This window comes from Streptomyces sp. NPDC057617 (assembly GCF_042800555.1).
Lineage (GTDB): Bacteria > Actinomycetota > Actinomycetes > Streptomycetales > Streptomycetaceae > Streptomyces.
In genome coordinates this window covers 109,353-223,306 of sequence record NZ_JBHVGV010000005.1, presented here as the reverse complement: position 1 = coordinate 223,306, position 113,954 = coordinate 109,353, and the positions used below count along the sequence as shown (strand labels likewise).

At 70.5% G+C, this 113,954-nt stretch carries 106 protein-coding genes and 2 pseudogenes (1 of these 108 only partly in view); 36 read left to right on the top strand and 72 right to left on the bottom strand.

Going from position 1 to position 113,954, the window contains the following annotated elements; all coding sequences use genetic code 11:
* On the bottom strand, positions 1-241 hold the beginning of the coding sequence (locus ACFU9P_RS14960) for a helix-turn-helix transcriptional regulator (RefSeq protein WP_384080481.1). Its footprint begins 605 nt before the window's first position; the window shows 241 of its 846 coding nt (coding positions 1-241); the start codon lies at positions 239-241; its stop codon lies off the left edge, out of view.
* Between the two features lie 185 nt (positions 242-426).
* Between ACFU9P_RS14960 and ACFU9P_RS14955 the strand changes: the two genes are divergently transcribed.
* On the top strand, positions 427-1,869 hold the full coding sequence (locus ACFU9P_RS14955; RefSeq protein ID WP_384080479.1) for an aldehyde dehydrogenase family protein: 1,443 nt from the start codon (positions 427-429) through the stop codon (positions 1,867-1,869).
* A 172-nt stretch (positions 1,870-2,041) separates the two neighbouring features.
* Here ACFU9P_RS14955 and ACFU9P_RS14950 read toward each other — a convergent pair whose 3' ends face one another.
* The 10 genes from ACFU9P_RS14950 to ACFU9P_RS14905 form a co-directional block, all read right to left on the bottom strand.
* Entirely contained in the window at positions 2,042-3,370 is a 1,329-nt protein-coding gene (locus ACFU9P_RS14950) for a hypothetical protein (protein ID WP_384080476.1), read from the bottom strand.
* Positions 3,360-3,905, bottom strand: coding sequence for a DUF6114 domain-containing protein (locus ACFU9P_RS14945; protein ID WP_376371764.1), 546 nt, complete (start codon positions 3,903-3,905; stop codon positions 3,360-3,362). Before ACFU9P_RS14945 ends, ACFU9P_RS14950 begins: the two co-directional genes overlap by 11 nt.
* A 167-nt stretch (positions 3,906-4,072) precedes the next feature.
* Positions 4,073-4,711, bottom strand: a complete 639-nt coding sequence (locus ACFU9P_RS14940; RefSeq protein WP_384080473.1) for a DUF6230 family protein — start codon at positions 4,709-4,711, stop codon at positions 4,073-4,075.
* Between the two features lie 593 nt (positions 4,712-5,304).
* Positions 5,305-6,276, bottom strand: a complete 972-nt coding sequence (locus tag ACFU9P_RS14935) for a tetratricopeptide repeat protein (RefSeq protein WP_376371769.1) — start codon at positions 6,274-6,276, stop codon at positions 5,305-5,307.
* Between the two features lie 153 nt (positions 6,277-6,429).
* Entirely contained in the window at positions 6,430-7,362 is a 933-nt protein-coding gene (locus tag ACFU9P_RS14930; RefSeq protein WP_384080470.1) for an ABC transporter permease, read from the bottom strand.
* Positions 7,322-8,281 (bottom strand): ABC transporter ATP-binding protein, encoded by a 960-nt coding sequence (locus tag ACFU9P_RS14925; RefSeq protein WP_384080464.1) that lies wholly within the window; start codon positions 8,279-8,281, stop codon positions 7,322-7,324. Before ACFU9P_RS14925 ends, ACFU9P_RS14930 begins: the two co-directional genes overlap by 41 nt.
* The gene (locus ACFU9P_RS14920; protein WP_384080461.1) at positions 8,278-8,733 is read right to left on the bottom strand and encodes a MarR family winged helix-turn-helix transcriptional regulator; all 456 of its coding nucleotides are present in this window, start codon (positions 8,731-8,733) and stop codon (positions 8,278-8,280) included. The genes ACFU9P_RS14925 and ACFU9P_RS14920 overlap by 4 nt, the downstream gene beginning before the upstream one ends.
* Before the next feature lie 128 nt (positions 8,734-8,861).
* The gene (locus tag ACFU9P_RS14915) at positions 8,862-10,562 is read right to left on the bottom strand and encodes a methylmalonyl-CoA mutase (RefSeq protein ID WP_384080458.1); all 1,701 of its coding nucleotides are present in this window, start codon (positions 10,560-10,562) and stop codon (positions 8,862-8,864) included.
* Positions 10,563-10,640: 78 nt separating this feature from the next.
* Entirely contained in the window at positions 10,641-10,967 is a 327-nt protein-coding gene (locus ACFU9P_RS14910; RefSeq protein WP_376371784.1) for a DUF3817 domain-containing protein, read from the bottom strand.
* 79 nt (positions 10,968-11,046) lie between these two features.
* Positions 11,047-11,553 carry a MarR family winged helix-turn-helix transcriptional regulator gene (locus ACFU9P_RS14905; RefSeq protein WP_384080455.1) on the bottom strand — a complete coding sequence of 169 codons (507 nt, stop codon included), beginning with the start codon at positions 11,551-11,553 and terminating at the stop codon, positions 11,047-11,049.
* 182 nt (positions 11,554-11,735) lie between these two features.
* On the opposite strand from ACFU9P_RS14905, the gene ACFU9P_RS14900 reads away from it, so the two are divergent.
* Positions 11,736-12,797, top strand: coding sequence for a glycoside hydrolase family 6 protein (locus ACFU9P_RS14900; protein WP_384080452.1), 1,062 nt, complete (start codon positions 11,736-11,738; stop codon positions 12,795-12,797).
* A gap of 16 nt (positions 12,798-12,813) precedes the next feature.
* On the opposite strand, the gene ACFU9P_RS14895 is transcribed toward ACFU9P_RS14900, so the two are convergent.
* The 4 genes from ACFU9P_RS14895 to ACFU9P_RS14880 all read right to left on the bottom strand — a co-directional run bounded on the left by ACFU9P_RS14895 (position 12,814) and on the right by ACFU9P_RS14880 (position 17,620).
* Positions 12,814-14,787 carry a galactose oxidase-like domain-containing protein gene (locus tag ACFU9P_RS14895; protein WP_384080449.1) on the bottom strand — a complete coding sequence of 658 codons (1,974 nt, stop codon included), beginning with the start codon at positions 14,785-14,787 and terminating at the stop codon, positions 12,814-12,816.
* Between the two features lie 78 nt (positions 14,788-14,865).
* Entirely contained in the window at positions 14,866-16,863 is a 1,998-nt protein-coding gene (locus ACFU9P_RS14890) for a glycosyltransferase family 2 protein (RefSeq protein WP_384080446.1), read from the bottom strand.
* Positions 16,864-16,958: 95 nt separating this feature from the next.
* Complete coding sequence (locus ACFU9P_RS14885; RefSeq protein WP_376371798.1) at positions 16,959-17,252, bottom strand: MTH1187 family thiamine-binding protein; 294 nt, start codon at positions 17,250-17,252, stop codon at positions 16,959-16,961.
* Complete coding sequence (locus ACFU9P_RS14880; protein WP_384080442.1) at positions 17,249-17,620, bottom strand: DUF3817 domain-containing protein; 372 nt, start codon at positions 17,618-17,620, stop codon at positions 17,249-17,251. Before ACFU9P_RS14880 ends, ACFU9P_RS14885 begins: the two co-directional genes overlap by 4 nt.
* Positions 17,621-17,866: 246 nt before the next feature.
* Here ACFU9P_RS14880 and ACFU9P_RS14875 point away from each other — a divergent pair, with 246 nt between their 5' ends.
* The 4 genes from ACFU9P_RS14875 (at position 17,867) to ACFU9P_RS14860 (ending at position 20,540) form a co-directional block, all read left to right on the top strand.
* A complete protein-coding gene (locus ACFU9P_RS14875) occupies positions 17,867-18,505 on the top strand; it encodes an AIM24 family protein (RefSeq protein ID WP_376371803.1) in 639 nt (212 codons plus the stop codon).
* Positions 18,505-19,155, top strand: coding sequence for an AIM24 family protein (locus ACFU9P_RS14870; protein WP_376371806.1), 651 nt, complete (start codon positions 18,505-18,507; stop codon positions 19,153-19,155). Before ACFU9P_RS14875 ends, ACFU9P_RS14870 begins: the two co-directional genes overlap by 1 nt.
* Positions 19,152-19,940 carry an AIM24 family protein gene (locus ACFU9P_RS14865; RefSeq protein ID WP_376371810.1) on the top strand — a complete coding sequence of 263 codons (789 nt, stop codon included), beginning with the start codon at positions 19,152-19,154 and terminating at the stop codon, positions 19,938-19,940. The genes ACFU9P_RS14870 and ACFU9P_RS14865 overlap by 4 nt, the downstream gene beginning before the upstream one ends.
* Positions 19,941-20,063: 123 nt before the next feature.
* Positions 20,064-20,540: a MarR family winged helix-turn-helix transcriptional regulator gene (locus tag ACFU9P_RS14860; RefSeq protein WP_376371813.1), complete on the top strand. Its 477-nt coding sequence runs from the start codon at positions 20,064-20,066 to the stop codon at positions 20,538-20,540.
* 69 nt (positions 20,541-20,609) lie between these two features.
* On the opposite strand, the gene ACFU9P_RS14855 is transcribed toward ACFU9P_RS14860, so the two are convergent.
* Together ACFU9P_RS14855 and ACFU9P_RS14850 are read right to left on the bottom strand one after the other, a co-directional pair.
* Positions 20,610-21,164: a GNAT family N-acetyltransferase gene (locus tag ACFU9P_RS14855; protein ID WP_384080437.1), complete on the bottom strand. Its 555-nt coding sequence runs from the start codon at positions 21,162-21,164 to the stop codon at positions 20,610-20,612.
* A complete protein-coding gene (locus ACFU9P_RS14850; protein ID WP_384080434.1) occupies positions 21,161-22,432 on the bottom strand; it encodes an XRE family transcriptional regulator in 1,272 nt (423 codons plus the stop codon). The genes ACFU9P_RS14855 and ACFU9P_RS14850 overlap by 4 nt, the downstream gene beginning before the upstream one ends.
* A gap of 234 nt (positions 22,433-22,666) precedes the next feature.
* Between ACFU9P_RS14850 and ACFU9P_RS14845 the strand changes: the two genes are divergently transcribed.
* The 4 genes from ACFU9P_RS14845 to ACFU9P_RS14830 all read left to right on the top strand — a co-directional run bounded on the left by ACFU9P_RS14845 (position 22,667) and on the right by ACFU9P_RS14830 (position 25,278).
* Positions 22,667-23,083, top strand: a complete 417-nt coding sequence (locus ACFU9P_RS14845; protein WP_384080431.1) for an ATP-binding protein — start codon at positions 22,667-22,669, stop codon at positions 23,081-23,083.
* A 64-nt stretch (positions 23,084-23,147) separates the two neighbouring features.
* On the top strand, positions 23,148-24,269 hold the full coding sequence (locus tag ACFU9P_RS14840) for a radical SAM protein (protein ID WP_384080428.1): 1,122 nt from the start codon (positions 23,148-23,150) through the stop codon (positions 24,267-24,269).
* Entirely contained in the window at positions 24,266-24,397 is a 132-nt protein-coding gene (locus tag ACFU9P_RS14835; protein WP_384080425.1) for a hypothetical protein, read from the top strand. The genes ACFU9P_RS14840 and ACFU9P_RS14835 overlap by 4 nt, the downstream gene beginning before the upstream one ends.
* Before the next feature lie 83 nt (positions 24,398-24,480).
* Positions 24,481-25,278, top strand: a complete 798-nt coding sequence (locus tag ACFU9P_RS14830; RefSeq protein WP_384080422.1) for an aminoglycoside phosphotransferase — start codon at positions 24,481-24,483, stop codon at positions 25,276-25,278.
* A gap of 26 nt (positions 25,279-25,304) precedes the next feature.
* On the opposite strand, the gene ACFU9P_RS14825 is transcribed toward ACFU9P_RS14830, so the two are convergent.
* A complete protein-coding gene (locus ACFU9P_RS14825; RefSeq protein WP_384080419.1) occupies positions 25,305-26,834 on the bottom strand; it encodes an ATP-binding protein in 1,530 nt (509 codons plus the stop codon).
* The gene (locus ACFU9P_RS14820; RefSeq protein WP_384080416.1) at positions 26,831-27,493 is read right to left on the bottom strand and encodes a response regulator transcription factor; all 663 of its coding nucleotides are present in this window, start codon (positions 27,491-27,493) and stop codon (positions 26,831-26,833) included. The genes ACFU9P_RS14825 and ACFU9P_RS14820 overlap by 4 nt, the downstream gene beginning before the upstream one ends.
* Before the next feature lie 114 nt (positions 27,494-27,607).
* Here ACFU9P_RS14820 and ACFU9P_RS14815 point away from each other — a divergent pair, with 114 nt between their 5' ends.
* Positions 27,608-28,081: a PepSY domain-containing protein gene (locus ACFU9P_RS14815; RefSeq protein ID WP_384080413.1), complete on the top strand. Its 474-nt coding sequence runs from the start codon at positions 27,608-27,610 to the stop codon at positions 28,079-28,081.
* Here ACFU9P_RS14815 and ACFU9P_RS14810 read toward each other — a convergent pair whose 3' ends face one another.
* The 3 genes from ACFU9P_RS14810 to ACFU9P_RS14800 form a co-directional block, all read right to left on the bottom strand.
* On the bottom strand, positions 28,082-29,296 hold the full coding sequence (locus tag ACFU9P_RS14810) for an MFS transporter (protein WP_384080411.1): 1,215 nt from the start codon (positions 29,294-29,296) through the stop codon (positions 28,082-28,084).
* Between the two features lie 450 nt (positions 29,297-29,746).
* Positions 29,747-30,706 (bottom strand): methylmalonyl Co-A mutase-associated GTPase MeaB, encoded by a 960-nt coding sequence (gene meaB / locus ACFU9P_RS14805; RefSeq protein WP_384080408.1) that lies wholly within the window; start codon positions 30,704-30,706, stop codon positions 29,747-29,749.
* Positions 30,707-30,777: 71 nt separating this feature from the next.
* On the bottom strand, positions 30,778-31,977 hold the full coding sequence (locus tag ACFU9P_RS14800) for an acetyl-CoA C-acetyltransferase (RefSeq protein ID WP_384080405.1): 1,200 nt from the start codon (positions 31,975-31,977) through the stop codon (positions 30,778-30,780).
* 144 nt (positions 31,978-32,121) lie between these two features.
* Between ACFU9P_RS14800 and mce the strand changes: the two genes are divergently transcribed.
* The 7 genes from mce to ACFU9P_RS14765 all read left to right on the top strand — a co-directional run bounded on the left by mce (position 32,122) and on the right by ACFU9P_RS14765 (position 41,746).
* A complete protein-coding gene (gene mce, locus ACFU9P_RS14795; protein ID WP_376371833.1) occupies positions 32,122-32,550 on the top strand; it encodes a methylmalonyl-CoA epimerase in 429 nt (142 codons plus the stop codon).
* Positions 32,551-32,709: 159 nt separating this feature from the next.
* Complete coding sequence (gene scy / locus ACFU9P_RS14790) at positions 32,710-36,429, top strand: polarized growth protein Scy (protein WP_376371836.1); 3,720 nt, start codon at positions 32,710-32,712, stop codon at positions 36,427-36,429.
* A 114-nt stretch (positions 36,430-36,543) separates the two neighbouring features.
* Positions 36,544-37,482: a cellulose-binding protein gene (locus ACFU9P_RS14785; protein WP_376371839.1), complete on the top strand. Its 939-nt coding sequence runs from the start codon at positions 36,544-36,546 to the stop codon at positions 37,480-37,482.
* Between the two features lie 115 nt (positions 37,483-37,597).
* Entirely contained in the window at positions 37,598-38,647 is a 1,050-nt protein-coding gene (locus ACFU9P_RS14780; RefSeq protein ID WP_384080399.1) for an ABC transporter ATP-binding protein, read from the top strand.
* A 2-nt stretch (positions 38,648-38,649) separates the two neighbouring features.
* Positions 38,650-39,429 carry an ABC transporter permease subunit gene (locus ACFU9P_RS14775; RefSeq protein WP_376371844.1) on the top strand — a complete coding sequence of 260 codons (780 nt, stop codon included), beginning with the start codon at positions 38,650-38,652 and terminating at the stop codon, positions 39,427-39,429.
* Positions 39,430-39,632: 203 nt separating this feature from the next.
* Complete coding sequence (locus ACFU9P_RS14770; protein WP_376371847.1) at positions 39,633-40,844, top strand: ABC transporter ATP-binding protein; 1,212 nt, start codon at positions 39,633-39,635, stop codon at positions 40,842-40,844.
* Positions 40,841-41,746, top strand: coding sequence for an ABC transporter permease subunit (locus ACFU9P_RS14765; protein ID WP_384080395.1), 906 nt, complete (start codon positions 40,841-40,843; stop codon positions 41,744-41,746). The genes ACFU9P_RS14770 and ACFU9P_RS14765 overlap by 4 nt, the downstream gene beginning before the upstream one ends.
* A gap of 68 nt (positions 41,747-41,814) precedes the next feature.
* Here ACFU9P_RS14765 and ACFU9P_RS14760 read toward each other — a convergent pair whose 3' ends face one another.
* Positions 41,815-42,144 (bottom strand): ATP/GTP-binding protein, encoded by a 330-nt coding sequence (locus ACFU9P_RS14760; RefSeq protein WP_376371853.1) that lies wholly within the window; start codon positions 42,142-42,144, stop codon positions 41,815-41,817.
* A gap of 209 nt (positions 42,145-42,353) precedes the next feature.
* On the opposite strand from ACFU9P_RS14760, the gene ACFU9P_RS14755 reads away from it, so the two are divergent.
* Positions 42,354-43,397 carry an LLM class flavin-dependent oxidoreductase gene (locus tag ACFU9P_RS14755; RefSeq protein WP_384080391.1) on the top strand — a complete coding sequence of 348 codons (1,044 nt, stop codon included), beginning with the start codon at positions 42,354-42,356 and terminating at the stop codon, positions 43,395-43,397.
* Between the two features lie 102 nt (positions 43,398-43,499).
* Here ACFU9P_RS14755 and ACFU9P_RS14750 read toward each other — a convergent pair whose 3' ends face one another.
* Entirely contained in the window at positions 43,500-43,892 is a 393-nt protein-coding gene (locus ACFU9P_RS14750; protein ID WP_046509118.1) for an SCO5389 family protein, read from the bottom strand.
* A 213-nt stretch (positions 43,893-44,105) separates the two neighbouring features.
* Between ACFU9P_RS14750 and nucS the strand changes: the two genes are divergently transcribed.
* Positions 44,106-44,777, top strand: coding sequence for an endonuclease NucS (gene nucS / locus ACFU9P_RS14745; protein ID WP_376371859.1), 672 nt, complete (start codon positions 44,106-44,108; stop codon positions 44,775-44,777).
* Positions 44,778-44,830: 53 nt separating this feature from the next.
* Here nucS and ACFU9P_RS14740 read toward each other — a convergent pair whose 3' ends face one another.
* The 3 genes from ACFU9P_RS14740 to ACFU9P_RS14730 all read right to left on the bottom strand — a co-directional run bounded on the left by ACFU9P_RS14740 (position 44,831) and on the right by ACFU9P_RS14730 (position 49,141).
* The gene (locus ACFU9P_RS14740) at positions 44,831-47,452 is read right to left on the bottom strand and encodes an ATP-binding protein (protein ID WP_384080386.1); all 2,622 of its coding nucleotides are present in this window, start codon (positions 47,450-47,452) and stop codon (positions 44,831-44,833) included.
* Between the two features lie 328 nt (positions 47,453-47,780).
* Positions 47,781-48,104 carry an STAS domain-containing protein gene (locus ACFU9P_RS14735; protein ID WP_046496099.1) on the bottom strand — a complete coding sequence of 108 codons (324 nt, stop codon included), beginning with the start codon at positions 48,102-48,104 and terminating at the stop codon, positions 47,781-47,783.
* 188 nt (positions 48,105-48,292) lie between these two features.
* Entirely contained in the window at positions 48,293-49,141 is an 849-nt protein-coding gene (locus tag ACFU9P_RS14730; RefSeq protein WP_376371865.1) for a 3-hydroxyacyl-CoA dehydrogenase family protein, read from the bottom strand.
* A 272-nt stretch (positions 49,142-49,413) separates the two neighbouring features.
* Here ACFU9P_RS14730 and ACFU9P_RS14725 point away from each other — a divergent pair, with 272 nt between their 5' ends.
* From ACFU9P_RS14725 to ACFU9P_RS14715, 3 genes are all read left to right on the top strand, one after another.
* Positions 49,414-49,749 (top strand): ArsR/SmtB family transcription factor, encoded by a 336-nt coding sequence (locus ACFU9P_RS14725; protein ID WP_384080382.1) that lies wholly within the window; start codon positions 49,414-49,416, stop codon positions 49,747-49,749.
* On the top strand, positions 49,746-50,267 hold the full coding sequence (locus ACFU9P_RS14720) for an SRPBCC family protein (RefSeq protein WP_376371871.1): 522 nt from the start codon (positions 49,746-49,748) through the stop codon (positions 50,265-50,267). Before ACFU9P_RS14725 ends, ACFU9P_RS14720 begins: the two co-directional genes overlap by 4 nt.
* A gap of 212 nt (positions 50,268-50,479) precedes the next feature.
* Positions 50,480-51,052, top strand: coding sequence for a cob(I)yrinic acid a,c-diamide adenosyltransferase (locus ACFU9P_RS14715; RefSeq protein WP_376371874.1), 573 nt, complete (start codon positions 50,480-50,482; stop codon positions 51,050-51,052).
* Between the two features lie 200 nt (positions 51,053-51,252).
* On the opposite strand, the gene ACFU9P_RS14710 is transcribed toward ACFU9P_RS14715, so the two are convergent.
* Positions 51,253-51,411 (bottom strand): hypothetical protein, encoded by a 159-nt coding sequence (locus tag ACFU9P_RS14710; protein WP_384080377.1) that lies wholly within the window; start codon positions 51,409-51,411, stop codon positions 51,253-51,255.
* Between the two features lie 369 nt (positions 51,412-51,780).
* Here ACFU9P_RS14710 and ACFU9P_RS14705 point away from each other — a divergent pair, with 369 nt between their 5' ends.
* Both ACFU9P_RS14705 and ACFU9P_RS14700 read left to right on the top strand, forming a co-directional pair.
* Positions 51,781-52,758, top strand: a complete 978-nt coding sequence (locus ACFU9P_RS14705; protein WP_384080374.1) for an SGNH/GDSL hydrolase family protein — start codon at positions 51,781-51,783, stop codon at positions 52,756-52,758.
* Between the two features lie 105 nt (positions 52,759-52,863).
* Positions 52,864-53,433 (top strand): DinB family protein, encoded by a 570-nt coding sequence (locus ACFU9P_RS14700; RefSeq protein ID WP_384080370.1) that lies wholly within the window; start codon positions 52,864-52,866, stop codon positions 53,431-53,433.
* 3 nt (positions 53,434-53,436) lie between these two features.
* Here ACFU9P_RS14700 and ACFU9P_RS14695 read toward each other — a convergent pair whose 3' ends face one another.
* Both ACFU9P_RS14695 and ACFU9P_RS14690 read right to left on the bottom strand, forming a co-directional pair.
* Entirely contained in the window at positions 53,437-54,105 is a 669-nt protein-coding gene (locus ACFU9P_RS14695; RefSeq protein WP_384080367.1) for a class I SAM-dependent methyltransferase, read from the bottom strand.
* A gap of 157 nt (positions 54,106-54,262) precedes the next feature.
* Complete coding sequence (locus ACFU9P_RS14690) at positions 54,263-54,481, bottom strand: hypothetical protein (protein WP_384080364.1); 219 nt, start codon at positions 54,479-54,481, stop codon at positions 54,263-54,265.
* Between the two features lie 308 nt (positions 54,482-54,789).
* Between ACFU9P_RS14690 and ACFU9P_RS14685 the strand changes: the two are divergent.
* From ACFU9P_RS14685 to ACFU9P_RS14675, 3 genes and pseudogenes are all read left to right on the top strand, one after another.
* Positions 54,790-55,985, top strand: a pseudogene (locus tag ACFU9P_RS14685) (helix-turn-helix domain-containing protein).
* Positions 55,986-56,146: 161 nt separating this feature from the next.
* Entirely contained in the window at positions 56,147-56,599 is a 453-nt protein-coding gene (locus tag ACFU9P_RS14680; RefSeq protein ID WP_384080361.1) for a helix-turn-helix domain-containing protein, read from the top strand.
* Positions 56,600-56,657: 58 nt separating this feature from the next.
* A complete protein-coding gene (locus ACFU9P_RS14675; protein WP_384081008.1) occupies positions 56,658-57,023 on the top strand; it encodes a DUF4180 domain-containing protein in 366 nt (121 codons plus the stop codon).
* 12 nt (positions 57,024-57,035) lie between these two features.
* Here ACFU9P_RS14675 and ACFU9P_RS14670 read toward each other — a convergent pair.
* A pseudogene (locus ACFU9P_RS14670) lies at positions 57,036-59,156 on the bottom strand (SpoIIE family protein phosphatase); the annotation flags it as partial.
* A gap of 491 nt (positions 59,157-59,647) precedes the next feature.
* Here ACFU9P_RS14670 and ACFU9P_RS14665 point away from each other — a divergent pair.
* The 3 genes from ACFU9P_RS14665 (at position 59,648) to ACFU9P_RS14655 (ending at position 63,494) form a co-directional block, all read left to right on the top strand.
* Positions 59,648-60,973 (top strand): Clp protease N-terminal domain-containing protein, encoded by a 1,326-nt coding sequence (locus ACFU9P_RS14665; protein ID WP_384080358.1) that lies wholly within the window; start codon positions 59,648-59,650, stop codon positions 60,971-60,973.
* 266 nt (positions 60,974-61,239) lie between these two features.
* A complete protein-coding gene (locus ACFU9P_RS14660; RefSeq protein ID WP_384080355.1) occupies positions 61,240-62,796 on the top strand; it encodes a sensor histidine kinase in 1,557 nt (518 codons plus the stop codon).
* Positions 62,797-62,840: 44 nt separating this feature from the next.
* Complete coding sequence (locus ACFU9P_RS14655; protein WP_384080352.1) at positions 62,841-63,494, top strand: response regulator; 654 nt, start codon at positions 62,841-62,843, stop codon at positions 63,492-63,494.
* A gap of 71 nt (positions 63,495-63,565) precedes the next feature.
* Here ACFU9P_RS14655 and ACFU9P_RS14650 read toward each other — a convergent pair whose 3' ends face one another.
* Positions 63,566-64,150, bottom strand: a complete 585-nt coding sequence (locus ACFU9P_RS14650; protein ID WP_384080349.1) for a hypothetical protein — start codon at positions 64,148-64,150, stop codon at positions 63,566-63,568.
* A 256-nt stretch (positions 64,151-64,406) separates the two neighbouring features.
* Here ACFU9P_RS14650 and ACFU9P_RS14645 point away from each other — a divergent pair, with 256 nt between their 5' ends.
* The 3 genes from ACFU9P_RS14645 to ACFU9P_RS14635 all read left to right on the top strand — a co-directional run bounded on the left by ACFU9P_RS14645 (position 64,407) and on the right by ACFU9P_RS14635 (position 68,585).
* Complete coding sequence (locus ACFU9P_RS14645) at positions 64,407-65,696, top strand: sensor histidine kinase (protein ID WP_384081006.1); 1,290 nt, start codon at positions 64,407-64,409, stop codon at positions 65,694-65,696.
* 81 nt (positions 65,697-65,777) lie between these two features.
* A complete protein-coding gene (locus ACFU9P_RS14640; protein WP_384080346.1) occupies positions 65,778-66,455 on the top strand; it encodes a response regulator in 678 nt (225 codons plus the stop codon).
* A gap of 276 nt (positions 66,456-66,731) precedes the next feature.
* The gene (locus ACFU9P_RS14635; protein ID WP_376371908.1) at positions 66,732-68,585 is read left to right on the top strand and encodes a glycosyl hydrolase family 18 protein; all 1,854 of its coding nucleotides are present in this window, start codon (positions 66,732-66,734) and stop codon (positions 68,583-68,585) included.
* 115 nt (positions 68,586-68,700) lie between these two features.
* Here the strand turns inward: ACFU9P_RS14635 and ACFU9P_RS14630 are convergent, their stop codons facing one another.
* The 25 genes from ACFU9P_RS14630 to ACFU9P_RS14510 all read right to left on the bottom strand — a co-directional run bounded on the left by ACFU9P_RS14630 (position 68,701) and on the right by ACFU9P_RS14510 (position 94,858).
* Positions 68,701-69,147: a DUF2550 domain-containing protein gene (locus tag ACFU9P_RS14630; RefSeq protein WP_046496055.1), complete on the bottom strand. Its 447-nt coding sequence runs from the start codon at positions 69,145-69,147 to the stop codon at positions 68,701-68,703.
* A 126-nt stretch (positions 69,148-69,273) separates the two neighbouring features.
* Positions 69,274-69,648, bottom strand: coding sequence for a F0F1 ATP synthase subunit epsilon (locus ACFU9P_RS14625; RefSeq protein WP_376371911.1), 375 nt, complete (start codon positions 69,646-69,648; stop codon positions 69,274-69,276).
* A 122-nt stretch (positions 69,649-69,770) separates the two neighbouring features.
* The gene (atpD, locus tag ACFU9P_RS14620; RefSeq protein ID WP_376371913.1) at positions 69,771-71,222 is read right to left on the bottom strand and encodes a F0F1 ATP synthase subunit beta; all 1,452 of its coding nucleotides are present in this window, start codon (positions 71,220-71,222) and stop codon (positions 69,771-69,773) included.
* Entirely contained in the window at positions 71,223-72,140 is a 918-nt protein-coding gene (locus ACFU9P_RS14615; protein WP_384080341.1) for a F0F1 ATP synthase subunit gamma, read from the bottom strand.
* Between the two features lie 20 nt (positions 72,141-72,160).
* The gene (gene atpA / locus ACFU9P_RS14610; RefSeq protein ID WP_376371919.1) at positions 72,161-73,756 is read right to left on the bottom strand and encodes a F0F1 ATP synthase subunit alpha; all 1,596 of its coding nucleotides are present in this window, start codon (positions 73,754-73,756) and stop codon (positions 72,161-72,163) included.
* A 167-nt stretch (positions 73,757-73,923) separates the two neighbouring features.
* Positions 73,924-74,739, bottom strand: coding sequence for a F0F1 ATP synthase subunit delta (locus ACFU9P_RS14605; protein ID WP_384080338.1), 816 nt, complete (start codon positions 74,737-74,739; stop codon positions 73,924-73,926).
* Positions 74,736-75,290 carry a F0F1 ATP synthase subunit B gene (locus ACFU9P_RS14600; protein WP_384080335.1) on the bottom strand — a complete coding sequence of 185 codons (555 nt, stop codon included), beginning with the start codon at positions 75,288-75,290 and terminating at the stop codon, positions 74,736-74,738. The genes ACFU9P_RS14605 and ACFU9P_RS14600 overlap by 4 nt, the downstream gene beginning before the upstream one ends.
* Before the next feature lie 38 nt (positions 75,291-75,328).
* The gene (gene atpE / locus ACFU9P_RS14595; RefSeq protein WP_376371928.1) at positions 75,329-75,559 is read right to left on the bottom strand and encodes an ATP synthase F0 subunit C; all 231 of its coding nucleotides are present in this window, start codon (positions 75,557-75,559) and stop codon (positions 75,329-75,331) included.
* A 76-nt stretch (positions 75,560-75,635) separates the two neighbouring features.
* Positions 75,636-76,457, bottom strand: coding sequence for a F0F1 ATP synthase subunit A (gene atpB, locus ACFU9P_RS14590; RefSeq protein ID WP_376371931.1), 822 nt, complete (start codon positions 76,455-76,457; stop codon positions 75,636-75,638).
* A 228-nt stretch (positions 76,458-76,685) separates the two neighbouring features.
* Complete coding sequence (locus ACFU9P_RS14585) at positions 76,686-77,111, bottom strand: hypothetical protein (protein ID WP_376371934.1); 426 nt, start codon at positions 77,109-77,111, stop codon at positions 76,686-76,688.
* A 274-nt stretch (positions 77,112-77,385) separates the two neighbouring features.
* Positions 77,386-78,774, bottom strand: coding sequence for an MraY family glycosyltransferase (locus tag ACFU9P_RS14580; RefSeq protein ID WP_384080329.1), 1,389 nt, complete (start codon positions 78,772-78,774; stop codon positions 77,386-77,388).
* Between the two features lie 145 nt (positions 78,775-78,919).
* Entirely contained in the window at positions 78,920-80,170 is a 1,251-nt protein-coding gene (gene glyA, locus ACFU9P_RS14575; protein ID WP_384080326.1) for a serine hydroxymethyltransferase, read from the bottom strand.
* 237 nt (positions 80,171-80,407) lie between these two features.
* Positions 80,408-81,055, bottom strand: a complete 648-nt coding sequence (locus ACFU9P_RS14570; RefSeq protein ID WP_217306607.1) for a protein-tyrosine-phosphatase — start codon at positions 81,053-81,055, stop codon at positions 80,408-80,410.
* A complete protein-coding gene (locus tag ACFU9P_RS14565) occupies positions 81,052-81,699 on the bottom strand; it encodes an L-threonylcarbamoyladenylate synthase (RefSeq protein WP_217306608.1) in 648 nt (215 codons plus the stop codon). Before ACFU9P_RS14565 ends, ACFU9P_RS14570 begins: the two co-directional genes overlap by 4 nt.
* A gap of 97 nt (positions 81,700-81,796) precedes the next feature.
* A complete protein-coding gene (gene prmC, locus ACFU9P_RS14560) occupies positions 81,797-82,678 on the bottom strand; it encodes a peptide chain release factor N(5)-glutamine methyltransferase (protein ID WP_376371944.1) in 882 nt (293 codons plus the stop codon).
* 80 nt (positions 82,679-82,758) lie between these two features.
* Positions 82,759-83,838, bottom strand: coding sequence for a peptide chain release factor 1 (gene prfA / locus ACFU9P_RS14555; RefSeq protein WP_376371947.1), 1,080 nt, complete (start codon positions 83,836-83,838; stop codon positions 82,759-82,761).
* Positions 83,839-83,935: 97 nt separating this feature from the next.
* Entirely contained in the window at positions 83,936-84,160 is a 225-nt protein-coding gene (rpmE, locus tag ACFU9P_RS14550; protein WP_129771286.1) for a 50S ribosomal protein L31, read from the bottom strand.
* Positions 84,161-84,334: 174 nt separating this feature from the next.
* Complete coding sequence (locus ACFU9P_RS14545; protein ID WP_384080319.1) at positions 84,335-85,438, bottom strand: LCP family protein; 1,104 nt, start codon at positions 85,436-85,438, stop codon at positions 84,335-84,337.
* Positions 85,439-85,622: 184 nt separating this feature from the next.
* Positions 85,623-87,653 carry a transcription termination factor Rho gene (gene rho / locus ACFU9P_RS14540; RefSeq protein WP_384080316.1) on the bottom strand — a complete coding sequence of 677 codons (2,031 nt, stop codon included), beginning with the start codon at positions 87,651-87,653 and terminating at the stop codon, positions 85,623-85,625.
* 386 nt (positions 87,654-88,039) lie between these two features.
* Positions 88,040-88,957: a homoserine kinase gene (gene thrB / locus ACFU9P_RS14535; protein ID WP_376371955.1), complete on the bottom strand. Its 918-nt coding sequence runs from the start codon at positions 88,955-88,957 to the stop codon at positions 88,040-88,042.
* A gap of 392 nt (positions 88,958-89,349) precedes the next feature.
* On the bottom strand, positions 89,350-90,444 hold the full coding sequence (gene thrC, locus ACFU9P_RS14530; protein WP_376371958.1) for a threonine synthase: 1,095 nt from the start codon (positions 90,442-90,444) through the stop codon (positions 89,350-89,352).
* Between the two features lie 7 nt (positions 90,445-90,451).
* Positions 90,452-91,753, bottom strand: coding sequence for a homoserine dehydrogenase (locus tag ACFU9P_RS14525; protein WP_384080312.1), 1,302 nt, complete (start codon positions 91,751-91,753; stop codon positions 90,452-90,454).
* Positions 91,754-91,861: 108 nt separating this feature from the next.
* Positions 91,862-93,256 (bottom strand): diaminopimelate decarboxylase, encoded by a 1,395-nt coding sequence (lysA, locus tag ACFU9P_RS14520; protein ID WP_384080309.1) that lies wholly within the window; start codon positions 93,254-93,256, stop codon positions 91,862-91,864.
* A gap of 30 nt (positions 93,257-93,286) precedes the next feature.
* On the bottom strand, positions 93,287-94,285 hold the full coding sequence (nrtL, locus tag ACFU9P_RS14515) for an ArgS-related anticodon-binding protein NrtL (RefSeq protein ID WP_384080305.1): 999 nt from the start codon (positions 94,283-94,285) through the stop codon (positions 93,287-93,289).
* Between the two features lie 138 nt (positions 94,286-94,423).
* Entirely contained in the window at positions 94,424-94,858 is a 435-nt protein-coding gene (locus tag ACFU9P_RS14510; protein WP_376371967.1) for a response regulator, read from the bottom strand.
* 95 nt (positions 94,859-94,953) lie between these two features.
* Between ACFU9P_RS14510 and ACFU9P_RS14505 the strand changes: the two genes are divergently transcribed.
* On the top strand, positions 94,954-95,310 hold the full coding sequence (locus tag ACFU9P_RS14505) for a hypothetical protein (protein ID WP_376371970.1): 357 nt from the start codon (positions 94,954-94,956) through the stop codon (positions 95,308-95,310).
* On the opposite strand, the gene ACFU9P_RS14500 is transcribed toward ACFU9P_RS14505, so the two are convergent.
* From ACFU9P_RS14500 to ACFU9P_RS14490, 3 genes are read right to left on the bottom strand one after another with little or no spacing between them, the layout of a single operon-like run.
* Positions 95,311-95,826 (bottom strand): HIT family protein, encoded by a 516-nt coding sequence (locus ACFU9P_RS14500; protein ID WP_384080301.1) that lies wholly within the window; start codon positions 95,824-95,826, stop codon positions 95,311-95,313.
* Positions 95,823-96,431, bottom strand: a complete 609-nt coding sequence (locus tag ACFU9P_RS14495; protein WP_384080298.1) for a hypothetical protein — start codon at positions 96,429-96,431, stop codon at positions 95,823-95,825. Before ACFU9P_RS14495 ends, ACFU9P_RS14500 begins: the two co-directional genes overlap by 4 nt.
* The gene (locus ACFU9P_RS14490; protein WP_376372060.1) at positions 96,428-97,045 is read right to left on the bottom strand and encodes an RNA polymerase sigma factor; all 618 of its coding nucleotides are present in this window, start codon (positions 97,043-97,045) and stop codon (positions 96,428-96,430) included. Before ACFU9P_RS14490 ends, ACFU9P_RS14495 begins: the two co-directional genes overlap by 4 nt.
* A gap of 331 nt (positions 97,046-97,376) precedes the next feature.
* On the opposite strand from ACFU9P_RS14490, the gene ACFU9P_RS14485 reads away from it, so the two are divergent.
* A complete protein-coding gene (locus ACFU9P_RS14485; protein WP_384080295.1) occupies positions 97,377-98,621 on the top strand; it encodes a DUF4241 domain-containing protein in 1,245 nt (414 codons plus the stop codon).
* A 91-nt stretch (positions 98,622-98,712) separates the two neighbouring features.
* Here the strand turns inward: ACFU9P_RS14485 and ACFU9P_RS14480 are convergent, their stop codons facing one another.
* The 12 genes from ACFU9P_RS14480 to ACFU9P_RS14425 form a co-directional block, all read right to left on the bottom strand.
* Positions 98,713-99,543, bottom strand: coding sequence for a phosphate ABC transporter ATP-binding protein (locus ACFU9P_RS14480; protein ID WP_376371982.1), 831 nt, complete (start codon positions 99,541-99,543; stop codon positions 98,713-98,715).
* A 20-nt stretch (positions 99,544-99,563) separates the two neighbouring features.
* Positions 99,564-100,508 carry a sortase gene (locus ACFU9P_RS14475; RefSeq protein ID WP_384080292.1) on the bottom strand — a complete coding sequence of 315 codons (945 nt, stop codon included), beginning with the start codon at positions 100,506-100,508 and terminating at the stop codon, positions 99,564-99,566.
* A gap of 144 nt (positions 100,509-100,652) precedes the next feature.
* Positions 100,653-102,104 carry an Ig-like domain-containing protein gene (locus ACFU9P_RS14470; RefSeq protein WP_384080289.1) on the bottom strand — a complete coding sequence of 484 codons (1,452 nt, stop codon included), beginning with the start codon at positions 102,102-102,104 and terminating at the stop codon, positions 100,653-100,655.
* 154 nt (positions 102,105-102,258) lie between these two features.
* The gene (locus ACFU9P_RS14465; RefSeq protein ID WP_384080286.1) at positions 102,259-103,266 is read right to left on the bottom strand and encodes a hypothetical protein; all 1,008 of its coding nucleotides are present in this window, start codon (positions 103,264-103,266) and stop codon (positions 102,259-102,261) included.
* 174 nt (positions 103,267-103,440) lie between these two features.
* Positions 103,441-104,460, bottom strand: coding sequence for a hypothetical protein (locus tag ACFU9P_RS14460; RefSeq protein ID WP_384080283.1), 1,020 nt, complete (start codon positions 104,458-104,460; stop codon positions 103,441-103,443).
* A gap of 254 nt (positions 104,461-104,714) precedes the next feature.
* Positions 104,715-107,222 carry a hypothetical protein gene (locus ACFU9P_RS14455; protein ID WP_384080280.1) on the bottom strand — a complete coding sequence of 836 codons (2,508 nt, stop codon included), beginning with the start codon at positions 107,220-107,222 and terminating at the stop codon, positions 104,715-104,717.
* On the bottom strand, positions 107,219-108,958 hold the full coding sequence (locus ACFU9P_RS14450; RefSeq protein ID WP_384080277.1) for a phosphate ABC transporter substrate-binding protein PstS: 1,740 nt from the start codon (positions 108,956-108,958) through the stop codon (positions 107,219-107,221). Before ACFU9P_RS14450 ends, ACFU9P_RS14455 begins: the two co-directional genes overlap by 4 nt.
* On the bottom strand, positions 108,955-110,220 hold the full coding sequence (gene pstA, locus ACFU9P_RS14445; protein WP_376372002.1) for a phosphate ABC transporter permease PstA: 1,266 nt from the start codon (positions 110,218-110,220) through the stop codon (positions 108,955-108,957). The genes ACFU9P_RS14450 and pstA overlap by 4 nt, the downstream gene beginning before the upstream one ends.
* Positions 110,221-110,292: 72 nt before the next feature.
* Positions 110,293-111,270, bottom strand: a complete 978-nt coding sequence (gene pstC / locus ACFU9P_RS14440; RefSeq protein ID WP_384080273.1) for a phosphate ABC transporter permease subunit PstC — start codon at positions 111,268-111,270, stop codon at positions 110,293-110,295.
* Positions 111,271-111,500: 230 nt separating this feature from the next.
* Positions 111,501-111,848 (bottom strand): hypothetical protein, encoded by a 348-nt coding sequence (locus ACFU9P_RS14435; RefSeq protein ID WP_376372007.1) that lies wholly within the window; start codon positions 111,846-111,848, stop codon positions 111,501-111,503.
* A 279-nt stretch (positions 111,849-112,127) separates the two neighbouring features.
* On the bottom strand, positions 112,128-112,934 hold the full coding sequence (locus tag ACFU9P_RS14430; protein WP_376372063.1) for a phosphate ABC transporter ATP-binding protein: 807 nt from the start codon (positions 112,932-112,934) through the stop codon (positions 112,128-112,130).
* Between the two features lie 73 nt (positions 112,935-113,007).
* Entirely contained in the window at positions 113,008-113,928 is a 921-nt protein-coding gene (locus tag ACFU9P_RS14425) for a sortase (protein ID WP_384080270.1), read from the bottom strand.
* Positions 113,929-113,954: the final 26 nt, after the last annotated feature.

The following is a 113,954-nucleotide window of genomic DNA, read 5'->3' as shown; positions in this document are numbered from 1 at the left end:
AGAGGCGCAGGGCGCGGGCGAGGGCGGTGAGCATCTGCTGGGAGGGGTGCGGGCCGCGGCGCTGCTCGATTCGGCTGTAGTAGTCGGTCGACATACTGCTCAGCGCGGCGACCTCCTCGCGGCGCAGACCGCCGGTACGGCGTGACCGCCACCCCCGGGGCAGGCCGACGTCCTCGGGCTGCAGGGCGGCCCGGCGGGTGCGCAGGAAGTCGGCGAGTTCGGCCCGGTTCACCTGGCTCATACGGCCACGCTCCTCTCGGTGCGGGTCTGACGAGTCCTCCGCACTCCGTACCGTCAAGCGTCGCAGACGCCTCGGACAACCTCCCGGAGCGGTCCGCAGACGCCCCGGACAACCCGCCGGAGTGGTCCGTATCACCGGACCGGCTGTCCCTGGCTGCTCCCCCGCCGCCTTGCCACGCTGGCGCCATGAACAGCATGAGCAGCAACAGCGGTACGAACGCATGGGACGGAACCCACTGGATCGGCGGTACGGCCGTCCCCGGCGGCCCCCACTCCATCGACGTGGTGAACCCGGCCACCGGCGCGGTCGTCGCCTCCCTGCCGGCCGGCACCCCCGCCGATGCCGACCGCGCCGTCGCCGCCGCGGCGGCCGCCTTCCCCGCCTGGGCCGCCACGGATCCCGTCCGGCGCGCGGAGATCCTGGGGCGTGTCGCCGAGGGGCTCCAGAAGCGCGCCGAGGAGATCGCGGGCACCATCACCGCCGAGATGGGCGCGCCGATCCAGCTCTCCCGCTTCGCCCAGGCCGGGCTGCCGGTCGCGGTGACCGCCGCCTTCGCCGGGCTCGCCGCGGACTTCCCCTGGACCGAGGAGATCGGGCACTCGCTGGTCGTGCGCGAGCCGGTCGGGGTCGTCGGGGCCATCACGCCGTGGAACTTCCCGCTCCAGCAGACCGCGACCAAAGTGGTGCCCGCCCTGCTGGCCGGGAACACCGTGGTCCTCAAGCCCTCCGAACTGGCGCCCCTGAGCGCGCGGATCCTCGCCGAAGTGGCCGCGGAGGCGGGGCTGCCGGCCGGTGTGCTCAATGTCGTGCACGGCACCGGGCCGGTCGTCGGCGAGGCGATCGCCGCGCACCCCGGCGTCGACATGGTGTCCTTCACCGGCTCCACCCGGGCCGGCAAGCGCGTCTCGGTGGTCGCGGCGGACACGGTCAAGCGGGTCGCGCTGGAGCTGGGCGGCAAGTCCGCCAATGTCATCCTGGACGACGCCGACCTCGCCCGGGCCGTCACCCTCGGGGTCACCAACGCCTGGATCAACAGCGGCCAGGTCTGCGGCGCCTGGAGCCGGATGCTGGTCCCGGCCTCGCGCCACGACGAGGCCGTCGAACTGGCCGTCGCCGCCGCGGCCGGGTACACGGTCGGCGACCCGGCCGACGAGAGCACCCGGATCGGCCCGCTGGTCTCCGAGACCCAACGGCAGCGGGTCACCGGCTATATCGAACGGGGCATCGCGGACGGCGCCACGCTCGCGGTCGGCGGGCCCGGCCGGATCGAGGGGCTGGAGTCCGGCGCGTACGTACGGCCGACGGTCTTCGCCAATGTCGACCCGGACTCCGTGATCGCGCAGGAGGAGATCTTCGGGCCGGTGCTGGCGGTGATCCCGTACGCCGACGAGGACCGGGCGGTCGAGATCGCCAACAGTACGGTGTACGGACTGAACGGCGCGGTGTTCGGCGAGCGGGAGCACGCGCTGGCCGTCGCCCGGCGGCTGCGGGCCGGTCAGATCGATGTGAACGGCGCCGAGTTCAACCCGCTGGCACCGTTCGGCGGGTACAAGCAGTCCGGCAACGGGCGCGAGATGGGCCGCTTCGGGCTGGAGGAGTTCCTGGAGGTCAAGTCCATCCAGCGGTGAGGATCCAGCCGGTGAGGATCGAGTCGGTAAGAACCCAGGCGGTGAGGGCCGTCCCGTACGGCCAAAGCGTCCCCGTACCGCAGAGGCGTCCCCGTACCGCCGCCGTACCGGGAAGGACACACCCCGGCCCGCACCCCTGGAATCGGTCATCAGGGGTGCGGGCCGCGCATGCTCAGTCCGTCATGTAGTTCTGGAGGCCGGGAACCGTGAGCGTGCCGCCGAACTGGCCTGCCTGGGTCACCTTGACGTCCGTGAAGAAGGCGAACGGTACGTTCAGCGGAGGCGGCGTCTGCGGGCTGAAGGTGATCGGGATGAGCCCGAAGAGGTTCCCCTTCAACTCCTCGGTGTACATCGTCACTTCGCCGTCGCGGATCGTGGACGTGGAGCCTTCGCGGGCCTTCACATGCGCCGTCTTGCCCTGGGGGTAGACCACAAGCTGGTGCAGGTCCCTGATGTCCACGGACGACGCCGTGAACTTCAGCACCTTCTTCGTGCCGAGGCTGGTCCTCACCTCGACGATGCCGTGGTAGTCGAGACCGCGCAGCGTCAGCAGCGAACTGTCCAGGATCCAGGGGTCGTCGGGCAGCAGCGGGATGCCCTCTTCCTCCTTGGCCGCGGCGAGGGCCTCGGGGTCGGGGGTGGGGCAGGGGAAGGGCTCCTTGCCGCCCGCGCCCGCCGGGATGTCGTCGTCCGCGTGGGCGTCGAGGCCCTTGGCGCTGTCGTCGAGTTCCTCGACGGTGACTCCGGCCTTCCTGGCCGCCTCTTTGATCGCCTCTTTCGTCCCGTCGACGGCGCCGCCGACCGCGCCGCCGACCGCGTCACTCGCCGAGCCGGCCTGCTCGGGCTTCTGCGTGGAATTGCCGGACGGTTCGGCGGACGGCTTCCGCGCAGGCGCGGCGGACGCGGCGGACGACGAGCTGGGTGCCGGGCTGTGCGGCTCGTCCTGGTTGTCATTCTCGGCGGCAACCTTGTCCCGTACGCCGAGGATGCCGCCCAGCACATCGCCAAGGCCCAGCGGGTCCAGCGGGTTCTTGGACTTCGTGGGAGTCGGAGTCGGGGTCGGCGTCGGGGGACGGCTCGGATCGCCCGGCCCCTCCGACGGCCCGGGACCGGGTCCCTCCGAAGGCCCGGGCCCCGGCGCCCCCGCGCTCTCCGACGCGGACGGCGACTCCCCCGGCGCCGGCGACTCCGACTCCGAGGCCGACTCGGACTGCGACGCGGAAGGCGACGGCGACTCCGACGCGTCCGGATCGTCCGAGCGCGTCACACACGGCCCCGGCGCGAACGGGATGTCCTTGCTGTCGTCGGCCAGCGCGAGTCTGGGCGTGAGCCCCATGCCCACGAAGACCGCCGTCGGCATGGCCGCCAGCGCGATCGCCTTGCCGGCGGGTATGTGCAGCTTGGTCAGGAGCGACTTCCTGGGGGCCGCGTGGCGCGGCCCTCTCCTCTCCCGGGATTCCTCGCCCCCGGCCGCGATCCGCTGCGCTTCGTCACCCCGCACTGTTCCTCCCGCCGTTGGCTTGTGCAGTCGTTTCCGTCACGTTCGGGTCCTCCCCGTCGCGCGGTACGGGAAAGGGGTCACCGGCCCTGTCGGACTCCGGTGACAGGTGGGGGGTGTGATCGTGCTCGGCGGCCGGCCGGGGCGGTTTGCCGGGTGCCCAGGAGATGGAGAGCGCGCCGCCGATCAGGGCGAACAGGAAGCCCAGCAGAAAACCGCCGATGTTGGACACCGGGATCGACACCAGCGCCAGCAGGATGGCGGCGACACCGGCGAAGACTCTGACGATGCTGTGGAACCACATCGTCAGGCCCAGGGTCACCAGCAGTACGCCGATAATCAGCGAACCCGCCCCGGCCGTGGTGGACATGGCCAGGGTGAGATTGCCGAGGTGGAGCTGGGCGTACGGGAAGTAGGCGATCGGCAGACCACCGAGAAGGGTGAACAGGCCCGCCCAGAACGGCCGGGTCCCGCGCCAGACGCGGAACCGAAGCCGCCAGTAGGTGAATCCGCGGGAACCTGTGGACTCGGCGCTCATGGAAAACAGCTCCCTGGAAAGCGAGGTGCGGGATGCAGTGGGGCGAGAGGGGCAGAAGCAGAAAACAGACAGCGGAACGAGCGGGGGCCGGACGGGCCGAACAGTCGCAGGGCCGGTCCCGGGGAGGGAACGGTCCTAGGACCGCGCGGCCCGCCCGAGGCGAATGCCTAGTAGCACTCGTACTTCTTGGGGTCACCGACCTTGAGCCGGAGGCTCAGGTCCGGGAGCTTGAACGTGCCCGCAGTGGTGGCCCAGGCCGTCTGCCGCACATTGGTGAGTACGGCTTCATCGGCCTGCTGGGCAAAGCCGTTCGGATTCACCTTCGTATCCGGCTGGGTACCGGGCGACTGGTTCGCACCGGCCGCGACACCGATGTCGATGTTCTTGAACTCGGCGTCGGCGTCCAGGGATTCGACATCGAGGTACAGGTTCTGCGCCTTGATGTCGGTGCCCTTGTTGCCCGCGGTCAGTACCAGCGTCACGCTCGTGTTGAGCAGCGGCAGCGGGGTGACCACGGACTGGCACATGTTGGTGATCTCGGCCGTCTTGAACCCGGAGACGGCCACCGGATGGGTGGCCTTGTTGCCTTCGAGGTCCGTGCCCTCGGCGACACCGCCGTACTGGACAAAGTCGTGGCCGACCAGTTGATCGGCCTTCACCTTGAAGCTCTGGCCGGACACGCTGAACGATGCCGCGAGCGCCCCCTGTGCCAGAGCGACACCTATCGCGGCCGTCGCGGCCACGCTGGGCACCATGACCACAGCGAACCGCTTCCATCTGGTCCCGCCACGAACTTGGGACTCCATGAATTTCCTCCTTCTCGGACGTACATCTCCGGATCGGGTTGGAGCCCGTCCTGGGATGGGAGAAGTGCTACGTCCTCGGGAAGGAGAGCGCCTGTGCCGGGGGCGCCAACCGCGCCCGTAACCACCGGCGATCACCCCCGAGCGACAACCACTGGCCACGCCTTCGCGCAACCTCTGGACAGGCCCTGCCGGAAGGCAGGAACCCCCCTGTCCGGTCCGGCGGCCGCAGCCACCGGTCCGCTCGGTGGGGACCCAGGACCGACGGCGCGACTGGTTGCCGTGCTGGTGCGGAATTGGACCGAGCGTCGCCGATCGTGGTCCATTCACGCCCGGGGCACAAGGGGGTTCGTTACTGGCTAGTAACGGCCTGATAACCAGCGGGCGACCCGGTGACATCGGGCGGCCACACAGGGTGTCCCCTGGTGGCGCGCCAGAAGCGGCGAATGTCCCTCATAGCCGGACAGAAGAGGGGCGCCGACTTACTGCGAGTAACAGCGGCCACTTTTACCAAGTTTTGGTAAAGCGCGGCCGCTGTTGGCATATTCCTGCGGTTGCCGGAACCACGGTTCCGAAATAGTAGCGGCCCGACGCGGTCAGAAGAGCACGCGCGCCAGCGCCGAACGCGCCGCCGTCACCCGGGGATCGTCCCCGCCGATCACCTCGAACAGCTTCAGCAGCCGTACGCGGGCCGCCTCCCGCTCGTCACCGGAGGTCCGGCGTACGGTCTCGACCAGACGGCCGAAGGCGTCCTCCACATGCCCGCCGACCAGATCGAGATCGGCCGCGGCGATCTGCGCCTCGACGTCCTCGGGACGCTCCGCCGCGTCCTTCCGTACCTTCGTCTGGTCCATCGCCCGTACCCGGCCGAGCAGTTCGGCCTGGGCGAGGCCCAGCTTGGCCTCCGTGTTGCCGGGGTCGTCGGCGAGCACATTGCGGTACGCCTGGGCCGCGCCGGCGAAGTCGTCGGCGTCCAGCGCCCGTACGGCCGCCTCAAGCAGCGCGTCGTACGGACCGGCCGGAACGGCGGCCTGCGCCGGGGCCCCGTCCTGAGCATCGGGGTCGACCGCGATACCGGTGAGCCCGAAGCGCTCCTCGCCCACCTGGATCAACTGATCCAGGGTCGCCCGGATCTGGGCCTCCGGCGCGGCGCCCTGGAAGAGCGGCAGCGCCTGCCCCGCCACCACCGCGAAGACCGCCGGGATGCCCTGGATCCCGAACTGCTGCATAAGCATCTGATTGGCGTCGACATCGATCTTGGCGAGGACGAACCGGCCGTTGTACTCCCGCGCCAGCCGCTCCAGCACCGGGCTGAGCTGTTTGCACGGCTCGCACCACTCGGCCCAGAAGTCGATGACGACCGGGACCTCCGTGGAGCGCTGGAGGACATCGCGCTCGAAGCCCGCCTCATCGACGTCGATCACCAGACTGGACGGGGGGACGGCACCGGTGCCCCCCTGGCGGGCCGCCTCGGCACGGGCCTGCTCCGCCTTCGCCTTGGCCTCGTTGGCCGCCTTCACCGCGGCGAGGTCGACGACGCCGCTCATGGACATGTTCCTAGGCTGCATGAGTACATCCTCCCCCTTCGGCGCGCACTTCAGAAAAACGGCCACGGGCCCGTACGGACATGCGCCGTGCATATGTGGGGCCTGCGCCGGGCCCGTACGGACATACGTTACGCCGTGTAGCCGACCGTGGCGGCCCGTACTCAGGGCCCGTACTCAGCGCGCCAGGCGGCCCAGCAGCGACGAGGCCGCCATGATGCCCACGACCGCCGCGAACACCAGCACGCCGTAGTCCAGCAGCAGATGGGACGGCGTCCCGAGCAACAGGCCGCGCAGGGCGTCCACTTGGTAGCTCAGCGGATTGATCTTGCTGATCACCTGGAGCCAGTCGGGCATCACCGCCACCGGATAGAGCGCGTTCGACGCGAAGAAGAGCGGCATGGTGATGGCCTGGCCGATACCCATCAGCCGGTCACGGGTCAGTACGATCCCCGCGATCGTCATCGACAGGCACGAGAAGAAGGCCGAGCCGAGGACCACCGCGACCGCGACGCCGAGCAGCTTCAGCGGATTCCAGGTGAGCCCCACGCCCAGAGCCGCGGCTATGAGGATCACCACGACGGCCTGGATCAGCGCCTTCACCCCGGAGGCGAAGGCCTTGCCGCTGATCAGGGCGGCTCTCGGGGTCGGGGTGACCAGGAGTTTGGTGAGGATGCCCGCGTCCCGCTCCCAGATGATCATGATTCCGTAGAAGATCGCGATGAACATCGCGGACTGCGCGATGATCCCGGGCGCGAGGAAGTCGATGTACGGGATGCCGCCCGTGGGGATCGCCTTGATACGGGTGAAGGTCTCGCCGAAGATCAGCAGCCAGAGCGCGGGCTGGATGGCCCGGGTGTACAGCTCGGTCCGGTCGTGGCGCAGTTTCTGCAGCTCGACCGCGCACATCGCCATGACCCGGGCGGGCAGGACCCGCCAGCCGGTGCGGGCAGGCGGCGGCTTGAGCAGCAGGTCGAGACGGGTGAGATCGGGTCCGGTGCCGTTGCCGGTGCCTGTGCCCCTGCTGGTGCCTGAGCCGACGGCCTTGGTGCCCTTGGCACCCTCACCCTCAGCCGACCCGGGACGCTGTGCGGCGCGTGTTCCTGACATCGCGGAAGTCCCCTCCTTCCTCTTCCAGACCCCGGCCCGCGACATCGCGGAAAACGTCCTCCAGCGTCGGCGCGGTCTCGCCCGCCGCCTCGCCGCCGGCGGCGAGGCGCCGCTCGCGCAGCTCGGTCCGCAGCTCGTCGGGGGTGCCGAGCGCGTGGATCCGGCCGCGGTGCATCAGGGCGACGCGGTCGCAGTACTGCTCGGCCTCGTCCATGTAGTGCGTGGTCACCAGGACGGTCATGCCCGTGGCGTTCCGTACGGCGTTGATGTGCTCCCAGACGCTGGTACGGGCGATCGGGTCGAGCCCGATCGTCGGCTCGTCGAGCATCAGCAGCCTGGGCGCGCTGACCAGGGCCTGCGCGAGTTCGAGGCGGCGGATCATGCCGCCGGAGTACGTCTTGGCCAGCCGGTCAGCGGCGCCGGTCAGGTCGACGGCCTCCAGCGCCTGGGCGACCCGCTCGGCGCGTTCGCGGCGGGAGACGTCGAAGACGCGCGCGAACAGGGTCACATTCTCCCGGCCGGTCAGCGCGGCATCGGCGGAGAGCTGCTGCGGTACGTACCCCAGCAGCCGGCGTACGGCCATCCTCTCCCTCGCCGCGTCGTGCCCGAAGACCCGCACCATGCCCGCGGGGACGGGCAGCAGCGTGGTGATACAGCGGATCGCGGTCGTCTTCCCGGCGCCGTTCGGGCCGAGCAGGCCGAAGACCTCGCCCGCGCGGACGGAGAGGTCGAGTCCGGAGACGGCTTTGGTGTCGCCGAAGGAGTACTCCAGCCCGCGGAGGCTCACGGCTTCGGCCTCAGCCGCGCGTGCCGTATCGGTGCCGCCGGCCGGGTCCGTGGTACCGGACGCGTCGGTGGGGGCGGACAGGTCTGTGGCGCCGGCCGGCTCCCCCGTACCGGCAGTGGCTCGGTCGCTCATACGCGCTCCACTTCCTCGTGCATGTTCTGGGCGAGCCTGCGCAGCGCCGGAAGGGCCGCGGCCAGGGCCGCGCGGTCCTCGTCCGACAGATGCGCCACCTGTTCGCGCATCAGCGCCGAGCGGCGGGCCTCCCAGTCCGCCAGCCGCTCCAGGGCCGCCGGAGTGGGCAGCAGACGCGCGGACCGGCGGTCGGACGGATCGGTCTCCCGGCGCAGATAGCCGAGCTGGCCGAGCTGGTTGACCAGGGTGGAGACCGAGTTCCCGGCGAGATACAGCTCCTTGGCCGCCTCCGACACCCGGATCCCCGGCCGCGCCGCGACCAGCCGCAGCAGATCGAGCTGCGCGCCTCGCAGCGGCGGTGCGGTCAGCCCGTCGCGCAGCCGCCGCCGGACCATCCGATGGACTCCCGCCAGCACAGTGGCGAGCGTGTCGGGAAACGCCTCCGTGGTCATACCATCACTTTATCTCTCACTCAGAGGTATCTGCCAAGAGGAGCCCACCGCAAAAACAGGTCAAGAAAAAGGCCGACGGCCGCTCCCGGATCAGGAGCGGCCGCCAGGCGCGATTCGAACCGAAGCCCTCAGAACCCGGGCGGCTCCGTGTAGATCCCCCACTCGTCCCGCAGTACGCCGCAGATCTCGCCCAGCGTCGCCTCCGCCCGTACCGCCTCCAGCATCGGCTCGATCATGTTCGAGCCGTCGCGCGCCGCGGCCAGCATGCCCTCCAGGGCCGTACGCACCCGGGCCTCGTCGCGGGCGCCCCTGCGCTCCGCCAGCACCCGGACCTGGTCGCGCTCGACCTCATGGCTGACCCGCAGGATCTCCAGATCGCCGGTGACCGACCCGTGGTGGACATTGACGCCGACGACCCGCTTGTCGCCCTTCTCCAGCGACCGCTGGTACTGGAACGCGGACTCGGCGATCTCGCCGGTGAACCAGCCGTCCTCGATCCCGCGCAGGATGCCGGAGGTCATGGGGCCGATCGGGTGACGCCCGTCCGGGTGGGCCAGCAGCCCGCGCTCCTTGATCCGGTCGAAGATCTTCTCGGCGTCGGCCTCGATACGGTCGGTGAGCTGCTCGACGTACCAGGAACCGCCCAGCGGGTCGGCCACATTGGCCACGCCCGTCTCCTCCATCAGCACCTGCTGCGTACGGAGCGCGATCTCGGCGGCCTGTTCGCTCGGCAGGGCGAGGGTCTCGTCCAGCGCGTTGGTGTGCAGCGAGTTCGTACCGCCCAGCACCGCCGACAGCGCCTCCACGGCCGTCCGTACGACGTTGTTGTACGGCTGCTGCGCGGTGAGCGAGACGCCCGCGGTCTGGGTGTGGAAGCGCAGCCACTGCGCCTTGTCGGTGCGCGCCCCGTACACGTCCTTCATCCAGCGCGCCCAGATCCGGCGGGCCGCGCGGAACTTGGCGATCTCCTCGAAGAAGTCGAGATGCGCGTCGAAGAAGAAGGAGAGCCCGGGCGCGAAGGTGTCCACGTCCAGACCGCGGCTGAGCCCCAGCTCCACATAGCCGAAGCCGTCCGCGAGCGTGTACGCCAGCTCCTGCGCGGCCGTCGAGCCCGCCTCGCGGATGTGGTAGCCGGAGACGGAGAGGGGTTTGTACGCGGGGATGGAGCGGGCGCAGTGCTCCATGAGGTCGCCGATCAGCCGGAGGTGGGGCTCGGGCTGGAAGAGCCACTCCTTCTGGGCGATGTACTCCTTGAAGATGTCGGTCTGGAGCGTGCCGTTGAGCACGGCCGGGTCGACGCCCTGGCGCTCGGCAGCGACGAGATACATGCAGAAGACCGGGACGGCCGGGCCGCTGATCGTCATCGAGGTGGTGACATCGCCGAGCGGGATGTCGCCGAAGAGGATCTCCATGTCCGCGGCGGAGTCGATGGCGACCCCGCAGTGGCCGACCTCGCCGAGCGAGCGCGGGTCGTCGGAGTCGCGGCCCATGAGCGTCGGCATGTCGAAGGCAACGGAGAGGCCGCCGCCGCCCGCGGCCAGGATCATCTTGTAGCGCTCGTTCGTCTGCTGCGCGTTGCCGAAGCCGGCGAACTGGCGGATGGTCCAGGTCCTGCCGCGGTAGCCGGTCGGATGGAGGCCGCGGGTGAAGGGGTACTCGCCGGGCCAGCCGATCCGCTCGAATCCGTCGTACGTGTCGCCGGGCCGGGGCCCGTAGACCGGCTCCACGGGGTCCCCGGAGAGCGTGGTGAAGTCGGCGTCGCGCTTGCGAGCCTTGTCATAGCGGGCCTGCCAGCGCTGGCGGCCCGCCTCGATCGCGTCGGCGTCCATGCAGTCAAATTTACTAGGACGTCCAACTATCTGTCGATGGCAACCGCCCACGCATTCGAGAGCGCGGGCGGGGAGGTGCTACGCCTTGGCGAGGGCCGGGTCACTCTCAGCGATGTGCGCCTTGACCTCGCGGGTGACCCTCGGCTCGACGAAGAACGACGCGACCGGGATGCAGCCGGCGGCCAGCACCCACAGCAGCTTCCCGAACGGCCACTTCATCTTGGAGCCCAGATCGAAGGCGAAGATCACATAGATGATGAAGAGCACACCGTGGATCTGGGAGATCAGCATCGTGTCGCCGGTGTCGAACCCGTACTTCAGGATGATCGCGACGGTGAAGACCAGCAGCCATACGGCGGTGACGTACGCCATCACCCGGTAGCGGGACAGCACGCTTTGTTTCATGCCGACGAGCGTAACGGGGCGCGACAGCCGATCTTCCGGCACCCCATGACCCGCTCAGCGACCCACCCGGCGCGGCCCGCTACTCCTCGAAGTCCTGCGCCGCCACCCGCAGCGGCCGCAGCATCGCGAAGATCTCCGCGCACTCCTCGGCGTCGTACGCCCCGAGCCCGAACTCCATCTCCATCAGATCGCGGGTGGCGGCCTCCACCACCTCGCGCCCCTTGTCCGTGATGGAGGCGAGGGTGCCGCGGCCGTCGTTGGGATTGGGCCGCTTGTCGACCAGACCCGCGGTCACCAGCCGGTCCACGGTGTTGGTGACCGAGGTCGGGTGGACCATCAGCCGCTCACCGATCTTGGACATCGGCAGCTCGCCCTCCTTGGAGAAGGTGAGCAGCACCAGCGCCTCGTACCGGGCGAAGGTCAGCCCGTACGGCTTGACCACCGAGTCGACCCCGGCGAGCAGGATCTGCTGCGCGCGCATGATCGAGGTGATCGCGCCCATGGCGGGTACGGGACCCCAGCGCTGCCGCCAGTGTTCGTCGGCGCGTGCGATGGGATCGAACGGAAGATTGAGCGGCTTCGGCACGGCATCGACCTTACCCACTGGTCACATAGCGGTCAGCCCTGTCTCGCCCTTCGGTCCGGCCGTTCCGACGGGGCGGGCCGCACGGTGTCGCAGCACCATGAGATTAGCCCGCTATGTAACGATTATCCGGTCTTGTCTACCCCAGTAGCCGTATCCCGGCAGTCGTCGTCCGAGGGGGCTGTATGTCCGGCCGCAGGCCGCACCGCTCGTACTCACTCACCGCCGCCTTCTCCGCCTTCGTCACCACCGTCCTCGCGCTGACGGCCGCGGCCTGCGGAACCTCCTCCTCCGAGTCCCCGCGCACCGCCGCGAAGAGCGGCGCCGCCGAGGAGAGCGGCGAGGTCCAGGGCGAGGCCGCCCCCATCGCCGCGTCGCCCTTCTGGATCGACCCGGAGAGCGACGCGGCCCGCCAGGTCCGGCAGTGGGAGAAGGAGGGCCGCAAGGACGACGCGAAGGCGCTGCGGCTGATCTCGGAGCGGGCGGTGGCGGAATGGCCGGCCGGTGACGATCCCGTACCGGAGATCGCCAGAGCGGTACGGGGAGCCGCCGGCAAGCGGACCGCGGTCTTCGTCGCGTACAACATCCCGCACCGGGACTGCGGGATGTACTCGGCGGGCGGCGCCCGGGACGCGGCGGCCTACCGCGCCTGGATCGACGCCTTCGCCGGCGCGATCGGCAAGGCCCCGGCCATCGTGATCCTGGAGCCCGACGCCGTACCGCACCTCGTGGACGGCTGTACCCCGGCGCAGTACCACGACGAGCGGTACGGACTGCTCGCCCAGGCGATCGGCCGGCTGAAGAAGCAGCCGAAGACCAAGGTCTACCTGGACGCGGGCAACCCGCACTGGATCGCCGACCCCACCCGGCTGACGGCCCCCCTCAAACGCGCCGGAGTCGCCGCGGCCGACGGCTTCTCGCTCAATGTCTCCAACTTCCAGACGAACGACGCCGTCAAAACCTTCGGCACCCGCCTCTCCGGCCTCCTCGGCGACGCCCACTTCACGGTCGACACCAGCCGCAACGGCGCGGGCCCGCTCTCCGGCCAGGGCGACGAGGCCTGGTGCAACCCCCCGGGCCGCGCCCTCGGCACCCCGCCCACCACCGACACCGGCAACGAACTCCTCGACGCCTACCTCTGGATCAAACGCCCCGGCGACTCCGACGGCCCCTGCCGAGGCGGCCCCCCGGCAGGCACCTGGTGGCCCGACTACGCCCTGGGCCTGGCCCGCAAGGCGAAAGCCTGACCGCCACAGGGCCCGGCTACTCCACCAGGAGCCACTTCGCCTCCGACGGGGTGCCTTCCTTGTCCGTGACGAAGAGCATGTACCAGCCCGCGGGGACCAGGGTGCGGTCCTTCGGGGTTTCTATGGTCACCGTGTCCTTCGTTCTGGTGAGTTTCAGTTCGATCGAGCGCTGTTCGACGTCCGTTGTGTGGGTGACGGCGCTGGGGCGCATCAGGCGGGCCTTGGTGATGCGGTCCGGGTGTGCCGTGCGGAAGGTGGCGCGGCCGTGGGCGTCGGTACGGCGGGGGCCGTCGGCCAGGGCCGGGCGGTTCTCGTCGGAGGCGCGGGCGCCCTGGAGGTAGGGCGGGGTGTAGATCTCGATGCGCTGCTCGAAGGTGCCCAGCTTGGTGTTGTCGGCGTCGTCGAAGAGCGGGTCCGAGCCGAAGGTGGCCACGCGCCCGTCGGGGAGCAGGAGCGCCTCCGAGTGGTAGTTGCGGCCCACGGTGGGGTCGGCGGCGCGGCGGAAGGAGTTGGTGGCCGGGTCGTAGAACTGCGCCCTGAGGATGTCGCTGGCGCTGCGGCCGCGGTAGTCGGAGGAGCCGCCGGTGGTGAACACCGTGTCGTCCGGGAGCAGCACACTGCTCAGATAGCGCGTGCCCTGCGGCAGCCGGGGCCCCTCACGGAACGCCGGGCTCTCCTCGCTCAGGTCGATGATCGCCGTACGCGAGGTGGACTTGGACGACTCGCCGACGCCCCCGCCGCCCAGCAGCATCACCCGCTGGCGCTGGACCGGCGCGAGCATCAGCGAGGCCGACGTCTCGGTCTGGTCGCCGTCCATAAGACCGTCGATGCCGGTGAAGGTGTTCTTCCTGAGGTCCCAGATCCCGGGCTTGCGGCCCTTCTCGGCGGGTCCGTACCCCGCGTTGGAGCCGGAGTAGAAGAGCTTGCCGCCCTTGGTCAGAAAGAGCGCGGGATACGTCGGGAAGTAGCGGGTGGGGCCCTTGGACCACTTCTTGGTCTTCGGGTCGTACACCTCGTTGTCCCCGGTGAGTACGGCGCCGACGTCGTCCAGCCCGGAGACGGCCAGCACCTTGCCGTCCTCCAGGCCGACGAGGGTCGGGTACCAGCGGGCCTCCTTCATCGGGTCCACCCGGATGTACTTCTCGGCCGTGGGGTCGAATTCGTACGCCGATCTGATGCCCTGGAAGTCCTGCTTCTCCGTGGTGAGTTTCTGCGCCAGGCCGTAGAGGTTGGCGGCGTCCTTGCCCTTGAGGCCGAGGATCTCGTACTGCGCGGCCTGGGTGGTCAGCGCCTGCGGGCCTTCCTTGACCGCCTCCACGAAGACCCGTGCCTCGCCGGCGGTGACCTTGGTGCGCCAGGGCTGCATCCGGTCGCCCTTGCCGTATCCGGCCTGGAGCTGCTTCTTGGCCCTCGGCACGGTCACATCGGCGGTGCTGACGTACTCGACGCCCGACGGGGAGCGGAAGCGGGTGCCCTTCTTGAAGGTGTACGACCGGTCCGGGTTCTCGTTCTTGACGCGCATACCGCCGCCGGCCCGCCGTATCCCGCCGTCGAGCACCTCGTACCGCGCCGTGCCGCCCGCCACCAGCAGCCGTCCGTCCGGGAGCTGGGAGTGGCCGGAGCAGAAGAAGTCCTCCGGGGTGGGGATCTTCTTGAACGTGTTGTCGGCCGGATTCCACAGGACCGTGTCGAACGAGCCCGCGTCGAACTTCTTCTGGTTGTTGCCGGATCCGGCGATGAGCAGCACCTTGCCGGTGTGCAACAGGGCCGCGTGGATGGCGTTCGTACGGTACTCAGGGGGGACGTCGAGCAGTGCCCAGGAGCCGTACTGCCGCTTGTAGCCCGGCTGGGAGATCTTGTACGCGTGGTAGGTCTCCTGGGCGAAGGAGACGGCGGCGGGGGCGTTGAGGCCGGTGAGCAGGACCAGGGCCCCGCCGCCCAGCAGGGTCTTCTTGAACTTCTTCGTCGGTCGGTACGCGTGGGAGGTCATGGGTCGGTTCCCTCCGGTCGTCGGTCACATGCCCCCGGTCGCCGGTCTGTCGCCGCTCGTCGCCGGTCGGTCGCCTCGTCAGTTCCCGCTGGTCGTCGCGAGTGCCGGCTCGGGCTCCTCGCCCGGCTCGGAGGCGGGCACGGTGACGGTCCCGCTCGGCGCCGCGGCCTTACGGCGAACCTCCGCGCGCCAGGTGGTCCAGCCCCAGACGGCGACGGGCGCGAGCGCGATGGCGAGAGCCAGCAGGGCCCAGGTGCGCATCGCCGCGTGCGTGTGGTCCAGGAACACGGACGCGATCAGCGAGGCGACCAGCAGACCGGCCCAGTAGAGATGCAGCCGGAAGGTCATCAGCCGGTCGGGGCTGGCGCTGCCGCCCTTGGGGGTGACGACGAAGCTGCCGCGGGTGCGGATCACGGCCGAGCCGAGCGACCGGAGGTAGATCGGCGCGGAGAGCGCGGACATCGCCATCCCGGCCAGCCCGCCCGAGCCCTCTGGCTCGTGGGGGGAGACGTTGTGGCGCCGGTTCCAGAGGTAGAGGCCGATCTGGAGGGCGGCGGCGTCGCTGTACAGCATCAGCAGGACCGCCGAGGAGACCTGGGTGCCGGAGGCGCCGAGCCAGAGGAACAGGACGCAGCTCAGAATGCCCAGCAGCCAGTTGACCGCGGTCATCGGGTAGTAGACGAGCATCAGCGTGTAGCTGAGCAGCCGGCCCGGCGGCATCCGGAAGGGCGCCTTCCAGTACTGCGTGAAGAGCGTCTCGTACGTCCCCCGGGACCAGCGGAGCTGCTGGGTGAAGAAGTCGGTCCAGGAGGCCGGGCCCTCGCCGACGGCGAGTACGTCGGGGGTGTAGACGGAGCGCCAGTAGCGGCCGGTACGGGGGTTGAGCCTGCGGTGCAGTTCGAAGCCCGTGGCCATGTCCTCGGTGATCGAGTCGTACAGACCGCCGATCTGCTTGACCGCGCTGATCCGTACGACATTGTTGGTGCCGACGAACATCGGTGCGTGGTAGCGGTTTCCGGCGCGCTGGATCAGCGCGTGGAAGAGGAACTGCTGCGACTCGGCGGCCTTGGTGACCGGTGAGGTGTAGTTGCCGTACACCTGGGGGCCCACGACGAAGGCCACATCCGGATCGCGGAAGTAACCCATCATCCGCTCCAGGTAGTTGGGGAGCGGTATGTGGTCGGTGTCGACGGAGGCGAAGAAGTCGTACTCGTCGCCGTGCATCGCGATCCACGCGTTGTAGTTGCCGTGTTTGGTACGTGCCTTGTGCGCGCCCTTCTGCTGATTCCACTCCGGCACCCCGTTCCGGGTGAAGTGACGGACACCCAGCTCCTCGCAGAGCGCCCTGGCCTCGCTGTCGTCGCCCTCGTCGAGCAGCCATACGTCGAGCGGGCCGCAGTGGCGCAGCCGTACCGCTCCTTCGAGCGTGCCGCGCGCCATGGACAGCGGCTCCTTGCCCGGTACGTACGTGGTGAGGAACGCGACCCTGGTACCCGCCTCCGCGGGCACGGGTATGGGGTCCCTGGCGACCATCGTGGCGTGGGCGACCGAGGTGACGTTGACGAGCATGAACAGGGAGATCAGCCCGATCGAGCCGAGCATCACCTGGTCGAAGGCGACCAGCCAGCGCTCGCCGCCCTCGCGCCGGGTCCGGTGGGTGGGCCAGACCAGATAGACGAGGAGGGCGCCGGAGAGCACCGGGGCGAGGGCCATCAGCAGGACCGCGCGTATCCGGTGGGGTTCACGGGCGAGCAGACTGCGGTAGCGCACGCGGTACGCGAGGCTGGTGTCCGGTCCGCCCGGCCTTTCCGGCCCCACCGGCTCCGTCAGGGGACCGGCGAGGCTGCTGTAGAAGTCGTAGTCGTAGCCGTCGGAGTCGTCGGGGTTGGAGTCGTAGCCGTCGGACCGCACGGTGCCTCCAGAGGTCGCGAGGTCGATATCCCCACAGAACGGGATATCGACCGGCGTGTCGACCGGGGGTCGTCCGTGCGGGCGGTTCGGGGCCGGGGCGTTACCGCGTACGGGCGCGGGCGGTGGCGCGTACCCCTGGCGGGGCCGCAGACTCGGAGGGCCCATGCCTGGCGCTCGCCGGGCCGGCGTCCGGCCGCCCGGCCCGTGCCCGGTGGCTCAGGCACAGGCAGGCGTACGGAACCTCACGCCGCTTACGCCGCTTACGCCGACAGGTGCCGCTCCACCGTCTCGACCTTCGACGTCAGCCCGTCCGTGACCCCCGGCCGGATGTCCGCCTTGAGCACCAGCGAGACCCGCGGCGCCCGCGCCTCGACCGCCGCGACGGCCCGCTTGACCACGTCCATCACCTCGTCCCACTCGCCCTCGACCGAGGTGAACATGGCGTCGGTACGGTTCGGCAGCCCGGATTCACGGACCACCCGGACGGCGTCGGCGACGTACTCGCCGACGTCCTCCCCCACACCCAGCGGGGAGACGGAAAAGGCGACGATCATGCCTTCACCGTACCTTCGCGGTCCTCGCGGTCCTCGCTGTCTTCACGGCGGGCGCGGGAGGCGACGACCTCGTCCTCGGCCGCGCGCTTGAGCTTGCGCTCCGCGAAGAAGCCGCCGGTCGGCAGGACGGAGAGGACGAAGTAGAGGGCCGCCGTCCCGAAGGACCACTTGGTGCGGTTCCACGCGTCCAGCCAGAAGATCACGTACAGGATGAAGAGCAGGCCGTGGACCGCGCCCATCACGGGCACCGCGTTGAAGTCCGTCGTGCGCTTGAGCACCGAGCAGACGAGCAGCAGCAGGAAGGACACGGCCTCGGGGGCGGAGACCAGACGGAGTCGGTGGAGGGAGGAGGCGGTCTTGATGTCCACGAGGCAGGCACCTTTGTCGTCGGGGGAACTCGTCCGGGGAACAGCCGGGCGAACTCGTCGGGGGGCGGCGCCGGTCGCCGGAGGGCAGCGCCGGGGCAGGGCCGCGCGATCTTGTGAACGCGCGCACAAGCGGGACCATTGTGGCAGCCCGGTTTTGCCCGACCGTTACGAGGGTGGTACGCCGCCAGAACGCCTTCGGGACGGAAAGACCTGTTCGTACCCTCCTCGGCCCATTACCTTCGATCCGTGGCTCAGTTCCGACTGCAAGGCAGCAAGGTGCTCGCCGTGGACATGTCCGGCGACGCCGTCAAGGCGAAGAACGGCTCGATGGTCGCGTACGACGGCCAGATGGCGTTCAAGAAGATGTCCGGCGGCGGTGAGGGCCTGCGCGGGATGGTGACGCGCCGCCTCACCGGTGAACAGATGACCGTCATGGAGGTGAGGGGCCAGGGCACCTGCTATTTCGCCGACCGGGCGAGCGAGATCAACCTCGTGTCGCTGCACGGCGACAAGCTCTATGTCGAGGCGAGCAATCTGCTCTGCACGGACGCCGGGCTGCGGACCGGTACGACCTTCACCGGGCTGCGCGGCGGCGCGACCGGCAACGGTCTGTTCACCACGACCGTCGAGGGCATGGGCCAGGCCGCGATCATGTCGGACGGCCCGGCGGTGGTCCTGCGCGTGACCCCGCAGTACCCGCTCTCGGTCGACCCCGGCGCGTACATCGCCCATCAGGGCAATCTCCAGCAGCACTTCCAGGCGGGGGTGACCTTCCGCACCCTCATGGGCGAGGGCGGCGGCGAGGCCTTCCAGATCCGCTTCGAGGGCGACGGACTCGTGTACGTACAGCCCAGCGAGCGCAATACGGTCGGGGGCGATGTGTGATGCCGTTCCGCGAGATCAACTCGAAGATGGTCGAGGCGACGGTGGCGCCCGGCCAGAAGATGTTCAGCCAGCGCGGCGCGATGCTCGCGTACAAGGGCGAGGTCAGCTTCACCCCGAACATGCAGGGCGGCCAGGGCGGGCTGATGTCGATGATCGGCCGGCGGGTGGCCAATGAGGCGACGCCGCTGATGACGGTGGAGGGCAGCGGTACGGTGCTGTTCGGCCACGGCGGCCATCACATCCAGGTCATCAATCTCGCCGGGGACACCCTGTATGTCGAGGCCGACCGGCTGCTCGCCTTCGACGGGACGCTCCAGCAGGGCACGATGTTCATGGGCTCGCAGGGCGGGGTCATGGGCATGGTGCGCGGCCAGGTGACCGGCCAGGGGCTGTTCACCACGACGCTCAAGGGGCACGGCGCGGTCGCGGTGATGGCGCACGGCGGGGTGATCGAGGTGCCGATCAGCCCCGGCAGGGATGTCCATGTGGATCCCCAGGCGTATGTCGCGCACCATGGCGAGGTACGGAACAAGCTCTCCACGGCGCTCGGCTGGCGCGACATGGTGGGGCGCGGCTCGGGCGAGGCGTTCCAGCTCGAACTGAGCGGCAGCGGTGCGGTGTACGTCCAGGCGTCGGAGGAGAAGCTGTGAGCGCGCCCGTGATCCATGACCCGATGACGCTGCCCAGCGACGACAACGTCAACGCGTACACCTTCTGTGTGGAGTTGAAGGGGAGCCAGTGGTTCCTCCAGAAGGGGAAGATGATCGCCTACTACGGGCGGATCGACTTCAACGGGATCGGGCACGGCCGCTTCGACCGGCTGCTGCGTACGAGCTTCCACTCGCCGCTGCACGCGAGCGACTGGGTGGTGGCGGAGGGCAGCGGCAAGATGCTGCTCGCCGACCGGGCCTTCGACGTCAATTCGTACGACCTGGAGGACGGCAATCTGACGATCCGCTCCGGGAATCTGCTGGCGTACCAGCCGTCGCTGGCGCTGAAGCAGTCGATCGTGCCGGGCTTTCTGACACTGATCGGTACGGGGAAGTTCGTGGCGGCCTCGAACGGTCCGGTGGTCTTCATGGAACCCCCGATCCGGGTGGATCCGCAGGCCCTGGTGGGCTGGGCGGACTGCCCCTCGCCGTGCCACCACTACGACCACGGCTATATGACCGGGGTGATGGGCGGGCTGCGCTCGCTGACAGGGATCGGGGGCACCTCGGGCGAGGAGCACCAGTTCGAGTTCGTCGGAGCGGGTACGGTGCTGCTCCAGTCGACCGAGATGCTGATGGCGGAGCAGGCGACGGGCGCGGTGCCGCACGAGCCGGGGGTCCCGGGCGGCGGCGCCCCCGCACCGGGCCACGGCCAGCCGGGCCAGGGGGCGGCGCCGAGGCTGCCCGGGCAGCTCGGGGATCTCCAGCGTCGCTTCGGCCTGTGATCGCTTCGGTCTGTGACCGATAGGCTGCGGAGTGTGACGTCGAACGCCGGTGCGCGGCGTCACCCCGTGCAGTCGCCTGCGCAAGATTTGTACAGAATTCAACTTCTTAGGTAGAATCCATACATGGAGACCGAGACCGCCACCCGCTGGCTGACCGACGGGGAACAGTGCGCCTGGCGCACCCACCTCGATGTCAACAAGCTGCTGACGCACCAGTTGGAGAAGGATCTGCAGCCGTTCGGACTGACCATGAACGACTACGAGATCCTGGTGAATCTCTCGGAGTCGGCGGAACGGCGCATGCGGATGAGTGACCTCGCGGCCACCACGCTCCAGTCCAAGAGCCGGCTCTCGCACCAGATCACCAGGATGGAAGCGGCGGAACTGGTCCGCAGGGAACACTGCGAGTCGGACCGGCGGGGGCTGTACGCGGTACTGACGGACCACGGCATGGAAACGATGCGCAAGGTGGCACCGCACCATGTGGCGTCGGTACGGAAGCACTTCATCGACCTGCTGTCCCCGGAGGCGCTGACGCAGTTGCGGGAGTCACTGACACCGGTGGCGGACCACCTACGCGGGCGGCGCGGAAAGCTCTGATTTTTAGTTCGAAGAAGCCGCAAGATGCGCCTCGTCGGCGGCTACGTACAGGAGCGGCCGCCGTAGGCGCTATTCCCCCGCGGTCGGCTCACGGATGGCGCGCAGCATGGCTGTGAGGACTGGTCCGTCTGCTGAGGGCTGCTGGGTGCTGATCTCCTGGTAGCCCCAGCGCTCGTACAAGGCTTTGACTTTGCCGTTTCCGGCGAGTGGGTTGACCAGGAGGGTCACTTGCTCCTCGGGCCGGGCGGCGAGCAGTTCGTCGTGGATGTGCCGGGCGGTGCCGGTGCCGCGCCATGGCTCCCGCAGCATGATTTCTTTGAGTGCGATGGTGGGCCGGTCTGTGACGTCTTTGGGCAGGGGCGTGGTCATTCGGCGCCACCAGCGGTCATCGGATGTGATGGTGTTGACGTAGGCGTAGCCCACGGGCTTGTCTCCGTCGTATCCGATGACTGTCTCCCAGCCGGGTTCGGCTGCATGGCGTGCGAGTCGTTCGCCGTATCGTTCCACTGAGTAGTGCGGCTGGTGGAGATGGTCGGCACGTACCTCTGCGTAGACCTCGATGAGTGTGTCCCACACGGTGTCGATGCCGGTGGCATGGCGCAGTTCGATGCCTTCGCTCGTCACTGTGGATTCCTTTGACTGTCATGGGTGTACTCGTCCCAGATGCGGGTGTGAGGGCTGGAGGGTGCGGCCAGGCGCAGTGTGTTGCCGAAGTCATGCAGCATGCTGGTCACTCGTGGGTGTTCGCCTGTGGGGTCGGTGGGGATGGACATGGCAGTGGCTAGAGCCGGTTCCAAGTCGCCTTGGCCGAGTTGGGATTGAGCCAGGCGGGCGGTGGTGATGGCGCGGGTGCGCTGCATCTCGGGCCGGAGCAAGGCCAGGCTGCGGTGTGCGTGGGCTTCGGCGCTCTCGTAGTCGCCGAGAGCCAGGTAGGCAGCCAGGGCCAGGTTCTCCAGTTCGGCTTGGTCGTAGAAGGCTTTCATCCACACCGGCCGGTGCTCAGCGGGGTCGGCCTGTTCGAGAGCCTTCTGGGCATGGCCCAGGGCCTGGCGTACGGCTCGCGCGTCGCCGGTCAGACCCTGGATGGCGGCGTGGCGGGCGTGGCCGAGGGAGGAAAACAGCGGGTCGCGGCGGGCGATGGGCAGACGTCGGGCAACGTCGTTGGCAGCGAGTGCGTCCGCCGGTCGGCCCATGTGGCGGTACAGGCTCCCGGCGTGGGACCAGATACGGAACTGGATCGTGGAGTCGCCCGACATGGCGGCCAGGCTGGATGCCCTGTCGAAGTGGCGTTGCGCCGCGTCGAACCGGCGGCCGTCGATGGCAGCCCACATCGCGCTGGAGATGAAAGATGCGGCACAACCATAGATTGCGCCACGTACCCGCTGACTCGCAGTGCCGCGCCCTTGAAGAGTTATCGCCTCACCGGCAAGGACTGAGGCTTGGGTCTCGATGGTGAGCTTGCCGCCGTATCGGTGATCACTGGCGATCAGGACGGCGAACTTCGAGAACAGCCGCCACACGTCGCTCTCGCCGATGCGAGTCTGCGCGCCGTAGGCCGGTACGGCCGTGGCGGCCAGGGCCGCTCCGGCGGAGGCACTGATGAAACGGCGGCGGTGCACTGGATCCTCCGGTGGTGCCGTGCGCGAGGAGTCTCCTCCTCGCGGAGCAAAGCCCAGTTCGGTGACAGGGCAGTTGAATACTGCCTCTAGCGCCGCGCGCTGCCGGTGGTGAGGCCAGCGGGTTTTTCCGGTCAGCCAGTTGCGGACCGTACGGTCACTGACAGTTCCTTCGTATCCGGCAGCGCGCAGGTCGCCGTTCACGACCTCGGCCAATTCCGCCTGCGTGAAGCCGGATTCCGACATGCGCGACTTGAGGATCTGGTTGCCCTCCATTCGGCCACCGTAACCGCGCGGTTGCACTGCGACGAACCGAGCGCTGCGGAAATTTCCGGTTCCCCTCGCTGCACGCATCGACCTTTGTTCCTTACACGTTGTGACTGCCGGTCGTTGACTGAGCACAGCCGTCGAGCCCGGACAGTTCGGCGGCCGGACGGAGGACGAATGCCTCCGCCCCTCGACGGAGGCGGGCGACACCCGCCGGTTCCACCACACCACGCAGAGGTCCTGATGACCGTGAGCGCAACAGCCCGTACGACCGGCCACATCGGCTACTCCGAGACGCTGCCCCGTGATGCAGGAAGTGCCGCGGCCGCCCGCCGCCTGGTGCGCACCGCACTGACGGAGTGGGGCTTGGAGCATGTGGTGGAGGACAGTGCTCTGGTCGTCACCGAGTTGGTGGCCAACGCCGTCAACCACACCCGAGACAGCTCCATCCAGGTCGTCGTCGCGCGCCCCGCCGATGGTCGCGTACGCATCGGTGTCATGGACAAGTCCCGGACCATGCCTGTGCTCCGGTGTCCTGCGGACAGCGAGGTACACGGACGCGGCCTTGCTCTGGTGGATGCCTTGACCATCCAGTGGGGGACTGATCGCGAGGACTCGGGCAAGTGCGTCTGGGGCGAGCTCAGAGCAGAGAGCCGGTGACCGCCCAACCCACTTGTCCATAGCCGTCCATCCATCACCGTACGGACCAGCCAGGGAGGCAGCCATGCACGACCTGATTGCCGCGCCCCTCCAAGACCAGCACCTCATCCTGCGCCCGGGCAGCCGGCGCGCGGTCAAGGTGGGCAGCTCCAAGTTCGCCGACCTGTGCGACGCCGTGGCCGGCGGGCAGCCCGTACCGGCCTGGCTCGTTGATGTGGCGCGCCGCGTCTGGGGCGTGGACGCCTCCGGCCGTCCGGCCGACGCCGCTGTCCTCGTCCGTGAGCCCGGACCTTACGAACTCAGCCGCGCCACCTGGGAGATCAACCTGGGCTGCGACTTCGACTGTGAGCACTGCTACCTGGGTGAGAAACGATTTGAGGGCTTGGACTGGGACGGCAAGGAGCGCCTGCTGACCGTGATGCGGGACGCCGGGGTGATCTGGCTCCAGCTCACCGGCGGGGAACCGCTGATCGACCCGCAGTTCCCCGCCGCGTACCGGCTCGCCCACGAGCTGGGTATGCAGGTGGAGTTGTTGTCCAACGGTTCCCAGCTCGCCAAGCCCCGGATGATGGAGCTGCTGACCGCGCTGCCGCCCACGAAGACGTCCCTGAGTGTGTACGGGGCGAGCGCCGAGACGTACGACGGGCTCACCCGGCGGCGCGGCGCCTTCAAGCGGTTCACGCGAGGGCTGGACGCTGCCGTGGCCGCAGGGCTGAACATCGATCTCAGCCTGATCATCACCAACCGCAACGCCCACGAGGCCGACGCCATGCGCGCCTGGGCAGACCGGCTCGGCTTGCCGTACCGGGAGTACGCCAACATCTCCCCGACCATCCACGGGGGCGCGGAGACCCTGCCGTCACAGTCGCCGGAGCATCTGACTCACAGGGCGCCGTTCACGGGTTGTCCGGCCGGTCACACGTTCTTCCACGCCGACCCGTTCGGCCGGGCGTCCATCTGCAAGGTGGGCCGTGAGCCGAACATCGACCTTCCCACCGAGGGCGTGGCCGGGCTTGCCCGGCTGGGCTCGATCGCCGATTCCCTCATGCTTCGCACCGGAGGATGCAGCGGCTGTCAGCTCTCCAGCACCTGCCGGGTCTGTCGGCCGATGGCCAAGGTCTTCCAGGAGGCGAAGGCACCACTGCACAGCTACTGCCAGCACGGAATGAAGGAGACCGCGTCATGACCGTCATGGTCGAACTCGCACCGACCCGCACCGCCGAGGACCCCGAAGAGGTGAGTGTCATCGAGGACGTGGAGACCTACACCTCTGCGTCCCAGCCGGGATGCAACGACGACAACCCGTACCGCTGACACCCGCCCGCACCGGGTAACCGGACAGGCCAGGGCCATGGTGAGCGCCATGGCCCTGCGCCGTTCCATGGGAGGCTCCCACCATGCCGACCGACCGCCTGACCGACCTGCCCGCCGACGTACTGGCCGCCATCGCGGACACCACGGGACCCGTGGCGAAGACCGAGCCTGTGGGCTCCGGGTTCAACAGCGAGATCGCCGCCCGCGTCCACACCGAGGGCGGCACCGTCTTCGTCAAGGGCCTGCGCGCCGACCACCCCCGGGTCTGGACCCAGCAGCGCGAAGCGGAGATCAACCCACATGTCCAGGGCATCGCCCCGCGTCTGCTGTGGCGCCTGCGACCGGCTGGGTGGGACCTCCTGGGGTTCGAGGCCGTGGACGGCCGTCACGCCGACTACGCGCCGGGGTCGCCGGACGTGCCGCTGGTGGCAAACATGCTGCGCCATCTCGGGCAAGTGCCCTGTCCGGATGTGCCCCTCAAGTCCATGCCGGACCGGATGGCCGCCTACAGTGACACCCCGGAACTCTTCGCCGGAGACCGGCTGTTGCACACCGACTGGCACAACACCAACGTCCTCGTCCATGACCGGAGCACTCTCCTCGTGGACTGGGCATGGGCCACCCGGGGCGCCGGATGGATCGACCCGGCCCTGTGGATCATCTGGCTCATCGCCGGAGGCCACACCGCACCCCAGGCAGAGTCCTGTGTTGCCGCGCTTCCTGCCTGGACAGAGGCACCGAAGGCAGCCGTAAACGCCTTCGCAGACGCCAGCGCACGCCTCTGGCAGCACATCGCGAGCGCCGACCCTGATCCGTGGACGCGACGGATGGAAACGGCGGCCGAGGCATGGGCACGCCACCGGGACAGCGCCACTCGGTGACAGCCAGCGGAACGGAGCGAAGTCCGCTAGGCAGGCGGGAGGCGGAGTTCGAAGTGGGCTCCGCCTTTGGGGGAGTTGGTGGCTTTGAGGGTGCCGCCGTGGCGTTCGGCCACATCTCGGGCGATGGCGAGGCCGAGTCCGGCGCCGCCGTCGTCGCGGCCCCGGGCCTCGTCGAGCCGTACGAACCGTTCGAAGATCCGCTCGCGCTCCGCCACCGGCACCCCGGCACCGTCGTCGGTGACCGCGAGCACCACCCGCCCGTCCGCCGCCCGGTGCACGGACGCCCGTACCGAACCGCGTGCGTGGCGCTGGGCGTTGTCGAGGAGATTGCCGAGCACCCGGGCCAACTGACCGCGTGATCCGGCGACTTCGAGGCCTTTCCCGACGTCGAGTGCGACCGGGATGGTGTCCGGGGTCCGCTGCGAGACCTCCTCGCGGACCAGCGCGCCCAGATCGAGCCGGCTCTGCCCCGGCCGCTCCCCCGCGTCCAGCCGGGCCAGCAGCAGCAGATCGGCGGCGAGCCGCTGAAGCCGTACGGTGTCCGCGACCGCGCCCGGTACGTCCAGCAACTCCGGGTGCGCGTCGCCGACTTCGAGCTGGGTACGGAGGGAGGCGATGGGGCTGCGCAGTTCGTGCGAGGCGTCCGCGACAAACCGGCGCTGCCGGTCGACGGCCGCCTCCAGCGCGGTGAGCGTCTCATTGGTCGTACGGGCCAGCCGGGCCACCTCGTCATGGGCGGCGGGCTCCGGCACCCGCCTGGACAGGTCCTCGGACGCGGTGATGGCCGCCATCTCGCGCCGGATGCCCTCCACGGGCCGGAGCGCCCGCCGGGTCACCAGCCAGGTCACTCCCCCGACGACCAGCAGCAGGACGGGCAGCCCCAGCAGCATCGCCACGGCGGCCGTGCCGACGGCGGTGTCCCGGGCGGCCAGCGAGGCGCCGGCGTGGACGACGACGGTCGTGCCGGAGCCGTCGGTCACGGCGATGGTGGCGAAGCGGTAGTCGCCGGCCGTGCCGTCGACGGTGGCGGTACCCGAGGTGTGTTCGGTGATGTCGCCGATCTCGCCGACGGCGGGATCGGCACGGCCCCCGTGGTCGTCGCCGCCCTCGCCGTCGTCATCTCCGTCGTCGTTCCCGCTGTCGTCCCCGTGGTCGTCGACCGGTCCGCCCGGCGGCGGGGCGGAGGGGGCCGGTACGACCGTGGCGGCGGGCACCCCCGTACCGCTGATCCGCTCCAGGTCCTCGCCCATCGCCAGCAGCCGGCCGTCCTGGGTGGTGACCTGCACCGGATGGTTGTCGGTCTCCGGGAGTTCGAGATCCCGGTACGACGTCCGGCCGGGGACCCGGGAGGCAATGTCCAGGGCGACATCGCGTGCCGCGGAGTCGGCCTCCCGGTCGGCCTGGCCGGTGAGATTCGCGCGGAGCGAGAGAAGGACCGCGATCCCGGCGGCCACGAGCGCGACCGCCACGACGGCCGTGGCACCCAGCGAGGTCTTGGCCCGTACGGAACCGAAGGGGCGTACGGAAGCCGACGACGGACGTCTTCCGGCGCTCACGACGACACCAGCCGGTAGCCGGCACCGCGCACCGTCTGGATGGCGGCAGCTCCGATCTTGCGGCGCAGGGCGCTGATGTACACCTCGATGATGTTCGGGTCGCCGTCATACGCGAAGTCCCAGACGTGCTCCAGGATCTGCGGCTTGCCGACCACCTCTCCCGCCCGTACCGCGAGTTGTTCCAGTACGGCGAACTCCTTGGCCGTCAGCGCCACTTCGGCCCCGTCCCGGAAGACCCGGCGGGCCGCGGTGTCGATGGCCAGCCCGCCGGCCCGCAGTACGGGCGAGGCACCGGCCGAACCGCGCCTCCGCAGCAGTGCCTTGACCCGCGCGACGAGCACGACGTACGAGAACGGCTTGGTCAGATAGTCGTCGGCGCCCGTGTCGAGCCCCTCCGCCTCGTCGTACTCGCCGTCCTTCGCGGTGAGCATCAGGATCGGTACGTCGTTGCCGGCGGCGCGCAGGGCGGCGCAGACGCGGTAACCGTTCATACCGGGCAGCATGATGTCCAGGACGACCAGGTCGTACACGCCCTCCCCCGCCCGGTGCAGTCCTTCGAGGCCGTCGTGCACGACATCCACGGCGAAGCCCTCGGCCCTCAGCCCCTTGGCCAGCGACACCGCGAGCCGCCTCTCGTCCTCCACGATCAGCAAGCGCATGCCCCCACCTTCCCAAACGGAACCTGAAGATCTCTTCAGGTCGCTTCAGGCTGCCTTCAGCTTCGGTTGGCGACATTGAGGGCGTTGGCAGTTGAACCGACCGGGGAGGACCTCATGAAGCGCAATCTCATCATCGCCGCCATCGCCGTGGCGGCTCTGATCGGCGGCGGAACGTACACGGCGGTCGCCGTGGGCGACGACGACGGCAGCACGCCCCGTACCGCGACGAGCACAGGGACGGCGACACTGCCGGTGCCGGTGCCCGGTTCGTCGAGCCCGACAGCCACCCCGACAGCGGCTCTGACGGCGAGTCAGGCGGCGGCCGCGGCGCTGAAGAAGGTCCCCGGCACGGTGACTTCGGTCGAGCGGGAAGACGACGGCGACGACCGCACCGACCACTGGGAGGTCACCGTACGCACCGAGGACGGCCGCACCCGCGGCCTGAACGTCCACCCGCGCACGGGCAAGGTCACGACGGACCACGACGACGACCGCAGCGACGACCGGCGGAACCAGGACGACGACCGCCGCGGCCACGACGACGATCACCATGACGACGGGGGCGACGACGACGGTCAGGACGACTGATCAGCCAAGCGTCCCCTGCCGCCCGGCCACAACGGCCGGGCGGTTGGGCGGCCCCGTGCGCAGCGCCGTGGCCACGCAGAGCAGCGCCGGCAGGGCCGCCAGCGCGAAGCAGAGGGCGAGCGGCAGTCGGCCGACCAGTACGCCGACGGCCGCCGTACCGCCCGAAATCCCGGCGTTCACAGCCGTGTTGACCCAGGCACCGGCCTGCGTACGGGTGCCGGGGGCGGCGGCCTCGTCCGCGATCAGATAGGCGGTGGTCAGCGCGGGGGCGACGAACAGTCCGGCCACCGCGACTGCCGCGCCGAGCGCGTACACGTTCGGCGCGAGCCCGGCCGCCGCGAGCGCGAGCCCGAGAGCGGCGCAGAGCAGGGCGAGCCGTGGCCGGGCAGGCAGCCGCCAGGTGACGGCGCCGTTGACGAGCCCGCCGACCACACTGCCGGCCGAGAGCACGGCCAGGACCCAGGCGACCGCGCCCGGCTGATGGTGGTCCTCCGTGAAGGCGATCGCCAGCAGGTCGAGCGCGCCCAGACAGAGCCCGACCCCGGCGGCGGCCAGCACGGGCTGTCCGAGGCCACGCGGTCCGGGCCGGGCCCCGGCACGCTTCGCGCGTACCGCCCGGGTCCCCGCCGCGAACGGCACGGGCGAAAAGACGAGCCCGAGCGTCCCCGCCAGCACGAGCACCGCGCTGAGCGCGACCCCGGCGGCGGGCTCCGCGTACGCCACGAGGACCCCGACGAGAAGCGGTCCGGAGACGAGAAGCAGTTCCTCGGCCACCCCGTCGAGACTGTAGGCCCGCTGCACCATGCTCCGGTCGGGGAGCAGTTGGCTCCACAGCGCCCGCATGGTGGGCCCGAGCGGCGGCGTACAGGCCCCGGCGAGCGCGGCGAGCACCCACAGGAGCGGGCCCGGGGTGCCGGGTTCCCGGGTGACGAGCGCCAGCACGGCGAGCAGTACGGCGTACAGCCCGGCCATCGGCACCAGCGCCCGGCGCGGACCATACCGGTCGACGAGCGCGGCCCGCGCGGGCGAGAGCAACACGCTGGCCACCCCGAACAGGGCCATGGCCGTACCGGCCACACTGAAGGACCTTGAGGCGTCCTTCACCGCCAGTACGAGGGAGAGCGAGACGGTTCCGTAGGAGAGCCGCCCGACCAGCGCGGCGCCGAATGCGCGCGCGGCGTGCGGGGTCCGCAGAACAGCGGCGTACGAAGACATGAGGTTCCTCGGAGAGGGCGACGCACAAACGGGGCGCCGCAGCCGTACAGGGACACCGAAGCGCCGCGACGGCTGCTGCCGTCACGGACGATCGTGGTGCCCTACGCACGAGGGAGGAACTGCATACGGGTGAACCTAGCAGCCCGGCTCGTCGCGGAGCTTCAGCCCTTCTGATCGCGGAGCTTCAGCCCTTCTGACTGCGGTGCCGGGGCGGGCGGCGCGACCGGGCCGGCGGTTCCGTCCTCAATCGCCGGACGGGCTTGCTTTTGCGGCCCGCACCGGAATTTCGCGGCCCACGGCCGAAAGTGACCCATCCCGCACGCGGCGTACGGGGGCCGGGGGTGTCCCCCGGGGAAAACACAGCATGCCGTCCGGGCATGTACCTACGGAGGCCCCGGCACCCGGCACCACCCACCGGACCGGCCCGCGCCGCGTAGCCGAACCCCCGTCTCAGCTCTCCGTCAGCCCCGTCACCAGCTCGTCCGCCGCGCCGTACGGGTCCAGTTCGCCCGCCACCACGCGTTCCGCCAGCGCCGCCAGTCTGCGGTCGCCGTGGAGGTCCGCGATGCGGGTGCGGAGGGCCGTCACCGCGATCGTCTCCACCTCACCCGCCGCCCGCGCGACGCGGCGGCGGGTGAGGACGTCGTGCTCCTCCATCCACGCCCGGTGCTTCTCCAGCGACTCGACCACCTCGTCGATGCCCTCCCCGCGCGCCGCCACCGTCTTCACGATCGGCGGGCGCCAGTCGCCCGGAATCCGGGCCTCGCCCAGGCCGAGCATGTGGTTCAGCTCGCGGACGGCCGCGTCGGCGCCGTCGCGGTCCGCCTTGTTGACCACGTACACATCGCCGATCTCCAGGATCCCGGCCTTCGCCGCCTGGATGGAGTCGCCCATGCCCGGCGCCAGCAGCACCACCGAGGTGTCGGCCTGGGAGGCGATCTCCACCTCCGACTGGCCGACCCCGACCGTCTCCACCAGGATCACGTCGCAGCCCGCCGCGTCCAGCACCCGGATCGCCTGCGGGGCCGCCCAGGCCAGCCCGCCGAGGTGGCCCCGGGTGGCCATCGAGCGGATGTAGACGCCCGGGTCCGAGGCGTGCTCGGACATCCGGATCCGGTCACCGAGCAGCGCGCCCCCGGAGAAGGGGGACGAGGGGTCGACCGCGAGCACCGCGACCCGCTTGCCTGCCCGGCGGTACGCGGTGACCAGCGCCGAGGTGGATGTCGACTTGCCGACACCCGGCGATCCGGTGATCCCGACGACATACGCCCGGCCCGCGAGCGGTGCCAGCGCCGCCATCACCTCGCGCAACTGCGGGGACGCCCCCTCGACCAGTGAGATCAGCCGCGCCACGGCCCGCGGGCGGCCCTCCCGCGCCTGAGCCACCAGTTGGGGGACGTCCTGCGTCACAGTTCCAGCTCCATTCCTCGGCGGTGCATATGGCGGTGCATATGAACGTACGTACGTACGAGATGGAACGGCTACCGCGCCACCCGCACGATCAGCGCGTCCCCCTGCCCGCCCCCGCCGCACAGCGCCGCCGCCCCGATCCCGCCACCGCGCCGCTTCAGCTCCAGCGCGAGATGCAGTACGAGCCGCGCGCCGGACATCCCGATCGGGTGACCGAGAGCGATCGCGCCGCCGTTCACGTTCACCTTTTCCGGGGACACTCCCAGGTCCTTCATCGACTGCACCGCGACCGCCGCGAAGGCCTCGTTGATCTCGATGAGATCGAGGTCCTCCACGGACAGGCCCTCCTTCTTCAGGGCGTGCTGGATCGCGTTGGACGGCTGGGACTGGAGCGAGTTGTCCGGGCCCGCCACATTGCCGTGCGCGCCGATCTCCGCGATCCACTCCAGGCCCAGCTCCTCGGCCCTGGCCTTGCTCATCACCACGACCGCCGCGGCGCCGTCGGAGATCTGCGAGGAGGTGCCCGCCGTGATCGTGCCATCCCTGTCGAAGGCCGGGCGCAGCCGGGCCAGCGACTCCACCGTGGTCTCCGGGCGGATGCCCTCGTCCTGGGTGAAGAGCACCGGGTCGCCCTTGCGCTGCGGGATCTCGACCGGGGTGATCTCGGCCTCGAAGATCCCGTTCTTCTGCGCGGCGGCGGCCCGCTGGTGGGACAGCGCGCCGAACTCGTCCTGCTCGGGGCGGGCGATGCCGAGCCGGGTGTTGTGCTTCTCCGTCGAGGCGCCCATGGCGATCTCCTCGAACGAGTCGGTCAGCCCGTCGTACGCCATCGAGTCGAGCAGCTCGACCGCGCCGTACTTGTAGCCCTCACGGGACTTGGGGAGCAGGTGCGGGGCGTTGGTCATGGACTCCTGGCCGCCCGCGACCACCACCTCGAACTCGCCGGCGCGGATGAGCTGGTCGGCGAGCGCGATCGCGTCGAGCCCGGAGAGACAGACCTTGTTGACGGTGAGCGCGGGCACGTTCATCGGAATGCCCGCCTTGACCGCGGCCTGGCGCGCCGGGATCTGCCCCGCCCCGGCCTGGAGCACCTGGCCCATGATCACGTACTGCACCTGGTCGCCGCGGATCCCCGCACGGTCCAGCGCGGCCTTGATCGCGAAGCCCCCCAGCTCTGCTCCGGAGAAGGACTTCAGCGAGCCGAGCAGCCGCCCCATGGGGGTACGGGCGCCCGCGACGATCACGGAGGTGGTGGTGTTCGAGTCCGACATGAGACCTGATCCCCTTTGCGTGGAGCGTGAGGAGTGAACGAGGGTTTACTCCAATGTACTGAGCGGTACGCACCGGGGTCACCCGGCCGTGCGTGTGATCGCGCGCACGTTGCGTAACCGGCGCCGAGCCGCTGCACTGTCTCCATGCTGACGCGAATCGACCACATCGGAATCGCCTGCTTCGATCTCGACGCCACCGTCGAGTTCTACCGGGCCACCTACGGATTCGAGGTCTTCCACACCGAGGTCAACGAGGAGCAGGGCGTCCGCGAGGCCATGCTCAAGATCAACGAGACGTCCGACGGCGGGGCTTCGTACCTCCAGCTCCTCGAACCGGTACGGGAGGACTCCGCCGTCGGCAAGTGGCTCGCGAAGAACGGCGAGGGGGTCCACCACATCGCCTTCGGGACCGCCGATGTCGACGGGGACGCCCAGGCGGTCCGTGACAAGGGCGTACGGGTCCTCTACGACGAGCCGCGCAGGGGTTCCATGGGCTCGCGCATCACTTTCCTGCACCCGAAGGACTGTCACGGAGTCCTCACAGAACTCGTCACCTCCGCCCCGGAGCACTGACCTTAAGGATTCCCGGCCCGGTAGAGTGGGGCGCTCCGGGCCGGGGCCGGGCCGGGGCCGCGCCCCTGCCGTTGATCTGACACCATTCCCCGGGGGGCCGTTCGCCGCGAACGGTGCTCGATTGGGCAGTTGCGACCAGGGGACGGATGGGACCGCGCAGTGCGGGGCTACGAACGCCAGGAGAGCCACCGAGCTGACGACGACCACCTCTCGCGGTTCGAAGCCGAGATGGACCGGCTGAAGACCGCGCGGGAGAAGGCCGTCCAGCACGCCGAGGACCTCGGTTACCAGGTCGAGGTATTGCGCGCCAAGCTCCATGAGGCACGCCGCGCCCTGGCCACCCGTCCGTCGTCCTACGACAACGGCGACCTCGGCTACCAGGCCGAGCAGATGCTCCGTAACGCCCAGATGCAGGCCGAGCAGATGCGCGCGGACGCGGAGCGCGAACTGCGCGAGGCCCGGGCCCAGACGCAGCGGATCCTCCAGGAGCACGCCGAGCACCAGGCCAGACTCCAGGCGGAGCTGCACGCGGAGGCCGTCCAGCGCCGCCAGCGGCTCGACCAGGAGCTGGCGGAGCGCCGCCAGACCGTCGAGTCGCATGTCAACGAGAACGTCGCCTGGGCCGAGCAGCTCCGCGCCCGTACGGAATCCCAGGCCAGGCGGCTGCTGGACGAGTCGCGCGCCGAGGCCGAGGGGTCCCTGGCCGCCGCCCGCGCGGAGGCCGCCCGGGTCACCGAGGAGGCCCGCCGCCGGCTCGGCGAGGCGTCCGAAGCGTCCAGGTCGGAAGCTGAAGCGATACTGCTCCGGGCCCGCAGGGACGCGGAACGGCTGCTGAACGCGGCGTCCGCGCAGGCGCAGGAGGCCGCCGGCCACGCCGAGCAGTTGCGTACGTCCACGACCGCCGAGGCCGACCAGGTCCGCCAGCAGGCCGCCGAGCTGGGCCGGGCCGCCGAGCAGCGGATGAGCGAGGCGCAGGAGCGGCTGCGGGAGGCCCGCGCGGAGGCCGAGAAGGTCGTCGCGGAGGCCAAGGAGGCCGCGGCCAAGCGGCTGGCCGGGGTCGAGTCGCAGAACGAGCAGCGCACCCGTACGGCCAAGTCGGAGATCGCCCGGCTGGTCGGCGAGGCCACCCAGGACGCCGAGGCCACCAAGGCGGAGGCCGAGCAGGCGCTCGCCGACGCCCGCGCCGAGGCCGAGAAGCTGGTCGCGGAGGCCGCCGAGAAGGCCCGTACCGTCGCCGCCGAGGACACCGCGGCCCAGCTCGCCAAGGCGGCCCGTACCGCCGAGGAGGTGCTGACCAAGGCCTCCGACGACGCCAAGGCCACCACCAGGTCCGCGGGCGAGGAGGCCGAGCGGATCCGCCGGGAGGCCGAGGCCGAGGCGGACCGGCTGCGCAACGAGGCGGCCGAGCAGGCCGACCAGCTCAAGGGCGCAGCCAAGGACGACACCAAGGAGTACCGCGCCAAGACCGTCGAGCTTCAGGAGGAGGCGCGCAGGCTGCGCGGCGAGGCCGAGCAGCTCCGGTCCGAGGCGGTCGCCGAGGGCGAGCGGATCCGCGGCGAGGCCCGCAGGGAGGCCGTCCAGCAGATCGAGGAGGCGGCCAGGTCCGCCGAGGAGCTGCTGACCAAGGCCAAGGCGGACGCCGACGAGCTGCGCTCCGGTGCCACCGCCGAGAGCGAGCGGGTCCGTACGGAGGCCATCGAGCGGGCCACCACGCTGCGCCGGCAGGCCGAGGAGACCCTGGAGCGCACCCGCGCCGAGGCGGACCGGCTGCGCGCCGAGGGCGAGGAGCAGGCCGAGGCCACGAAGGCCGCCGCCGAACAGGCCGCGGCCGAGCTGCGCGAGGAGACCGAGCGCGGGATCGAGGCCCGCAAGGACGAGGCCTCCGACGAGCTGACCCGGCTGCACACCGAGGCGGAGCAGCGGCTCGCCTCAGCCGAGGAGGCACTCACCGACGCGCGCGCCGAGTCGGAGCGGATCAGGCGGGAGGCCGCGGAGGAGTCCGAGCGGCTGCGCGCCGAGTCCGCGGAGCGGGTCCGTACGCTCCAGGCGCAGGCCGAGCAGGAGGCCGGGCGGCTCCGCAACGAGGCCGCGTCCGACGCCTCGCAGTACCGCGCCGAGGCGGAGGCCGCGGCGGTACGGCTGCGTACGGAAGCGGCCACGGAGGCCGAGCGGCTCAAGACGGAGGCGCAGGAGACCGCCGACCGGATGCGGGCCGAGGCGGCCGCCGCCGCGGAGCGGGTCGGCGCCGAGGCAGCCGAGGCACTGGCCGCCGCCCAGGAGGAGGCGAGCCGGCGCCGCCGCGAGGCCGAGGAGACCCTGACGGCCGCCCGCGCGGAGGCGGACCAGGAGCGCGAGCGCGCCCGCGAGCAGAGCGAGGAGCTGCTGTCCTCGGCGCGCACCCGGGTCGAGGAGGCGCAGGCCGAGGCGCACCGGCTGGTCTCCGAGGCGGACTACCGCGCCACGGAGCTGGTGGCCGCCGCCGAGCAGACCGCCCAGCAGGTACGGGACTCCGTGGCCGGTCTCCAGGACCAGGCAGAGCAGGAGATCGCCGGGCTGCGCTCCGCCGCCGAGCACGCGGCCGAGCGTACGAAGACGGAGGCGCAGGAGGAGGCCGACCGGGTCCGCGCGGACGCGTACGCGGAGCGGGAGCGGGCCTCGGAGGACGCGAGCCGGATCCGGGCCAGGGCCCAGGAGGAGGCCGACGCCGCGCAGTCCCTGGCCGAGCGGACCGTGGGCGACGCGATCTCGGAGGCGGAGCGGATGCGCTCCGACACCGCGGAGTACGCGCAGCGGGTACGGACCGAGGCGTCGGACTCACTGGCGGCGGCCGAGCGGGACGCGGCCCGCGCCCGCGCCGAGGCCCGGGAGGACGCGAACCGTATCCGCGGCGACGCCGCCGGACAGGCCGACCGGCTCATCGCGGAGGCCACCGGCGAGTCGGAGCGTATGCGCGCCGAGGCCGCCGAGACGGTGGGCGCCGCGCAGCAGGCCGCCGAGCGGCTGCGGGTCGAGGCTGACAGGTTCAAGGCGGACACCGAGGCCGCCGCGGAGCGGCTCAGGAACGAGGCCCAGGAGGAGACGGACTGGCTCCTGGACGAGGCGCGCAAGGACGCGGCCAAGCGCCGCTCCGACGCGGCCGAGCAGGCCGACCAGCTCATCAACAAGGCGCAGGAGGAGGCGCTGCGCGCCGCCACCGAGGCCGAGAAGCAGGCCGACACGATGGTGGGCGCGGCCCGCAAGGAGGCCGGCCGGATCACCGCGGACGCGACGGTCGAGGGCAACTCCCTGGTGGAGAAGGCCCGTACGGACGCGGACGAGCTGCTCGTCGGCGCGCGCCGGGACGCGACGGCCATCCGCGACCGTGCGGAGGAGCTGCGGGTCCGGGTCGAGAGCGAGATCGAGCAGCTCCATGAGCGGGCCCGCCGGGAGACCTCGGAGCAGCTCAAGACCGTCGGTGAGCGCGTCGACAATCTGATGAAGGCCGCCAACGAGCAGCGGGCCGAGGCCGAGGCGAAGGCCAAGGCCCTGGTCGCCGACGCCGGTTCGGAGGCGAGCCGGGTCCGGATCGCCGCGGTCAAGAAGGCCGAGGGCCTGCTCAAGGAAGCCGAGCAGAAGAAGGCCGAACTGATCGCGGAGGGCCAGAAGTTGCGCGCGGAAGCCGACCGGGAGGCCCGGCGTACGGTCGACGACGGCAAGCGCGAACTCGATGTCCTGGTGCGCCGCCGCGAGGACATCCAGGCCGAAATCTCCCGCGTCCAGGATGTACTCGAAGCTTTGGAGTCGTTTGAGGCACCCGCCGGTCCTGCGAAGGACACCCAGGTCAAGGCGGGCGCCGCGGCGGGAACCACCCGGACGAGTGGCAAGTCTTCCGACGGCTAGCCACTCAAAAGGCTGGACATTCTCCAGATCAAACCTGCATCCGCTCGATGACACGCCGCAAAGGCCCCTAGGATTCCCTCTATCACCTCACCGGTCTCATTCGACAGGAACCCCATGAGCGACACTTCCTCCCCATTCGGCTTCGAGCTCGTGCGGCGTGGTTACGACCGCGGTCAGGTGGACGACCGCATTACCAAACTCGTCGCCGACCGTGACAGTGCTCTGGCCCGCATCACCGCGCTGGAGAAGCGCATCGAGGAGCTCCACCTCGAAACGCAGAACGCCCAGGCCCAGGTCCCGGACGCGGAGCCGTCGTACGCCGGACTCGGCGCCCGGGTCGAGAAGATCCTCCGCCTCGCCGAGGAGGAGGCGAAGGACCTGCGCGAGGAGGCCAGGCGCGCGGCGGAGCAGCACCGCGAGCTGGCCGAGTCGGCGGCCCAGCAGGTGCGCAACGACGCCGAGGCGTTCGCGTCGGAGCGCAAGGCCAAGGCCGAGGACGAGGGCGTCCGTATCGTCGAGAAGGCGAAGGGTGACGCCGCGACCCTGCGTTCGGAGGCGCAGAAGGACGCGCAGTCCAAGCGCGAGGAGGCCGACGCGCTCTTCGAGGAGACCCGCGCCAAGGCCGCCCAGGCCGCCGCGGACTTCGAGACGAACCTGGCCAAGCGCCGCGAGCAGTCGGAGCGGGACCTGGCGTCGCGTCAGGCCAAGGCCGAGAAGCGTCTGGCGGAGATCGAGCACCGCGCCGAGCAGCTCCGTCTGGAGGCCGAGAAGCTGCGTACGGACGCGGAGCGCAGGGCCCGGCAGACCGTCGAGACGGCGCAGCGCCAGTCCGAGGACATCGTGGCCGACGCGAACGCCAAGGCCGACCGGATCCGCAGCGAATCGGAGCGCGAGCTGGCGGCGCTCACCAACCGCCGCGACTCGATCAACGCGCAGCTCACCAACGTCCGCGAGATGCTGGCCACGCTGACCGGTGCCGCGGTGGCCGCCGCGAGCAGCCCGGCCGACGACGAGCCGATCTCCCGTGGGGTGCCGGCCCAGCAGACCCGCTGAGCCGTTCGAATCGCGTAACGATCGCATAAGCCCCCTGCCACTTCGGTGGCAGGGGGCTTCGCGCACCCTTAGGTTGTCCGCATGATCGGGGTGTACAGATGATCGAGGTTTGCGGATGATCGAGGTCGAGGGGCTCACCAAGCACTTCGGCCGCAAGGTGGCGGTCGACGGTCTCTCCTTCCAGGTGCGGCCCGGTGTGGTGACGGGATTCCTGGGCCCCAACGGCGCGGGCAAGTCGACCACGATGCGGATGATGCTCGATCTGGACGTGCCGACCAGCGGGTCGGTCAGGATCGACGGCAGGCGGTACCGCGAGCTGGCGGAGCCCCTCACGCACATCGGGGCGCTGCTGGAGGCCAAGGCCATGCACGGCGGCCGGAGCGCCTACAACAATCTGCTGTGCCTGGCACAGAGCAACCGCATTCCCGCGAGCCGCGTGGACGAGGTCCTCGACATGGTCGGGCTGACCGCGGTGGCGCGGAAGAAGTCCAAGAGCTTCTCCCTCGGTATGGGGCAGCGGCTGGGCATCGCCTCCGCGCTGCTCGGCGATCCCGAGATCCTGATGTTCGACGAGCCGGTCAACGGTCTCGACCCCGAGGGCATCCACTGGATCCGTACGCTGATGAAGGCGCTCGCCAACGACGGCAGGACGGTCTTCGTCTCCAGCCATCTCATGAGCGAAATGGCCCTGACCGCCGACCACTTGATCGTGATCGGGCAGGGCAGGCTGCTCGCGGACACCTCGATGGCGGCCTTCATCCACGAGAACTCCCGCAGCTATGCCCGGGTGCGCTCACCGCAGGCGGAGCGGCTCAAGGACGTCCTGCACGAGGCGGGCTTCACCCCGGCCGAGACCGAGGGCGGGGTGCTGGAGGTCGACGGGGCGTCCACGGAGGAGCTGGGCGAGCTGGCCGCGCGCCACCAGCTCGTCCTGCATGAGCTGAGCGCACAGCGCGCCTCGCTCGAAGAAGCGTTTATGCGGATGACGGCCGAGTCGGTCGAGTACCACGCCCACGCGGGCCCCGAGCCCGGGAGCGGTCCGGGCGCACCGGCAGCTCCGGGCGCACCGGCCGCGCCGTACGAACACGACAGGCAGGACGGGCAGGCCGGGCAGGACGAGCCCGACGGGCAGCGCGGCCACGACCACCAGGGCAAGGAAGTCTGACCATGGCATCGGTACCCGCCGTCCTCCGCTCCGAGTGGACCAAGATCCGTACGGTCTCCTCCACCACCTGGACCCTGATCAGCGCCCTGGTCGTGACCGTGGCCCTGGGCGCGGCCCTGTCCGCCCTGCTGAACTCCACCTTCGACGAGCTGCCCGCCCCGCAGCAGGCCACCTTCGACCCGACCTTCACCAGCTTCTCCGGGATGACCCTCGGCCAGCTCGCGATGGTGGTCTTCGGGGTGCTGGTGGTCGGCTCCGAGTACAGCTCCGGCATGATCCGTACCTCCCTGGCCGCCGTGCCCCGGCGGGGCACGTTCCTGTTCTCCAAGGTCCTGGTGGCCGGGGTGCTGGCGCTGGTGGTGGGTCTGGTCACCGGCTTCGTGTCGTTCTTCCTCGGGCAGGCGCTGCTCGGGGACCACAGCACCACCATCGGCGCGCCGAACGTGCTGCGTGCGGTGATCGGCAGCGGTCTGTACATGGCGCTGATCGCCCTTTTCTCGATGGGCGTGGCGGCGATGCTGCGCAGTTCGATGCTGTCGCTCGGCATTCTGATGCCGTTCTTCTTCCTGGTCTCGCAGATCCTCGCGGCGGTGCCGGTCGCCAAGGAGGTCGCCCATTACTTCCCCGACCGGGCGGGCTCCCGGATCATGCAGGTGCTGCCCAACGCCATGAATTCCGAGGAGACGCCCTATGGACCGTGGGGCGGGCTCGGGATCATGGTGCTCTGGGTGGCGGCGGCGCTCGTGGGCGGCTTTCTCGTACTGAGGAAGCGGGACGCGTAGTCCGGGAAGCCGGGCCGCCCGGCTTGCGAAAGCGGACGCGTGACCCGGGGAAAAGGGTCGCGTGGCCAGTTCGTCACCGACTCTCCGCCTGAACGACTTCGCGGGAACCGTCAAGGCACGGATATCCTCCTAACCCTTACGGGGGTTTTCGGCCGCGAAGGTCACTGCCCCGAAGACCTGACCTGATCCGATGGGGCTGGAGAATGATCGAGGCAGTCGGCCTGACGAAGCGCTACGGCGCCAAGACAGCCGTGTACAACCTTTCCTTCCAGGTACGGCCAGGCTCGGTGACCGGGTTCCTGGGCCCCAACGGTTCCGGCAAGTCGACCACCATGCGCATGATCGTCGGACTCGACCAGCCGACGGCCGGCCGTGTCACGGTCGGCGGCCACCCCTTCCGGCAGCTCCCTAACGCACCCCGCCAGGTGGGCGCGCTGCTCGACGCCAAGGCCGTGCACGGCGGGCGCAGCGCCCGCAACCATCTGCTCTCGCTGGCACAGCTCTCCGGCATACCGGCGACGAGGGTCGACGAGGTGCTCGGGGTCGTCGGCCTCCAGGATGTGGCCAGAAAGCGTTCCAAAGGTTTCTCGCTCGGCATGGGCCAGCGGCTGGGGATCGCGGCGGCGCTGCTCGGCGACCCGCAGGTGCTGCTCTTCGACGAGCCGGTCAACGGCCTCGACCCCGAGGGCATCCTCTGGGTCCGCAATCTGATGAAGCAGCTCGCCGCCGAGGGCCGTACGGTCTTTGTCTCCTCCCACCTGATGAGCGAGATGGCGCTGACCGCGGACCATCTCATCGTGATCGGGCGCGGTCAGCTTCTCGCCGATATGAATATCAAGGACTTCATCTCGGCCAACTCCGCGGACTTCGCACGGGTGCGCACCCCGCAGGGCGAGGCCGAGCAGCGGGAGAAGCTGATGTCCGCGCTCACCGAGGCGGGCGGGCAGGTGCTCTCCGAGCCGGACGGAGCCCTGCGGATCACCGGTCTCGCGCTGCCGAGGATCAGCGATCTGGCGCACGCGGCGGATGTACGGCTCTGGGAGCTGTCCCCGCACCAGGCCTCGCTGGAGGAGGCGTACATGCGGATGACACAGAGCGCGGTGGACTACCGCTCGACGGCCGACGAGCTGGCGGGCTTCCAGCAGCCGGCCGGCTTCGGACCGGAGTACGGATACGGTCCCGGGCAGCCGGGCCAGGGGTACGGGCAGCCGGTCGTCCCGGAGGTGCCGCAGCAGGGCTGGTATCCCCCGCCGCCGCCCGGCGCCAATCCGTACGCGAGTGACGCCCCGGCGGCCTCTCCCGCGGCCCCGGCCGCTCAGCCGGCCCCTGCCACCGCCCCGGCCGCTCCCCCGGCTTCTCCCCCGGCCGTGGACACCACCAAGCGCGACAGCGACAGCAGCGAGGACACCCAGTGACGACCCCGCCGACCCCGCCGAACCCGTACCAGCAGGTCCCGCCGGGGGCCGCCCAGGCCGCCGCTCAGCAGCCCGCCCCCTGGCAGCAGGGTCCCGTCGTCGGATACACCTCGCCGATCCCGGCCCGCCGGGCCCATTTCGGCGACGCCCTCGCCTCGGAGTGGACCAAGCTCCGGTCCGTACGGTCCACGATGTGGACGCTCGGCGTCATGATCGCGCTGATGCTGGGCGTGGGGATCCTCACCGCGGTGGTGGTCGCCGCCTCGGACGCCCCGGTCACCGATGGCGAGTCCATGCTGGCCCTCGGCTTCTTCGGGGTGCTGCTCGGCTCGCTGTGCGTGATGACGCTGGGCGTGATGTCCATCGCCTCGGAGTACGGCACGGGCATGATCCGTACGACCCTGACCGCCTGCCCCAGCCGGGTACGCGTGCTCACCGCCAAGGCGGTCGTCTTCTTCGTCCTGGTCTTCGTGATCACGGCGCTGACCACGATGACCGTGGCCGCGGTCCAGGCCGCGATCGTGGACGCGCCCTCGCAGGACGGCGGGCTCTGGTTCCGGGCGACGGTCGGCGTGAGCATCTATGTGGCCACGCTCGGGCTGCTGGCCATGGCCGTCGGCGCGCTGGTCAGGCACTCGGCGGGCGCGATCACGGTCATGATCGGGCTGGTCCTGCTGCCGCTCGTGCTGGCGATATTCATGTTCGCGGATTCGCTGAGCGCGCTGCGGGACGGCCTGCTCGAATACTCGATCCCGAACCAGCTCTCGGTCTTCTACACGGACAGCGCCGGTATCGCGAGCCCTACCGGTCCGCGCGGCTGGGAGCCGCTGTGGATCCTGGTGGTGGTGACGGCCGTCGCGATGGCCGGCGCCTGCTTCGCCCTCGAAAAGCGCGACGTCTAGACGTAGCCGCGACCGTCCAGCCGCGACGTCCGGCCCGCGCCGCGCGTACCGTACCGGCTCGGCCCGGCTCAGTACTTCGGTGCGTTACGGGACCGCTGCACCCGCGAGGTGCGGCGGTCCTTTGCGCTCCAGCAGGAGCGGTGCCAGTGCCGCCGGTCGTCCACCCCGCCGTACTCGGGCCAGGCCACCACATGCGGGACCGCGGACGGGATCTCCTGGTCGCAGCCCGGGCAGCGGTAGCGCTTCCCCTCAGCGCTCGCGCCGGCGACATGCCGTACCGACCACTCCTCGCCCTGCCAGGACTCCGACCGCTGGAAGCCGCCGTACCGGTCCCCCGCCTCACCGGCTCGCTCGGTCGGTTTCTCGCCGCCTCGGGGGCGGTTGCGGCGCGGGGACACAGGACACCTCACGGGGCAGACAGCACGGTTCCACTCCAGCGTACGGCCCGTACCACCGGGCAGACGTCCCGTGCGGCACAAGAGGCGCCGGTTCACAGGCCCGACTCAAGGGACAATCGCATAATTTTCGCGGGCGGCCGTGCCCTTGGCACGTGTCAGGCGTTGTTGCCACTAGGGGAGTCGCGTCGGCCGCAAGGAGGCAGAAGGCGATGCGTGTTGGAGCTTTTGTACTGTCCGCTCAGTTCCCTGGTCAGGGACAGGGAGAGGCGCTGAACCGGGCCGTGCGCACCGCCGAGCTGGCCGAGGTGTCCGGGCTCGACGCGGTCTGGCTCGCCGAGCACCACTTCGTACCGTACGGGGTGTGTCCGTCGGCCGTGACCCTGGCCGCGCTGCTCCTCGGCCGTACCGACCACATCCGGGTGGGCACGGCCGTCAGCGTGTTGCCGAACGTGCATCCGGTGGCCCTCGGCGAGCAGGCCGCCCTGCTGCATCTTGTGTCGGGCGGGCGGTTCAGTCTGGGGGTGGGCAGGGGCGGCCCCTGGATCGATCTGGAGGTCTTCGGCTCCGGACTGGCCGCGTACGAGCGGGAGTTCCCCGAATCCCTCGCCCTGCTGCTGCGCTGGCTGCGCGAGCCGCGCGTCTCGGCCTCGGGCGAGCGGTTCCGGTTCCGCGAAGTCCCCGTCGTACCACGGGCGGACGAGCTGATCGACACGGCGGGAGTCGACGCCCCGGGACCCGAGGTGGTGATCGCCTGCACCTCGCCGAAGACGGTGAGGCTGGCCGCCGAGCACGGGCTGCCGATGCTGCTGGGGATGCACTGCGGCGACGAGGAGAAGGCGGAGATGGTCGCGCTCTGGCGGTCGCACGCGCGCGAAGCCGGCCTGGGCGCCGAGGAGATCGAGTCCGCCGCGCATGTGTCGGCCGGGGTGGCGCAGATCGCGGACGGCCGGGCCGAGGCGGTTGAGACGCTGGTCAAGGCGATGCCGGGCTGGCTGAGGCAGGGGCTGGGCGCGCATGTCACCGTCGACGGCAGGCCGCGCTCGATGCGGGACCCGCTGGAGTACACCGAACTGCTCTGCGCGCTGCATCCGGTGGGACCGCCCCGACTGGCCGTGGACCGGCTGGCGGCGACGGCGGAGCGTACGGGCATCACCCGCTTCGCGCTGCTCGTAGAGGGCTCGGGCGATCTGGCGGCGACGGAGGAGAACATACAGCGGCTGGGTACGGAGGTGCTGCCGCTGCTCGGCCCATGAACCGCCCTCGTACCGCCCCCGCGAGGGTCTCCGGCCCCGCTCGAACTGCTGCCGCTCCTGCACCCACGACACCTCCCCGGTGCGGAGCGGCAGCAAGGGACGTCAGCAGTCGCGCAGTTCGGGAGACTGGTTGAGCAACTGGGCCCTGACCGAGGTGAATCGGGCCAGCCGCTCATCGACCGAGGTGTCCAACGGGAACACCGCGACCCGGTGACAGTTCTGGAACGCGATACGCACCCCGAAGTGCCGCTGCAGCGTCCCGCGAATGGCGTCACTCGCGAGCGCGCGCAGTAGCTGACCACGTGCCTGCTCGTCCGGCGGGGGCGTCTGGTTGTCGGCGAACTGTCCACCGTCCACCTTGAGCTCGGCCACCAGAGAACTGATCATCTCCCATGCGTAGGGCAGGGAGGTCCGGACGCAGTCGACGAAAGCCGCTTCGTCGACCTCGCCTCGCTCGGCCTGATCCAACAGTGCCGGTGAGACGTCGAGCGACATGGGTTCTCCTCTCGCGACCCCGGAAGCGGGGCCTTACGGGCAGGGAAGGAGGCGACGACGACGCAGCGTGCACGACCGGCGACCTCCTGCTTCCACGTTAGGCGTGTGGTGGTGACGGCACCAGGAGAATGGGAACACAACCGGCCAATAACGAACGGGAGGCTTCCGGGGCGAATCGCGCGCGGCCTCGCCGGTCGAGTAGCGTTGCCGACCATGCGTCTCGTCATCGCCCGCTGCTCCGTCGACTACGCGGGCCGGCTCACCGCCCATCTCCCCTCCGCTCCCCGTCTCATCCTGGTCAAGGCCGACGGCAGTGTCTCGGTCCACGCCGACGACCGGGCGTACAAACCTCTCAACTGGATGTCGCCGCCCTGCACCCTCAAAGAAGGTGCTGATGACGAAGCCGGTGTGTGGACGGTCATCAACAAAGCGGGCGAGAAATTGATCATCACCATGGAGGAGGTCCTGCATGACTCCTCGCATGAGCTGGGTGTGGACCCGGGCCTCATCAAGGACGGTGTGGAGGCCCATCTCCAGGAGCTGCTCGCCGACCGGATCGAGACACTGGGCGAGGGATACAGCCTGATCCGCCGCGAGTACCCGACAGCGATCGGCCCGGTGGACATCCTGTGCCGGGACGCGGACGGCGGGACCGTGGCGGTGGAGATCAAGCGGCGCGGCGAGATCGACGGGGTCGAGCAGCTCACCCGCTATCTCGAACTGCTCAACCGCGATCCCCATCTCGCGCCGGTGAAGGGCGTGTTCGCGGCGCAGGAGATCAAGCCGCAGGCACGGGTGCTGGCGACGGACCGCGGGATCGGCTGTGTCGTGCTGGACTACGACGGGATGCGCGGTATCGAGGACGACAAGCTCCGCCTCTTCTGATCCGTACGGCTGTGTGGGGAGCCGGTGCCCGAGGGCGCCGGCTCCCCGCAGTGCTAGATCGGGGAGGAGCTGGGCTCAGGCTCCGTCGCTCCCGCGCTGAGGCTGGGGAACGTGCCGCTGGATGTGGTGGTGGGCTCCGACGGGGACGACTCGCTCTCCGAAGGAGTCGGCGTGTCCGAGGGTGTCGGCTCCGAGGCCGACGGTGAATCGGACGGTTCCGTCGGGGGCTTCGGCGGTCGGCTGCTGCTGGTCGGCGGTACGGGCGGCCTGCCCGGCGCCGAGGACGTACCGCCGCCCGAGGACGAGCCGCCACCGCCCGGGTCGGACGGGCTGTCCGGGGCCGAGGCCGTGCCGGACGGGGTGGCGCTGTCCGTCGGGCTCGCGGCCGGGCCGCCCTGTTCCGTACGGCCGGAGCCGGGCCGGTGCGTCGAGACATCGGCGGGCTGGTCGGCCGGCAGACCGCCGTCGTCGCCCTCGTCCGGGTCGAAGGCCGGCTCCGACTGGTACGGGTCGGGCTGCGTGGGATCGCCACCGGAGGTCGCGCCCAGCGTCACCACCGTGCCCAGGACGGCCGCGAGCACCGCGCCCGCGCCCGCCGCGACCAGATTGCGCCGGGCACCGCGCAGCGCCGGACGGCGGCCGTGCGCCGGAGACTTGCCGGTGGGGTGCGGGCCCGGCGGAGGTGTGTCGCGCCGGGTGACCAGGGGCGTACCGGCCCCGGCGAGCCCCTGCGGGGCCGGAGTGCCCAGCGCCGGAGTGGAGGTGAGCGGCGAGGGCTCCTCGTACCGTACGGGCAGCTCGCCCGCGGGCGTACGACCGCCGGAGGCCGCGGCCTCGCGGTCCGCGACGAGGGCCAGCGCCCTGCGTCCCGCGACCGTGCCGGCCTTGTCGGCGACGGCGCCCCGCATCCCGATCGACGCCTCCAGCTCGGCGCGGGCCCGGTCCGGGTTCCCGACGCAGAGCGCGAGCACGCCCAACTCGTGGTGGAAATAAGCTTCTTCGGCGACCTCTCCGGCAAGCCTGGCGGCCTCGGAGCCGGCGCGCAGGGCCCGTTCCCAGGCGCCCCAGTGCAGCCCGGCGAGGAACGCGGGCGCGGCGCTGCGCGCCAGCAGCACCGCGGCGCTCGGATGTCCCGACTCCTGCCCGGGCACCAGCGGGCCCAGCGCGGCGAGGATGGCGTCGGCCTCGGCGACGGCCCGTTCGGGGGTGACCGAGGGGTGACCGGTCCACCAGGCGTAGTGCTGGGCCGCGGTGTGCGCGTGGGCCACGGCGTCGTCGCCGTACCCCTTGGCTTCGAGCTGCGCGACGACTCCGGCGGCGAGCCGGTAGCGCCCGCCGACCGGGGTGAGGAGTCCGCAGCTCATCAACTCGCCGAGCGCGGCGTCCGCGTGGGTGTCGCCCACCAGCGCCGGAAGGTGCGCCTGGTGCGGCACCTCACCGCCGAGCGCGACGGCGAAGCGCAGGGTCGCGCGGGCCGCCTCGCTGAGCCGGGAGGCGAGCAGGGCGGCGGGCGCGGCGCCCTCGCCGAGGCTGGGCAGGGGTATGTCGTATCCGTCGGGGGTGCTCACCGGGGTCTCGGTGATGGCCCGTTCGAAGGGCTCGAACTCGTCGAAGGCTCCGGGGCCGCCGCGCAACTGGTCGCGCTGCCGCAGCAGCGCCCCCGCCTGGACGAAGCGCAGGGGCAGGCCCTCGGACTCGAACCAGAGGTCGCCCGCCCAGTTCGCCTCTTCGTCGGTGAGGGGGCGTTCGACGGCGCGCTCCAGCAGTTCGAGCGAGGTGCCGCGGCCGAGCCCGCCGAGCGCGACCTCGTCCAGCCGCGCGTCGGCGGAGGGTGCTTCGGCGCCGGGGACCGGGGCGAGGAGATAGGCGCACTCGGGGGTGGCGTCGAGCAGTTCGTCGAGCGCTTCGCCGCCCAGCTCCAGATCGTCGAGGACGACCACCGCGCCGATCCCGGCGACCAGTTCGAGCAGTCCGGCGCGGTCCGGCCGGCAGAGCGTGGCCTTGTATACGGCCGCGTACAGCTCGTACAGCAGCTCGGTGGCCGTCCGGTGGTGCCCGGAGAGCCGTACGACTCCGTCGGGCGCGAGGTTCAGGCAGTCCGCGGCGACGGCTTCGAGCAGTGCGGTACGGCCGGAGCCCGCGGGCCCGGTCAGATATACGGAGCGGCCCCGGCCCAGCAGCCCGCGCAGCTCGGTCCGTTCCTCCGCGCGCTCCAGCAGCGGCAGCGGCGGCGCGGCGGGCCCGGGCGGTACGGGAGGACGCCCCGCGCGCTGGAGGGCGGCGCGCTCCTCGGCGCTGCGCCTGGCCGGGGCAGGGGGCCGTCTGCCCGGCGGGCACAGCTCGATCTCACTGCCGTCGACGGGGTTGACGGTCAACAGGAGGTCGCCGGAGATCAGCTCGACCGTGCGGACGGGCACGGGTGTGGGTCCGGCGCCCTTGAGGTGTGCCAGGGCGGGGGTGACCGCGGCAGGAGGAGGGGTACGCGTGGGTGCGAGGGCCGCGGTGATGGCGGGGGTGATCTCGACGCGCGGCGGACGCGGCGCTTCGGCGCCCTCGCTCTCGCCCTCGGCGGCGCTCGCGTACCGCTGCTCCTCGTACCGCTCGTCGTCGTACCGCTCGTCGTCGCGCTGGTCGTCGTGGCCGAAATCTTTCGGTCCCCGGCTCATCGGGTCCATGGTGAAAAGCCCCCCAGATCGTGGCGTGCCGCTGCCCCCGGCCTCGCACGCCCATCTGTCGGTTCCGGTCCGGTGCCTGCTCCATGGGTCGGTCGTCGGCAGACGCGCCGACCCTAGACCTCTGGACATTATCCGTGAACAGCCGGGGTACCGCGGCGTCCAAGACATCACGGTCTTATGAGGATTGTGCGATGTGGCTGGTTTCCAGCAGATCTGGCGGGGCGGAGGCAGCGGCCGACCACGCAAGGACCGAGTCGGCCGAGTAAGGACAGAGTCGGCCAACGGTACGGACGCGGGCCGCCGAGGTGCGGACGCACGGGCGGCCGGGTCAGACCCGCGGCAGTGATTCCGCGGCGATTCCGCCCTCGATGGCGAGAATGCGGTGCAGCCGTGTGGCCACGAGCAGGCGCTGCATCTGCGGCGGAACGCCGCGCAGCACAAGCCTCCGGCCACACCGCCCCGCGCGTCGGTGGGCTCCCATGATGACGCCGAGTCCCGTGGCGTCCCAGGAGTCCAGTTCGGTCAGGTCGAGCACCAGATCGCCGACTCCGTCGTCGACGGCCGAGTGCAGGACCGTACGGGCGTCCGCCGCGCTGCGAACGTCGAGGCGGCCCCCGACGACCAGCTCGGCGTGGTCGCCCCTGATGTGCATATGCGCTCCCCGAGAGTGCTTCCGTGCTCCGTTGTGTTCTGTCTGCTGTGTTTTCTATGTATTCCAACAACTGACTGCCGCACGGGCGGAGAAGTTGCCGTCTGTAAGCGAACCGATACCAAAATCACCCCGTGGGGTGATACCGGAGCGGCGTGACGCGGCTCAGCGCCCGGCTCTCGGCTCCCCGCTCAGTGTTTGTAGAACCCCTGCCCGCTCTTGCGGCCGATGTCACCCGCGTCCACCATCCGGCGCATCAGCTCCGGCGGGGCGAACTTCTCGTCCTGCGACTCGGCGTAGATGTTGTCGGTCGCGTGGAGAAGGATGTCGACCCCGGTCAGATCGGCGGTGGCGAGCGGCCCCATGGCGTGGCCGAACCCCAGCTTGCAGGCGATGTCGATGTCCTCGGCGGTCGCGACGCCCGACTCGTACAGCTTCGCCGCCTCGACGACGAGCGCGGAGATCAGCCGGGTCGTCACGAAGCCCGCCACATCGCGGTTGACGACGATGCAGGTCTTGCCCACCGACTCGGCGAACTCCCGTGCCGTGGCGAGGGTTTCGTCGCTGGTCTTGTAGCCGCGCACCAGCTCGCAGAGCCGCATCATCGGTACGGGCGAGAAGAAGTGCGTACCGACGACGCGCTCCGGGCGCCCGGTCACCGCCGCGATCTTGGTGATCGGGATGGCGGAGGTGTTGGAGGCGAGGACGGCGTCGTCCCGTACGAGCTTGTCGAGCGACCGGAAGATCTCGTGCTTGACGTCCAGCTTCTCGAAGACGGCCTCGACGACGATGTCCGCGTCGGCGACGGCGTCCAGATCGGTGGTCGTGGTGATCCGGGCGAGGGCCGCGTCCGCGTCGGCCTCTTCGAGCGTGCCTTTGTTGACGAACCGGGCGTACGAGGCCTTGACGCTGTCGATCCCCCGGGCCAGCGCCGCGTCGGTGACATCGCGCAGGACGACGTCCCAGCCGGCCTGGGCCGAGACCTGCGCGATCCCGGACCCCATGAGTCCGGCCCCGATGACGGCGAGCTTCCTGGCCACGTCACACCCCACGATTCTTCTTCGGATCCGGTTCGGCTCTGGTGCGGCTTTAACGCGTGTTTACATTGCGCGCTCTGCGGAGGTTAGCGGGCGTGAAGGCGCATGTGACAGCGAAGAGATGCGCGTCACGCCCCGGATGACGGACATCACACCGGGACGGTCCATCGGAGGCCGTGGGCAGCGCACTTGAGGGCCTCCGAGGGCCGTGGGGCGCCCTGGACGGCGATGCGCCAGGCTTTACATGTGACCTTCTGGTCACCTATTCTGGATCCGTGAGCGACGACGACCGGAGCGATGACGACCGGGTCTTCAAGGCGCTGGCCGATCCGACCCGCCGTTTTCTGCTGGACCTGCTCTTCGCGCGCGACGGACGCACGCTGAGCGAGCTGGAGTCCGAGCTGGAGATGACGCGGTACGGAGCGATGAAGCACCTGAAGGTGCTTGAGGAGGCAGGGCTAGTCATCACACGCAGATCGGGCCGGGAGAAGCACCACTTCCTGAACCCGGTGCCGATCCGGCTGATCCACGACCGGTGGATCGACAAGTACACCGAGCGCCAGGTGTCGGCGCTCACCGAGCTGAAGCACAAGCTGGAGGGGAACACATGACCACTGCCACGAGCACGACCACTGCCACGGCCGAGTCGACCAGGACGGTCCAGGTCCACCGGATCTACATCAGGGCGACGGCGCAGGCCGTCTGGGACGCGATCACGAGTCCCGACTGGAACGGCAAGTACGGGTACGGCTGCGCCAGCGAGTTCGACCTGCGCCCTGGCGGTGCGTACCGCTCGCTGTCCAGCGACGAGATGCGGGCGCACGGCGCGCCGGAGCAGATCATCGAGGGCGAGGTCGTCGAGGCCGAGGCGCCGCACCGGCTCGTCCAGACGTACCGGATGCTCTTCACGCCCGAGCTGGCGGCCGAACCGTACACGCGCCTGACGTACGAGATCGAGGAGGAGCCGTACGGAGGCGTCGTCAAGCTCACCGTGACGCACGATGTCACCGGTGCGCCGGCGCACGCGGCCCAGGTCGCGGGCGAGATCAAGGAGACGGGCGGCGGCTGGGCGATGCTGCTCAGCGACCTCAAGTCGCTGCTGGAGACGGGGAAGACGATGGCGGGCTGAGACCCGAGGGAAGCTGGGGGCCGGTGGGCCGGGGCCTTTGGGGGCGCCGGCCTTTCGGCTTGTGCGGGCGTGGGGGGCGTGTGCGGGTGTACGGGCTTGTGCGGTCGTACGGTTCGTACGGTGACGCCTCGGCCGGGGCGGGCCGCAGCCTGAGCCGCGAAGGTCGGCCGGGAGATCAGCCGGGACCCGGGCCGGGGGCCTAGGCTGGCCGTATGGTCAATCTGACGCGTATCTACACCCGCACCGGCGACAAGGGCACGACCGCCCTCGGGGACATGAGCCGTACCGCCAAGACCGACCTGCGGATCGCCGCGTACGCCGACGCCAACGAGGCCAACGCCGTCATCGGCACCGCGATCGCGCTCGGCGCGCTCCCCGAAGAGCTGGTCAAGGTCCTCGTCCGGGTCCAGAACGACCTCTTCGACGTGGGCGCGGACCTGTCGACACCGGTGATCGAGAAGCCCGAATACCCGCCGCTGCGCGTCGAGCAGCCGTACATCGACAAGCTGGAGGCGGACTGCGACCGCTTCCTGGAGCGGCTCGACAAGCTCCGCAGCTTCATCCTCCCCGGCGGCACCCCGGGCGCGGCCCTGCTGCACCAGGCCTGCACGGTCGTACGCCGCGCGGAGCGCTCCACCTGGGCGGCGCTGGAGGTGCACGGCGAGACCATGAACGCCCTGACGGCGACCTATCTGAACCGGCTCTCCGACCTGCTCTTCATCCTGGCCCGCGTGGCGAACAAGGAGGTCGGGGACGTGCTGTGGGTGCCGGGCGGCGAGCGCTGACGTACCGCCTGTTTCACCGGCGGGCGACCGCGAGTTCGGCTGCCGGATCGACGAACGTACAGCCGCGCAGTTCCATGGCGAGCTGGGAGGCGATCACCCAGCGGATCCCGTGGTCGCCACAGGCCTTGACGACGTCCTCGACGGGCCCGTACGTCGCCGAACTCGGGCCGCCCCTGCCCCGGCCGGTACAGCGCCCGGGTTCACAGCACGCCCTCCTCGTCGCGGTCGATGCTGTGCTCGTCGACGTACGCGATGCCCCGGCCGCCGGACCGGCCCGTCACCGGGGGCACGCACAGGGGCCGTTCCGCGCTCCAGGCGGTGATGTACGGGACGAGGCCCGTGGCCCGCGTTCCGCACACGACTGAACGCAACTCCCGAACAACGTGGCGGCTTTCCCCCTGACGCGGAGAGCCGCCACGCTCGTACCCCGGGCCGAGGGCCAAGGGTGATTGGCGATGGGCGGGGCCATCGATGATCACAAACAGGACAGCCACCGAGAATCACTCAACAGGCCGGGACCGTGCGGGCCGATCATGGTCTGCTCCACATCGCACAAATCAGCGCCCGAGTCCGTCACATAGCGGACGTGACCGGTCGGTACCCGGAGCCCGCCCCGCTCACGGTCCGGATTTCATGATCGATAGTGACCGTCCGTATTGGATCTAGTGCACGGAGTAACGTTCTCTCTACGGTCATGGCGTCAGCAACGCCGTATCCCTGGAGGATTCGTGGCAAGTGTCCGTACTCGACTCGCCGTACTGGGTTCCGCCGTGGCTCTCGCCGCATGCGCCCAAGTCCCCGTGCAACTCGCCGACGCGGCCCCGGCGGCCGCCGCGGCGAGCTACGACTGGGTCGCCCTGGGCGACTCGTACACCGCCGGGGTCATCCCGGCCGCGGGCGACACCTTCGAAGTGCCCCGTGACGGCTGCGAGCGTACCGACCGGTCCTATCCGCAGGTCATCGACCGCGACCTCGGCGGACTGTTCGACCTGACCAACGTGAGCTGCGGGGCCGCCACCATCGAGGACGTCACCTCCAAGGCCCAGGAGCCGATCGGGCGTCACCTGCCGCCCTTCGCCGAGGACCCGGACTACCCCTTCCCGCCGGTACCTCCCCAGTCCGAGGCGGTGGGCCCCGGCACCGATGTGGTCACCGTCGGGGTGGGCGGCAACACCCTCGGGTTCGGCGACATCGTCTTCAAGTGCCTGGAACTGGGCTCGGGCAGCGGGGGCGCGGGGACCCCGTGCAAGGACGAGCTGGCCGACGGCATCCCCGGCAGGCTGGCCAAGGTGAGCCGCGACTACGACGAGATGCTGGCCACGCTCCACAAGCGCGCCCCGAAGGCCAAGATCCTGGCCGTCGGCTACCCCACGATCGTCCCCAACGACACGTCCAAGTGCCGGTACAACGACTGGGGACAGTTCGGCCCGGTCACCCAGGGCGACCTGGACTGGCTGCGCCAGGACGTCCTGGAACCCCTCAACGAGGCCATCGAGAAGTCGGCCGGCACCCACGACGACGCCCGCTTCGTCAACCTCTACGACTCCACCCGGGACCACAGCGTCTGCGACACCGGCAAGTGGGTGGAGGGCATCTTCACCAGCTTCCCCGACCAGCCGGCCCTCGTACACCCCAACGCCAGGGGCCACCGGAACGCCGCCGAACAGGTCGAAACGGCAATCCTGAACGCTGTGGGCGTGAACTGACCCACACCCAGGACGCAAAGAACCGCCTCCGGCCCGACAGCCGGAGGCGGTTCCTGCAACGCAATGCACTGGCGAGCCCGGGCCCTCGCGGCCGAACATGGGCGCATGAGTGACCAGAGTGATCAACCGGCGCGATGGACCCAGGCAACCGTCTACCCCGACATGTGGGCCGACCCGGACGACGACCCCCGTAACAGGGACGGAGCCAGTCCGGACGGCGAGCTTGCGACGCTGCTGGACTTTCTGGCGGACTACCGCTTGACCCTGCGGATGAAGTGCGAGGGCCTGGACGCGGAGCAATTGGCCCGCCGGTCGGTTCCGCCGTCGACGATGTCGCTGCTCGGTCTGGTCCGGCACCTCGTCGAGGTCGAACGGGACTGGCGCAACTGGATCAGCGACGGTGATCCGCTGCCCAAGCTGTACGGCGAGCGTGACGCGGACTTCAACGGAGCCATCGCCGACCAGACCGTGGTCGACGCCGCGTACGCCGACCTGGAGCGCGAACAGACCGCGACCGACGCCGCGTTGGCCGAGCACCCGGATCTGAGCGAGCGTGTGGGGAAGGACGGGATCGCGGTCCGGGAGCTGATGGTGCACAGGATCGAGGAGTACGCCCGCCACTGCGGACACGCCGACCTGCTGCGCGAGTGCGTCGACGGACGGGTGGGCCAGTAACCCCTACGCGGGGATGCGGGCGCGGACCATCAGCGTGCCGACGTCGGCCGGGTCGGGGGCCGCGAGGACTTGCGCGTCGACGTCGGTGAAGCCCTGGCGCTTGAGGAGGTCGGCCCACCAGTCCGGGGCGTACGACCAGCGCACAAGCGGCAGTTTGCGGCCGGCGAGGCCATTGCCGTACATCGGCTGCGGGCCCTCGTACCCCTCGATCGGTTCGGCCTGGGAGAAGGCGAGAATGCCGCCCGGGTTGAGGCGCTTGGCGACGAGCGGGATCAGATCGGCGGGGTCGGTGAACCAGATCGCGCCCCAGATGGAGAAGACGGTGTCGTACGTCGTGTCCGTACGCGTGAGGTGGTCGCAGGCCTCGGCGTGGACGAAGGCCAGCCCCGGCGTGCCGTCCCACCAGCGGCGGGCGCGGGCGATCTGCGCGGCGGAGAAGTCGAGCGCGGTCACCAGAACGCCGGTACGGGCGAGCTGCACGGCCTCCTTGCCCTCGGCCGAGCCCAACTCCAGCGCGGTCCGAGGGCTGCCCAGGAACTCCGCACCCGGGCCGTGCCCGTCGTACTGGGTCCAGGCGAACACGTCCGCCTCCGGCGCCTGTTGCTCGCCGTCGCCGCGATGGGGCTTGTAGCCGTCCCAGTACTCGGGCAGATTGGCCGACTCGCGGGGCATGCGCTTCCTCCGGGAAGGGTCCTACGGACTGGACACCGTACCCAGCAGTCCCGTACGCCACGACGGGATCACGCCTTTCGCCCGAATGCCGGCAGTGCACGCACCAGGGCCCGGCAGCACAGCGGCTGCCGGGCCCCGACCGGACCGAGCCGGCGAGTCAGTGGCAGTCCTCCCCGGGGCGACAAGGACCGCACTTGGCGTAATCCCGCTCCCACAGCTTCCAGTCGACCGCGAAGCCATTGTCGGCGATGATCCGCGCCGTGCGCTCCACCGAGCCGTCGTACTTGAACTCGATCTCAGGGATGTGCTCCAGGAAACGGCCGTCGAACTGCTCGTGGCACCACTCGCGATAGTTCCTGGTGTCCAGGATGAACACGTGCACCGCGGTGTCAGCCAGCCGACCGCAGCACATCCCCAGGCCCTGGCCCCACGGTCCCAGACCTCGGGCTTCACGAAGTCCCGCGGGTCACGGACCTTGGTCTCGACTGCTGTTGCCATGCTGTCCTCCATGGTCGGGGCCCCGCCCCCCAGAGCGGAGCCGCACCTCCAGAAGACCGGTCACCGGCCACCGCCAGTGATCGACTGCGGCTTCCCGCATCGCATGTGCAGATCCCGCACACATGTACGTAATGTCAGGCTCCGCCTACCGTGGGTGGACGGCACGCCTGCCATCCGGGGAGCCCGATGAGCACCGATCCGCTGTGGAGCACCAGCCAGGTCCGTACGCTCGTTGATCACCACGACCCCGGCGGACTCGTCCGGGTGGGGCGACAGACCCGCGGCTGGCGCCAAGCAGACCTGGGCGCACGCATTGGTTGCTCCGCCTCGACCGTCTCCCGCCTTGAGCGACACGGCCGACACTCCGACCTGGCACTCCTCCAGGACGCCGCCCGCGAGGTTGGTGTTCCGGCGCATGTCCTTGTGGCGTCACTCGGGTTAAGGCCCCCACCAGCCAATAGAGTTGCGCCGCAAAAAACGCGCTTGCCAGCATGCCCGGCCCCACCGGTTCACAGATTCCGCTCGACACCAGGCTCGCGACCGCGCGCCACCACTTCGACGTCGGCCAGAACGCCAAACTCCTCCAAGTGCTGCCTGGCCTGCTCGCCGACGCCCATCATGCCGCCCATGGTCGGCAGGAGATGCCTGTCGCCCGGCTGTCGTCGGCCTACAGCCTCGCCTCCCAGGTCCTGACAAAGATCGGGCGGTACGACCAGTCCCGGCTGGCCGCCGACCGCGCCACGGTGTACGCGGAGCTGTCCGGCTCCCCGCTCGTCGCCGCCGCGGCGGCACGCGAGCTGAGCATCGTACTGCGCCACCAGGACCAGTCCGCCGCCGCGCAGCGGCATATCCTGGACGCCGTCGCTCGGGTGGAAGCTACGGGTCTCCGCACCGACGCGCAGGCCTCCGCCTATGCGCAAATGCTGTGCACCACCTCCTACACCGCGGCGGTCGCCGGCGACCGGGACCAGGCCCTGACCATGATCGGCGAAGCCACCCGAGCCGCCCGCGGTCTTCCTGACGGAGCGCCGGACGGCCGACTGTTCCCGCTGACCCCGGCCGCCGTCGATCTGTACGCCGTCGGTGTCCACTGGGCGCTGGGGGACGCCGGCTCCGCACTGGAAGTCGGCCGCGGGCTGCACGAAGGTCAGTTCAAGACGCCCGAGCGGAAAGGTCGCATGCACACCGACCTCGGCCGAGCCTGGTGGCAACGCGCCAAGCCGGAGCAGACGGCGGCAGAGCTGCTCTCCGCGGTTCGCGTCTCGCCCGGCGAAGTGCGCGACCGTCCGGCGATCCGGAAAATCGTCGCCGAACTGCGCTCCCGGCATCCTCGGACGGCGGGGGTACGCGAACTCGTCGCCGCCACCGGTACCAGCGCCTGACGGGCGGCAGGCCCGCCCGGGTCGCCGCACCCATTGCCACCCCGACTTGCCTCGCCCACGGTCACTGAGCTTGGCGGGTTTCACGCCAGAAGGTCACCCACTCCCTTTCCTTCCCCATCCTGACCCATTAGGTGTTACCTTGAGGAAGGAAAGGGAGTGGTGTGCTCGGAGGGCAAGGTTCGGTGCGCGAGTTCTATTCGGTGGAGCAGGTGGCCGGGCTGCTGGATCTGCATGTCAAGACCGTGCGGGGTTATGTACGGGACGGGCGGCTCAAGGCGACGCGGGTGGGGAAGCAGTACCGGATCGCCCGGGAGGACCTGGAGGCGTTCACCGGGAGTCCGGTGCCTCCGCCCGTGCGGCGGACTCGGTATGCCGAGGTGTCCAGCATCGTGCAGATCGATGCCATCAGTCCCGAGGCGATGACCAGGCTGACCAACACCGTCATGGCTCTCGCCCTCAGCCGCGACGGCAGTCAGGGCAGCGGTGACCGTCTGCGGGTCGAGACCGTGTACGACGAGGAGCGGGCCACCCTCAAGATCATTGTCCTGGGTGCTCTGGACACCACCGCCGACCTGCTGAAGGTCATCAACACCCTTCACACACAGCCGGAATGAGAAAGGGACACCGCCCGTGCCTGACGTACTCCAGCATCTCGACGGCACCCCCGTCCTCATGTGCGCGCCCGACGGGCCTCCGCTCGGTGATGAGCGGGCCGCGACCGATGTGATCGGCGAGGGGATGTATCACGGCGCCGTCTGGGCCGTGGTGCCGGTCGCGCGGTTCACGGACGACTTCTTCCGGCTGAGCACCCGGCTCGCCGGCGAGATCGTCCAGAAGTTCGCCAACTACCGCCTGAAGCTTGCCATCGTGGGCGACATCACCTCGTACACCGAAGCCAGCACCGCGCTGCGCGACTTCGTCCGTGAGAGCAATCGTGGCACCCAGCTCTGGTTCGTGCCCGACACCGAAGCCCTCCGTGTACGCCTCGCCCCGCCGAGCGCACCGGCCACGTACCCGTCCACGCACTCGGCCCCGTAAGCGGGCGATCTTCATCAGCAGCAGCGCGATGTCGTCGCCGCCCCGGGAGGACTGGCGGGCCCGGCCGGCGCAGCGGACAAGGGTCTTCGCGAGTGCGTCCAGGGGCTCCGGGGCCTCTTCCGCCAGCCTGGCGGCGAGTTCCCCGATGGCCGTCTCCAGATCCGTGCCGGGTGCTTCGACGAGACCGTCGGTGTAGAGCGCGAGTACGGCGCCGGGGGGCAGCGGCACTTCGACGGTCCGGTACTCGGCCTCCGGCTCGATGCCGAGCAGAAGCCCGTTCGGTACGTCCAGGATCTCCGTACGCCCGTCGGGATGGCGCAGTACGGGCGGCAGGTGGCCGGCGGACGCGATGCGGGCCCGGTTGTGCCGCAGGTCGAGATGGGCGTACAGGCAGCTTGTGAACAGGCTCGAACTCAGGTCGATCAGCAGGCGGTTGGTGCGCGCGAGCACCTCGTCCGGCGGCGCGCCCGCGCTCGCGTGGGTGTGGACGGCCGTGCGGACCTGCCCCATGAGAGCGGCGGCGTTCACATTGTGGCCCTGTACGTCGCCGATGACGGCCGCGGCCGAGGTGTCGTCCAGCCGGATCAGGTCGTAGAAGTCGCCGCCGATGTCCATGCCGCGGGTCGCCGGGAGATAGCGGGCGGCGACTTCGAGGCCGGGGATCCGCGGCAGGTCGTGCGGCAGCAGCGCGGCCTGGAGACCCCGCGCGACCTGGTTCTCGGTGTCGAAGAGACGGGCCCGCTCCAGCGCCTGCGCCATCACTCCGCCCAGCGAGGTGAGACCGGCGCGCTCCTGCGGCGAGAAGGGGTGCGGCTGGTCGTACCCGAGGACGCAGCAGCCGATCGTACGGCCGGAGGCGAACAGCGGCAGATAGGCGAAAGCGGCCATTTTCCGGTACAGCTCGATGTGCGGATAGGTGCGCCGCAGCTCCTCGTTGTTCGCGTAGAACGCGGGGGCGCCGGTCGCGATGGCCCGCAGGCTCGCGCCCTCCGCGGTCAGGGGGAGGCCGTCGAAGTACTCCGCGACTCCCGACGGGAAGCCGCGGGCGGCGACGACCCGGATCCTTCCCTCGTCGGCGGTGAGCACCGCCAGCCCTTGGACGTTGATGACGGGCATGATCTGGCGAGTGACCGCCTCGGCGACGTCCTTGACCCCCACGGCCTCGGTCAGGGCCGTGGACAGGTGCAGCAGATGGAACAGGGCGCCCGGGCGGGCCTGCGCCGTGACCGGCGGGGTCAGGAACGGCTCGCGGTCGTGACCGGGTGGATCAGTGGGCGTGATGCGGACGCTGATGCCCGTGCAGTCGGGGTAGAGGGTGAAGGCCAGCCAGTGGTCGGGGGGCCGCAGGGCGACGAAGGGGGTGGGGAGCCGGCTGAACAGCGCCGCCAGGTACGAGTTCTCGTACACCGGGTCGTTCAGCCACGGCAGGGCTTCCCAGGGCCTCGCCCCCAGCAGGTCGCGGTGGCCGCGGCCCAGCAGCTCGGCGGCCTTGCCGTTGAGGAATGTCATACGGCCTTCGAGGTCCAGCGCGCAGACGCCCTCCGGAAAGCGTTCCGTCAGCTCGGCTCCGGGCTGTTCGTGCCGGGTGGGCGGCGGGTCCACGATGCGCAGATCCGTGGGCCGCAGCGGATGCCCGTCGTCCGCGGCCAGCCGCAGGAGGCGGCTGAGCCGGTGGCGGACGTCGTTGGTCACCCGTGCCTCCCGGCGCGACAGCTCGGGAGCGTGCGTACCGGGCCATATCTGGAGCACGGCGCCCCAGCGGGTGGTGCCTGACGTCAGGGGTACGACGCTCAGGGCGACGTGGTACGGCAGTGCGAGCGCGGTACGGGGAAAACGGTGCGCCAGCTCCGTATGGCTCGCCACCCACACGTGCCGGCCCTCGCGCACCGCCTCGGCCACCGGCACGGGCGCGGCCAGTGCCACCCGGGTCCATGGACTGGCCACGTGCCGTGACACGCCGGTCACCACGACCATGCGCAGCACCTGGTCCTCCGGGATCAGCAGATACACGGCGCCGATGTGCGCACCGGTGTCCCGCACCAACCCCGCCAGGACGCGCTCCACCTCTTCCGCGGTGCGGTCGTCTCCGTACGGACTGTCACCGTACGCTCCGTGCCCTCCCGGCTCTCCCACGTCTATGCCGCCCCGGGCGACGCGGCGGGCGCCGGGCTCTGTCGTCGACGGGGGCGCTGTCCGGCGGCGGTCCGGGGGCACTGCCGGGTGCCCCGGACGCATCGAACATCGTGCATATGTGGACAATAGCGCCCGAATAGGCTATTGACACCCCAGGGTGGCGCGTGTGGGGCTTACTGGCTACGGATCGTGACGGCCGGGGGGCGGCGGCGGATGCCTTCCCGGCGCCTTCGAGACGTTCCCGCAGGCCGGAGGGTGACGGGCCGGATTGCTGTTGGACCGGGCTGCTGATAGACCGGAGTGCTGACGGGGAGCGGAGGGCTGACGGGGAGCGGAGGGCCCGTTGCCGATCGCCTCGCCGAGCGGTGAGGCTGTGGCCGATCGGACTGTGGGCATGGCCAGTCGGCCGATGCGGCGGTACGGGGCGCGCGCCTAGCGTCGGTCGCGGACCGGGCCACCGCCGCCGCCACCCCGAACCCCGAGGGAACCCGATGGAAAATCGACCTCCGCTCACGTCGCGCACCGACGCCGGGACAACCGACTCCGCACAACTCGGCGCCGGGGCAACGGAGTTCGAGTCCGACCTCATCGACCTTCTTGCCGAGACGCTGTTCCGCGCGCACAAGCGTGAGTCCCCGGATGTGGGCACGGAGGACCTGCTGGCCGCACTGGTCCTGGGTGACTCGGCAGCCGGTGAGGCGATCGCCCCCGGTATGCGGCGGGCCGGTTCACTGAGCGGGATGATCGCGGGCAAGGCGGGGCATGGATGGGTCAGCGACGACGGCAGCACCGAGGACACCGACAGCGCCGACAGCACCGGTGACGGCGATGGCAGCAGCGATGGCAGCAGCGACACCTCGGCCGTATCCGATGACGAGCACGAGGTCGACGCCGCCTGGCGCCTGGCCCAGTGGCACACCGCGCGGCGCCTCCGCGGAGGGGACGCGCCGGGCGACCGGCCATGGCCCGAGCCGTCCGGCGCGCTGCGCGCCTGCCTGCGCCACGCCTTCCGGCTCGCTCGCGCGGAGGGATGCCCCGGTGTGTTCTCCCGCCATGTGGCCCGCGCGCTGCTGGACCTCCCCGGCACCAGGGCGCGCGAAGCGTGCGCGCTGCGGCGGCTGGACCTGGCCGCCGCGTACGCCGCGCTGGACACGCTCGACACCCGGGCCGCGGCGGGAGCCGAAGAGGCGCGAGCCGAAGAACCGGGCACCAAGGGCTCAGGCACCGAGGGCTTGGGCACCGAACGGCCGCAGTCCGCTGCCGTCGCCGTCCTGCGCAGGGCCGGGTTGCTGGAGGACCGGAGCAACTGGCTGGCGCGCAAAGTGATGGCGTGGACGTCCGGCAGCCTCGACGACGGTACGCCCGTCCTGTTCGCGGTGTCCGTGGAGGCCAAACGCCAGGCCGTACGGTGCGGACGGAGCGCGGCGGAACCGGTCGATCTGCTGCTGGCCGTCCTGGGCCTGGACCGGGCGCTGTCCGTCGCCCGGCGGTCGCTGCCCGAGGCGCTGGCGGCCGCCAACGAAGCCGCCGGTCTGCTGCGTACCCACGGAGTACGCCCTGCGTCGCTGACCCGGTCGGCCCGCGCCGTCGATCCGCTCCCCGTGTCCGGCGACGTACCGTTCTCCGCCGCGGCCGAACGTACCCTGGCCGTGGCCCGGCTCACCGCCGCCGAGCACGGCGCTCCCGGCGTCGGAACGGTGCACCTCGTGGCGGCGCTTCTCGACGATGCCGAGGGACCGGTCCCGGAACAACTGCGCACGCTGGGCGTGGACTTGACCGCGCTGAAGACGGACCTGAGTCTCCGGCTGAGCGCGTGAACCGAGCGCGTGAGGGACCGACCCCGTGATGTTCCGGCCGGGTCGGCCGACGCTACCGTTGCCGCGCGGACACACCGCGGACGCACCCCAGGGCGAGGGCAGGGATGACGGTGAGGCGCGTGCTCGAACGTACGCGACGGGCATGGGCACGCGCGGGGTCCGGAAGGGCACGCGCCACTGCCGGGTCCCGGACGGCGCGCGCCACCGCGACGTCCGGGACGGCGCACACCGTACGGCCGGTGGGCTCGGCGGACACCATGCGGCACGTGTCGCGCCGCGCCCGGTCGGCGGACACCGTACGGTCGCTGCGGCCGGCACACGCCGTGCGGTCGCTGCTGCGCGGGGCGGCGGAGGGCTGGGCCGCCGTGCGCCGTGCCCCGCGCCGTACCGTCGCCGCCGAGGCGCTGGGCTGTCTGCTGACAGCTGCCCTCGGACTGATCCCCTTGTTGCTGCTGCCCCCGGACCGGCCGGTCCTGGCCGTACTGGAAGCGCTGTACGCGGCGTTGCTGATGCCGCTGCGGCGCGGTCGACCGGTTCTGGCGGTGCTGGGTACGGGACCGCTGCTCGTCGGCCCCAACATCTGGGTGCTGGCGGTCGTACCGCTGATCGTGCTGCCCGCCACCCGCCGGATCGCGCCGCCTCGCCGCGCGTGGCACGCCGTATGGGCGGCCTGCGCGGTGGTCGCGGTGCTGACGGTCGCGGTACGGCTGTTCCGGCCGGGCGTCTGGGCGGAGGAGCTGGCCGGGAACGGCGTCTCCGCCGTACTCCTGGTGCTGCTCCCGGCCTTCGCCGGGGTCCTGCTGGGGCGGCGCCGGCCCCTGGTCAGTCTGCTGCGCGAACGCAACGCCTATCTGGAACAGGCCCGTTCACTGACCGCCGCCGCGGCGCGGCTGGAGGAACGTACCCGTATCGCCGGTGAGATGCACGATCTCCTCGGCCATCGGCTGAGCCTGATATCGGTGCACGCCGGGGCGCTGGAACTGGCCGCCGCGCGCCAGGCACCGCCGCTGGCCGGGCAGGCCGAGCTGCTGCGTACGACCGCCGGTACGGCGATGGAGGAACTGCGCGACATCCTGGGCCTGTTGCGGCGCGAGGACGTGGCGGCGGCGGTGCCCGAGCCCGACGCGAACCGGGGAACGCGCGAGGACATCACCGCTCTGGTGGCGGAGTCCCGGCAGGCGGGTGTCACCGTCGAACTCGACTGGTCGCTCCCCGACACGGCCGAACCGGGCCCGCGCACGCGCCAGTCGCTGCACCGCGTGGTCCGCGAGGGGCTGACGAACGTACTCAAGCACGCGTCCGGTGCGCCCACGCGGGTGCGGGTCGGGATCAGCCCCGCCGACGGGATCAGCCTGGGCGGCAGGGGCAGCAGCCCCGGCGGCAGGACCAGCTCCGGCAGCAAGGGCGACCCCGGCGGCAAGGGCAGCAGCCCCGGCTGGATCGAAGTCTCCGTCACCAACGAGGCGCCGCGCGCGGGACGTCACCAGGGGACCGGAAGCCGCAGCGGGCTGGCCGGCCTGGAGGAGCGGATCGCACTGCTCGGGGGTTCTTTCGCGGCCGGCCCTCTGCCCGACGGCGGGTTCCGCCTGGCCGCCGTACTGCCGTGCCGTCCGGACGGCACCACCGTGGCCGTACCTGCCCTGGCCGTACACGCCCTCGCCGTACCCCCGTCGGGCACCCCGCCCACAGGAACCAGCCCTCCGCTGTCGGACGAAGTCCTCACCTGGCCACGGGTGCTGGGCGCGGGCTGCGCGGCCACGCTCGTGATCCTGCCCACGGCGACCTTCCTGATCATGCTCCTGGCGATGGCCGCTCTGAGATGAAGCCGCTCGGGGATGCGGGGATGAAGCCGCCCTAGGATGAAGCGGTGATCCGAGTCCTCATAGCCGACGACGAGGCGTTGATGCGCGCCGGTATCAGGCTGATCCTGGAGAACGCCGAGGACATCGAGGTGGTGGCCGAAGCGGGTGACGGCCACGAAGCCGTCGTGGCCTGCCGGGACCGGACGATCGACGTGGCACTGCTCGACATCCAGATGCCGGCCAGGGACGGCATCGCAGCCGCCGAGGACATCGCCCGTATCTCCCCGTCCACTCACGTGGTGATGCTCACGGCCTTCGGCAAGGAGCAGAGCGTGACACGGGCCCTGCGGGTCGGCGCGAGCGGCTTCCTCCTCAAGGACACCGGCCCCACCGAACTGATCCACGCGGTACGCCTCGCCGCCACCGGCGAACCCGTGCTGGCCCCTCGTATCACCCGGCAGTTGATGGAACGCCACGTACGCTCCGCCCAGGACACCCAGGCCGCCCGGGACAAGGTCGAAACCCTGACCGCCGCCGAGCGGAACGTGCTGCGACTGCTGGGCACCGGCCTCTCCAACGCCGAGATCGCCGACGAGCTGTACCTGAGCGCGAGCACGGTCAAAGCACACATCAGCCGAATCCTCACCCGCACGGGCTGCGCCAACCGCGTACAGGCCGCGGTCCTTGCCCACGACGCGGAACTGCTCACCGACCGCTGAAGCCACTCCCGCACCACCCGCGGATGCCGAAGCTGCCTCTCCCCCGGCCCTGAACCGGCAATCCCCTCCCCTCAGTTCTTCGTCATCGACGACGACCGCTCCACATCGGCAGCAGTCTCGGCCGCCCCCGGCTTCTTCGGCCAGATCGTGTACGTCAGGGCGATCACCCCGTGGATGCCCACGAGCCGCAGGGCGCTGAGTTGCCAGTCGGTGAGGGGGCCCGTGCTGGACGCGTCGTCCACGTACCAGATCGCCAGTTGGAGCAGGGCTACGGCGACTGCCGCGGCCAGGACCGTGCGGAGCCAGAGTCTGGCTTCGTGGCGGGCTCGGGCGGTGCCGTGGCGTGGGGGTTTGGGTGGGGGCGGGGCGCCGGCGAGGCGGTGGGCGGCGTGGCCGTCGATCCATTTGACGGTGTAGTGGCCGTAGGCGACGGTGTAGCCGATGTAGAGCGCGGCCAGACCGTGTTTCCAGTCGGGCTCGGCGCCGTTCTTGAGGTCGACGGCCGTGACGGCCAGCAGAACGATCTCCAGCAGCGGCTCCAGCAGCAGGACGGCGGCGCCCAGCCGCGGCATCCCCGCCAGGTACCGCAGGGCCAGTCCGGCGGCCAGCAGTACCCAGAAGCCGACCTCGCAGACGATGATCAGCGTGACGATCACGGACCTCTCCTTCCGGTCCCCTCCAGACTCCCGGCCGTACCGCCGGGGCACGTCGTCGTCAGTGACGAACCGTGACTGCATCCTTCGATGTACCGGGCGCTCCCCCGGGATGGGGAGGCCGAAAGCCGCGTGGAGCGTGTTTGATGGGCGGGTGAGTGCAAGCGCTTCCGCCCGGCTCCGGCTCCCGTTCCCGCTCCCGTTCCGGCGCCCGTACCGTGACGGCCGTGCCGTCCGCGGCCGCCCGCACCGCGACGATCTGCTGATCGCCGCGGCCGGGCTGCTCGGCGGTCTGGTGCTGTGGGCCGTCGGGCTGCACACCACCCCTCAGGGCCGGCCGCTGTCCGGGGCCTGGGTGCTCCTGCCGATGACCGTCATGGCCGGTCTGGAGACACTGCGCAGGACCACCCCGCGGCTGACCGTGATTCTCGGCACACTCGCGCTGGTCGCCGACCAGTTCACCACCGGCAGTCTGGCGACGGTCGTGATGTTCACGGACCTGATGTACGCGGCGGTGCTGTACGGGACACCGGCCGCGGCCCGCCGTATCCCCTGGACCACCGCGCTGATCACGGTCGCCGTGACGATCGGGATGGTCGCCTGGATCCATGAGGTGGCGGCCCTGCTGCTGGGCGTGGTCACCGGGCTGCTCAGCTTCGCCCCCGCCACCACCGGCGCCGTGGTGCGCAACCACCGCGACGCCGCCGAGGCCGCGCGGCTGCGCGCCGAGCAGACCGCGCTGCTGGCCGAGATCGACCGCGGTCAGGCGGTACGGGCGGAGCGCGCCCGGATGGCCCGTGAGCTGCACGACATGGTCGCCAACCATCTCTCGGCGATCGCGATCCACTCCACCGCCGCGCTCTCCCTGGGCGACGAGCGGACGACCCGGGAGGCGCTCTCCGTCATCCGGGAGAACAGCGTCGAGGGGCTGGCCGAGATGCGCAGACTGATCGGGCTGCTGCGGGACGGCAGCGGGGACGGTGAGCCGGCCGCCGCGCCGACCCTGCGCGCACTGGACACACTGCTGGAGCAGGCCCGTACGAACGGCGCGTCCAGCGGTCTCGCCTTCACCCTGGACGACCGCCGCGAGGACCAGCCGTACGACCGCCACACCGGCCGGCCGAACAACCACCACGAGCACCACGATCAGCAGGACCCGCAACAGGACCGGCAAGAAGAGGACCCTCCGGCCGACTCCCGCAGCCGTACCCCCGGCCTCCCCGCCCCCGTCGAGCTGGCCGCGTACCGCATCGTCCAGGAGTCCCTCACCAACGCCCTCAAGCACGCCGCCCCCGGCACCGTCACCGTCGAGCTGGCCCGCTCCAAGCGGGCGCTTACCGTGTGCGTCAGCAGCCCGTTCGGCGAGGCACCCATGGTGCCGGGGCCGCGCGCGCCCGGCTCCGGGGCCGGTCTGGTCGGGATGCGGGAGCGGGTGGCGCTGCTGGACGGGGAGTTCGAGGCGGGCCCGGCCACCACCGGGGACGGGACGGGCAAGATCTGGCGGGTACGGGCCGAGCTGCCCGTCACGGAAGGAAGCGATGCAGCATGACGAGAAGCGGTACGGCATGAAGCGGTACGGCTTGACGAGAAGCCGCATGACGAGACGCGGCATGGCGAGAAGCGGTACGGCATGACGATCCGGGTGCTGGTCGCCGAGGACCAGTCGGCGGTACGCGCGGGCCTGGTCCTCATCCTGCGCAGCGCGCCCGGCATCGAGGTCGTCGGGCAGGCCGCGGACGGCGAGGAGGCGGTCGCGATGGCCCGCGAACTCCGCCCCGATCTGGTGCTGATGGACGTGCAGATGCCGCGGCTCGACGGGGTGTCGGCGACCCGGGCGGTGGTCGGCGAGGGGCTCGCGGACGTCCTGATGCTGACGACCTTCGATCTGGACGAGTATGTCTTCGGGGCGCTGCGCGCCGGCGCGTCCGGCTTTCTGCTGAAGAGCGCCGAGGCCGCCGAACTCCTCGCGGCGGTACGGACGGTGGCCCGCGGCGAGGGCCTGATCGCCCCGGCCGTGACCCGCCGGCTGATCGCGGAGTTCGCCGCGCCCGCGCCCGTACGGCAGGCCGACGGGCCGGATCCCGAGATGCTGAACGTCCTGACGCGCAGGGAGCGCGAGGTGCTCGGCTGTCTCGGCGAGGGGCTGTCGAACGCGCAGATCGCCGTACGCCTGACGTTGGCGGAGGCTACGGTGAAGACGCATGTGAGCCGTCTGCTCGGCAAGCTCGAACTGCGCAGCCGGGTCCAAGCGGCGGTGCTGGCACAGGAGTTGGGGATCCGGCCGGAAAGGCCTTACCAAGCGCCCTGAACTGCGGCTCTTCCGGAGCGGCGACGGCCCGCCCGGGGCCGGACCCCTGAGCAGCCGGCAGGTCCGCCCCCGGCCTGCCCGCGGGCGCGCCGACAGCGGGCCCTCGCCGCGCCCCACCTCGCCTTTGGTCTGGACCTATTGACGAGTGGTCCAGACCTTCCTACTCTCACCGCACACGCTGCGGTGAGCCGTCGCAGGGTGAGCAGTGCACGGACCCACCCCCGCTCAGTCCGGTACTCCGGTACTGATACTCCGGTACTCACCTGAGGAGCACGCTTGAACATCCAACCCGCCCTCCACAGACCGCGATTCAGATCCAAGGCAGTCGCGGGCCTGACCGCGCTGCTGCTTCCGCTCGCGGCCCTGGTCGGTCTCGCCAGCCCGGCGGAGGCGGCCGCCTCGGCGACCGCCACGTACACCAAGGCCTCCGACTGGGGCACGGGCTTCGAGGGCAAGTGGACGGTGAAGAACACCGGTACCACCACCCTCAGCTCCTGGACGGTGGAGTGGGACTTCCCCTCCGGCACCGCCGTCACCTCCGGCTGGGACGCCGACATCACCGGTTCGGCCAACCACTGGACCGCCAAGAACAAGTCGTACAACGGCACCCTCGCCCCCGGCGCCTCGGTGAGCTTCGGCTTCAACGGCAGCGGCTCGGGCGCCCCTTCGGGCTGCAAGCTCAACGGCGCGTCCTGCGACGGCGGCCCGAGCGTCCCCGGCGACAACCCGCCCTCGGCGCCCGGCACCCCCACCGCCAGCAACATCACCAACAACTCGGTGACGCTGAGCTGGGCCGCGGCCACCGATGACAAGGGCATCAAGAACTACGACGTCCTGCGGGGCGGTACGAAGGTCGCCACGGTCACCGGTACGACGTACACGGACTCCGGCCTGACCGCGGGCACCGACTACTCGTACACCGTCCAGGCGCGTGACAGCGCCGACCAGACGGGCCCGGTCAGCGGCGCCCGCGCGGTCCGTACGACCGGCGGTGGCGGTACGGACCCGGGCCCCGGCGGCAAGGTCAAGCTCGGCTACTTCACCGAGTGGGGCGTCTACGGCCGCAACTACCACGTCAAGAACCTGGACACCTCGGGTTCCGCAGCCAAGATCACGCACATCAACTACGCCTTCGGCAATGTGACCGGCGGCAAGTGCACGATCGGTGACTCGTACGCCGACTACGAGAAGGCGTACACCGCCGACCAGAGCGTCGACGGCGTCGCCGACACCTGGGACCAGCCGCTGCGCGGCAGCTTCAACCAGCTCCGCAAGCTGAAGGCCAAGTACCCGCACATCAAGGTCCTCTGGTCCTTCGGCGGCTGGACCTGGTCCGGCGGCTTCGGCCAGGCCGTACAGAACCCGACGGCCTTCGCGCAGTCCTGCTACGACCTGGTGGAGGACCCGCGCTGGGCCGATGTCTTCGACGGCATCGACCTGGACTGGGAGTACCCGAACGCCTGCGGTCTGACCTGTGACACCAGCGGTCCGGCGGCGTTCAAGAACATGATGCAGGCCATGCGCGCCAAGTTCGGCTCGAACAACCTGGTCACGGCGGCCGTCACGGCGGACGCCTCGACCGGCGGCAAGATCGAGAAGGCCGATTACGCGGGCGCGGCCCAGTACATGGACTGGTTCAACGTCATGACGTACGACTTCTTCGGCGCCTTCGCCGCGCAGGGCCCGACGGCCCCGCACTCCCCGCTCACCTCGTACCCGGGCATCCCGCAGCAGGGCTTCAACTCCGCGGACGCGATAGCCAAGTTCAAGGCGCAGGGCGTGCCGGCGAACAAGCTGCTGCTCGGCATCGGCTTCTACGGGCGCGGCTGGACCGGAGTGACACAGGACGCCCCGGGCGGCAGCGCGACGGGCGCGGCTCCCGGAACGTACGAGGCGGGCATCGAGGACTACAAGGTCCTCAAGAACACCTGCCCGCCCACCGGCACCATCGCGGGCACCGCGTACGCCAAGTGCGGCAGCAACTGGTGGAGCTACGACACCCCGGCCACCATCGCGACCAAGACGGCCTGGGCGAAGCAGCAGGGCCTGGGAGGTGCCTTCTTCTGGGACTTCACCGGAGACACCTCGAACGGCGAGCTGGTGACCGCGGTCAAGAACGGCATCGGATAACCACCGGCACGGCATGACGAAGGGGGCGGCGCCTGAGCGCCGCCCCCTTCCGCATGCCTCGGCAAGGCCGTACAAGCCCCGTATGCCTCAAGCAAGGCCGTACAAGCCGCGGCCCTCAGGCCACATTCACCCGCTGTCCCGGCGGCGCAGCCTCCAGCCACGCCAGAAAGCCCGTCAGCGCGTCATCGCTCATCGCGAGTTCCAGCCGTACCCCTTTGTGCACACAGCCCAGAATCACCGCGTCCGAGAGCAGCGCCAGCTCCTCCTCGCCCTCCGGCGCCCGGCGTGCCAGCACCTCGATCGCGGAGCGCTCCAGCGTACGGCGCGGGCGCGGGGCGTACGAGAAGACCCGGAACCAGTTGATGCGGTCGCTGTTGTAGCGGGCCACCCCGTACACCCAGCCCTTGCCGGAGAGATCGGGCTCCTCCGGCACGTTCCAGCGCAGACTGCAGTCGAATGTCCCGCCGGAGCGCTGGATCAGCCGCCGGCGCAGTCCGAAGACGAAGAGCCCCACCGCGACCAGTACGACCACCAGTCCGCAGACGAGCAGAGCGAGGACCATCACCACCGACCTCCTCGCCTCGTTCAGTACCGGAACACAAACCGCACCTGCATCGCCTCAGCCGCGACCCGGTCTGGAGAAGTCCAGCCAGGGCCGCGGCTGAGGGTAGAACCGTTGTGGCAGGGCTCAGCGCACCGCCACCGCACGCAGCCGGACATCGGCGCGCCGCTGGGCGGCATCGTCCTCGTCCGACTTCGCACGCTCCAGCGCCAGCTCCGCGCGCTGGGTGTCGATCTCGTCCGCCAGCTCGGCGATCTCCGCCAGCAGCGAAAGCTTGTTGTCGGCGAACGAGAGGAAGCCGCCGTGCACCGCGGCCACCACCGTTCCACCATCACTCGTACGGATGGTCACCGGGCCCGATTCCAGCACACCGAGCAGCGGCTGGTGACCGGGCATGACGCCGATGTCGCCGGACGTGGTGCGCGCGACGACCAGGGTGGCCTCGCCGGACCAGACACTGCGGTCCGCGGCGACCAGCTCGACATGCAGCTCAGCGGCCAAGGGTGGCTCCTCGGGTCACCACCCGACGGTTTCCGCCGGGTGTCGGTCTTGATTCTATGGGTTGTCGGAGAGAGCGTCGGAGGGGGGCGGGACGAACCCGCCCCCCTCTGCAAGCACAAGGCTCAGGAGACGCCGAGCTCCTTGGCGTTGGCCTTGAGGTCCTCGATGCCACCGCACATGAAGAACGCCTGCTCGGGGAAGTGGTCGTAGTCCCCGTCGCAGATCGCGTTGAACGCGGTGATCGACTCGTCGAGCGGTACGTCGGAACCGTCCACACCGGTGAACTGCTTGGCGGCGTGGGTGTTCTGCGACAGGAAGCGCTCGACGCGGCGGGCACGGTGGACGACGAGCTTGTCCTCCTCGCCCAGCTCGTCGATACCGAGGATCGCGATGATGTCCTGGAGGTCCTTGTACTTCTGCAGGATTCCCTTGACCCGGCTGGCCGCGTCGTAGTGGTCCTGCGAGATGTAACGGGGGTCCAGGATGCGGGACGTCGAGTCCAGCGGGTCCACCGCCGGGTAGATGCCCTTCTCCGAGATCGGACGCGACAGCACGGTCGTCGCGTCGAGGTGCGCGAAGGTCGTGGCCGGGGCCGGGTCGGTCAGGTCGTCCGCGGGCACGTAGATCGCCTGCATGGAGGTGATCGAGTGACCACGGGTCGAGGTGATGCGCTCCTGGAGCACACCCATCTCGTCCGCCAGGGTCGGCTGGTAACCCACCGCGGAGGGCATGCGCCCGAGCAGCGTGGAGACCTCGGAACCGGCCTGGGTGAAGCGGAAGATGTTGTCGATGAAGAGCAGCACGTCCTGCTTCTGCACATCGCGGAAGTACTCCGCCATGGTCAGCGCGGAGAGCGCCACCCGGAGACGGGTGCCCGGCGGCTCGTCCATCTGACCGAAGACCAGCGCGGTCTTGTCGAGCACGCCCGACTCGGCCATCTCGTCGATCAGGTCGTTGCCCTCACGGGTGCGCTCACCGACGCCGGCGAACACGGAAACACCATCGTGCAGATTGGCCACACGCATGATCATTTCCTGGATGAGGACGGTCTTGCCGACGCCCGCACCACCGAACAGACCGATCTTGCCGCCCTTGACGTACGGGGTCAGCAGGTCGACGACCTTCAGGCCGGTCTCGAACATCTCGGTCTTGGACTCGAGCTGGTCGAAGGCCGGGGCCTTGCGGTGGATCGGCCAGCGCTCCGTGATCTGCGACTCGGCCTCGGGCAGGTTCAGGATCTGACCGAGGGTGTTGAACACCTTGCCCTTGGTCACATCGCCGACCGGGACGGTGATCCCGGCGCCCGTGTTGGTCACGGTGGCCTGGCGGACCAGACCGTCGGTGGGCTGCATCGAGATGGCGCGTACCAGGCCGTCGCCCAGGTGCTGGGCGACTTCGAGGGTCAGCGTCTTCTTCTTGCCGGCCTCGGCCGGGTCGGAGACCTCGACGTGCAGCGCGTTGTAGATGTCCGGCATCGCGTCGACGGGGAACTCCACGTCGACGACCGGGCCGATGACCCGGGCGACGCGGCCCGTGGCCGCGGCCGTCACAGCATTCTCGGTAGTCGTCGTCATTTACCTGTCACTCCCCGCGGTGGCGTCGGACAGGGCGCTCGCGCCTCCGACGATCTCGCTGATTTCCTGGGTGATTTCGGCCTGGCGGGCCGCGTTGGCAAGCCGGGAGAGGCTCTTGATCAGCTCTCCCGCGTTGTCGGTCGCCGACTTCATCGCGCGCCGGGTGGCGGCGTGCTTGGAGGCGGCGGCCTGCAACAGCGCGTTGTAGATACGGCTCTCGACGTACCGCGGCAGCAGGGCGTCGAGGACGTCCTCCGCGGAGGGCTCGAAGTCGTACAGCGGAAGGATCTCGCCCTTCGTGCCCGCTTCTTCGGCCGCGCCTTCGAGGCTGAGGGGCAGCAGCCGGTGCTCCACCGGCGTCTGCGTCAGCATCGAGATGAACTCGGTGAAGACGATGTGCAGCTCGTCGACACCGCCCTCGGCCGTGTCCTGCTGTACGGCCTCGATCAGCGGCGCCGCGATCCGCTTGGCGTCCGCGTACGTCGGGTTGTCGGTGAAGCCGCCCCACGAGTCCGCGATCTTGCGCTCACGGAAGGTGTAGTAGGCGACACCCTTGCGGCCGACGATGTACGAGTCGACCTCCTTGCCCTCACCACGGAGCCGCTCGGTGAGCCGGTCCGCCGCCTTGATGGCGTTCGAGGAGTAGCCGCCGGCCAGACCGCGGTCGCTCGTGATGAGCAGGACCGCGGCACGGACCGGCGCCTCCACCTCGGTGGTCAGCGGGTGCTTGGTCGTCGACCCCGTCGCCACCGCGGTGACCGCGCGGGTCAGCTCGGTCGCGTACGGCGTGGAGGCCGCCACATGGCGCTGCGCCTTGACGATGCGCGAGGCGGCGATCATCTCCATCGCCTTGGTGATCTTCTTGGTCGCGGTGACGGATCGGATGCGACGCTTGTAGACCCGGAGCTGGGCTCCCATGAGTCAGGTCCCTTCCGTCGTCACTTGGAGACGTTGACGGCCGGCGCGTCGTCGCCGAGGAGCTTGCCGTCCGAGGTCTCGAACTGCCGCTTGAAGGCGGCGATGGCGTCGGCGATGGACTGGAGCGTGTCGTCCGACATCTTGCCGCCCTCGGCGATGCTGGTCAGCAGCTCCTTGCGCTCACGGCGCAGGTACTCCAGCAGCTCGGTCTCGAAGCGGCGGATGTCGAGGACCGGTACGTCGTCCATCTTGCCGGTGGTGCCGGCCCAGACGGAGACGACCTGCTCCTCGACGGGGTACGGCGAGTACTGCGGCTGCTTCAGCAGCTCGACCATGCGCTTGCCGCGCTCCAGGGCCGCCTTGGAGGCCGCGTCCAGGTCGGAGCCGAAGGACGCGAACGCCTCCAGCTCGCGGTACTGGGCGAGGTCCACACGCAGTCGGCCGGAGACCTGCTTCATGGCCTTGTGCTGGGCGGAACCACCGACTCGGGAGACCGAGATACCGACGTTCAGCGCGGGCCGCTGCCCGGCGTTGAACAGGTCGGACTCCAGGAAGCACTGGCCGTCGGTGATGGAGATCACGTTGGTCGGGATGAAGGCCGACACGTCGTTGGCCTTCGTCTCGACGATCGGGAGACCCGTCATCGAACCGGCGCCCAGGTCGTCGGAGAGCTTGGCGCAGCGCTCCAGCAGACGCGAGTGCAGGTAGAAGACATCGCCCGGGTAGGCCTCACGGCCCGGCGGACGGCGCAGCAGCAGGGACACCGCGCGGTAGGCGTCGGCCTGCTTCGAGAGGTCGTCGAAGATGATCAGAACGTGCTTGCCCTGGTACATCCAGTGCTGGCCGATGGCCGAGCCGGTGTACGGCGCCAGGTACTTGAAGCCGGCCGGGTCGGACGCGGGGGCGGCGACGATCGTCGTGTACTCGAGGGCGCCCGCCTCCTCCAGCGCACCGCGTACGGACGCGATGGTGGAGCCCTTCTGGCCAATGGCGACATAGATGCAGCGGACCTGCTTGTTGCTGTCGCCCGAGCGCCAGTTGTCGCGCTGGTTGATGATCGTGTCGACGGCCAGCGCGGTCTTGCCGGTCTGGCGGTCGCCGATGATGAGCTGACGCTGGCCGCGGCCGATCGGCACCATGGCGTCGACGGCCTTGTAGCCGGTCTGCATCGGCTCGTGGACGGACTTGCGGACCATGACGCCCGGAGCCTGAAGCTCAAGGGCGCGGCGGCCTTCGGTCTCGATCTCGCCGAGGCCGTCGATCGGGTTGCCGAGCGGGTCGACGACGCGACCCAGGTAGCCCTCGCCGACGGCGACGGAGAGGACCTCGCCGGTACGGGTGACCGACTGCCCCTCCTCGATACCGCTGAACTCACCGAGGATGATCGAACCGATCTCGCGCTCCTCAAGGTTGAGGGCGAGACCGAGGGTGCCGTCCTCGAACTTCAGCAGCTCGTTCGCCATGGCCGAGGGAAGGCCCTCGACCTTCGCGATACCGTCGCCGGCCACGCTGACCGTACCGACCTCCTCGCGCGAGGCCGCGTCCGGCTTGTACGACTGGACAAAGTTCTCCAGCGCGTCCCGGATCTCCTCCGGCCGGATCGTGAGCTCCGCCATCTGGGTTCCCTGCTCTCCTTGTTGGGCCCGAAGTTTCTTTGGGGGTCTGCGTATCTCGGGGTCTGGGGGCGACCCCCAGGAATCTTCTGCAATCTCTGCACGGCCCAACCGGGCCGCTGGTGCTGCTCTGTTCTGTTGCCTGCCGCTGCTGCCCGGCGCTCCGCGAGTCAGCCGGCGAGCCGCCGTTCCGCCTCCGCGAGACGGTCCGCGACCGTGCCGTTGATGATCTCGTCGCCGACCCGCACCGAGATCCCGCCGAGGACCTCGGGGTCCACGTCCAGATTCAGGTGCATCGGGTGGCCGTACAGCTTCGCCAGTGCCGCGCCGAGGCGCCGCTTCTGTCCGTCGGTGAGCGGTACCGCCGAGGTGACGACCGCGACCATCCGGTCCCGGCGCGCCGCGGCGAGCCGGGACAGGGTCTGGAGACCCGCTTCCAGGCTACGTCCACGGGGCTGCGTCACAAGGCGCACAACCAGGCGTTCCGTGGCCGGATCGGCACGGCCGCCGAGCAGCTCACTGAGCAGCGCGGTCCTGGCGGAGACCGTGGCGGACCGGTCGGTCAGCGCGGCGCGCAGCCCGGTGCTGGACTCCACGATCCGGCCGAACCGGAACAGCTCGTCCTCCACGTCGTCGAGCGTCCCGTTCCGCTGGGCGGCGGTCAGCTCGGCGATGGCGGCCAGCTCCTCGACGGAGTCGACCAGATCGCGCGGCTGCGACCAGCGGGAGCGGACCATGCCGGAGACCAGATCGGCGGCCGGGCCGCTCACCTGGCCGCTCAGCAGCCGTCCGGCCAGCTCGGCTTTTGCCTCGCCGGGCTGCGCCGGGTCGGTAAGAACCCGGCGCAGCGACACCTCGCGGTCGAGCAGCGCGGTTACGGCGGCCAGTTCCCCGGCGAGCTTCGCCGCGTCGGCCGACGTGCTGTCGGTCAGCGCGTCGAGACGCTCGCGTGCGGCTGCCAGTGCCTCGCGGCTCGCTCCGTTCATCGCCTGGCCTCGGCCTTCTCGGCGCCGTCCTCGAGCTCGTCGAGGAAGCGGTCGATGGTGCGGCTCTGCCGGGCGTGGTCCTCCAGGGACTCACCGACCAGCTTGCCGGCCAGCTCCGTGGCGAGCTTGCCCACGTCCTGGCGCAGCGCGCTGGCCGCGGCCTTGCGGTCGGCCTCGATCTGGGCGTGACCGGCGGCGATGATCTCCTCACGCTGCCGCTGCCCCTCCGCCTTCATCTCCTGGATGATGACGGCGCCCTGCTCGGTGGCCTCCTGGCGGAGACGCGCGGCCTCGTGGCGGGCTTCGGCGAGCTGGGCCTTGTACTGCTCCAGCACGCTCTGGGCCTCGGTCTTGGCCTCCTCCGCCTTCTCGATGCCACCCTCGATGGCCTCTCGGCGCTCTTCCAGAACCTTGTTGATGTTCGGGAGGAGCTTCTTGGCGAGGAAGCCGAAGACGATGACGAAGGCGATCAGACCGATGACAAGCTCGGGAATCGGCGGAATGAGGGGGTTTTCCATCTCCTCAGCCGCGATATTGAGCAGTGGGCTCACATCAGTGCCTTTCGTCTAGTGGGACTGGTCGTGAGCGATCAGATGCCGTAGACGAACGGCATGACCAGACCGATGAGGGCGAGCGCCTCACAGAACGCGAAACCAAGAATCTGGTTGGTACGGATCAGGCCGGCCGCCTCGGGCTGGCGGGCGAGGGCCTGGGTGCCGTTACCGAAGATGATGCCGACGCCGACGCCGGGGCCGATCGCGGCCAGGCCGTAGCCGATGGAGCCGAGCGAACCGGATACGGCGGCAAGAGTCTCGGACATGCCAGTTCTTCCTTCTCTTTCACGGACCGGTGGGGGTTGGCCACCGGACGACTGTGGGGTCTGGGACGGAGGACGGTCAGTGGTGCTCGGCGAGCGCGCCCTGGATGAAGCTGCACGTCAGCAGCACGAAGACATACGCCTGAAGGGCCTGGATGAAGAGCTCGAAGACGGTCATGACGATGACCATCACGAACGAGACGCCGGCGTAGGCGATACCGATGCCGTTGAGCAGGTACCAGCTCGCGATCGTGAAGAGCAGCAGCAGCGTGTGGCCCGCGAACATGTTCGCGAAGAGTCGCACGGCGTGGGTGAACGGGCGGATCAGCAGGTTCGAGAACAGCTCGATGGCCATCGAGAGCGGCAGAACCGGGCCGAGCGACTTGTCGTAACCGCTGAAGTTCTTGAAGGCGCCGACGAAGCCGTGGCGCCTGAAGGTGAGCGACACCCACAGGACATAGACGATGAACGCGAGCACCGCCGGGTAGGCGATGATCGCCGTCACCGGGAACTGGGCGACCGGGATGATCGACCAGAGGTTCATCATCCAGACGAAGAAGAAGAGGGAGACGACGATCGGTACATACTTCTCGCCCTCCTTCTTGCCGATGATCTCGTAGACGACCCCGCGGCGTACGAAGTCGTACCCGGCCTCGGCCACCATCTGAAGCTTGCCCGGGACAACCTTCGGCTTACGGAAAGCGGCCCAGAAGAAGACCACGATGATGAGGGAACCGAGCAGCGCCAGCAGCATCGTCTTGTTGAAGTACAGGTTGCTGTCCGGGCTGCCCACGATGGGCTCGAACAGGAACGAGTGCAGGCCGGGTGCCGGGAAGCCACATCCCTCGAAGATGTGGCAGTCGGTCTCGAAGGCGAGCACCTGCGTCGGGTCAGCACTCACCGCGGGCTCCTTCAGCATGGCGCATAGGTACGGCAACCTCGTTGTGTCGGCGCGGCGCGGAGCCGCGGTTCGGCACTGGACTGGGGGTGGTACGGATGTGGGGACGGCGGTCGGGCGGTGAGCCTCGCGTGAGAACAGGCGTCAGCTCGGATGCCCGCGCCCGCAATGCCGCAGTTGGCACCGGACGATAGCAGGATTTCGAACGGGCACTTATCCCGGCCCTACTCCTCACGCCGACGACCCCGACTTCTCGGAGGAGGCGGCGGGGTCGACGTAGAGGATCTTGGCCTTCATATGGGCGCGGGCCTGAGCGGCGACCCAGACGAGAGTCGCCACAACGAGCGTGATGGCAAAGGCCTTCGGGTTGAACAAGGTGGTGTTCTTGAACGCGGCCACGAAGATGAAGAGCAGCAGGAGCTGTGCCGTGTACAGCATCAGCCCCATCGCCTGGAACAGATGCGGCAGTGAGGCCGCCGTGCGCTGGAGGACCACCAGCCCGATACCCATGAACAGCACGACCACCAGCGTCCCGACACCGGCCCCCAGAGCACCCTTGCCGCCCGCGGCCACACCGGCGACCACCGTGGCGATCACGCCGGCGGCGGCCGTGGGAACGGCGGTGTGCAGCAGGATCCGGACGTCGTTGGACGGCATGGCGGCAGCTCCGCTTGCTGGGTGGGGCAGATGGTGTCGTCATGGACGAGCGTAGGCCCGGTCCGAGAGAAGGTTTCTCGGGCCAACGAACCGTCGCACTCCGGTCCTTCGGCTCTGTCGCCGGGTCTCGTGAACAGTATCACAAACTATTTGATGAGAGCTTTACCAAGGTGGTGTGCTCACTGTCACACATGAGAGTTACCCCGCGCGTGTGTGCAGGACACCGGTGCATGTTGTCTGGTATAGGGCCCTGCTGAGGGTAATGGACCCGCCGTCAGTTCCTCGAACCGGCCTTTCGACGGTCGGGAAAACGCGAACGAGCGCCCAGCGCGGTCGCCCCGTTGACGCCGGCGGGAACAGGCGTACGCTCCTCGGCCACCGGCTGCGGCCCGGCCTGCGCCTCCTGCGCCATCGCCAGCGCCGGTACGGGAGTGATCTCCCCCGTCTCGGCGGCCCCGGCGGCCTGGGCGGCGTCGACGGCATGTGGGGGCCGCTGCCTGCGCCGGTAGCGCGGCGGTACGAACGACTCCGCCCAGAGCGGAGCCCTCGGCGTGAACCGCGGCAGCAGCAGAAGCACCAGCCCCACCGCGCTGAGCGCGACGACCACCAGCAGGATCCACATCGACGCCGAGTGGACCGAGTACGCCACCACTCCGAACGCGATCAGCGCGGACCAGAAGTACATGATCAGCACCGACCTGCTGTGCGAGTGCCCGATCTCCAGCAGCCGGTGGTGGAGATGGCCCCGGTCGGCGGCGAACGGCGACTGCCCGTTCCAGGTACGGCGCACGATCGCCAGCACCAGGTCGGCGAAGGGGATCGCGATGATCGTCAGGGGCAGGAACAGCGGGATGAAGACGGGCAGCGCGGCGTGAGTGGCCTCGCGGGTGGAGCCCTCGAAGATCTTCAGCACATCGAGGTCGACCTGTCCGGTCACCGAGATCGCGCCCGCGGCGAGCACCAGACCGATCAGCATCGATCCCGAGTCGCCCATGAAGATCCGCGCGGGATGCATGTTGTGCGGCAGGAAGCCCACGCACATCCCCATCAGGATCGCCGCGAAGAGCGTGGCGGGGGCGGCGGCCTCGATGCCGTACCCGTACCAGAGCCGGTAGGTGTACAGGAAGAAGGCCGCGGCGGCGATGCACACCATGCCGGCCGCGAGACCGTCGAGGCCGTCCACGAAGTTGACGGCGTTGATCGTGATCACGACCAGCGCGACGGTCAGGAGCGTGCCCTGCCAGGAGGTCAGCGAGACCATGCCGACGCCGGGCACCGGGATCCACAGGATCGTCAGACCCTGCATGACCATGACGCCCGCGGCGATCATCTGCGCGCCGAGCTTGATCAGGGCGTCGATCTCGAACTTGTCGTCCAGGACACCGATCAGCCAGATCAGGGCGGCGCCGGAGAGCAGCGCCCGCGGCTCGTTGGACAGTTCGAAGACGCCGTTGAGGTTCTGCAGGTTGTCCGCGACGAGCAGTCCGGCGCACAGCCCGAAGAACATGGCGATACCGCCGAGTCTCGGCGTCGGTTCGCGGTGCACGTCACGGGCGCGGATCTCCGGCATCGCCCCGGTCGCGATGGCGAACTTCCGCACCGGGCCGGTCAGCAGATAGGTCACCGCAGCCGTCACACAGAGCGTCAGCAGGTAATCACGCACGGGCTGCCCCACAGGAATCGCTGGCCATCTCAGCCCCACACCCTAGCCCTCGCCGGACCCACCGGTGGATACCGCGTCGCCATATGAGCCAGGACGGGCTGCCGAGCGGGATGGTTGCACGGCTGTACGCCGCACCGTGTTCCCGTCAGGAAAGCTTCCCATACGGAGGGAACCGCCCCGCCAGGTCCCGTACTTCGGTACGGACCCTACGCGCCGTCTCCGCGCCCCCGCGCAACGCCGCGGTGAAGAGGGCCGCGATGCGCGCCATTTCGGGCTCTGCCATGCCCTGTGTGGTCACGGCGGCGGTGCCCAGCCGGATGCCCCGGGCGTCCGGATACGGCAGCGCGCATGTGTCGAGAACCACACCCGCGGCGGCCAGCCGGCCGCGGGCCGCCTTGCCGTCCAGGCCGAGAGGCCCGGGATCGGCGGTGATCAGATGGGTGTCCGTACCGTCCGTGGTGATACGGAGACCCTCCGCTGCCAACGCGTCCGCGAGCGCGCGGGCGTTGGCGACGACCTGGTGCGCGTACGCCGTGAACGCCGGGGCGGCCGCCTCGCCGAACGCGACGGCCTTGGCGGCGATCGTGTGCATCTGGGCGCCGCCCTGGGTGAACGGGAACACCGCGCGGTCGACGCGCTCGGCGAGGTTCTCGCCGCAGAGGACCATCCCGCCGCGGGGGCCGCGCAGCACCTTGTGCGTGGTGGCGCACACCACATCGGCGTACGGCACGGGGTTGGGCGCCGCGCCCCCGGCGACCAGGCCGATCGGATGCGCCGCGTCCGCGATCAGATACGCCCCGACGTCGTCGGCGATCTCGCGGAACGCGGCGTAGTCGATATGCCGCGGATACGAGATGGAGCCGCAGACGACGGCCTTGGGGCGGTGCTTCCGGGCCAGGGCGCGGACCTGCTCGTAGTCGATCAGGCCCGTCTCCTCGTCGACCCCGTATCCCACGAAGTCGAACCAGCGGCCCGAGAAGTTGGCGGGCGAGCCATGGGTGAGGTGTCCGCCGTACGCGAGCCCCATCGCCAGCACGGTGTCCCCGGGGCGCAGCAGGGCCGCGTACGCGGCGAGAACGGCGGAGGAGCCCGAGTGCGGCTGCACATTGGCGTGCCCGGCACCGAAGAGCGCCTTCGCCCGCGCCACCGCGATCCGCTCGGCCGCGTCGACGAGCTCGCAGCCGCCGTGGTGGCGACGGCCGGGGTAGCCCTCGGCGTACTTGTTGGCGAGCGGCGAGCCGAGGGCGGCGAGAACGGCGGGCGAGGTGAAGTTCTCGGCGGCGATGAGCTGCAGCCCGTCCGCCTGCCGCCGCGCCTCCCCGAGGATCACCTCGGCCATCTCAGGATCCTGCCGCAGCAGGACATCGGCCTCGGCGGAGGAGATGACGACCGGCATGACGAACTCCGGACCTCGGGGGCTGGGTGCCCTCCCATGCTAGGCACGGGGCGGCAAACAAGCCCGTCCGGCGTTTGAGGACGGACCGGCCCCGCACGGACGCGGCGATCCATGCGTGGGCGCACACCTCGCACCGCCAGGCACATCGCACCCAGCACCGGGGCGAACGGTTCCGTCCTCAAACGCCGGACGGGCTGGAATCTGCCGGCCAGGACCGCAGAGTGACCCGTCGGCCGCCTACCGCGGCGTCACGCCTGTCAGTGCCGTGACCACCGGGTCCAGCGCCTGGTGGATCTCCTCGCCGATCGAGCGGAAGAACGTGATCGGCGCGCCGTACGGGTCGTACACCTCGTCCGCCTCCGCCGTGGGCGCCAGCAGCCACCCCCGCAGCGCCGCCGCCGCCCGGACCAGCGCGCGGGCGCGTTCGACCACGCCCTCGTCGACCGGGTCCGGCAGCGTCGCCGGGTCTATGGCCCGTACCAGCCGGGTGAACTCCTTGAGCGTGAAGGTCCGCAGACCCGCCGAGTGCCCCATGGAGATCACCTGCGCACGGTGGTCGCGGGTCGCGGTGAGGACCAGGTCCGCGCGGATCACATGCTCGTCGAGCAGCTCACGCCCGACGAAGCCGGACGCGTCCGCGCCGAAGTCGGCCAGGACGGCCTCGGCATTGGCCTCCATCGGGGCGCCCTCGTGCCCCCACGTGCCCGCGCTCTCCACGATCAGGCCGCCGGTCAGCCGCTCGCCGAGGCGGACGGTCAGGGCATGCCGGTGCAGCCGCTCGGTGATCGGCGAGCGGCAGACATTGCCGGTGCTGACGTGGAGGATGCGGAAGGTGCTGCCGGTGTGTGCGGTCTCCGCTATGCCACGCCCCTCAGGGGCGGTCAATTGGCCACCTCGAGGTCGGGTACCACCTTGCGCAGCTCCTCCGCGTCGAGGGCACCGGCCCGCAGCAGTACCGGGACCGGTCCTGTGACATCGACGATCGAGGAGGGCACGATGCCCGGCGTCGGACCGCCGTCGAGGTAGACCGAGACGGAGTCGCCGAGCATCTCCTGCGCCGCGTCGCAGTCCTCGGGCGACGGGTGTCCCGAGAGATTGGCGCTGGAGACGGCCATCGGGCCGACCTCGGTGAGCAGTTCGATGGCGACGGGGTGCAGCGGCATCCGGATCGCGACCGTGCCCCGGGTGTCACCCAGGTCCCACTGGAGGGACGGCTGGTGCTTGGCGACGAGGGTGAGCGCGCCCGGCCAGAACGCGTCGACCAGCTCCCACGCCTGCTCGGAGAAGTCAGTGACCAGGCCGTGCAGGGTGTTCGGGGAGCCGATCAGCACGGGCGTGGGCATATTGCGCCCGCGGCCCTTGGCGTCCAGCAGATCGGCGACCGCCTCCGTGCTGAAGGCGTCCGCGCCGATGCCGTACACGGTGTCGGTGGGCAGCACGACCAGCTCACTGCGGCGTACGGCCGACGCGGCCTCACGCAGACCCGTCGAACGGTCGGTCGCGTCGTTGCAGTCGTATCGCCGTGCCATCAGCCTGACTCCCTTTTACTTTGTGGCTCGGTTCGCCTCCGGGGCGTTTCTGTCCCTGTGGACCCACTCGCCGGAGCGAAGGTGCTTACCGGGGTCGTCACGGCAAAGCCTTGCGTGCCGTGGCGAAGCGGGGGCGCTTGTTCAGGTCCGGGTGGTCCGCCGCGTCCGCCCAGCCGGACTCCTCGCTGAAGATCCACGGGACCTGCCCGCCCTGCGTGTCCGCGTGCTCGACGACGACCAGGCCGCCGGGCCGCAGCAGCCGGTGCGCGGTGCGCTCGATGCCCCGGATCGTGTCGAGTCCGTCCTCGCCGGAGAAGAGCGCCATCCCGGGGTCGTGGTCGCGGGCCTCGGGCGCCACGTACTCCCATTCGGTGAGCGGGATGTACGGCGGGTTGGAGATCACCAGATCGACCTGGCCGTCCAGCTCGGGAAGGGCCGTCAGGGCGTCTCCCTGGTGCACGGTGACCCTGGACCCCTCGGCGTTCTTCCGCGTCCACGCCAGGGCGTCCTCGGACAGCTCCACGGCGTGCACCCGCGACCGCGGCACCTCCTGGGCCATCGCGAGCGCGATCGCGCCGGAGCCCGAGCAGAGGTCCACGATCAGCGGCTCGACCACATCCATCGCCCGTACGGCGTCTATGGCCCAGCCGACGACCGACTCGGTCTCCGGGCGCGGTACGAACACCCCCGGCCCGACCTGGAGTTCCAGATAGCGGAAGAAGGCGCGCCCGGTGATGTGCTGGAGGGGTTCCCTGGCCTCGCGGCGGGCCACCGCCTCCCAGTAACGGGCGTCAAAGTCCGCGTCCTCGACGCGGTGCAGCTCGCCCCGCTTCACGCCGTGCACATACGCGGCGAGTTCCTCCGCGTCGAAGCGCGGTGACGGGACGCCCGCGTCGGCCAGCCGGCGGGTGGCCTGTGCCACCTCCGCGAGCAGCACGGATCGGGGGTGCGGGGGTCGCCCCCCGGGGGGTAGCTGCACGCTGGTCCTCCGGGCTGGAGTCGTACGGTTGTTTCTCATCTGTCCTGCGCGTGGCGTGACCGCCCCGCCTGCTGCTCCGCTTACTGCGCGGCCGCGAGCTTCGCGGCCGAATCGGCGTCGACACAGGCCTGGATGACGGCGTCCAGTTCCCCGTCGAGCACCTGGTCCAAGTTGTACGCCTTGAATCCGACACGGTGGTCCGAGATCCGGTTTTCCGGGAAGTTGTACGTACGGATCTTCTCGGACCTGTCGACGGTACGCACCTGGCTGCGGCGCGCGTCGGCGGCCTCCTTCTCCGCCTCCTCCTGCGCGGCGGCGAGCAGCCGCGAGCGCAGGATACGCATCGCCTGCTCCTTGTTCTGGAGCTGGCTCTTCTCGTTCTGGCAGGAGGCGACCACTCCGGTGGGCAGATGCGTGATGCGGACGGCGGAGTCCGTCGTGTTGACGGACTGGCCGCCGGGGCCCGAGGAGCGGTAGACGTCGATCCGCAGATCGTTGGGGTTGATCTCCACGTCGATCTCCTCGGCCTCGGGCGTCACCAGGACACCGGCGGCGGAGGTGTGGATACGGCCCTGGGACTCGGTCGCGGGCACCCGCTGCACCCGGTGCACCCCGCCCTCGTACTTCAGCCGTGCCCAGACGCCCTGGCCCGGCTCGGTGGCGCCGTTGCCGCCCTTGGTCTTCACGGCGACCTGGACGTCCTTGTAGCCGCCCAGCTCGGACTCGGTGGCGTCGATGATCTCGGTCTTCCAGCCGACGCGCTCCGCGTACCGCAGATACATCCGCAGCAGGTCGCCGGCGAAGAGCGCGGACTCGTCGCCGCCCGCGCCGGCCTTGACCTCCAGGATGACGTCCTTGTCGTCGCTGGGGTCGCGCGGTACGAGCAGCAGCCGCAGCCGTTCGGTCAGTTCCTCGCGCTGCTTCTCCAGGTCCTTGACCTCGGCGGCGAAGTCCGGGTCGTCCGCCGCCAGTTCGCGGGCGGTGACGATGTCCTCTCCGGTCTGCCTCCAGGAGCGGTACGTGCCGACGATCGGGGTCAGCTCGGCGTAACGCTTGTTGAGCTTGCGCGCGTTCGCCTGGTCCGTGTGGACCGACGGGTCGGCGAGCTTCTTCTCCAGATCGGCGTGCTCGCCGATCAGTTCCTCGACCGCCTCGAACATCGGGGGCTCCTGGTTGTGTACGAAGGTGCTTCGGGACGCCAAAGCGCCGGTCTCGACACCCCGGAGAGGGGCACCGAGAACCGGCGCAGACGGCTCGCTACTTCTTGGCGGAGGCGGCGCCCTTGCCGAAGCGGGCCTCGAAGCGGGCCACACGGCCACCGGTGTCGAGGATCTTCTGCTTGCCCGTGTAGAACGGGTGGCACTCGGAGCACAGGTCGGCACGGATGGTGCCCGACTCGATGGTGCTGCGGGTGGTGAACGACGCGCCGCAGGTGCAGCTCACCTGGGTCTCGACGTACGCGGGGTGGATGTCGCGCTTCAAGGGTCTCTCCTAGATCCGGGAGGGCGCCGGGTCGTACGCGCGGATTGCTCGTACGTGAACCGGGGCCGACGTACCAGTCTGCCAGGACCGGCCGTATCTCCCAAAACCGGGGGCCGGGCGGAGATATTCCTTGATCCCCGGCCGGCTGCCTGAGGAAGGCCCGCGGGCGGGGCGTCAGTCCTCCTTGACCGTGCCGTGCGCGTCGCCGCTGTCGCCCTCGGAGTCCTGGGTCGCCGAGGCCGGTATGGGCTTGTCCTGCTTGAGCGCGGTCCAGACCTGTTCCGTGCCGGACGGGATGGGCAGGACACGGTTCGGGTCGGCGGGGTCGTAGCTCACCGGGAGCGTGATCATCCGTACGTGCGCGGCGTCGAGGTCCTTGAGGCCGTCGGCGAAGCCGATCAGCGCCCTCACCGAGTCGAGCCGGGAGTCGGTGGTGACGGCCCGGGTGGCGGTGTCGGCGAGCCCGTACAGCTTCTTCGGGCTGTCGGCCAGGCCGATGCTCCTGACCTGCTCGATCAGCGCCTTGACGAAGCCCTGCTGGAGCTGGATCCGGCCCAGGTCGCTGCCGTCGCCGACGCTCTCGCGGGTCCGTACGAGGCCGAGGGCCTGCTCGCCGTTGAGGAGATGGGTGCCGGGCGCCAGGGTCAGCCGGCTTCTGGCGTCCTCTATCGGGCGGGTGGTGGTGACCTTGACGCCGCCCAGCTTGTCGACGAGCTTCTTGAAGCCGGTGAAGTCGACCTCGATGTAGTGGTCCATGCGGATCCCGGACATCGTCTCGACGGTCTTCACCGCGCAGGCCGCGCCCCCGACCTCGTACGCCGTGTTGAACATGGCCAGCCGCTGCCCCGGTACGGTCTTGCCGTCGCCGGTGGCGCAGGCGGGGCGGTCGATCAGGGTGTCGCGCGGTACGGAGACGATGCTGGCCGCTTTCCGGCCCGGATAGATGTGGACGATCATCGCGGTGTCCGAGCGGGCGCCGCCGCCGTCCCTGCCGTACACGGCGTTGGCGCCGGAGCGGGAGTCGGAGCCGAGGACCAGGATGTCCTGGGAGCCGCCGCCGGTGTCGGCGGGGCGGTCCCTGCCGAGGATGCGGTCGATGTCGATGCCCCGGAGATTGCCGTCGAGCTTGACGTACACATATCCGAGCCCGGAGCCGCCCAGCAGGACCAGGACGCCGGCGGACCATGCGACGGCTCTGGCCGCCCTGCGGCGGCGCCCGCCCCTGTCCCCGCGGCGTCTGCCACGGCCGGGTATTCGGCTGCTGCTCCGGTCGGTCATGGTCTCCCTCCGCCCGTCCAGCCAGTCAAACACCAAGGACGGAGCACGGCACCCTGGGGCCGTCAGAGGCCCGTACAGAGCCGCTGACGGCCCTGTACGGGCCGGAACGCGGACCGCCCCGGCGCACGGGCGCCGGGGCGGTTCGATGGAGACCTTCGATGAAGCCAGGGGACAGCGGGCCGGGTCAGTCGTTGCCGTTGCCCGGGCCAGGCGTCGTCTTCTGGATCTGGAGCAGGAACTCGGCGTTCGACTTCGTCTGCTTCATCTTGTCCAGGAGCAGCTCGATCGCCTGCTGCTGGTCGAGCGCGTGCAGCACCCGGCGCAGCTTCCAGACCACGGCCAGCTCCTCGCCGCCGAGCAGGATCTCCTCCTTGCGGGTGCTGGACGCGTCCACGTCCACCGCCGGGAAGATGCGCTTGTCCGAGAGCTTCCGGTCGAGCTTCAGCTCCATGTTGCCGGTGCCCTTGAACTCCTCGAAGATCACCTCGTCCATCCGCGAGCCGGTCTCGACCAGCGCGGTGGCCAGGATGGTCAGCGAGCCGCCGTCCTCGATGTTGCGCGCCGCGCCGAAGAAGCGCTTCGGCGGGTAGAGCGCGGTCGAGTCGACACCACCGGACAGGATGCGGCCGGAGGCGGGCGCGGCGAGGTTGTACGCACGGCCCAGACGCGTGATCGAGTCCAGCAGCACGACCACGTCATGGCCCAGCTCGACCAGGCGCTTGGCGCGCTCGATGGCCAGCTCGGCGACGGTGGTGTGGTCCTCGGCCGGGCGGTCGAAGGTCGAGGAGATGACCTCGCCCTTGACCGACCGTTGCATGTCGGTGACCTCTTCAGGACGCTCGTCGACAAGGACGACCATCAGATGGCACTCGGGGCTGTTGACCGTGATCGCGTTGGCGATGGCCTGGAGGATCATGGTCTTGCCGGTCTTCGGCGGGGCCACGATCAGACCGCGCTGGCCCTTGCCGATGGGGGCGACCAGATCGATGATCCGCGTGGTCAGCACGCCCGGGTCGGTCTCCAAACGGAGCCGGTCCTGCGGGTAGAGCGGGGTGAGCTTCTGGAACTCGGGGCGGCCCCGGCCCGTTTCGGGCGCCATGCCGTTGACGGAGTCCAGCCGCACCAGCGCGTTGAACTTCTCGCGGCGCTCGCCCTCCTTGGGCTGGCGCACGGCGCCGGTGACATGGTCGCCCTTGCGCAGGCCGTTCTTGCGGACCTGGGCGAGCGAGACGTACACGTCGTTCGGGCCCGGCAGATAGCCGGAGGTCCTGATGAACGCGTAGTTGTCGAGAATGTCGAGGATGCCCGCGACGGGGATCAGCACATCGTCGTCGGCGACCTGCGGCTCGCCCGGGCCGAACTCGTCACGGCCGCGGCGCCCCCGGCGGTCGCGGTACCGGCCGCGCCGGCCGCGGCGGCCGCCCGCCTCGTCGTCGAAGTCGTCCTGCGGTCCCGCGTTCTGCCCGCCGCGGTTGTCCCGCTGCTGGCGCTGACCGCCGCTCTGCTGCTGGCCGCCGCCCTGGCCGCCCTGCTGTTCGTCGGCCTTGCCCCGGCGGTCGCGCTGCCGGTCGCGGCGCTCGCCGCGGTCCCGGTCCCCGCGCTGGCCGCGGTCCTGGCGCTCCCCGCGCCGTCCTTCCGCGTCGCCCTGCGGGGCGCCCGTGCCGGACACCGCCACGGCGGCCTCGGCCCTGCTGTCGGGCTGCGCCTCGGCCTTGGCGTCGGCCGTGGCCTCGCCTGTGACCTCGGGGCTGCCGGCCTGCGCGGTGGCCCGGCGGCGGCGCCGCTCGCCCACCGGCTGGTCGTCGCTGGCGGGCTGGCCGGGGATGTCGATCTGCTGCGTGGCCACGGCCTTCTCGGCGGTGTCCGCAGTGTCCTCGGCCGCGGCGGCCTCGCCCGTACGCGCCTTGGAGGTGGCGCGGCGCTTCGGCTTGGCGGCGGTGCCGTCACCGTCCGCCTCGGCGCTCTTGGCCGTGGACGCGCCTCCGGCCTGCGCTTCCTTGATGACCTCGATCAACTGGCTCTTGCGCATCCGCGCGGTGCCCCTGATGCCGAGGCCGGACGCGACCTGCTGCAGCTCGGCCAGGACCATGCCCTCGAGGCCGGTGCCGGAGCGGCGGCGCCGTGCGGTGGTGCCAGTGGCAGCACCTGCGGCGGGCGCGGTGGCGTCGACACTGTTGTCGGCAGTCACGCCCATCAGATCGGTGGTGTCGCTCACGAAGGGTCCTTCCCTGGAGCGGACGTCGGCCTTCTGGCTCGGCGACCGGTTGTGCTGTCCGACGGCGGTCCCATCCTGTGGACCGCCCCGGGGCGGTGGTCCCGCCGGATATGGCGGAGAAACATGCATACGTGCGATGGGTCCGGCCCGAGGTCCCCCTGCTCGGCCCTCCGCTGGGAAAAACGGGGGGTGTCGTGCCGGTTCCGGTGCGTGCTCAAAACTGCTCAGGCAGGCTGCTCAGGCAGTTGGGGAGGCTCCCGGAAGAAGGTTGGCCCCGAAGCGGGACACGAAGCACCGCGCCTCAAAGACGTCGGTTGCAGACTTGAGGTTAACACTACCGGCTCCAACAAACATTCCCCCTCTCCCTCACCGGCAATCCCGTGCGGCTATGCGCCGAGCGGCAGAACACTGGCGCCCGCGGTGTCGAGTGAGAGCCGGTTGGCCGCCCACCCCTCGCCCGCGAGCCGTGCGACCTTGTCGGCCGCACCGTTCTCGACCAGCGCCAGGACCGTGGGGCCCGCGCCGGAGATGACCGCGGGGACGCCGTCCGCGCGCAGTCGGTTGACAAGTGCGACGCTCTGCGGCATCGCCGGGGTCCGGTAGTCCTGGTGGATCCGGTCCTCGGTGGCCGGCAGCAGCAGCTCGGGACGCCTGGTCAGCGCCTCGACGAGCAGGGCCGCGCGGCCCGCGTTGACGGCCGCGTCAACATGCGGAACGGTACGCGGCAGCAGCGCGCGCGCCGTCTCCGTGAGCACCGGGCCGCCGGGGACGAAAACCACCGGAACGATGGAATCGGCGGGATCCATCCTGATGGCCCGGGCCGCGCCGCCGTCCGACCAGGCCAGCGTGAATCCGCCGAGCAGACAGGCGGCGACATTGTCGGGGTGTCCCTCGATCTCGCCGGCCAGCTCCAGCAGCGCGGTGTCGTCGAGCCTGGCGTCCCCGCCTATGGTCACGGCGCGGGCCGCGACGATCCCGGCGCAGATCGCCGCCGAGGAGGAGCCGAGGCCGCGGCCGTGCGGGATGCGGTTGGCGCAGACGACCTCCAGGCCGCGCGGCTGCCCGCCGAGCAGGTCGAAGGCGGTGCGCAGGGAGCGTACGAGCAGGTGGGTCTCGTCGCGGGGCAGCGTTTCCGCGCCCTCACCGGCGATGTCGACATGCAGGCCGGAGTCGGCGACGCGGACGACCACATCGTCGTAGAGCCCCAGCGACAGGCCCAGGGAATCGAAGCCAGGACCGAGATTGGCGCTGGTGGCGGGGGTGCGCACCCGTACGGCGGCGGCGCGGAACGCGGGACCGGCCATCGCTCTGACGACTCTCCTTGGCGTGTGGGACCTGTGACGTGTGACCTGATTATGTGCGTGTGACGGCTTTACGTGGGTGTGACGGCGTGGCTGTGTGATCGTGTGGCGGTGCGGGATGTTCGAAATGTACGGAATATACGGGATATCCACGGCCATGCGGAACGCCCGGGGGCCACGGGGGCGACAGCGCCGCGGCATATGCGGCGGGGCGGATTGGGTACAGCCTATCGAAGGAAGGTTGTGTGGCGACATAGGGCGCACAGGAGGCGCACGATGCGTGTCGCGTGCCTCCTGTGCGCCTTTGTCGCTCTTGCCTCGCTTGAGGGCCGCCGCGGGCGCCGTCCCGCGTCGGTTCGCGGCCGGCTGCCGGTTTCGGCCCGGGGCGGGGAGGCTCAGCTCAGGCCGAGGCGCTGGGCCGCGACGGTGGCGTCGACCGGTACGGTGACCGGCTGCGGCGCTCCCGCGACCGCCCAGTCCGGGTCCTTGAGGCCATTGCCGGTGACCGTGCAGACGATGCGCTGGCCGGGGTCGACCTTGCCCTCCTCGGCGGCCTTGAGCAGCCCGGCGACGGACGCGGCCGAGGCGGGCTCGACGAAGACGCCCTCCTGGGCGGCCAACAGCCGGTACGCGGAGAGGATCTGCCGGTCCGTCACGGCGTCGATGAAGCCGCCGGACTCGTCGCGGGCGGCCAGCGCGTACTGCCAGGACGCCGGGTTGCCGATCCGGATCGCGGTGGCGACGGTGTGCGGGTCCTTGACGACCTCGCCGCGCACGATGGGCGCCGATCCGGAGGCCTGGAAGCCCCACATACGGGGGGTGCGGGCCGCGATGCCGTCGGCGGCGTACTCGCGGTAGCCCTTCCAGTACGCCGTGATGTTGCCGGCGTTGCCGACGGGCAGCACATGGATGTCGGGGGCGTCGCCGAGCGCGTCGACGATCTCGAAGGCGGCGGTCTTCTGCCCCTCGATCCTGACCGGATTGACCGAATTGACCAGTGCCACCGGGTAGTTGTCAGAGAGCGCGCGCGCCAGGGTCAGACAGTCGTCGAAGTTGCCGTCGACCTGGAGGATCCTGGCGCCGTGCACCAGGGCCTGGCCCATCTTGCCGAGGGCGATCTTGCCCTGGGGTACGAGGACGGCGCAGACCATGCCGGCCCGTACGGCGTAGGCCGCGGCGGAGGCCGAGGTGTTGCCGGTGGAGGCGCAGATGACCGCCTGGGCGCCCTCCGCCTTGGCCCGGGTGATGGCCATGGTCATGCCACGGTCCTTGAAGGATCCGGTGGGGTTGGCACCCTCGACCTTGAGATGAACGTCACACCCGGTCCGCTCGGACAGCACCTGCGCCGGGACGAGCGGCGTACCACCCTCACGGAGTGTGACCACGGGGGTGGTGTCCGTCACCGGGAGGCGGTCCCGGTACTCCTCGATGATGCCGCGCCACTGGTGAGTGCCCCGGTGGATGCCCTGGCGGGTGCCGATGCTGGTCATGGGTCCCTTACTCCCCTTCAACACGCATGATGCTGGCGACACCGCGCACGGTGTCGAGCTTGCGCAGCGCCTCGACGGTCCCGGAGAGGGCGGCGTCGGGCGCGCGGTGGGTGACGACAACGAGGGCGGCCTCGCCGTCGCCGTCCTGGCGGCCTTTCTGGCGCACCGTATCGATCGATACGCCGTGCTCGGCGAAGACTGTCGCGACCTGGGCGAGCACACCCGGTTTGTCGGCCACGTCGAGGCTGATGTGGTAGCGCGTCACGACCTCGCCCATGGCGCTGACGGGAAGCTGGGTGTACGCGGACTCGCCGGGGCCCGTGGCGTCGGCCAGCTTGTTGCGGCAGACCGCGACCAGGTCGCCGAGGACGGCGGAGGCGGTGGGCGCGCCGCCCGCGCCGGGACCGTAGAACATCAGCCGCCCGGCCGCCTCGGCCTCGACGAAGACCGCGTTGTACGCCTCGCGCACCGAGGCGAGCGGGTGGCTGAGCGGGATCATCGCGGGGTGCACCCGGGCGGTGACGGACAGCCCGTCGGCGGCGCGCTCGCAGATCGCGAGGAGCTTGACCGTACAGCCCATCTTCTGCGCGGAGGCGAGATCGGCTGAGGTGACCTCGGTGATGCCCTCGCGGTGGACGTCGTCCAGGCGGACCCGGGTGTGGAAGGCGATGCCGGCGAGGATGGCGGCCTTGGCGGCGGCGTCGAAGCCCTCGACGTCCGCGGTCGGGTCGGCCTCGGCGTATCCGAGGGCGGTGGCCTCGTCCAGCGCCTCCGAGTAGCCGGAGCCCGCGGTGTCCATCCGGTCGAGGATGAAGTTGGTCGTGCCGTTGACGATGCCGAGGACCCGGTTGACCTTGTCACCGGCGAGGGACTCGCGCAGCGGCCGTACCAGCGGTATGGCGCCGGCCACGGCCGCCTCGAAGTACAGGTCCCGGCCGTGCCGCTCGGCGGCCTCGTACAGGGTCGTGCCGTCCTCGGCGAGCAGCGCCTTGTTCGCGGAGACGACGGAGGCGCCGTGCTCGAACGCGGTGGTGATGAGCGTACGGGCGGGCTCGATGCCGCCGATGACCTCCACGACCACATCGATGTCGCCCCGTTTGACCAGGGCCATCGCGTCGGTGGTGATCAGCGCGGGGTCGATGCCCGCGCGCACCTTGGCGGGGCGCCGGACCGCGACCCCGGCCAGCTCGACCGGGGCGCCGATCCGCGCGGCGAGATCCTCGGCGTGCGTCGTCATGATGCGCGCCACCTCTGAGCCGACCACACCGCAGCCCAGCAGTGCCACCTTCAGCGGACGCGTACGCATCATCCGACCTACGCCTTTCATCCATCACAGCCGATTACCGCGGGAATCCGAACCAGTCTCACTCACTGGACGGGGGTTTCTGCCCTCTGTCCAGATTGCGAGACATGTATTTCACTCGCCGACGTCGAGCCGCAGAAGATCTTCCTCCGTCTCGCGCCGGACGATGACCCGGGCCGCGCCGTCCTTCACGGCGACGACGGGCGGCCTGAGCGCGTGGTTGTAGTTGCTCGCCATCGAGCGGCAGTACGCGCCGGTGGCGGGCACGGCGATCAGGTCCCCGGGGGCCAGATCGGCGGGCAGGAACGCGTCCCGTACGACGATGTCGCCGCTCTCGCAGTGCTTGCCGACGACGCGTGTGAGCATCGCCTCGGCGTCAGAGCGGCGCGAGACGAGCGCCACGCTGTACTCGGCGTCGTACAGGGCCGTACGGATGTTGTCGGACATGCCGCCGTCCACACTGACATACGTACGCAGACCTTCGAGCGGCTTGATGGTGCCGACCTCGTAGAGCGTGAAGGCCGTGGGGCCCACGATGGCGCGGCCCGGCTCGACGGAGATCCGGGGGGTGGCGAGCCCCGCGGACTCACACTCACGGGTGACGATGTCACTGAGGGCCTTGGCGATGTCGTGCGGCTCGCGCGGGTCGTCCTCGGAGGTGTACGCGATACCGAGGCCGCCGCCGAGGTCGATCTCCGGCAGTTCGACGCCGTGCTCGTCGCGGATCTGGGCCAGCAGCTGCACCACCCGGCGGGCGGAGACCTCGAAGCCGGCCATGTCGAAGATCTGCGAGCCGATGTGCGAGTGGATACCGGTCAGTTCGAGGCTGTCGAGGGCGAGGGCCCGCCGTACCGCCTCGGCGGCCTGTCCGCCGGCCAGCGCGATACCGAACTTCTGGTCCTCGTGGGCGGTGGCGATGAATTCGTGCGTATGGGCCTCGACACCGACGGTGACCCGGATCTGGACGCGCTGGCGGGTGCCGAGGCGGCGCGCGGTGTGCGCGACCTGGACGATCTCCTGGAAGGAGTCGAGGACGATCCGGCCGACCCCGGCCTCGATGGCCCGCTCGATCTCCTGGGCCGACTTGTTGTTGCCGTGGAAGGCGATGCGTTCGGCGGGCATGCCGGCGGCGAGGGCGGTGGCGAGTTCGCCGCCGGAGCAGACGTCCAGGTTGAGGCCCTCCTCGTGCAGCCAGCGGACGACGGCGCGGGAGAGGAAGGCCTTGCCCGCGTAGTAGACGTCCGCGTCGCTGCCGAAGGCGTCGGACCAGGCGCGGCAGCGGGCGCGGAAGTCGGCCTCGTCGAGGAAGTACGCCGGGGTGCCGAACTCCTCGGCGAGCCGGGTCACTTCGATCCCCGCGACGGTGGCGACGCCGTCCCCGTTCCTGCGGACGGTACGGGACCAGACCTTCTCGTCCAGGACATTGAGGTCGGCGGCGGGGGCGGTGTAGTGCCCCTCGGGGAAGACATCCGCGTGACGGGGGCCTGCGGGGTGTGCGGAACGGCTCATCTCGTGGCTCTCTTGGTTCTCTTGAGTGGTTCAGAGGTGTTCTGGTGCGTCGACGCCGAGCAGGGACAGGCCGCCGGCCAGCACGGCCCCGGCGGCTTCGGCGAGCGCGGTCCGGGAGCTGTGGGCGGCCGAGGGTTTCTCGTCGCCGAGCGGCAGCGGGCGGCAGGTCTCCTGGAAGCGCAGGAACGCCTCCGCGGTGAGTTCGAGATGGCGGGCGAGCCGGTCGGGCGCGCGCAGCCGGGCGGCGGCCTCCAGGACGGCGGGGTGGTCGCCGAGGGCGGTGAGGAGGGGGGCGGCGGGCCGGCCGGGCTCTGTCGGGTCGCTGCCGACCGGGTCGCTCCCGATGCCCAGGCGGGCGGCGGCGCGCGCCTGGGCGCGCGTGCGCGCGTACGCGTAGCGGACCCGGAACAGGGCGTTGCTGTCCCGCTGTACGAGCAGGTCCAGGCCGGTGTACGGACGGTCGTGGGCGGCAGGCCGCAGCAGCGCCCAGCGGGCTGCGTCGGGGCCGAGCCGGGCGAGGGCGGCGGGGTCGGGCGCGGGTACGACGCTCAGGCGTTCTTCCGCGCCGGGTACGACGGCGGCCTCGGCGCCCTGGGTGCGGAGCAGCCGTACGACGGTACGGGTCCACAGGTCGGCCCGCGGTTCTTCGGCGGGGGCGAAGGCGGCGACCGTACCGGCGAGGGCGTCGCCGTGGCCGTAGCGGGCCGGGTCGCGGAGGATCGTACGGACCAGGGCGGCGGCGCTGTCCTCGCCGAGGGTGAAGTTCAGGAAGCCGGGTCCGGTGATCTCGACGCGGGCGATGCCGTGGGTGGTGTCGACGCGGCTGCGCAGGATCTCGGCGACCTCGCGGGCCGGGCGTCCCGCGGGTCCCGCGAGGCGCAGGGCGATGCCGGTGGCGTACTCGCCGCGACCGCCGGGGCGGGACCGCTCGACGGCGATCCGCTCGGGGACGGGGCCGGGCAGGGCGTCGTCCGCGACCGCCCGGCACACGGCGTGCCGGACGGTACGGGAGAGCTCTGCGGGAGTCACGGCACCAGCGTATGGGAGGAGGGGGTGGCCTCCGCGAGCGCGTTTCGCGATGCGGGCAGCGGTGGGAGCGGGGGCGGGGCTCGGCCGGGGGCCGGCCGCCGGGCCGGGCGCGGCTCCGGGCGGCTCCAGGCGGGTCTGTCAGCCGCAGGCCGTGCCCGCGGTGCCCGCGCCGCGGCGGCCGTCCATGGGGGGCGGGGGGTTGCGGTGGGTGAGACGGCGGACCAGTCGGATCAGCTCGGAGGGCTCGAAGGGCTTGGCGAGAAAAGCGTCCACTCCGGCGGCGAGGCCGGATTCCACTTCGTACTGCGTACAGGCGCTGATGATCGCTATGGGCAGGCGGCTCGTACGGGGGTCGGCGCGGAGGCGGGCGGCGGTGCGGGGGCCGTCGAGGCGGGGCATCACCACGTCGAGGGTGACCACATCGGGCATGACCTCATGGACCACGTCCAGGCACTCGGCACCATCGGCCGCGGTCACGACCTCGAAACCCTCCAGTTCGAGATTGACCCTGATCAACTGCCGGATGACCCTGTTGTCGTCGACGACGAGCACCCGGCCGGACGCGCCTGACACATGTCGAGGGTAGGTCCGATTCCGGGGCGGCGTCCCGCTTTTGCCGACTTCCGCATCGGCCGGGCGACCCGGGGCGGGCCCTCTAGGCTCTCCGTATGGAACAGAGCGAAGTCGTTCTCAGGGCCATCGGCATTCTCACGCAGTCCACGGAGTGGATCCGCGCCGCGGGCGGGGATTCGGGGCCGGCCGCGGAGTCGGGTGCGGGGCAGATCGGGTCGTTGCTGGCCGAGGTCTTCCCGTCCTTCACGGTCTCCCCGGAAGCCACCCCACTGGAAGCGGCCCACGCGGTCACCGAGGCGGCGCTGCCCGCCATCATGCAGCTCATCGGCGCGTTCAGCTTCGTCTTCTCGGAACTGGCCGAGGTCCACGACTCCGGCCGCACGGACATCACGTCGGAGGCGCTGCTGAGGGACCTGGCGCTACGGATGTCCCGCCCGAGCGGGGCGGTGTAGTCAAGCGCCGGGCCGCAGGCGGGTGTTGATTGCCTGGTTGAGGCGTTTGGCCAGGGCGGAGGTCTCTTCGGGGGGTGTGGGGAGGACTCCGCTCTCCGCCATCAGCGCGTGGTACTGCTGCCGGCCGTACGGGACTCCCGGGGGCAGGCCCGCGATGTGCCAGTGGAGGTGGGCGTTGCCCTGTTGGCTGCCCAGGGACAGGAGGTAGGTGCGCTCGGGCTTGAGGACGTCCTCCATCGCCAGCGCCACCGTCCGTACGAACAGCATCAGCCGGATGTACGCGGCCTCGTCCAGGTCGCGGACGGCGTGTTCGATGTGCGGCTTCGGGGCGGCCAGGAGTTTGCCCGGGAGGGTGGGGAAGCGGTCGAAGAAGGCCACATGATGCTCGTCCTCGTACACGGTCTCGTGCCGGTAGGCCGGGTCACCCGCGAGGAAGGCACAGATGAAGCACGGCCCGCCGCGCGCCCGTTGCTCGTACTCCTCGGTGTCGAAGGGCTGCCGTTCCGCCGTCGTCACTGCTGATTCCCCTGTCCCTGTCCCTGTCCCTGTCCCTGTCCCTGGTTCTCGTTCTGGCTCTGGCTCTGTCCCTGCCCTGTGCTGTTCTCCTTGTCCTTCGGCTGCTTCGTTTTCTTGGGCTTCTTCGGCTTCTTCGGTTTCTGGTCCTGGGCGGCCTGGCCGGGGGGAGTCGGTTTCGCGGAGGACGGTGTTGCGGACTCCTGGGGCGGGGTGCCGGTGGTCGTCGTGGGGGTGGAGGGGGCGGCGGGCCTGAGGGGTGGGGAGGGGGCCGGGGGGCGTTGTGGGGGCTGGTGGGTGGCCGGGGCGCGGAAGGGGGTCGGGATCGCTCCCGTGCCCGCCGCGATCGCCACGCCGCTCAGCGTCGCCACCGCCGCCAGCGCCGCGACCAGCGCCCTCGCGCCGCGGAAGGCGTGGACGACCCGGTGGCCGCGGGGGCGCCAGTCGTCCTGGGGTCTCGGGTCCGTCGGCGCGTCCGAGGCGCGGGCCGTACGGTAGGCCGCCACGGCGGCTTCCCGGCCCGTACGGGAGGCCGGTTCGCCGGACGGGTCCAGCAGCGCCGTACGCAACCGGTCGGCGGCCTCGGAGAGTTCACCGTTCGTGCTCATCCCACATCCTGAAGCGTTGCCGGGGCGGAGGCCGGGGACTGCCCGGAGGCCGGGACCGAGGCCGGCGCCGGAGCCGAGGCCGCGCCCGCCGGTGACAGGGCCGCCAGCGCCGGTGCCAGCCTCTTCAGGCCGCGGTACGAAGCCGTACGCACCGCTCCCACCCTCTTCCCCAGCACCCGCGCCGCCGCGGGCCCGTCGAGGCCCACCACCACCCGGAGCAGCACCGCCTCCGCCTGGTCCCTCGGCAGCTTTCTGACCAGCGCCAGCGCCCGCTCGGTCGACAGCGACTCGAACGCCTCGCGCTCGGTGTCCTGGCCGCCCGGCAGGTCCAGCAGATCGTGCTCGAACTCCGTGACCCGCGGCCGGCTGCGCTGGCGGCGGAGATGGTCGAGCGCCCGGTGCCGCGCGATCGTGGCCGTCCAGCCCCGGAAGCCGTCCCCGTCCCCCCGGAACCGCAGCAGATCCCTGGCGATCTCCAGCCAGGCCTCGGCCGCGACATCCTCCGCGTCGTCCCCCACCAGCCCGCGCACATAGCCGAGCAGTCTCGGATGGATCTGCCGGTAGACCGCTTCGAACGCCTCCTCGTCCCCACGCTGCGCGCGCTCGACGGCCATGCCGAGCCCGCCGTCGGCTGTCCGGCCGCTCTTCCGGCCCGCTCCCCCGCCGCTGACCACACTGTCACCTTCATAACGACGCGGCACCGTTCACCGTGCCCATGCCCCCTGTGCCGGTTCCTCCGCGACTTCATCCGCGATTTCATCCGTGACGTCATCACTTCATCCGCGGCAGACGCGAAACGGCCCACCTGGGACAGCGCGAGCGCTCGCCAAAGCATCACACTGCGCGCCGGTGTGATGTTTCTGTGAAGCCGTGCGCTGGTTCGGCCATGACCTGTTCCCCCAGCACCAGGCGCCCCGGCGCCACCGTACGAGGAGTGCGGCTCTCGTGATCATCGATGTGATGTACGGCGAGGACTGGGACCCGGTGACACGTACGGTCGTCGGCCCGATCGGCCCCCGGGCCGCCGCGGCCCGGGACGCCGCCGGGGCACCGTACGCCGTGATCCTGCGCGCCCCCGGACGTCCGCAGCCGGTCGCGGTGCTGCACATCGCCTGGGCGCACCGGCCGGCCGGCTATCTCGGCATCTGGGCGTACGACGACCAGGGCCGCAGGACCCGGGAGATCGACATCCGGCGGCTGCGGCCCGACCGGCTGTTCCTGCGCAGGCTCGCCCAATGGCGGTACGGCAGCCCGGAGTTGCCGGAGTTCGCGGGCACCGCGGGCCGGGTCAGGATCGACCTCCATCCGGACGGCACGAGCCGCCGGGTGAGCGAACCGCGCGGCGACGCGGGCCCGGCGCGCCACACCGTTGTGCGGGTGCCCGAGGACCGGAGCTGGGAGCCGGTGCCGGCCTTCGGCGAGTGGGGCCCGGTGGCGGCCACGATGACGGGCGACCGTACCGCCCCGGTCGAACTGCGGACCGTACCCGATCCGCAGGGCTCGCCGGGGGTACGGAGCTGGCACCCGCCCCGCCCCATGCGCCCGCGCCATCTCGCCGAGATGTTCACGGTGGACACCCGCTTCACGCCGCCGCCCGGCGACCGCGCGGACCGGTACGCCGTACGGCGCGTCATCGACGCGGGGCTGCTGCGGCTGCCGAGCGGGTGCCTGATCGCGTGCGATCCGTACGATGGGAACTCGAGCGACGCGCCCGCGGTGTTCTTACGCCCCGGCGGCTACCGCGTGGAGATCGCCGTGGCCGCCTATCCGGTCAAGCTGCCGGGCCACTGGCGGCCCGTCGAGGAGTACGCGGCGGCGCGGGTGGTCGTGTCCCAGAACCCCACCGCGTACTGGGAGCCCGCGACCGGCCCCGGCCAGGACGTACGGCTGCTGCGCGACGGCGAGTTCCACGGCTTCGCCGTGGGCTCCGGGACCGGCTGCTTCGCGGACGCGTCGGCCGAGCGGCTGCTCTCGGGGAAGTGGGCTTCCGATGTCCCTCACGAACAGGACGGCATCACCGTACGGCGCGACCCGGTCAACGGCGCCGGGCTGATCGCCTTTCCCAGCGGGCGCGGTGACGGCTCGTATCCCCTGTGGGTGGGACGGGACGCGCGCGGGGACATCACGTGTGTGGTGGCGGACATGCTGATCCTGCACCGCGCGGAGATCGTCCCGTGTGACTCGTGCTGAGCCGTGCTGTACGGGCCGGTCCCGCCCGTACAGCCGCCTTCACCGCAACACGGCGAGCGCCCCGCAACGCCCTTGGCCTACCGCAACGGCCTTACCCGAAGCGGCCGTTGACGTAGTCGGCCGTCCTGGTGTCCTGGGGGCGGTTGAACATCGCGTCCGTGTCGCCGTGTTCGACGATCACGCCGGGCGTGCCCTGCTCCGCGAGGAAGAAGGCGCAGGAGTCGGAGACGCGGGCGGCCTGCTGCATGTTGTGGGTGACGATGACGATGGTCACCTCGGACTTGAGGTCGGCGATCGTCTCCTCGATCCGGCGCGTGGAGGTGGGGTCGAGCGCCGAGCAGGGCTCGTCCATCAGCAGGACCCTGGGGCGTACGGCCAGGGAGCGGGCGATGCAGAGGCGCTGCTGCTGGCCGCCGGAGAGGGCGCCGCCGGGCTGGCGGAGACGGTCCTTGACCTCGCGCCAGAGACCGGCCTTGGTGAGGCACTCCTCGACGAGGTCGTCCCTGCCGTCGCGGCCGGCCTTGATGCGGTTGAGCTTGAGACCGGCCAGGACGTTGTCGTACAGGGACATCGCCGGGAACGGGTTGGGCTTCTGGAAGACCATGCCGATCTCGCGGCGGGCATGGGTGATCCGGCGGCCCCGGTCGTAGATGTCGCCGCCGTCGAGCAGCACGCGGCCGGCGAGACCGGCGGACGGGATCAGCTCGTGCATCCGGTTGAGGATGCGCAGGAAGGTCGACTTGCCGCAGCCCGAGGGGCCGATGAGCGCGGTGACCCGGTTGGCGGGCATGGTGAGCGAGACCCGGTCGAGGACCTTGTGGTCGCCGAACCAGGCGGAGACGCTGTCGGCCTCCAGGGTGGCGGGGCCCGCCCCGGGGCGCCGCACGGCGTCAGCGATATCAGTGGGTGTGGTGGCGGTCATGTCGGTCAACTCCCGGTATTTCAGAGCAGGTTGGGCAGGAGGCGGGTGGCGGCCCCGGCGACGGCCAGCCCCAGGGCGGCCAGTACGGGCAGCGCGCAGACCCAGGTCTGCCAGCGGCCCCATACGCGCTGGGCCCACGCGGCGAGCAGGGCGGCCAGGAAGAGCCCCTGGGTCCAGAGGAAGACGGCGAGCCAGGCACCGCTGTCGCCCTTGAGCGCCTCTTCGGAGGTGCCGATCCAGCCGGACCGGCGGTCGCGCGGCGGGCTGGGCTGGACGGGCGAGGTCAGTTCGGCGTCGACGCGCAGCACGCCCGAGGGGGTGTACGCGGGGCCGGTGGCGGTGATCAGGGTGAGCCTGCCCTTGGTGGGGTCGGCGGCCGTGGGCAGCGCGTCACCGGCCCGGCGGATACCGGTGACGCGGTACTGCGCCTTGCCCTGTCCGGTCATCACGGTGACCGTGGCGTTCTCGGGGAGCCGGTCGAGACTGGCGAACGGGCTGCCGTACCCCCAGAGCCTGCCCATGATCACGGAGGTGCCCGCCTGGCCGGGCAGGGGGGTGTCACGGCGGTGCCCGGGTCCTGACATCAGGACACCCGAGGTGGTGCCCTCGCCGACGACCTCGTGCACGCCGAGGGCGGGGATGTCCAGAAGGGCGACGGGCGCGCCGAGCACGAGCGGCTTGCCGTTGCTGTCGCGCCCGCCCACGGGGGCGGTGCCCTCGGCGAGTTGCTTGCGCAGCTCGTCGTACTGGACCTGCTGGTCGCGGGCGTGCTTGAGATGGCCGACGACGGTGAGGTTGGCGGCGAAGCCGAGCAGCACGGCGGCGAGCACGCACAGCGCGGCCCCGGCCAGCGCCATGCCGGGGCGTGCGGGGCCGGGGGCGGGGGTGGCGGCTTTCCCGCGCTCGATGGGCCGCTCGGGTCCGGCCGGCGCGGGGGCGGACGGCGGCGATGTCAGAACGGCCACGGTGGCTGCGCTCCTCGCTGTCTGGGTCGAAGTCTGGTCGGGGGGTGAGGCTCTTGTACGGGTACGGCGGATCCGGGCGTGGGCCCGGGGGCGGGCGTACGGTGAACGCCCGCCCCCGGAGGCCCTGTTGTGCGGGACCGAGCGTCAGTCGCCCGCCGGGCCCGAGGGCGCGGCGAAGGTCAGCAGCCCCTTGCGGCGCGCGGAGACCATGAAGGCGGCGCCCACGAAGAGCAGGGCCAGCGAGCCGAGGCCGATCGCCGCGACTCCGGTACCGGTCGAGGCGAGGGACCCGCCGTCGCCGCCACCGGTGCCGCCGTCCGAGCCGCCCGTACCGCCGGTGTCCGCGCCGCCGGTGTCGCCACCGGTCGCGCCGTCCGTCGTACCGCCGTCGTCGCTCGCGCTGTCACTGGGCTCGGGGGTGGGGTCCGGGTCGACCACCTCGCCGGTGGTGAAGGCGAACGTGACGGTGTGGCCCTCCGCCTTGTCCTCGGCGAACGTCAGTGCGTGGTCGCCGTCGGCGATGTCCTCGGGGACGGTGAAGTCGTAGCCCTGCACGATGCCTTCGGCGTCGGCCGTGGCGCCCTCGAAGGCGGTCTCGCTGTCGGAGAGGGTGACCTTCACCGTGGAGTTCGCGGAGTAGCCGCGGGCGGTGATGGCGACCTTCTGGCCGGCCTCCAGGTTCGGGTTCTCCTCCAGAGCGTTGCCGTCCGCGTCGACGACTTCGAGGTCGGCGGGCTCCTCCGGGGACTGGGAGCCGGTGGGAGAGGGGGAGCCCGACGGCGGGCCGGACGGGTCGGCGGCCGGGTGGACGGTGTAGCCGGCGATGGACCCGACCGAATCGGCGTAGGCGTCCGGGTCGGCGGAGGTGAACTGTGCCCCGATGTTCACAACTCCCAGGGGCAGGGCCGAGGTGGTGAACACGGCGGTGCCGTTCTCGGCCGCCTTGCTGCCCAGTTCGACCGGCTCGGCGTTGAGCTGCTGCGCGGTCAGGGTGAAGTCACCGGCCACAGCGGGGGTCACCTTCGCCGTGATGGTCACCGTGTCGCCCAGATTGGACTCGGTCGCCGGGACCGCCGTCAGCTCGACGCTGGTGGCTTCCGCCTGGGGCAGTGCCCAGGTGTCGCCGGTGATCTCGATGTTCGTGGAGAAGAACGAGAAGTCGTTCGGGTCGTTCCAGTTGGGGCACTCCAACTGGAGTTCGTAGGTGCCGTCATGGTTGCCGTCGCCGAACCAATTGGTGAGGACCGTGGCGAGTGAGGTGCTCGATGCCGGTATGTCGGTGTCCACGGGCGCGGTGTCATAAGGGCCGTTGGACGCTTGGCCGAGACGGATACGCGATCCGGTCCCCGCCGGGTGGACCACCTTGAGCCACACCGCATCGCCCTGGCCTGTCGGGCACGGCGCGTCCGTGGTCACATGCGGGACCAGGGGGTTGTCATTGATGCTTCCGGAGGTCTTGCTGAGGGTCAGGTCGCCGAGACGGCCGGCCGCGCTCGCGGTGGCCGCGGCGCCGAGTACGGCAGCGGCCGCGCCCAGAAGCAGGGCGCAGCACATCAGCAGCGCCGGAAATGTTCTCGCTCGCGCGAGGCGTGTCATGGTCGTAACTCCTAGTAGGTGTTGGGCACGGGGCGCGGTATGCGGCACAGGTGCCGGATGGGTGTGGACAGGGACTTCGGCCGGGCCACGGATACGCCGTGGGGCCGGGCGCCTGCGGGGCGCCCGGCCTGGTCGTCGAAGCGAGTGGTATTGATCAGCGCTCCCCCTGGAGGGCAGTGCTGCCGCAGGCGGCGCCGAGCGTGACAAAGCCGTAGGCCTGGATGAGCCGGGACTGCGCGCAGACCTGGGAACCGGGCCCCACGAAGGCGCTGATGAGCGCCGGATCGGCGGCCGGGCTGCCGCTCAGCCTGTTCGTCCGGACGATGTTGTAGATGTCGCGGACGAACGGGAAAGCGGTGTTCAGCGTGCCGTTGGGGTTGCGCGGCGACACGCCGTTCCACTTGGGGAGCACCGTCGTACCGTGCAGGTCGGCCGTCACACCGCCTGTCTGCGCGATGTACTGGGCGACCGAGTACGGGGCGATATCGCCCGGGGAGGTCAACGCGACACCGTAGTTGTCCTGGAACGGAACGACGCACGCGCCGACCTGCGCGTCTCCCATGCTGAGCTGTGCCAGCAGCCAGGCCCGGGTGCCGGAGCCCTCCGGAGGCAGCAGGGGTCGCAGGGTGACCCCGTTGTGCTGCCTCTTGACACAGCTGAAGATCTCACGGAGTTCGATGAGATTCAGGTTGAGGCCCGCGGCGGTGTTGAGCGGACTGTCCGAACGGACGGCGAAGGCCACCGCGTCCTTGGCGAACGGGATCCACGTCAGGCGGGTGCCGGGAGCCCTGGGCCCCCGGGAGGAACGGACGAAGTCGAGGCAGCCCGTGTTGTTGACGATCGCGTCGTGCAGCGCCAGGACACCGTGCACGGAGCCATTGGGCCGGTTCAGCACACAGCCGACGGGGCGGGTCTTGATGGGCGAGGCACCCTCGGCGTCGTACGAGGCGATCAGCGAGGGACTCGGGGAGCTGTCGGGGTCCGGGATGGCCTGGCCCAGGCTGTTGAGCAGTTCCTGGGTGGTGGCCGAGCCCACACCCACGAGCTGGCGGTACTCGGTGGACGGGATCGGGTCGGCGGACGCCGGCGTGGTGAGCAGGCTCAGACCGAGGGCGGCGGCGAGGGTGACGGCTGCCGAACGGATGGCGGACGCGAGCTTCACTGCGGGTTCCTCCTCCGTGATCGCTGCGCGTAGGTCATGAGGTGCGTGTCCGGCCGACCGTGGGGGCGGAGGCCGGGGGGCCGGGCACCCGTGGAGGGTGCCCGGCCGTGGTGCGGTGGTGCGGTGGTGCGAAGGACCGGGGCGGAGACCGTGGTCAGTGCCCGCCCCGGGTCATCAGCGCTCGCCCTTGAGCGTGACGTTGCCGCAGTTGGCGATGGTGCCGAAGCCGTAGTCCGTGATGACGCCCGTCTGGGCGCAGACCTTCGAGGTGTTGGTCTCGAAGGCGCTGATCAGGTCGGCGTCGGGGGTGGCGCCACCGGTCAGCTTGGCGGTCGGGACGACGTTGTAGACGTCACGGTTGTACGGGAACGCGACGTTCAGGTTGCCGCCGACGCGCGGCTCGATGCCGTCCACCTTGAGGAGGACGGTGACGCCGTGACGGTCCGTCACCACACCACCGGTCTGGGCGATGTACTGGGCGATGGAGTACGGGGCGATGTTGCCGTTGTCCGTCAGAGCGGTGCCGTCGTGCTCCTGGACGGTGCCGTTGACACACGTGCCGACCTGGGCCTCGGTGACATTGATCTTGCCCAGGAAGAAGGTGCGGGTGCCGGAGTTGAGCTGCGGCAGCAGCGGCTTCAGCGCAACGCCGTTGTGCGTGGTCTTGGTGCAGGTGTAGATGTCGTGGAGCTGCTGGGTCGTGAAGCCCACGGTGGTGTTGAGCGCGCTGCCCGAACGGACGACGACGGTCACCGCGTCCTTGGCGAACGGGATCCAGGTCAGCTTGGTGCTGGTGGTGGTGTCGGCCGGGGTCCGCGAAGAGCGGGCGAAGTCAATGCAGTTCTTGGTGGTGCTGCCGGCCGGGGCCGCGAGGTCGGCACGCAGCGCGTCGATGCCGGCCGAGGAACCGTTGGGCCGCGGGATCGAGCAGTTGACCGCGCGCGTCTTGATGGGCGAGGAGCCCGTCGCGTCGTACGAGGCGATCAGCTTGGTGCTCGGGGAGTTGTTCGGGTCGGCGATGGCCAGGCCGAGACCGTTGCCGACGTCCTGGGTGGTGTCAGAACCCACACCGACGAGCTGACGGTAGTCGGTGGAGGGGATCGGGTCGGCCGACGCGGGGGACGCGAACAGGCTCAGACCGAGAGCGGCGGCGCCGACAGCGGCGGCGATGCGAATACGGGACTTGACGTTCACTTCTGTTCTCCTCCGTGAATACGGATTGCGAGGAATGGACGGTCAAGAGGAATCCGGATTTTCGTTGCTGCCGACCCGTCGGCCGACACCGTGAACAGTTCCGTATTCTCCCGCCGGAGAACCACCAACTCCATTGAAGGAAAAGGTTACGGGGGCATTTCCTAGGTGACTCCTAGGGAATTCACGAGTGGTGACACGGAATTCCCGGAGGGCGGAACGCCGCTCCGGGAATTCCGGTGCCACGGAGCGCTAGCTCATCCGGAGCCGCCTGTCGCCGCCCGGCGTGCGGAGAGCCTCAGGAGTACGGGACCGGCCAGCGCGGCGACACCGCCCGCGACCAGGACCCCGAGCAGTACCCAGCGGACAATGCCCAGCACCTCGCCGGGGGTCAGTCCGCCGGACGTGGCGGCGACGCTCTTCCCAGGACCTGAACCGCCACCGTCCGCCGCGGCGCCCGGGGTGGCGGAGGCGCTGGGCGCGTCCGTACCGGAACCGCCGGCCGCTCCCTCGCTTCCGGCACTCCCCGCCGTACCGCCGGAATCCCCGGCGGGCCCGCCGACAGCGGCCGTATCGGAACCGCCGCCGGAGCTGCCGGCACCGGCTGGAACGCTCTCGTCACCACCAGGGGCGGCCGGCTTGCCGCGTTCCAACTGGTCAGCGGCGGCCAGCGCCTGGTCGCGCAGGCCCTTGGGCATCGGCGCGTATCCGGGCGGCAGTTCACCCGGCGCCAGGCCCGCCTTCTGCCCGTCGCCCGCCGCGTACCGGATCAGCCGTGCGTAGTCCCGTCGGGCGTCCGCCGGCTGGTCCAGCGGGGCAACGGCGTAGGCGACCGCCGCCAGCGGATAGGCGCCGCCCTTCGCGGTGGCCGGGGTAGGCGCCTTCACACCCTTGACGGCCGAGTCGGGCATCCGGGCGACGGCCTTGAGCAGGGAGTCCGTGGTCGGCTTGACATAGTCGCCGTCGGCGTTGGGAAGCGCGGCGAAATCCAGCCCGTAGCGGGACGCGGACGCGGCGTCGACAATGCCGTAGGCCATACGGCTTCCCGGGTTGACGTCCGATGCCACGAGCTTGACGCCGCTGGGAGTAGTCGGGTCCTGGGCGCCGACGAAGGTCGCTCCGCTGGCGCCTCGCCGGACCCGCAGCGCTCCGTTGTGCAGGTCGTTGGAGTAGGGAGCCCTCTCCTGCTGCCCGTACGAGATCTTCCCTGTCTGACCACCGCCGAGTGCCAGCGAAACCTCGGTCTCGGTCGGGTCCGCCTTCGGGAAATCCAGAGGGGCGGTCTTGTCGAGACCCAGCTCCCGGTAGAAGGGATTCACCTTCGTGCCCCAGGGGTCCGGCTTCCCCTGCAGGAATTCCCGGGCGTCGGTGTCCGACTGGAGATACCTCCACACCAGAGCATTGACGTCCGAATTAACGGCCTGCAGCAATATCCCGTCAGGACCGAGCTGAGGCGCCACGGGACGGTCGAAATACGGGTTCAGTTTTCTGAATTCCGGATCGACAATGATGGACAGCGCGTTCCCTTCGAGGTGGTCCGGTACCGGATGCTCGAAGCTGAGGAGCCGGATGTCGTAGGGGTACGAGCCGGTCATCAGCTTGGCCAGCAGCCGTGGATTGAGCTTGAGATCGTGCACTTGTCCAGCGCCCTCGTCCTCCCAGAAGAAGCCGACCGTAAGAGCGCTGACGGCCACCGGAGCGTGCACGACCTCCGCCCCGCCCTCGACGGGTGCCACGGTGATCCCCATCCCGGGCGAACTCGCCGTGGGGTTCGCGATGAGTTCCCGCGCGTGGTCCTCGCCGGACTGGCTGAAGGTGAAGCGCGAGTCGGCTCCCGAGCACAACCGCGTCTGCCAGGACGTGATGGCATCGGTCAGCAGCTCGGATCCGATGACGCGGCGCTCGGCCTTGTCGGCGTCACAGGTATTGCCCACCGGACTGAAGTCCATCGGGAAGACGATCCGCTGGTCCCAGTTGGACTGGCTCAGGCCGGAGGTCTTGAGCCCCGCGCTGATATCGCTGGAACCGTCCGGATCGTGTGTGCCACGGGGGACGACGACCAGCCAGCACCGCCGGGGCGTCGTCCGTCCAGCTGCCGGGTCGACCTCGCCACACCCCAGATGGGGCGCTTCGAGCGCCGTCTTCACCTCGAAGACCGCTTCGCCGGTGCCGTCCTGCCTCGTGCGCAGCCAAGGCTGGGTGTTCGTGTCGTTGTTGCTGAAGTACGTCGCGTCGTTGACCGAGTCGGTCGGTTCCCCCACCACGGGCCGGAACGGCACGAACGGGTTGTTGCCCGTCGGCGCCTCGGCGTATTTCGTCTCCAGCGGGTCCGTGCCCTTGGGCAGCGTTCGCAGGCCCATGAAGAAGTCGCCCGCTCTGATCGCGCCGAACTCGCACTGTTCACGTTGGGGCCCCGCCGCGTCGTCCCCCCAGCACTGCATGACCTGGAGAAAGTTCGTGTACTTCGTGGACGGCGGCCTCTCACGGCTCGTCCACGTCACCTCCACGCCCTGCGCGCGTAGATTTTTGGTCTGGTGGACCGTCACCTTGAGATCGGAGAAGTCGTCGTACGGGCCCCTCTTGCCGCTCTTCGTCACCGCCGAGTCCTCAGCGGCGGCCTTCGGCGCCCGTACCTCCGGCACCTCCGCCGCCTGCACGGGCCCCGACGGCAGCGGTACGAGGGCCAGCAGCAGAGCGCCGGCCAGGGCGCCGAGGCCGGCCTTGACCCGCACCCGGCGGGAGACCGTCATGTCGCGCACGCTCATCCCGATCCCTCCCTGCGGCGGGCCCGGGCGGAGAGCGCGCGGGCGGTCAGCGGCGGGCCGATGACCACGCCGACCAGCAGGACCGCGGAGAGCGCCATCAGCGCGCCGCGCAGCCCGGACGCCTCGCCGGAGGAGAGGGTGACCGGGTTGGCGACGACCGAGGAGTCTCCGCCGCCGGCGGCGCCGTCACCGGTGATCAGCTCGCCGGTGTCGGGGTCGATCGTTCCGCCGGACGCGCCGGCCGCCGTGGCGGCCGGGTCCTGGGAGCCGGAGGCTCCGCCCGTGGCGCCGCCCGTGGCCGCGGCTCCGCCGGTGCCGGCCGAGGATCCGCCCGTACCGCCGGAGCCTCCCGTACCGCCCGTGCCGCCGCCCGAACCGCCGTTGCCCGAGCCTCCGTTGGAGCCCTGGGCCCCTGGCTTCACCGGGGTCGTCTGGTCCTTGGCGCCCGCGGTGCCGGTGGCGCACTGCGTCGGGCCCTTCTTGTCGCAGTCCTTGGGCTGCGGGGCGTTCCTGGCGAGGGTGTTGCTGCCGTCCGCGGAGAAGGTGGGGTTGCGGCACTTGCTGATGTTGATCTTGTCGGTGGGGGCGCCCGGGATCCGTCTCACCTGCGTGAAGCCCGCCTCGACCAGGTTCTTCGGCAGCGGCGAGTAGCCCAGCTCCTCGGCCATCTGCTGGCCGTCGCAGAGGAAGTAGTTGGCGAAGGTGCCCAGTGAGAGGCCCTTCGCCTTCGTCATGGGGTTCTGCTCACCGTCCAGCGAGGTGGGGATGATCATGTAGCTGTAGCTGGAGAGCGGATAGGACCTCTTGTCCTTCGCCTGGTAGACGCCGTCGAGGATCTGGGTCAGATAGTTGGTCGAGTTCTTGTCCGGGTTGATCTCGGCTTTGAGCAGGGCCACGGCGACGCTGGAAGCGGTCGGCTCCACGTAGTAGCCCGACTCGTTGAGCATCTTGGCCACCGGGAAGCCGGTCGAGATGGCGTACGAGTACTCGACATAGGTGATCGCGCCCTCGGCCTGGTTCTGCTTCACATAGCCGGAGACCCCGAGCGAGCCGGACTTGGCGATCGTCGAGGTGCCGGGCACCACCGGGAAGTACGAGGTGAGACCGCACGGCGTGGCGCGTCCGGCGCGTGCGCAGAAGTCGTTCCAGGTCGAGCCGTGCTCCTTGGCCAGCCAGGTGGTGAGCTGCGCCGTCGTACCCGATCCGTCGGCGCGTACGACCGGCACGATCCGGCGGGCGGGCAGGGTCAGGCCCGGGTTGTCCGCCCTGATCTCGGGCGCGTTCCACATGGTGATCTTCGAGGTGAAGATCTTGGCGAGGACATCGCCGGACAGCCGCAGATTGGTGACCCGCTTGCCGCCGATCTTCAGGTTGTACATGAAGGCCGTGCCACCGGCCACGATCGGCATATAGGCGTAGCCGCGCGTGGGCGGGACGTCGGTGACGCCGCCCTCCTTGAGCCCGTACGGGATCTCGGAGACGCCGAAGTCGACGGAGCCGTTCCTGAACTGCTCACGGCCGTTGGAGGATCCGGTCGCCGCGAAGTTCACGGTCATACCGAAGTTGGAGGCGACATTGCGGCGCCACTGGTCGAGCGCGTTGGCGCTCCAGGTGGAGCCCGCGCCGTTGATCTTCGGGTAGGTCACCGCCCAGGCGGGCGGCGGGCCGACGGCCAGCAGCGCACAGAGCAGCGCGGCCAGCCCCATGGCCAGACGGGAGACGGTCGCGGGTCTCACGGGGAACTCCTGAAGGACGTGTCGGACGGTACGGTCGGCGTGCGGGCTGCCGTACTGCTGGCGGTACGGGCGGCGAAGCGCTCGGCGTCACGGCGTGAGGCGAGCACCCGCCGATGGGTCTGACGGCGCGTCAACTGGCCCGGTGCGCGGCCGCCGATGACGCGGGCGAGGACGAACAGCAGGAGCACCAGAGCCATCAGCGTCGCGGCGGTGCCGAACCCGCGCGCGATCATGGCGGGTTCGGGCGACTTGACGAACTCGAAGGCGGCGAGCGGCAGTGACACCTGCGCCCCGTCGAACGGATTGACTTCCATCTCGGCGGTGAAGCCCGCGGTGAGCAACACCGGGGAGGTCTCGCCGACTCCGCGCGCGGTGCCGAGGATCACCGAGGTGGTCAGCCCGGACCGCGCGGTGGGCAGGACCACGTGCCAGGCGGTGCGCCAGCGCGAGGTGCCCAGCGCGTACGAGGCCTCGCGCAGGGTCCCGGGCACCAGCCGGATCACCACGTCGGAGGCGCGGATGATGATCGGCAGCATCATCACAGAGAGGGCGAGGGCGGCGGCGAGGCCGGACTTCCCGGTGCCCAGGGAGAGGATCACGGTCGCGTAGATGAACAGGCCGGCGACGATGGACGGCAGCGCGGTCATGGCCTCGACGATGGTGCGGACGAACCGCGCGAACCGTCCCGGCACCTCGTTGAGGAAGACCGCGCAGACCAGCCCGGACGGCACGGTCAGCGCCAGCGCGATGGTGATCTGCTCCAGCGTGCCGACGATGGCGTGCAGGATGCCGCCCGCGCTCAGCGGGTCGAGCGGGCCCGCCAGCATCATGTCCTGGGTGAAGAAGTTGAGATGGGGCAGCGCCCTGCGGCCCTCCCACAGGGTGAAGACGATCACGTAGGCCAGCGCGGCCACCATGACCAGGCCCATGCTGCGGACCACGACTCCGGCGATCCGGTCCCGTACGGTCGGCCCGTCCTCGTCGAAGGAGACCACCAGGGCGTACAGGGCGAGGAAGAGCACATAGGCGATGAAGACGAAGCCGACCACGCCGTTGAAGGGCAGCAGCCAGACGAAGAGCAGGGCGGTCAGACCGGTGGCCCCGGCGGCCGAGCCGAGCAGCGCGTACGTGTCCGTGGCCCGGGTCAGCGTCAGGGAACGCCGCCGCTCCCCGGCCGGCCCGTCGGGCCGCGGCAGGCTCGCGGGCAGCACGGTGCGCCGTTCGTCCTTCACGGACGGCGGCGTCTCGGGTGCGAGGGTCATGACGGGTGGATCCCCTTAGAGGCGGCTTGGAGTCGGCGTGCGGTGGACCGGCGGGGCGCGCGGCCGGGAGCGCTAGGCGTCGCTCGCCGCGCCCGAGCGGCTGCGGGCGGCGATCGAGGAGGCGGCGAAGTTGACGATCAGGGTCACCACGAAGAGCGCCAGGCCCGCGGCCATCAGCGCGGCCATGCCGAAGGGGCTGGCCTCGCCGTACCGCAGCGCGATCAGCGAGGACACCGAGCTGGTGCCGCTCTGGATGATGTGCCACTGGATCACGAAGACCGGCGAGATGATCAGGTAGACGGCGATGGTCTCGCCCAGCGCGCGGCCGAGGCCGAGCATGGTGCCGCCGATCATGCCGCCCTTGCCGAACGGCAGGACGACGCTGCGGATCATTCCCCAGCGGGTGGCGCCGAGCGCGTACGCACCCTCGCGCTCACCGGCCGGGGCCTGCGAGAAGACCTCACGCATGACCGAGCAGATGATCGGCGCGACCATGAGGCCCACCACGATGCCCGCGATCAGGGTGGAGGAGGTGTAGATGGTCTCGGTGGACAGCGGGTCGCGCGGGTCGACCCCGACCACGCTGAACGGCGGGAACCAGCCCAGATAGGTGGCGATCCAGCGCGCGGTCGGCAGGATCGCGCCCTCGAAGAAGAACAGGCCCCAGAGCCCGTAGACCACACTGGGCACCGCCGCCATCAGGTCGACGATGCTGATCAGCGTGGACCGGATGCCGGGCCGCGCGTACTCGGAGATGTAGAGCGCCCCGCAGAGCGCGAGCGGAAACGCCACGATGATCGCGACCGTGGCGATCAGAACCGTACCGACCATGACCGCGGCGATACCGAAGTTGCCGGCGTCCGGCTCCCAGGCCTCGGTGGTCAGGAAGGACCAGCCGGCCCGGTCGATCGCCGGCCAGGCGCGGTACAGCAGGAATCCGCCGACCAGCAGCATGACGGCGAGCACAAGGCCGCCGCCGCCTCGGGCCACGCCCCGGAAGAACCGGTCGGGCAGCCCGGGGTCGGCGTACAGCGCACGCGAACTGTCCATGGCGGCCACCCCGTCGGGGTGACCTCTGACAGGTCCATCGGCCGGTCCGACGGCCACAGTTCGCTCCCTTGTTCGTCTCAGCACAACCAAGACGCTCACGGGACGCGGTTGACATGCGGGCACCTTCATCTGAACGAGGGGCGCCCTAGAGGCAACTTCCGGTTACGAACGTGTGCAAGTGACGTGCGAAGTCACCGCAAAGAAGGCCACACTCCTGTGCGTATGAGGCATCAGCTCCCGCTCCACGGGACCTCGCCGCTCTCGCCCAGCTCCCGCAGCAGGTCACGGAAACGGGCGTACGCGGCGCGGCAGGTCGAGTACCGCTCGTACGAACGGGCGGACACTATGGTGCGCTGCCCCGCCTCGTTCCTGACTATCCACATCCAGCCGTTGTTCTCCTGCGTGTGCTGGACGCCGCCGGTGAGTACGGCGTGCTGTCGGCACACCTCCTCGAAGGAGGCGCGGCATCGCTCGTACGAGGTGAAAGCGGTTGCCGAAACGGCGACCACCCGCCCGTTCTGTGCGACGACGCGCCATCCATAGCGGCCGTCGGCGTCGATGTCGGTCTGACAGCGCACGCCGGCGGCGTTCCGTAATCTCCCGCTCTCATCGGGCGATCCCATGACCCCACCCCTGCCACTCGTCCCAGGCGGACCGCGGGTACGGCCCTAGGAGCAGCAGGTGCAACCTAGTGAGACGTTCGTGACACATGGGATCCGACCGACTACCTGACGGCATGATTCGTCAGGAAGTTGCCCCTTGGTCACGGGATGGCCATCAGAAGGGATCATGAAAAATCGTGGGAAACCGCGTTCCTTCCCCACCAACTACGCGCGTCGAACGCGCTCCCAACAGGCCTAGCCGAAGCGGCCGTTGACATAGTCTGCGGTACGGGGATCGGCGGGGCTGGTGAACATCGCCGAGGTGATTCCGTGCTCGACGATGCCGCCGGGGGTGCCCTGTTCGGCGAGGAAGAAGGCACACCGGTCGGAGACCCGGGCCGCCTGCTGCATGTTGTGGGTGACGATCACCACCGTGACCTCGCCGGCCAGTTCCTTGATCGTCTCCTCCACCCGCCGGGTCGAGGTCGGGTCGAGCGCCGAGCAGGGCTCGTCCATCAGCAGCACCCGCGGGCTGACCGCCAGGGAGCGGGCGATGCAGAGCCGCTGCTGCTGGCCGCCGGAGAGCGCGCCGCCGGGCTGGCGCAGCCGGTCGCGCACCTCGTTCCACAGGCCCGCCTTGGTCAGACAGTGCTCGACCAGCTCGTCCTTGGCGTCGCGGCCGAGCCGGACGCCGGTGAGCTTGAGGCCCGCGGTGACGTTCTCGTACACGGACATGGCCGGAAAGGGGTTCGGCTTCTGGAAGACCATGCCGATCTGCTTCCTGGCGTCGGTCAGCCGCCGCTCGGGCGCGTAGATGTCCTGGCCGCCGAGGAGCACCTCGCCAGCGAGGGCGGCGGAGGGGATCAGCTCGTGCATCCGGTTGAGGATGCGCAGAAAGGTCGACTTGCCGCAGCCGGAGGGCCCGATCAGCGCCGTGACCCGGCCGGCCGGCATGGTCAGCGACACCCGGTCCAGCACCTTGTGGTCGCCGAACCAGGCCGAGACGCGGCGCGCCTCCAGCTCGGCGGCGGTGCCCGGCGCGGGGGAATCCGCCGGCGGCAGGGGAAGGGTGTCGGAGGGGGAGGCGGTCACGGCGGTGTCCTTCGGATTCGCTGGGGATGAAAGGAGCTGGGGATCAGAGGAGGTTGGGCAGCAGGAGCGCGGCCTGGTCCGCGACGGCGAACCCGAGCGCGCCGAGTACGGGAACGCCGATGACCCACGCCTCGCGGCGGCCCGAGCGGACCCGTATCCAGGTCAGCGCGGCGGCGGCGAGCACCAGGGCCTGGCCCCACAGCACCAGCGGCAGCCATGCGGAGGTCTGGAGCGCCATCGGCTTCTCGTCGGCGGGCAGCGTGCCGGTGGTGTAGAGGGGGGCCATGGCGGGCTGCACGGCGGAGACGAGATCGGCGTCGACGCGCAGCAGTCCGCCGGGCAGGAACGGGCGGCCGTCACCGGTGATCAGGGTGAGCCGGCCCTGGCCCGCCCCGAGGACGGGCGGCTGCGGGTCGCCCTCCCTGCGGACCCCGAGGACCCGGTAGGTGTGGCGGCCCTGGCCGGTGCTGACCGTGAAGGTCTCGCCCGCCCGCACCTCGTCGAGGTGCGCGAACGGCCCTCCGTACGCGGCCTGACGGCCCATCACGATGCTGACGCCGGCCTGGCCGGGGAACACGGTGTCCCTGCGGTGGCCGGGCCCGGCGGCGAGGACCTCCGAGGTGGTGCCCTCGCCGATCACCGTGCGCAGGCCGAGCTGCGGGATCTCCAGGAGCGCCACGGGGGTGCCGGGCTTCAGCGGTTCGCCGTCCTCGGCGCGCGGCCCGACCGGCGCGGTGGCGTTGGCCAGTTCGGCGCGCAGCGCGGAGTGGGCGACCTTCTGGTCCCGGCCGTGGCGCAGATCGCCGAGCGGGCCCAGATTGGCGACGAACGCGAGGAGCAGGACGGCGAGGATGCTCAGCGCGGCGCCGGTGGCGCGCAGCGCCGGGGCGGGGGGGGAGGTGGTCGTACCGCCGCCCTTGACCCGGGTGGGCAGGCAAAAAAGCTCGTGGGCACGGTCCCCCATCCCTCGACCCCTCCCCGCCCTGTCTT

Coding starts and splice junctions, on each gene's coding strand:
- ACFU9P_RS14810 (WP_384080411.1), bottom strand. CDS start 29,296: ATGTCTTCGTACGCCGCTGTTCTGCGGACCCCGCACGCCGCGCGCGCA.
- ACFU9P_RS14700 (WP_384080370.1), top strand. CDS start 52,864: ATGAGTGACCAGAGTGATCAACCGGCGCGATGGACCCAGGCAACCGTC.
- ACFU9P_RS14845 (WP_384080431.1), top strand. CDS start 22,667: ATGACCGTGAGCGCAACAGCCCGTACGACCGGCCACATCGGCTACTCC.
- ACFU9P_RS14545 (WP_384080319.1), bottom strand. CDS start 85,438: ATGACCGACCGGAGCAGCAGCCGAATACCCGGCCGTGGCAGACGCCGC.
- ACFU9P_RS14755 (WP_384080391.1), top strand. CDS start 42,354: ATGCGTGTTGGAGCTTTTGTACTGTCCGCTCAGTTCCCTGGTCAGGGA.
- atpA (WP_376371919.1), bottom strand. CDS start 73,756: ATGGCGGAGCTCACGATCCGGCCGGAGGAGATCCGGGACGCGCTGGAG.
- ACFU9P_RS14425 (WP_384080270.1), bottom strand. CDS start 113,928: ATGGGGGACCGTGCCCACGAGCTTTTTTGCCTGCCCACCCGGGTCAAG.
- ACFU9P_RS14640 (WP_384080346.1), top strand. CDS start 65,778: ATGACGATCCGGGTGCTGGTCGCCGAGGACCAGTCGGCGGTACGCGCG.
- thrC (WP_376371958.1), bottom strand. CDS start 90,444: ATGACCAGCATCGGCACCCGCCAGGGCATCCACCGGGGCACTCACCAG.
- ACFU9P_RS14830 (WP_384080422.1), top strand. CDS start 24,481: ATGCCGACCGACCGCCTGACCGACCTGCCCGCCGACGTACTGGCCGCC.
- ACFU9P_RS14940 (WP_384080473.1), bottom strand. CDS start 4,711: ATGGAGTCCCAAGTTCGTGGCGGGACCAGATGGAAGCGGTTCGCTGTG.
- ACFU9P_RS14770 (WP_376371847.1), top strand. CDS start 39,633: ATGATCGAGGCAGTCGGCCTGACGAAGCGCTACGGCGCCAAGACAGCC.
- ACFU9P_RS14455 (WP_384080280.1), bottom strand. CDS start 107,222: ATGAGCGTGCGCGACATGACGGTCTCCCGCCGGGTGCGGGTCAAGGCC.
- nucS (WP_376371859.1), top strand. CDS start 44,106: ATGCGTCTCGTCATCGCCCGCTGCTCCGTCGACTACGCGGGCCGGCTC.
- ACFU9P_RS14665 (WP_384080358.1), top strand. CDS start 59,648: ATGGAAAATCGACCTCCGCTCACGTCGCGCACCGACGCCGGGACAACC.
- ACFU9P_RS14935 (WP_376371769.1), bottom strand. CDS start 6,276: ATGCAGCCTAGGAACATGTCCATGAGCGGCGTCGTCGACCTCGCCGCG.
- ACFU9P_RS14585 (WP_376371934.1), bottom strand. CDS start 77,111: ATGCCGTCCAACGACGTCCGGATCCTGCTGCACACCGCCGTTCCCACG.
- thrB (WP_376371955.1), bottom strand. CDS start 88,957: ATGGCCGGTCCCGCGTTCCGCGCCGCCGCCGTACGGGTGCGCACCCCC.
- ACFU9P_RS14615 (WP_384080341.1), bottom strand. CDS start 72,140: ATGGGAGCCCAGCTCCGGGTCTACAAGCGTCGCATCCGATCCGTCACC.
- ACFU9P_RS14870 (WP_376371806.1), top strand. CDS start 18,505: ATGCCGTTCCGCGAGATCAACTCGAAGATGGTCGAGGCGACGGTGGCG.
- ACFU9P_RS14920 (WP_384080461.1), bottom strand. CDS start 8,733: ATGACCACGGAGGCGTTTCCCGACACGCTCGCCACTGTGCTGGCGGGA.
- lysA (WP_384080309.1), bottom strand. CDS start 93,256: ATGAGCCGTTCCGCACACCCCGCAGGCCCCCGTCACGCGGATGTCTTC.
- ACFU9P_RS14720 (WP_376371871.1), top strand. CDS start 49,746: ATGACCACTGCCACGAGCACGACCACTGCCACGGCCGAGTCGACCAGG.
- ACFU9P_RS14955 (WP_384080479.1), top strand. CDS start 427: ATGAACAGCATGAGCAGCAACAGCGGTACGAACGCATGGGACGGAACC.
- atpE (WP_376371928.1), bottom strand. CDS start 75,559: ATGTCCGAGACTCTTGCCGCCGTATCCGGTTCGCTCGGCTCCATCGGC.
- ACFU9P_RS14835 (WP_384080425.1), top strand. CDS start 24,266: ATGACCGTCATGGTCGAACTCGCACCGACCCGCACCGCCGAGGACCCC.
- ACFU9P_RS14715 (WP_376371874.1), top strand. CDS start 50,480: ATGGTCAATCTGACGCGTATCTACACCCGCACCGGCGACAAGGGCACG.
- atpD (WP_376371913.1), bottom strand. CDS start 71,222: ATGACGACGACTACCGAGAATGCTGTGACGGCCGCGGCCACGGGCCGC.
- ACFU9P_RS14740 (WP_384080386.1), bottom strand. CDS start 47,452: ATGGACCCGATGAGCCGGGGACCGAAAGATTTCGGCCACGACGACCAG.
- ACFU9P_RS14840 (WP_384080428.1), top strand. CDS start 23,148: ATGCACGACCTGATTGCCGCGCCCCTCCAAGACCAGCACCTCATCCTG.
- ACFU9P_RS14775 (WP_376371844.1), top strand. CDS start 38,650: ATGGCATCGGTACCCGCCGTCCTCCGCTCCGAGTGGACCAAGATCCGT.
- ACFU9P_RS14750 (WP_046509118.1), bottom strand. CDS start 43,892: ATGTCGCTCGACGTCTCACCGGCACTGTTGGATCAGGCCGAGCGAGGC.
- ACFU9P_RS14735 (WP_046496099.1), bottom strand. CDS start 48,104: ATGCACATCAGGGGCGACCACGCCGAGCTGGTCGTCGGGGGCCGCCTC.
- pstC (WP_384080273.1), bottom strand. CDS start 111,270: ATGGACAGTTCGCGTGCGCTGTACGCCGACCCCGGGCTGCCCGACCGG.
- ACFU9P_RS14630 (WP_046496055.1), bottom strand. CDS start 69,147: ATGGTCCTCGCTCTGCTCGTCTGCGGACTGGTGGTCGTACTGGTCGCG.
- glyA (WP_384080326.1), bottom strand. CDS start 80,170: ATGCCGGTCGTCATCTCCTCCGCCGAGGCCGATGTCCTGCTGCGGCAG.
- prfA (WP_376371947.1), bottom strand. CDS start 83,838: ATGTTCGAGGCGGTCGAGGAACTGATCGGCGAGCACGCCGATCTGGAG.
- ACFU9P_RS14885 (WP_376371798.1), bottom strand. CDS start 17,252: ATGATCGTCGCCTTTTCCGTCTCCCCGCTGGGTGTGGGGGAGGACGTC.
- ACFU9P_RS14525 (WP_384080312.1), bottom strand. CDS start 91,753: ATGATGCGTACGCGTCCGCTGAAGGTGGCACTGCTGGGCTGCGGTGTG.
- pstA (WP_376372002.1), bottom strand. CDS start 110,220: ATGACCCTCGCACCCGAGACGCCGCCGTCCGTGAAGGACGAACGGCGC.
- ACFU9P_RS14925 (WP_384080464.1), bottom strand. CDS start 8,281: ATGAGCGACCGAGCCACTGCCGGTACGGGGGAGCCGGCCGGCGCCACA.
- ACFU9P_RS14505 (WP_376371970.1), top strand. CDS start 94,954: ATGGAACAGAGCGAAGTCGTTCTCAGGGCCATCGGCATTCTCACGCAG.
- ACFU9P_RS14480 (WP_376371982.1), bottom strand. CDS start 99,543: ATGACCGCCACCACACCCACTGATATCGCTGACGCCGTGCGGCGCCCC.
- ACFU9P_RS14820 (WP_384080416.1), bottom strand. CDS start 27,493: ATGCGCTTGCTGATCGTGGAGGACGAGAGGCGGCTCGCGGTGTCGCTG.
- ACFU9P_RS14785 (WP_376371839.1), top strand. CDS start 36,544: ATGAGCGACACTTCCTCCCCATTCGGCTTCGAGCTCGTGCGGCGTGGT.
- ACFU9P_RS14930 (WP_384080470.1), bottom strand. CDS start 7,362: ATGTCAGGAACACGCGCCGCACAGCGTCCCGGGTCGGCTGAGGGTGAG.
- ACFU9P_RS14910 (WP_376371784.1), bottom strand. CDS start 10,967: ATGAAACAAAGCGTGCTGTCCCGCTACCGGGTGATGGCGTACGTCACC.
- ACFU9P_RS14815 (WP_384080413.1), top strand. CDS start 27,608: ATGAAGCGCAATCTCATCATCGCCGCCATCGCCGTGGCGGCTCTGATC.
- ACFU9P_RS14915 (WP_384080458.1), bottom strand. CDS start 10,562: ATGGACGCCGACGCGATCGAGGCGGGCCGCCAGCGCTGGCAGGCCCGC.
- ACFU9P_RS14565 (WP_217306608.1), bottom strand. CDS start 81,699: ATGGCACGGCGATACGACTGCAACGACGCGACCGACCGTTCGACGGGT.
- ACFU9P_RS14495 (WP_384080298.1), bottom strand. CDS start 96,431: ATGAGCACGAACGGTGAACTCTCCGAGGCCGCCGACCGGTTGCGTACG.
- mce (WP_376371833.1), top strand. CDS start 32,122: ATGCTGACGCGAATCGACCACATCGGAATCGCCTGCTTCGATCTCGAC.
- ACFU9P_RS14860 (WP_376371813.1), top strand. CDS start 20,064: ATGGAGACCGAGACCGCCACCCGCTGGCTGACCGACGGGGAACAGTGC.
- ACFU9P_RS14800 (WP_384080405.1), bottom strand. CDS start 31,977: ATGTCGGACTCGAACACCACCACCTCCGTGATCGTCGCGGGCGCCCGT.
- ACFU9P_RS14850 (WP_384080434.1), bottom strand. CDS start 22,432: ATGGAGGGCAACCAGATCCTCAAGTCGCGCATGTCGGAATCCGGCTTC.
- ACFU9P_RS14895 (WP_384080449.1), bottom strand. CDS start 14,787: ATGACCTCCCACGCGTACCGACCGACGAAGAAGTTCAAGAAGACCCTG.
- ACFU9P_RS14490 (WP_376372060.1), bottom strand. CDS start 97,045: ATGGCCGTCGAGCGCGCGCAGCGTGGGGACGAGGAGGCGTTCGAAGCG.
- ACFU9P_RS14890 (WP_384080446.1), bottom strand. CDS start 16,863: ATGGGCCCTCCGAGTCTGCGGCCCCGCCAGGGGTACGCGCCACCGCCC.
- ACFU9P_RS14900 (WP_384080452.1), top strand. CDS start 11,736: ATGTCCGGCCGCAGGCCGCACCGCTCGTACTCACTCACCGCCGCCTTC.
- ACFU9P_RS14945 (WP_376371764.1), bottom strand. CDS start 3,905: ATGAGCGCCGAGTCCACAGGTTCCCGCGGATTCACCTACTGGCGGCTT.
- ACFU9P_RS14675 (WP_384081008.1), top strand. CDS start 56,658: ATGTGCGCGCCCGACGGGCCTCCGCTCGGTGATGAGCGGGCCGCGACC.
- ACFU9P_RS14605 (WP_384080338.1), bottom strand. CDS start 74,739: ATGAACGGAGCGAGCCGCGAGGCACTGGCAGCCGCACGCGAGCGTCTC.
- ACFU9P_RS14780 (WP_384080399.1), top strand. CDS start 37,598: ATGATCGAGGTCGAGGGGCTCACCAAGCACTTCGGCCGCAAGGTGGCG.
- ACFU9P_RS14470 (WP_384080289.1), bottom strand. CDS start 102,104: ATGACACGCCTCGCGCGAGCGAGAACATTTCCGGCGCTGCTGATGTGC.
- ACFU9P_RS14695 (WP_384080367.1), bottom strand. CDS start 54,105: ATGCCCCGCGAGTCGGCCAATCTGCCCGAGTACTGGGACGGCTACAAG.